The organism is Marinomonas pontica (assembly GCF_026191375.1).
Lineage (GTDB): Bacteria > Pseudomonadota > Gammaproteobacteria > Pseudomonadales > Marinomonadaceae > Marinomonas > Marinomonas pontica.
On the sequence record NZ_JAODTL010000032.1, the window covers coordinates 1 to 112413 of the forward strand.

The 112413-nt window shown below is 46.3% G+C and carries 113 protein-coding genes, 2 tRNA genes and 10 pseudogenes (1 of these 125 only partly in view); 87 read left to right on the forward strand and 38 right to left on the reverse strand.

The features are described 5' to 3' along the window. The 4 genes and pseudogenes from N5P32_RS06635 to arsJ form a co-directional block, all read left to right on the forward strand. A partial coding sequence (locus N5P32_RS06635) for an arsenate reductase ArsC (RefSeq protein ID WP_265728328.1) occupies window positions 1-480 on the forward strand: 480 nt, incomplete at its 5' end. A 1-nt stretch (window position 481) separates the two neighbouring features. After that, window positions 482-1496: pseudogene (arsB, locus tag N5P32_RS06640) on the forward strand (ACR3 family arsenite efflux transporter). Window positions 1497-1522: 26 nt separating this feature from the next. Then, complete coding sequence (locus N5P32_RS06645; protein ID WP_265728329.1) at window positions 1523-2533, forward strand: ArsJ-associated glyceraldehyde-3-phosphate dehydrogenase; 1011 nt, start codon at window positions 1523-1525, stop codon at window positions 2531-2533. Between the two features lie 6 nt (window positions 2534-2539). Beyond that, window positions 2540-3778 carry an organoarsenical effux MFS transporter ArsJ gene (arsJ, locus tag N5P32_RS06650; protein WP_265728330.1) on the forward strand — a complete coding sequence of 413 codons (1239 nt, stop codon included), beginning with the start codon at window positions 2540-2542 and terminating at the stop codon, window positions 3776-3778. Here arsJ and N5P32_RS06655 read toward each other — a convergent pair. The 5 genes from N5P32_RS06655 to N5P32_RS06675 form a co-directional block, all read right to left on the reverse strand. Further along, entirely contained in the window at window positions 3775-4803 is a 1029-nt protein-coding gene (locus N5P32_RS06655) for a PA0069 family radical SAM protein (protein WP_265728331.1), read from the reverse strand. The genes arsJ and N5P32_RS06655 overlap by 4 nt on opposite strands. A gap of 170 nt (window positions 4804-4973) precedes the next feature. After that, entirely contained in the window at window positions 4974-6032 is a 1059-nt protein-coding gene (locus tag N5P32_RS06660; protein ID WP_265728332.1) for a FecCD family ABC transporter permease, read from the reverse strand. Next, window positions 6029-7012, reverse strand: coding sequence for an ABC transporter substrate-binding protein (locus tag N5P32_RS06665; protein ID WP_265728333.1), 984 nt, complete (start codon window positions 7010-7012; stop codon window positions 6029-6031). The genes N5P32_RS06660 and N5P32_RS06665 overlap by 4 nt, the downstream gene beginning before the upstream one ends. Before the next feature lie 22 nt (window positions 7013-7034). After that, the gene (locus N5P32_RS06670; RefSeq protein WP_265728334.1) at window positions 7035-7886 is read right to left on the reverse strand and encodes an ABC transporter ATP-binding protein; all 852 of its coding nucleotides are present in this window, start codon (window positions 7884-7886) and stop codon (window positions 7035-7037) included. A 186-nt stretch (window positions 7887-8072) separates the two neighbouring features. After that, complete coding sequence (locus tag N5P32_RS06675) at window positions 8073-8684, reverse strand: glutathione S-transferase family protein (protein WP_265728335.1); 612 nt, start codon at window positions 8682-8684, stop codon at window positions 8073-8075. Window position 8685: 1 nt separating this feature from the next. Between N5P32_RS06675 and N5P32_RS06680 the strand changes: the two genes are divergently transcribed. Next, window positions 8686-9480, forward strand: coding sequence for a LysR family transcriptional regulator (locus N5P32_RS06680; protein ID WP_265728336.1), 795 nt, complete (start codon window positions 8686-8688; stop codon window positions 9478-9480). Next, window positions 9480-9662, forward strand: coding sequence for a hypothetical protein (locus N5P32_RS06685; RefSeq protein WP_265728337.1), 183 nt, complete (start codon window positions 9480-9482; stop codon window positions 9660-9662). Before N5P32_RS06680 ends, N5P32_RS06685 begins: the two co-directional genes overlap by 1 nt. Window positions 9663-9676: 14 nt before the next feature. Here N5P32_RS06685 and N5P32_RS06690 read toward each other — a convergent pair whose 3' ends face one another. The 6 genes from N5P32_RS06690 to N5P32_RS06710 all read right to left on the reverse strand — a co-directional run bounded on the left by N5P32_RS06690 (window position 9677) and on the right by N5P32_RS06710 (window position 13734). Beyond that, window positions 9677-9955, reverse strand: coding sequence for a putative quinol monooxygenase (locus tag N5P32_RS06690; protein WP_265728338.1), 279 nt, complete (start codon window positions 9953-9955; stop codon window positions 9677-9679). Between the two features lie 11 nt (window positions 9956-9966). Then, complete coding sequence (locus N5P32_RS06695; RefSeq protein WP_265728339.1) at window positions 9967-10884, reverse strand: DMT family transporter; 918 nt, start codon at window positions 10882-10884, stop codon at window positions 9967-9969. Window positions 10885-11004: 120 nt separating this feature from the next. Then, a complete protein-coding gene (locus tag N5P32_RS06700; RefSeq protein ID WP_265728340.1) occupies window positions 11005-12390 on the reverse strand; it encodes a sensor histidine kinase in 1386 nt (461 codons plus the stop codon). Further along, the gene (locus tag N5P32_RS18175; protein ID WP_409371083.1) at window positions 12320-12517 is read right to left on the reverse strand and encodes a winged helix-turn-helix domain-containing protein; all 198 of its coding nucleotides are present in this window, start codon (window positions 12515-12517) and stop codon (window positions 12320-12322) included. Before N5P32_RS18175 ends, N5P32_RS06700 begins: the two co-directional genes overlap by 71 nt. Beyond that, window positions 12474-13010: a response regulator gene (locus N5P32_RS06705; RefSeq protein WP_409371084.1), complete on the reverse strand. Its 537-nt coding sequence runs from the start codon at window positions 13008-13010 to the stop codon at window positions 12474-12476. Before N5P32_RS06705 ends, N5P32_RS18175 begins: the two co-directional genes overlap by 44 nt. 73 nt (window positions 13011-13083) lie before the next feature. Further along, a complete protein-coding gene (locus tag N5P32_RS06710; RefSeq protein WP_265728341.1) occupies window positions 13084-13734 on the reverse strand; it encodes a PepSY domain-containing protein in 651 nt (216 codons plus the stop codon). A gap of 167 nt (window positions 13735-13901) precedes the next feature. On the opposite strand from N5P32_RS06710, the gene N5P32_RS06715 reads away from it, so the two are divergent. The 3 genes from N5P32_RS06715 (at window position 13902) to N5P32_RS06725 (ending at window position 15307) form a co-directional block, all read left to right on the forward strand. Continuing rightward, window positions 13902-14354 carry a MarR family winged helix-turn-helix transcriptional regulator gene (locus N5P32_RS06715; RefSeq protein ID WP_265728342.1) on the forward strand — a complete coding sequence of 151 codons (453 nt, stop codon included), beginning with the start codon at window positions 13902-13904 and terminating at the stop codon, window positions 14352-14354. 133 nt (window positions 14355-14487) lie between these two features. Continuing rightward, window positions 14488-14910, forward strand: a complete 423-nt coding sequence (locus N5P32_RS06720; RefSeq protein WP_265728343.1) for an organic hydroperoxide resistance protein — start codon at window positions 14488-14490, stop codon at window positions 14908-14910. A gap of 88 nt (window positions 14911-14998) precedes the next feature. Beyond that, complete coding sequence (locus N5P32_RS06725; RefSeq protein WP_265728344.1) at window positions 14999-15307, forward strand: 4a-hydroxytetrahydrobiopterin dehydratase; 309 nt, start codon at window positions 14999-15001, stop codon at window positions 15305-15307. Window positions 15308-15338: 31 nt separating this feature from the next. Here N5P32_RS06725 and N5P32_RS06730 read toward each other — a convergent pair whose 3' ends face one another. From N5P32_RS06730 to N5P32_RS06750, 6 genes and pseudogenes are all read right to left on the reverse strand, one after another. Beyond that, entirely contained in the window at window positions 15339-15629 is a 291-nt protein-coding gene (locus tag N5P32_RS06730; RefSeq protein ID WP_265728345.1) for a helix-turn-helix domain-containing protein, read from the reverse strand. After that, a complete protein-coding gene (locus N5P32_RS06735; protein WP_265728346.1) occupies window positions 15626-15901 on the reverse strand; it encodes a hypothetical protein in 276 nt (91 codons plus the stop codon). Before N5P32_RS06735 ends, N5P32_RS06730 begins: the two co-directional genes overlap by 4 nt. A 104-nt stretch (window positions 15902-16005) precedes the next feature. Then, a pseudogene (locus N5P32_RS06740) lies at window positions 16006-16832 on the reverse strand (amidohydrolase family protein). Further along, window positions 16822-16962, reverse strand: a complete 141-nt coding sequence (locus N5P32_RS18180) for an RbsD/FucU domain-containing protein (protein ID WP_409371086.1) — start codon at window positions 16960-16962, stop codon at window positions 16822-16824. The pseudogene N5P32_RS06740 and the gene N5P32_RS18180 overlap by 11 nt, the downstream one beginning before the upstream one ends. A 59-nt stretch (window positions 16963-17021) precedes the next feature. Beyond that, window positions 17022-17258 (reverse strand): annotated as a pseudogene (locus tag N5P32_RS18185) (RbsD/FucU family protein); the annotation flags it as partial. A 67-nt stretch (window positions 17259-17325) separates the two neighbouring features. After that, on the reverse strand, window positions 17326-18018 hold the full coding sequence (locus tag N5P32_RS06750; protein WP_265728349.1) for a GntR family transcriptional regulator: 693 nt from the start codon (window positions 18016-18018) through the stop codon (window positions 17326-17328). A gap of 108 nt (window positions 18019-18126) precedes the next feature. Between N5P32_RS06750 and N5P32_RS06755 the strand changes: the two genes are divergently transcribed. The 8 genes from N5P32_RS06755 to N5P32_RS06790 all read left to right on the forward strand — a co-directional run bounded on the left by N5P32_RS06755 (window position 18127) and on the right by N5P32_RS06790 (window position 27183). Next, the gene (locus N5P32_RS06755; RefSeq protein ID WP_265728350.1) at window positions 18127-19647 is read left to right on the forward strand and encodes a UxaA family hydrolase; all 1521 of its coding nucleotides are present in this window, start codon (window positions 18127-18129) and stop codon (window positions 19645-19647) included. Window positions 19648-19728: 81 nt separating this feature from the next. Continuing rightward, window positions 19729-20478, forward strand: a complete 750-nt coding sequence (locus N5P32_RS06760; RefSeq protein ID WP_265728351.1) for an SDR family oxidoreductase — start codon at window positions 19729-19731, stop codon at window positions 20476-20478. 55 nt (window positions 20479-20533) lie between these two features. After that, window positions 20534-22024 (forward strand): sugar ABC transporter ATP-binding protein, encoded by a 1491-nt coding sequence (locus N5P32_RS06765; RefSeq protein WP_265728352.1) that lies wholly within the window; start codon window positions 20534-20536, stop codon window positions 22022-22024. Window positions 22025-22046: 22 nt separating this feature from the next. After that, window positions 22047-23054 carry an ABC transporter permease gene (locus tag N5P32_RS06770; protein ID WP_265728353.1) on the forward strand — a complete coding sequence of 336 codons (1008 nt, stop codon included), beginning with the start codon at window positions 22047-22049 and terminating at the stop codon, window positions 23052-23054. A gap of 97 nt (window positions 23055-23151) precedes the next feature. After that, window positions 23152-24099: an ABC transporter substrate-binding protein gene (locus N5P32_RS06775; protein ID WP_265728354.1), complete on the forward strand. Its 948-nt coding sequence runs from the start codon at window positions 23152-23154 to the stop codon at window positions 24097-24099. Between the two features lie 62 nt (window positions 24100-24161). Beyond that, window positions 24162-25016, forward strand: coding sequence for a fumarylacetoacetate hydrolase family protein (locus N5P32_RS06780; protein WP_265728355.1), 855 nt, complete (start codon window positions 24162-24164; stop codon window positions 25014-25016). A gap of 73 nt (window positions 25017-25089) precedes the next feature. Next, window positions 25090-26079: an aldo/keto reductase gene (locus N5P32_RS06785; protein WP_265728356.1), complete on the forward strand. Its 990-nt coding sequence runs from the start codon at window positions 25090-25092 to the stop codon at window positions 26077-26079. An 87-nt stretch (window positions 26080-26166) separates the two neighbouring features. Next, complete coding sequence (locus tag N5P32_RS06790) at window positions 26167-27183, forward strand: alpha/beta hydrolase family protein (RefSeq protein WP_265728357.1); 1017 nt, start codon at window positions 26167-26169, stop codon at window positions 27181-27183. Here the strand turns inward: N5P32_RS06790 and N5P32_RS06795 are convergent. After that, window positions 27180-28229, reverse strand: a complete 1050-nt coding sequence (locus tag N5P32_RS06795; protein WP_265728358.1) for a helix-turn-helix domain-containing protein — start codon at window positions 28227-28229, stop codon at window positions 27180-27182. The genes N5P32_RS06790 and N5P32_RS06795 overlap by 4 nt on opposite strands. Before the next feature lie 149 nt (window positions 28230-28378). On the opposite strand from N5P32_RS06795, the gene N5P32_RS06800 reads away from it, so the two are divergent. Together N5P32_RS06800 and N5P32_RS06805 are read left to right on the forward strand one after the other, a co-directional pair. Continuing rightward, window positions 28379-28732 (forward strand): DUF805 domain-containing protein, encoded by a 354-nt coding sequence (locus tag N5P32_RS06800; protein ID WP_265728359.1) that lies wholly within the window; start codon window positions 28379-28381, stop codon window positions 28730-28732. 13 nt (window positions 28733-28745) lie between these two features. Further along, window positions 28746-29321, forward strand: coding sequence for a hypothetical protein (locus N5P32_RS06805; protein ID WP_265728360.1), 576 nt, complete (start codon window positions 28746-28748; stop codon window positions 29319-29321). Here the strand turns inward: N5P32_RS06805 and N5P32_RS06810 are convergent. Continuing rightward, window positions 29304-30155: a LysR family transcriptional regulator gene (locus tag N5P32_RS06810; protein ID WP_265728361.1), complete on the reverse strand. Its 852-nt coding sequence runs from the start codon at window positions 30153-30155 to the stop codon at window positions 29304-29306. The two genes, N5P32_RS06805 and N5P32_RS06810, sit on opposite strands and share 18 nt — an antisense overlap. A 160-nt stretch (window positions 30156-30315) precedes the next feature. On the opposite strand from N5P32_RS06810, the gene N5P32_RS06815 reads away from it, so the two are divergent. Both N5P32_RS06815 and N5P32_RS06820 read left to right on the forward strand, forming a co-directional pair. Continuing rightward, window positions 30316-31038 (forward strand): HPP family protein, encoded by a 723-nt coding sequence (locus N5P32_RS06815; protein WP_265728362.1) that lies wholly within the window; start codon window positions 30316-30318, stop codon window positions 31036-31038. A gap of 219 nt (window positions 31039-31257) precedes the next feature. Then, complete coding sequence (locus tag N5P32_RS06820) at window positions 31258-31719, forward strand: methyltransferase family protein (RefSeq protein WP_265728363.1); 462 nt, start codon at window positions 31258-31260, stop codon at window positions 31717-31719. Window positions 31720-31905: 186 nt separating this feature from the next. On the opposite strand, the gene N5P32_RS06825 is transcribed toward N5P32_RS06820, so the two are convergent. Genes N5P32_RS06825 through N5P32_RS06840 form a run of 4 tightly spaced genes read right to left on the reverse strand, consistent with a single transcriptional unit; the run spans window position 31906 to window position 34772 of the window. After that, window positions 31906-32634: an amino acid ABC transporter ATP-binding protein gene (locus tag N5P32_RS06825; RefSeq protein ID WP_265728364.1), complete on the reverse strand. Its 729-nt coding sequence runs from the start codon at window positions 32632-32634 to the stop codon at window positions 31906-31908. Continuing rightward, on the reverse strand, window positions 32621-33271 hold the full coding sequence (locus N5P32_RS06830) for an amino acid ABC transporter permease (RefSeq protein WP_265728365.1): 651 nt from the start codon (window positions 33269-33271) through the stop codon (window positions 32621-32623). The genes N5P32_RS06825 and N5P32_RS06830 overlap by 14 nt, the downstream gene beginning before the upstream one ends. Before the next feature lie 35 nt (window positions 33272-33306). Continuing rightward, the gene (locus tag N5P32_RS06835; RefSeq protein WP_265728366.1) at window positions 33307-33969 is read right to left on the reverse strand and encodes an amino acid ABC transporter permease; all 663 of its coding nucleotides are present in this window, start codon (window positions 33967-33969) and stop codon (window positions 33307-33309) included. Window positions 33970-33995: 26 nt separating this feature from the next. After that, window positions 33996-34772: a transporter substrate-binding domain-containing protein gene (locus N5P32_RS06840; RefSeq protein ID WP_265728367.1), complete on the reverse strand. Its 777-nt coding sequence runs from the start codon at window positions 34770-34772 to the stop codon at window positions 33996-33998. Between the two features lie 324 nt (window positions 34773-35096). On the opposite strand from N5P32_RS06840, the gene N5P32_RS06845 reads away from it, so the two are divergent. The 7 genes from N5P32_RS06845 to N5P32_RS06875 all read left to right on the forward strand — a co-directional run bounded on the left by N5P32_RS06845 (window position 35097) and on the right by N5P32_RS06875 (window position 42847). Then, window positions 35097-35915: a MurR/RpiR family transcriptional regulator gene (locus tag N5P32_RS06845; RefSeq protein WP_265728368.1), complete on the forward strand. Its 819-nt coding sequence runs from the start codon at window positions 35097-35099 to the stop codon at window positions 35913-35915. 125 nt (window positions 35916-36040) lie between these two features. After that, window positions 36041-37237, forward strand: coding sequence for an amidase (locus tag N5P32_RS06850; protein ID WP_265728369.1), 1197 nt, complete (start codon window positions 36041-36043; stop codon window positions 37235-37237). A 4-nt stretch (window positions 37238-37241) separates the two neighbouring features. Continuing rightward, window positions 37242-38852 (forward strand): gamma-glutamyltransferase family protein, encoded by a 1611-nt coding sequence (locus N5P32_RS06855; protein WP_265728370.1) that lies wholly within the window; start codon window positions 37242-37244, stop codon window positions 38850-38852. Window positions 38853-38866: 14 nt separating this feature from the next. Further along, the gene (locus N5P32_RS06860) at window positions 38867-39685 is read left to right on the forward strand and encodes a sulfite exporter TauE/SafE family protein (protein ID WP_265728371.1); all 819 of its coding nucleotides are present in this window, start codon (window positions 38867-38869) and stop codon (window positions 39683-39685) included. Window positions 39686-39694: 9 nt separating this feature from the next. Then, window positions 39695-40915, forward strand: coding sequence for a pyridoxal-phosphate-dependent aminotransferase family protein (locus N5P32_RS06865; RefSeq protein WP_265728372.1), 1221 nt, complete (start codon window positions 39695-39697; stop codon window positions 40913-40915). After that, a complete protein-coding gene (locus N5P32_RS06870; protein WP_265728373.1) occupies window positions 40915-42141 on the forward strand; it encodes an allantoate amidohydrolase in 1227 nt (408 codons plus the stop codon). Before N5P32_RS06865 ends, N5P32_RS06870 begins: the two co-directional genes overlap by 1 nt. Before the next feature lie 340 nt (window positions 42142-42481). Beyond that, window positions 42482-42847, forward strand: coding sequence for a cupin domain-containing protein (locus N5P32_RS06875; RefSeq protein WP_110574757.1), 366 nt, complete (start codon window positions 42482-42484; stop codon window positions 42845-42847). Window positions 42848-42907: 60 nt separating this feature from the next. On the opposite strand, the gene puuE is transcribed toward N5P32_RS06875, so the two are convergent. From puuE to N5P32_RS06890, 3 genes are read right to left on the reverse strand one after another with little or no spacing between them, the layout of a single operon-like run. Next, window positions 42908-43831, reverse strand: a complete 924-nt coding sequence (puuE, locus tag N5P32_RS06880) for an allantoinase PuuE (RefSeq protein WP_265728374.1) — start codon at window positions 43829-43831, stop codon at window positions 42908-42910. Between the two features lie 39 nt (window positions 43832-43870). Next, entirely contained in the window at window positions 43871-44602 is a 732-nt protein-coding gene (locus tag N5P32_RS06885) for an aspartate/glutamate racemase family protein (RefSeq protein WP_265728375.1), read from the reverse strand. Between the two features lie 7 nt (window positions 44603-44609). Then, on the reverse strand, window positions 44610-45275 hold the full coding sequence (locus tag N5P32_RS06890) for a GntR family transcriptional regulator (RefSeq protein WP_265728376.1): 666 nt from the start codon (window positions 45273-45275) through the stop codon (window positions 44610-44612). Between the two features lie 266 nt (window positions 45276-45541). Here N5P32_RS06890 and N5P32_RS06895 point away from each other — a divergent pair, with 266 nt between their 5' ends. Next, the gene (locus N5P32_RS06895; protein WP_265728377.1) at window positions 45542-46978 is read left to right on the forward strand and encodes an NCS1 family nucleobase:cation symporter-1; all 1437 of its coding nucleotides are present in this window, start codon (window positions 45542-45544) and stop codon (window positions 46976-46978) included. A gap of 84 nt (window positions 46979-47062) precedes the next feature. Here N5P32_RS06895 and eat read toward each other — a convergent pair whose 3' ends face one another. The 3 genes from eat to N5P32_RS06910 all read right to left on the reverse strand — a co-directional run bounded on the left by eat (window position 47063) and on the right by N5P32_RS06910 (window position 50893). Then, window positions 47063-48469 (reverse strand): ethanolamine permease, encoded by a 1407-nt coding sequence (eat, locus tag N5P32_RS06900; protein WP_148834439.1) that lies wholly within the window; start codon window positions 48467-48469, stop codon window positions 47063-47065. A gap of 103 nt (window positions 48470-48572) precedes the next feature. Next, entirely contained in the window at window positions 48573-49460 is an 888-nt protein-coding gene (eutC, locus tag N5P32_RS06905; protein ID WP_265728378.1) for an ethanolamine ammonia-lyase subunit EutC, read from the reverse strand. Next, window positions 49457-50893, reverse strand: a complete 1437-nt coding sequence (locus N5P32_RS06910; RefSeq protein ID WP_265728379.1) for an ethanolamine ammonia-lyase subunit EutB — start codon at window positions 50891-50893, stop codon at window positions 49457-49459. The genes eutC and N5P32_RS06910 overlap by 4 nt, the downstream gene beginning before the upstream one ends. Before the next feature lie 250 nt (window positions 50894-51143). Here N5P32_RS06910 and N5P32_RS06915 point away from each other — a divergent pair, with 250 nt between their 5' ends. The 5 genes from N5P32_RS06915 to N5P32_RS06930 all read left to right on the forward strand — a co-directional run bounded on the left by N5P32_RS06915 (window position 51144) and on the right by N5P32_RS06930 (window position 54565). Continuing rightward, the gene (locus N5P32_RS06915) at window positions 51144-52136 is read left to right on the forward strand and encodes a helix-turn-helix domain-containing protein (protein ID WP_265728380.1); all 993 of its coding nucleotides are present in this window, start codon (window positions 51144-51146) and stop codon (window positions 52134-52136) included. Window positions 52137-52563: 427 nt separating this feature from the next. Then, window positions 52564-52878, forward strand: a complete 315-nt coding sequence (locus N5P32_RS17970) for a DUF6693 family protein (protein WP_322783838.1) — start codon at window positions 52564-52566, stop codon at window positions 52876-52878. A 116-nt stretch (window positions 52879-52994) separates the two neighbouring features. After that, entirely contained in the window at window positions 52995-53516 is a 522-nt protein-coding gene (locus N5P32_RS06920) for a hypothetical protein (RefSeq protein ID WP_265728381.1), read from the forward strand. Window positions 53517-53525: 9 nt separating this feature from the next. Next, window positions 53526-53840, forward strand: coding sequence for a hypothetical protein (locus tag N5P32_RS06925; protein ID WP_265728382.1), 315 nt, complete (start codon window positions 53526-53528; stop codon window positions 53838-53840). A gap of 215 nt (window positions 53841-54055) precedes the next feature. Beyond that, entirely contained in the window at window positions 54056-54565 is a 510-nt protein-coding gene (locus N5P32_RS06930) for a GNAT family N-acetyltransferase (RefSeq protein ID WP_265728383.1), read from the forward strand. A gap of 151 nt (window positions 54566-54716) precedes the next feature. On the opposite strand, the gene N5P32_RS18340 is transcribed toward N5P32_RS06930, so the two are convergent. Then, complete coding sequence (locus N5P32_RS18340; RefSeq protein ID WP_457920480.1) at window positions 54717-55145, reverse strand: EamA family transporter; 429 nt, start codon at window positions 55143-55145, stop codon at window positions 54717-54719. Window positions 55146-55277: 132 nt separating this feature from the next. Continuing rightward, window positions 55278-55642 (reverse strand): annotated as a pseudogene (locus N5P32_RS06940) (EamA family transporter); the annotation flags it as partial. A 191-nt stretch (window positions 55643-55833) separates the two neighbouring features. On the opposite strand from N5P32_RS06940, the gene N5P32_RS06945 reads away from it, so the two are divergent. Genes N5P32_RS06945 through N5P32_RS06955 form a run of 3 tightly spaced genes read left to right on the forward strand, consistent with a single transcriptional unit; the run spans window position 55834 to window position 58188 of the window. Next, a complete protein-coding gene (locus N5P32_RS06945) occupies window positions 55834-56679 on the forward strand; it encodes an arylamine N-acetyltransferase family protein (RefSeq protein WP_265728386.1) in 846 nt (281 codons plus the stop codon). Next, window positions 56676-57620, forward strand: coding sequence for a DMT family transporter (locus N5P32_RS06950; protein ID WP_265728387.1), 945 nt, complete (start codon window positions 56676-56678; stop codon window positions 57618-57620). The genes N5P32_RS06945 and N5P32_RS06950 overlap by 4 nt, the downstream gene beginning before the upstream one ends. Beyond that, complete coding sequence (locus tag N5P32_RS06955) at window positions 57595-58188, forward strand: Crp/Fnr family transcriptional regulator (RefSeq protein ID WP_265728388.1); 594 nt, start codon at window positions 57595-57597, stop codon at window positions 58186-58188. The genes N5P32_RS06950 and N5P32_RS06955 overlap by 26 nt, the downstream gene beginning before the upstream one ends. On the opposite strand, the gene N5P32_RS06960 is transcribed toward N5P32_RS06955, so the two are convergent. Then, window positions 58174-59391, reverse strand: a complete 1218-nt coding sequence (locus N5P32_RS06960) for a LysR substrate-binding domain-containing protein (RefSeq protein WP_265728389.1) — start codon at window positions 59389-59391, stop codon at window positions 58174-58176. The genes N5P32_RS06955 and N5P32_RS06960 overlap by 15 nt on opposite strands. A 186-nt stretch (window positions 59392-59577) precedes the next feature. Here N5P32_RS06960 and ligA point away from each other — a divergent pair, with 186 nt between their 5' ends. The 6 genes from ligA (at window position 59578) to N5P32_RS06990 (ending at window position 65012) form a co-directional block, all read left to right on the forward strand. Continuing rightward, on the forward strand, window positions 59578-59985 hold the full coding sequence (ligA, locus tag N5P32_RS06965; protein WP_265728390.1) for a protocatechuate 4,5-dioxygenase subunit alpha: 408 nt from the start codon (window positions 59578-59580) through the stop codon (window positions 59983-59985). Then, window positions 59985-60857: a class III extradiol dioxygenase subunit beta gene (locus N5P32_RS06970; protein ID WP_265728391.1), complete on the forward strand. Its 873-nt coding sequence runs from the start codon at window positions 59985-59987 to the stop codon at window positions 60855-60857. The genes ligA and N5P32_RS06970 overlap by 1 nt, the downstream gene beginning before the upstream one ends. Next, window positions 60857-62053, forward strand: a complete 1197-nt coding sequence (locus tag N5P32_RS06975) for an alpha/beta fold hydrolase (RefSeq protein WP_265728449.1) — start codon at window positions 60857-60859, stop codon at window positions 62051-62053. The genes N5P32_RS06970 and N5P32_RS06975 overlap by 1 nt, the downstream gene beginning before the upstream one ends. 167 nt (window positions 62054-62220) lie before the next feature. Further along, window positions 62221-63201, forward strand: a complete 981-nt coding sequence (locus N5P32_RS06980; protein ID WP_265728392.1) for a TRAP transporter substrate-binding protein — start codon at window positions 62221-62223, stop codon at window positions 63199-63201. Window positions 63202-63204: 3 nt separating this feature from the next. Then, a complete protein-coding gene (locus tag N5P32_RS06985; protein ID WP_265728393.1) occupies window positions 63205-63711 on the forward strand; it encodes a TRAP transporter small permease in 507 nt (168 codons plus the stop codon). Beyond that, window positions 63708-65012: a TRAP transporter large permease gene (locus N5P32_RS06990; protein ID WP_265728394.1), complete on the forward strand. Its 1305-nt coding sequence runs from the start codon at window positions 63708-63710 to the stop codon at window positions 65010-65012. The genes N5P32_RS06985 and N5P32_RS06990 overlap by 4 nt, the downstream gene beginning before the upstream one ends. A gap of 90 nt (window positions 65013-65102) precedes the next feature. Here the strand turns inward: N5P32_RS06990 and N5P32_RS06995 are convergent, their stop codons facing one another. Beyond that, window positions 65103-65759, reverse strand: a complete 657-nt coding sequence (locus tag N5P32_RS06995; RefSeq protein ID WP_265728395.1) for a DsbA family oxidoreductase — start codon at window positions 65757-65759, stop codon at window positions 65103-65105. Window positions 65760-66026: 267 nt separating this feature from the next. Here N5P32_RS06995 and N5P32_RS07000 point away from each other — a divergent pair, with 267 nt between their 5' ends. The 10 genes and pseudogenes from N5P32_RS07000 to N5P32_RS07045 all read left to right on the forward strand — a co-directional run bounded on the left by N5P32_RS07000 (window position 66027) and on the right by N5P32_RS07045 (window position 77841). Next, window positions 66027-67094, forward strand: coding sequence for a lactonase family protein (locus tag N5P32_RS07000; RefSeq protein ID WP_265728396.1), 1068 nt, complete (start codon window positions 66027-66029; stop codon window positions 67092-67094). A gap of 172 nt (window positions 67095-67266) precedes the next feature. Then, window positions 67267-68316, forward strand: coding sequence for a type 2 periplasmic-binding domain-containing protein (locus tag N5P32_RS07005; protein ID WP_265728397.1), 1050 nt, complete (start codon window positions 67267-67269; stop codon window positions 68314-68316). 68 nt (window positions 68317-68384) lie between these two features. Then, window positions 68385-68822, forward strand: coding sequence for a tripartite tricarboxylate transporter TctB family protein (locus N5P32_RS07010; protein WP_265728398.1), 438 nt, complete (start codon window positions 68385-68387; stop codon window positions 68820-68822). Window positions 68823-68837: 15 nt separating this feature from the next. Then, window positions 68838-70346 (forward strand): tripartite tricarboxylate transporter permease, encoded by a 1509-nt coding sequence (locus N5P32_RS07015; RefSeq protein ID WP_265728399.1) that lies wholly within the window; start codon window positions 68838-68840, stop codon window positions 70344-70346. Continuing rightward, a complete protein-coding gene (gene garD, locus N5P32_RS07020) occupies window positions 70343-71914 on the forward strand; it encodes a galactarate dehydratase (RefSeq protein WP_265728400.1) in 1572 nt (523 codons plus the stop codon). The genes N5P32_RS07015 and garD overlap by 4 nt, the downstream gene beginning before the upstream one ends. Window positions 71915-72044: 130 nt before the next feature. Continuing rightward, a pseudogene (locus N5P32_RS07025) lies at window positions 72045-72955 on the forward strand (5-dehydro-4-deoxyglucarate dehydratase). 67 nt (window positions 72956-73022) lie between these two features. Then, window positions 73023-74348, forward strand: coding sequence for an enolase C-terminal domain-like protein (locus tag N5P32_RS07030; RefSeq protein WP_265728401.1), 1326 nt, complete (start codon window positions 73023-73025; stop codon window positions 74346-74348). 69 nt (window positions 74349-74417) lie between these two features. Further along, window positions 74418-75164, forward strand: a complete 747-nt coding sequence (locus N5P32_RS07035) for a FadR/GntR family transcriptional regulator (RefSeq protein ID WP_265728402.1) — start codon at window positions 74418-74420, stop codon at window positions 75162-75164. Window positions 75165-75239: 75 nt separating this feature from the next. Then, a pseudogene (locus N5P32_RS07040) lies at window positions 75240-76825 on the forward strand (aldehyde dehydrogenase (NADP(+))). A 77-nt stretch (window positions 76826-76902) separates the two neighbouring features. Beyond that, window positions 76903-77841 (forward strand): AEC family transporter, encoded by a 939-nt coding sequence (locus tag N5P32_RS07045; RefSeq protein WP_265728403.1) that lies wholly within the window; start codon window positions 76903-76905, stop codon window positions 77839-77841. Between the two features lie 83 nt (window positions 77842-77924). On the opposite strand, the gene N5P32_RS07050 is transcribed toward N5P32_RS07045, so the two are convergent. Next, window positions 77925-78650 carry a FadR/GntR family transcriptional regulator gene (locus tag N5P32_RS07050; protein ID WP_265728404.1) on the reverse strand — a complete coding sequence of 242 codons (726 nt, stop codon included), beginning with the start codon at window positions 78648-78650 and terminating at the stop codon, window positions 77925-77927. Window positions 78651-78905: 255 nt separating this feature from the next. Between N5P32_RS07050 and N5P32_RS07055 the strand changes: the two genes are divergently transcribed. From N5P32_RS07055 to N5P32_RS07080, 6 genes and pseudogenes are all read left to right on the forward strand, one after another. Continuing rightward, a complete protein-coding gene (locus N5P32_RS07055; protein ID WP_265728405.1) occupies window positions 78906-79904 on the forward strand; it encodes a TRAP transporter substrate-binding protein in 999 nt (332 codons plus the stop codon). 84 nt (window positions 79905-79988) lie between these two features. Then, window positions 79989-80531, forward strand: a complete 543-nt coding sequence (locus tag N5P32_RS07060; RefSeq protein ID WP_265728406.1) for a TRAP transporter small permease — start codon at window positions 79989-79991, stop codon at window positions 80529-80531. A gap of 1 nt (window position 80532) precedes the next feature. Next, window positions 80533-81815, forward strand: a pseudogene (locus tag N5P32_RS07065) (TRAP transporter large permease). Window positions 81816-81849: 34 nt separating this feature from the next. Beyond that, window positions 81850-82644, forward strand: coding sequence for an NAD-dependent epimerase/dehydratase family protein (locus N5P32_RS07070; protein ID WP_265728407.1), 795 nt, complete (start codon window positions 81850-81852; stop codon window positions 82642-82644). A gap of 126 nt (window positions 82645-82770) precedes the next feature. After that, window positions 82771-83681 (forward strand): annotated as a pseudogene (locus tag N5P32_RS07075) (5-dehydro-4-deoxyglucarate dehydratase). 36 nt (window positions 83682-83717) lie between these two features. After that, entirely contained in the window at window positions 83718-84668 is a 951-nt protein-coding gene (locus tag N5P32_RS07080) for a 2-hydroxyacid dehydrogenase (protein ID WP_265728408.1), read from the forward strand. Window positions 84669-84786: 118 nt separating this feature from the next. Here the strand turns inward: N5P32_RS07080 and N5P32_RS07085 are convergent, their stop codons facing one another. Beyond that, window positions 84787-85626, reverse strand: coding sequence for a 2OG-Fe(II) oxygenase family protein (locus N5P32_RS07085; RefSeq protein WP_265728409.1), 840 nt, complete (start codon window positions 85624-85626; stop codon window positions 84787-84789). A 96-nt stretch (window positions 85627-85722) separates the two neighbouring features. Further along, window positions 85723-85878 (reverse strand): hypothetical protein, encoded by a 156-nt coding sequence (locus N5P32_RS07090; protein ID WP_265728410.1) that lies wholly within the window; start codon window positions 85876-85878, stop codon window positions 85723-85725. Window positions 85879-86188: 310 nt separating this feature from the next. Here N5P32_RS07090 and N5P32_RS07095 point away from each other — a divergent pair, with 310 nt between their 5' ends. The 12 genes and pseudogenes from N5P32_RS07095 (at window position 86189) to N5P32_RS07150 (ending at window position 96539) form a co-directional block, all read left to right on the forward strand. Beyond that, window positions 86189-86761 carry a YqgE/AlgH family protein gene (locus N5P32_RS07095; protein ID WP_265728411.1) on the forward strand — a complete coding sequence of 191 codons (573 nt, stop codon included), beginning with the start codon at window positions 86189-86191 and terminating at the stop codon, window positions 86759-86761. Further along, window positions 86761-87231, forward strand: a complete 471-nt coding sequence (ruvX, locus tag N5P32_RS07100) for a Holliday junction resolvase RuvX (RefSeq protein WP_265728412.1) — start codon at window positions 86761-86763, stop codon at window positions 87229-87231. The genes N5P32_RS07095 and ruvX overlap by 1 nt, the downstream gene beginning before the upstream one ends. 55 nt (window positions 87232-87286) lie before the next feature. Further along, on the forward strand, window positions 87287-87784 hold the full coding sequence (gene pyrR / locus N5P32_RS07105; RefSeq protein ID WP_265728413.1) for a bifunctional pyr operon transcriptional regulator/uracil phosphoribosyltransferase PyrR: 498 nt from the start codon (window positions 87287-87289) through the stop codon (window positions 87782-87784). A gap of 237 nt (window positions 87785-88021) precedes the next feature. After that, window positions 88022-89025 (forward strand): annotated as a pseudogene (locus N5P32_RS07110) (aspartate carbamoyltransferase catalytic subunit). Window position 89026: 1 nt separating this feature from the next. Beyond that, the gene (locus tag N5P32_RS07115; RefSeq protein WP_265728414.1) at window positions 89027-90304 is read left to right on the forward strand and encodes a dihydroorotase; all 1278 of its coding nucleotides are present in this window, start codon (window positions 89027-89029) and stop codon (window positions 90302-90304) included. 116 nt (window positions 90305-90420) lie between these two features. Further along, window positions 90421-91527, forward strand: coding sequence for a GGDEF domain-containing protein (locus N5P32_RS07120; RefSeq protein WP_265728415.1), 1107 nt, complete (start codon window positions 90421-90423; stop codon window positions 91525-91527). Window positions 91528-91616: 89 nt separating this feature from the next. After that, window positions 91617-92345, forward strand: coding sequence for a YggS family pyridoxal phosphate-dependent enzyme (locus N5P32_RS07125; protein WP_265728416.1), 729 nt, complete (start codon window positions 91617-91619; stop codon window positions 92343-92345). A 78-nt stretch (window positions 92346-92423) separates the two neighbouring features. Further along, on the forward strand, window positions 92424-93251 hold the full coding sequence (gene proC, locus N5P32_RS07130) for a pyrroline-5-carboxylate reductase (RefSeq protein ID WP_265728417.1): 828 nt from the start codon (window positions 92424-92426) through the stop codon (window positions 93249-93251). A gap of 17 nt (window positions 93252-93268) precedes the next feature. Then, window positions 93269-93811 carry a YggT family protein gene (locus N5P32_RS07135; protein ID WP_265728418.1) on the forward strand — a complete coding sequence of 181 codons (543 nt, stop codon included), beginning with the start codon at window positions 93269-93271 and terminating at the stop codon, window positions 93809-93811. Window positions 93812-93980: 169 nt separating this feature from the next. After that, window positions 93981-94466, forward strand: coding sequence for a pantetheine-phosphate adenylyltransferase (coaD, locus tag N5P32_RS07140; RefSeq protein ID WP_265728419.1), 486 nt, complete (start codon window positions 93981-93983; stop codon window positions 94464-94466). Window positions 94467-94531: 65 nt separating this feature from the next. Next, entirely contained in the window at window positions 94532-94783 is a 252-nt protein-coding gene (locus N5P32_RS07145) for a YfhL family 4Fe-4S dicluster ferredoxin (protein WP_110574892.1), read from the forward strand. 19 nt (window positions 94784-94802) lie between these two features. Further along, window positions 94803-96539 (forward strand): potassium/proton antiporter, encoded by a 1737-nt coding sequence (locus N5P32_RS07150; protein WP_265728450.1) that lies wholly within the window; start codon window positions 94803-94805, stop codon window positions 96537-96539. Window positions 96540-96551: 12 nt separating this feature from the next. Here N5P32_RS07150 and N5P32_RS07155 read toward each other — a convergent pair whose 3' ends face one another. Together N5P32_RS07155 and trmL are read right to left on the reverse strand one after the other, a co-directional pair. Then, a complete protein-coding gene (locus tag N5P32_RS07155; RefSeq protein WP_265728420.1) occupies window positions 96552-97469 on the reverse strand; it encodes an NAD-binding protein in 918 nt (305 codons plus the stop codon). A gap of 199 nt (window positions 97470-97668) precedes the next feature. Beyond that, window positions 97669-98142: a tRNA (uridine(34)/cytosine(34)/5-carboxymethylaminomethyluridine(34)-2'-O)-methyltransferase TrmL gene (gene trmL / locus N5P32_RS07160; RefSeq protein ID WP_265728421.1), complete on the reverse strand. Its 474-nt coding sequence runs from the start codon at window positions 98140-98142 to the stop codon at window positions 97669-97671. A 119-nt stretch (window positions 98143-98261) separates the two neighbouring features. Here trmL and N5P32_RS07165 point away from each other — a divergent pair. The 16 genes and pseudogenes from N5P32_RS07165 to N5P32_RS07245 form a co-directional block, all read left to right on the forward strand. Then, window positions 98262-98337: transfer RNA gene (locus N5P32_RS07165), tRNA-Phe, on the forward strand. Between the two features lie 83 nt (window positions 98338-98420). After that, window positions 98421-98496, forward strand: a tRNA-Phe gene (locus tag N5P32_RS07170). Between the two features lie 164 nt (window positions 98497-98660). Continuing rightward, a complete protein-coding gene (locus N5P32_RS07175; protein WP_265728422.1) occupies window positions 98661-101831 on the forward strand; it encodes an ATP-binding protein in 3171 nt (1056 codons plus the stop codon). A gap of 26 nt (window positions 101832-101857) precedes the next feature. After that, a complete protein-coding gene (locus tag N5P32_RS07180; protein WP_265728423.1) occupies window positions 101858-102205 on the forward strand; it encodes an Hpt domain-containing protein in 348 nt (115 codons plus the stop codon). A gap of 218 nt (window positions 102206-102423) precedes the next feature. Next, a complete protein-coding gene (ugpB, locus tag N5P32_RS07185; RefSeq protein WP_265728424.1) occupies window positions 102424-103725 on the forward strand; it encodes a sn-glycerol-3-phosphate ABC transporter substrate-binding protein UgpB in 1302 nt (433 codons plus the stop codon). 117 nt (window positions 103726-103842) lie between these two features. Beyond that, entirely contained in the window at window positions 103843-104721 is an 879-nt protein-coding gene (gene ugpA / locus N5P32_RS07190; protein WP_265728425.1) for a sn-glycerol-3-phosphate ABC transporter permease UgpA, read from the forward strand. Continuing rightward, window positions 104718-105566: a sn-glycerol-3-phosphate ABC transporter permease UgpE gene (gene ugpE, locus N5P32_RS07195; RefSeq protein WP_265728426.1), complete on the forward strand. Its 849-nt coding sequence runs from the start codon at window positions 104718-104720 to the stop codon at window positions 105564-105566. The genes ugpA and ugpE overlap by 4 nt, the downstream gene beginning before the upstream one ends. Before the next feature lie 2 nt (window positions 105567-105568). Continuing rightward, window positions 105569-106635 (forward strand): annotated as a pseudogene (gene ugpC, locus N5P32_RS07200) (sn-glycerol-3-phosphate ABC transporter ATP-binding protein UgpC). A gap of 6 nt (window positions 106636-106641) precedes the next feature. After that, a complete protein-coding gene (locus N5P32_RS07210; RefSeq protein WP_265728428.1) occupies window positions 106642-107403 on the forward strand; it encodes a glycerophosphoryl diester phosphodiesterase in 762 nt (253 codons plus the stop codon). A 14-nt stretch (window positions 107404-107417) separates the two neighbouring features. Then, entirely contained in the window at window positions 107418-108176 is a 759-nt protein-coding gene (locus N5P32_RS07215) for a DeoR/GlpR family DNA-binding transcription regulator (protein WP_265728429.1), read from the forward strand. A gap of 7 nt (window positions 108177-108183) precedes the next feature. After that, entirely contained in the window at window positions 108184-109020 is an 837-nt protein-coding gene (locus N5P32_RS07220) for an HAD family hydrolase (RefSeq protein ID WP_265728430.1), read from the forward strand. A 366-nt stretch (window positions 109021-109386) separates the two neighbouring features. Then, the gene (locus tag N5P32_RS07225) at window positions 109387-109806 is read left to right on the forward strand and encodes a 2-phospho-L-lactate transferase CofD family protein (protein ID WP_265728431.1); all 420 of its coding nucleotides are present in this window, start codon (window positions 109387-109389) and stop codon (window positions 109804-109806) included. Between the two features lie 5 nt (window positions 109807-109811). Continuing rightward, a complete protein-coding gene (locus tag N5P32_RS07230; RefSeq protein ID WP_265728432.1) occupies window positions 109812-110339 on the forward strand; it encodes a 2-phospho-L-lactate transferase CofD family protein in 528 nt (175 codons plus the stop codon). Between the two features lie 20 nt (window positions 110340-110359). After that, window positions 110360-110569, forward strand: coding sequence for a hypothetical protein (locus tag N5P32_RS07235; RefSeq protein ID WP_265728433.1), 210 nt, complete (start codon window positions 110360-110362; stop codon window positions 110567-110569). Between the two features lie 109 nt (window positions 110570-110678). Next, window positions 110679-111698, forward strand: coding sequence for a response regulator (locus N5P32_RS07240; RefSeq protein WP_265728434.1), 1020 nt, complete (start codon window positions 110679-110681; stop codon window positions 111696-111698). A gap of 4 nt (window positions 111699-111702) precedes the next feature. Continuing rightward, a protein-coding gene (locus N5P32_RS07245; RefSeq protein WP_265728435.1) for a sensor domain-containing diguanylate cyclase crosses the window boundary here: on the forward strand, window positions 111703-112413 show its 5' portion. The gene runs 249 nt beyond the window's last position; 711 of the gene's 960 nt are visible here — the first part of the coding sequence; it begins with the start codon at window positions 111703-111705; its stop codon lies off the right edge, out of view.

A 112413-nucleotide genomic window follows, 5' to 3' on the forward strand; every position in this document is an offset into this window, starting at 1 on the left:
CATGGGAAATACATTATGAAAGTACTCTTTCTTTGTACGCATAATGCCTGTCGCAGCATTCTAGCCCAAAGCATCACAGCTTCTATCGGCAATGACGGTTTGGAAGCATTTAGTGCAGGCAGTCATCCGAGCGGACAGGTTCATCCTGATACACTTAAACAATTAACAAACCGTGGTTATTCCATTAATGGCCTAAATAGTAAAAGCTGGGATGAACTGTATGACTTAAATCCAGACATCGTTATTACAGTGTGTGATCAAGCCGCTGGCGAAACTTGCCCTATTTGGTTTGGCAAAGCTATTAAAGGGCACTGGGGATTACCCGATCCGACCAAATTCCCCGCGGAAGAAAAAGACGTTATTTTTGACAAAGTATTTTTAATCTTAGAAACACGTATTCGAATGCTAGTAAATGCCATTGATCATAGTTCACATCAGGAATTGTCCGAACTCGTCGAGCAGTTAGGAAAGGCTGAATAAAATGGGAGTATTCGAACGTTATCTTAGTATTTGGGTCGGTTTGGCGATTATGCTTGGCGTTTTTTTGGCAACATTATCCCAAGCTTTTTTCCGCTATTGCAGACTTCGAATTTGCTCACGTCAACTTAATTATTGCCGTATTAATTTGGTTAATGATTTACCCAATGATGATACAAATAGATTTTTTATCATTGAAAAATGTAGGCACTAAGCCAAAGGGACTCATCCTTACATTGGTCGTTAATTGGTTAATAAAACCTTTTACCATGGCATTTTTAGGCTGGTTGTTTTTTAAAGGGATCTTTGCAGATTGGGTAGATCCGCAAACAGCGACTGAATACATTGCAGGCATGATATTACTTGGGGTTGCCCCGTGCACGGCAATGGTATTTGTGTGGAGTCAATTAACAAAAGGTGATCCCAATTACACGTTGGTTCAGGTATCAGTAAACGACATCATTATGATATTCGCATTTGCTCCGATTGCGGGTTTCTTGCTCGGCATTACTGATATAACGGTTCCTTGGAATACTCTGCTTTTATCTGTCTTGTTATATGTCGTGCTTCCTCTTGTAGCAGGCATAATTACTCGGAAGATTGTGGATAAAAAAGAAGATCATCAGGCACTCGCACGTTTGCTTTCGACATTGAAGCCCTGGTCGATTATTGGCTTACTGACCACTGTAATACTGTTGTTTGGTTTTCAAGCGCAGACAATTATAACCAACCCACAAGCCATTGTGCTCATTGCCATTCCGTTGCTAATTCAAACTTACGGAATTTTTGCAGTAACCTATTTTATCGCTTATCGAATGAGACTCCCACACAATGTAGCAGCCCCTGCTTGCATGATTAGTACTTCCAATTTTTTTGAACTCGCTGTTGCTGTTGCTATTTCATTATTCGGACTACATTCAGGTGCGGCACTAGCGACGGTTGTTGGTGTTTTGGTTGAGGTGCCTGTTATGTTGAGCTTAGTGTGGTTTGCCAACCGCACTCGCCATTGGTTTTCTTAGTTACTTTGAATAAATAGGAGATTGTTATGACTATTAAAGTCGGTATTAATGGCTTTGGCCGCATGGGACGTTTGTCTTTTCGAGCAGCATTCGATTGGGATGAAGTGGAGTTTGTAAAAATCAATGATCCCGCTGGCGATGCAGCTACACTGGCACATTTAATCACCTTCGACTCTGTTCATGGGCGTTGGAATCATCAAGCCCAATCGGAAGATAATGTCATGATAGTGAGTGGACAACGCATCGTCTGCACACAAAACAAAACCATCGCAGAAACCGATTGGTCTGGCTGTGATGTGGTTATCGAAGCCAGTGGCAAAATGAAAAGCAAAGCTCTACTGCAAGCTTACCTTGATCAAGGCGTAAAACGTGTCGTGGTTACCGCACCAGTAAAAGAAGAGGGTGTACTGAACGTGGTCATGGGGGTTAACCAGCATTTGTACGATAAAGCCCAACATACTATTGTGACGGCCGCCTCTTGCACCACGAATTGCTTAGCGCCTGTTGTGAAAGTGATTCATGAAAAACTGGGCATCAAGCATGGTTCAATGACCACGATTCATGATATTACCAACACGCAAACCATTCTTGATGCGCCCCACAAGGACTTACGTCGTGCCCGAGCCTGTGGCTCGAGCTTAATTCCAACCACGACGGGATCAGCAACGGCCATTACGCATATTTTTCCTGAGCTAAAAGGCAAATTAAATGGTCATGCGGTGCGTATTCCTTTAGCCAATGCCTCGTTAACCGATTGTGTGTTTGAAGTGGAACGTGAAACCACGGTGGAAGAAGTTAACCAGCTGTTGAAAACCGCATCTGAGAGCGAGTTAAAAGACATTTTGGGATACGAAGAACGTCCATTGGTGTCTGTGGATTATAAAACCGATCCACGCTCTAGCATTATCGACGCCTTGTCCACTATGGTCATCAATGGTACGCAGGTAAAACTCTATGCTTGGTACGACAATGAATGGGGCTACGCCAATCGCACCGCCGAATTGGTGCGCATGGTAGGTCTTGCAGATAAGGAATAATCGACTATGACATGGCTAACACAGCTTTCCCCGCAAATTCGTCAATACATGATAGTGACGGGGAATTATTGGGCATTCACCTTAACCGATGGTGCATTAAGAATGTTGGTGGTGCTGTATTTCTACGGGCTAGGTTATAGCCCTTTTGAAATCGCCATGTTGTTTATTTTTTACGAAGTGTTTGGCGTGATCACCAATTTGGTGGGCGGCTGGCTCGGTGCTCGTCTCGGCTTGAACCGCACCATGAACATGGGACTGTTTATGCAAATCCTTGCCCTTGCCATGCTGCTGGCTCCTGCCAGTTTGCTCACTGTGCCTTGGGTAATGGGCGCGCAAGCCTTATCCGGTATCGCCAAAGACCTTAACAAGATGAGCGCGAAAAGTTCGATTAAACTACTCGTGCCAAACGATGCCCAAGGGCAACTGTACAAGTGGATCGCCATTCTAACTGGATCTAAAAATGCCTTAAAAGGCGTTGGCTTCTTTTTGGGAGGTGCACTGCTCAGTCTATTAGGGTTCCAAGGTGCTATTTTGCTCATGGCGGCAATGTTAACAGTTGTGTGGATCGCCAGCTTAATCAGCCTTAAAAAAGACCTTGGCAAGGCCAAAAACAAACCCAAGTTCACCGATATTTTCTCGAAAAGCCAAGCAGTAAATACCTTATCTGCGGCAAGAATGTTTTTATTTGGCGCAAGAGATGTATGGTTTGTTGTGGCCTTACCCGTCTATCTTGCCACCGTCTTTAATTGGGACCACTGGTATGTTGGTGGCTTTATGGCTACTTGGGTCATTGGTTATGGCATAGTGCAAGGCTTTGCCCCAAAACTAACCGGTAATCGCAAAGATACTCCCCCAGATGGTCGTCATGCCATGCTGTGGGCCCTCGCGCTCGCTATAACTCCTGCGACTATTGCACTGTCACTTTATTATCAGTGGAATGTCCCATTTATTTTAATTGCTGGTTTACTACTATTCGGTGCTTTATTTGCTGTGAATTCCTCATTACATAGCTACCTTATTGTCAGCTATGCGGGAAAAGACGGTGTTTCTCTGGACGTCGGCTTCTATTATATGGCCAATGCAATGGGGCGGCTGATCGGTACTGTTTTATCTGGCTGGATATATCAAGAATACGGACTGGGGATGTGCCTTGGAATATCCACTCTATTTATCGCAATAACCGCGGTTATATCAGTCAAATTACCACGAGGGCAGGAAAGGGGGATCCGTGTTGAAAAGGGCTAGAACAGCGCCATTTGGTCGCCTTCTTTTGGCGGAACCGCAAAATGACGGCAATCGAGATAGCTTAGGCGGTTGTCATCCAATCCATACTTGCGTCGTGCTACGTGAAAACGTTGGTTAATTAAATCTGCAAAAATACCTTCACCTGTCATGCGCTTGCCAAATTGGCTGTTGTAGAGCTTGCCGCCGCGCATGTCCATAATACGCTGCAAAACGTGTTCTGCTCTGTCTGGGTAATGCTGGTGGAGCCAATCCGAAAACAAAGGCGCAACCTCGTGAGGTAAACGCAACATAATGTAGTTGACCGATTGCGCGCCAACCTCCGCGCAAGCAGCGATGATTTCTTCTAGTTCATTATCGTTGATAAAAGGAATCACTGGCGCGACTAGAACCGACACCGGAATCCCAGCTTCCCGTAAGGTTTTAATCACTTGTAAACGCGTCTTCCCAGACGCTGTTCTGGGCTCCAAAATACGCTTTAAATCGTTATTCAGTGTTGTCACACTGATTGCCACGTGGATAAGCTTTTTCTCTGCCATTTGCGCGAGCAAATCTATGTCTCTGAGTATCAGTGTGCTCTTGGTGATCAGCGAGATTGGCTGGTGATGGGCCAAGGCGATTTCCAATAATTGCCTAGTGATTTTGAGCTGTTTCTCAATTGGCTGATACGCATCGGTATTGATCCCTAATGCAATGGGTTCGCAGCGGTATTTAGAATGCGCCAATTCTTCTTCAAACAAAAACGCCGCATTGGTTTTGGCAACCAGTTTGGTTTCAAAATCCAACCCTGGCGACAAATCCAAATAGGCATGAGTTGGGCGAGCAAAGCAATACACGCAACCATGCTCGCAGCCTTTATAAGGGTTCACTGACATACGAAAAGGAATATCAGGAGACGAATTGCGACTAATAATGCTTTTGGCGCGTTCATGATGAACTTCTGTTTTGGGCGATGACGTTTCCAGCAAAGCAATCGCTTCGTCATTTTCATCTACTTCAACCAATGTAATAGCAAAGCGTCCCGCCATATTATTGGCTGTTCCGCGCCCTTTGATCGGATTATTAAAAGGGATTTCTCACCTTTTTGATTGCTGTTGTTGGTAAAGGAAGTAGACATAACATCACCCAAAATACTGTATATATAAACAGTATTTTGGGTGTTAGGCTTCAATAACGCAAGTGTTCTTTTGTTCGCAACTTACAACGAGACGTTACGTTTTTGCCGCATCAAAAAGACGAAGGCAATGCCGCCGACAAGGCCGGTGAGAATGCCGATTGGCATGTCTTCGGGTGGCATGATGACTCTGGAAGCAATGTCAGCCGCGACGAGGAACAGAGCGCCGAATAACGCCGATAAAGGTAAGACTTTGCGGTAATCACCACCAACCAACAAGCGCACGATATGCGGTACCATCAAGCCGACAAAGCCGATGACACCAGAAAAAGCCACCGCCGCGCCAGTCAGCAGCGCGCAGACAACAATCACAATCAGGCGGAATCGCTCAACCGGAACGCCCAAGGTGCTGGCGCTTTCATCGCCAAGGGTCATGGCATTTAGATAACGGGCGTTGTAAATCAGATAGCCGGAACCTAATAAAAGCGTGACCAGTGGAAACCAAAGCTGTCCCCATTGAGCAAGTCCCAAGCCGCCGAGCATCCAGAAAATCACGGTATGAGACGAGCGGTGATCTCCCATAAAAATAAACAGATTTCCCAATGCTGTTAGTACAAACGCTACAGCAACGCCCGCGAGAATCAAGCGTCCTGCACTGTGTGCTGAGGAAAAATTCGCTACAGCCAAGACTAGAAACATGGCCAATAAGGCGCCAAGGAAGGCGAACACGGGCACGGTAACCACACCCAATACCATGCCAGTATGAAGTAAGGCGATAATCGCCCCTAGTGCAGCGCCAGAAGACACACCCAATAAATGTGGATCTGCTAATGGGTTGCGGGTAACGGATTGCAGCGCCGCACCCACAATCGCCAAAGCCGCGCCGACCATGGCGGCAAGCAGTGTGCGCGGCAAGCGAACAGCCCAGATGATGTTTTCACGCCCCATCGACCAGTTAGGGAGCGTGTTGGTGATCGACAGTTTATGGCCGATCACGCTCCACACAGTGGACTGGCTAATGGACACGGAACCCACGCCAATCGCCACACCCATTAATAGCAGCAGTAAGATGCTCAGCATGATTAACAAAGCGGGCAAGGGAACGCGTCCCATGATGGTGAGCTTTTTCTGGCCTGCTTTCATGACGCGGTTCTAAACGCCTCAGCTAAGCGTTTGATCGCATTAATATTACGCGGGCCTGGTGTGGCTTCCACGTATTCTAAAACAACAAAATGGTTGTTTTTCACCGCTGGGATATTTTCGAAGGCAGGATTGCTGCGCAAGAAATTGATTTTTTGTTCTGCGGTCACATCGCCATAGTTAACGATGACAATCACCTCTGGAGATCGGTCAATAACGGCTTCCCAACCAATTTGTGTCCAGCTTTTTTGTACATCATCGACGATGTTTTTACCGCCTGCCGCTTCGATCAATGCCGTTGGCATACCGAAGCGACCAGAGGTAAAGGGTTGTTCCTCACCGGAATCGTATACAAAGACTTTCGGTGCTGTTTTTAAAGGTTTGAGATTAGCTTGGAAATTCGCAAGGTCTTGTTGATAACCTTTTACTAAGGCTTTGGCCTTTTCTTCTTTGTCAAAAATACGACCTAGGTTGAGTAAATCCACATACAGGTCATCCATGGAAACTTTTGGTTTATCCATGATGTGAATGCAGCTTTCGGTTAGCTCGTAAACCTTGATGCCAAGCGGTGCCAAGATGTCCGGCGTAACCCCACCTCCAACACGCATACCGTAGTTCCAGCCAGCAAAATAAAAGTCGGCATCGGCACCTAATAGGACTTCTTTGCTTGGGTATTTAGCAGAAAGTTCAGGTAATTCACCAATGCCATCGCGTAGCACAGGGTCTAGGGTTTTCCAGCCAGAAACACCGGTAAAGCCGACCATGTGATCTTGTAGACCAAGGGCCAACATCATCTCGGTTAGATTCACATCGTTTGATACCGCGGCTTTGGGCGCTTGCTCAAAAGTGACCTCACGGTCGCAGCTTTGTACCGTAACAGGATAGCCAGAAGCATTGGCCAAACCTGTGTGTAAAAGCCCAAGTAATGCGCCGCCAATGAGTAATGACGTGTGTTCGATGTGTGTCGTGGAATTCGCTGCCATGATAGAAAGCCTATGAAATATGTTAATCATTGATGTAAAAGGAAAATCTAGGTCGTTGAGTGATGGGGTGTTCATCAATAATGGTGTCCACATCAAATACTTGTTTGATGCGTTGTTTGGTAAAGACATCATTGGGTGGTGCGCAGTCCTGCATTTCACCGTTTTGCATCACCAGTACTCGGTCAGCGTAAGCGGAGGCGAGGGCTAGATCGTGCAATGATACAATCAGCGTGCAGGGCAGTTTTGCTAATAAGGCCAACACATCAAGCTGGTGACGAATGTCGAGATGATTGGTTGGCTCATCGAGAATAAGTACATCAGGGCGCTGCGCCAATGCTCTGGCGATCATCACTCGTTGGCGTTCGCCGCCAGACAAGGAATCAAAAGAGCGTTCGGCTAAATGCGCCACATCAAGCAAGGCGAGTGCGCTGTCGACGATCTGATAATCTTCATCGGAGCGTCCCCAAACAAGAGACTTAGGAGTCAGGCCGATTTCTACCATTTCAAACACGCTTAGACCAAATTCACCGCCAGTGTCTTGTAACACGGTGGCGATGCGTTGGGCACATTGGCGTGGCGACAGCGACCAAACATCAATGCCATCGAGTAAGACGGAACCCTTGGTTGGTTTGTTCGTTCGATAAAGGCAGCGCAATAAGCTGGTTTTTCCGGAACCGTTCGGCCCAACAATGGCCAGAAACTCGCCTGGATGAATAGAAACGGTTATTGGCTTGAGCAAGGTTTTGCCCCGATAAGGCGACCAAGCAACGTCATTCAACTGCACTCCAGCGGGCTTGCAAGCAGAAAAAAACGCGTAGGGAGCATCGTCTTGTTGGCGGTTGTTGATCGGAGTATTGCTGGTTTGGCTGGTCAAGGCGAGTAGAATTCCATAGTATTTAATTGTTATAATATAACAAAATGAGGCATGGACACAATCTGCCCTTGGAAAAAGCTGACTATACGGAAGGACGATTAGCTCAACAAGGCCTGTTGGCTGGTGAATTTTCATCTTCACATGCGCTACTTCAATAAAGAAGTAGCGAGGGGCTGTATGGGCTGACTACGCTTGAGTAATGGGAATAAACCAATCCAAGGCTTCAATGTCACGAATCCAACGGAGAATATTCGGATATTCAGACAATTGATAAGCGCCGCCTTCCTCCGCCACGTGGGTGTAAGGGAAAAGGCAAATATCCGCCAGAGTGATGGAATCTCCCACCAGAAACGCGTGTGTTGCTAACGTTGTGTCCATTTGCTTCAACGCAGCGTGACCCTGTTGAATGCGGTCTGGCAGCATGCGTTCTTTTAACTCAGTCATGGCGTTATGAGTCAGCCAAAAGCGCGGCGAGGCAATGTTTGGCTCGTGGCTGTATTGTTCCCAAAATAACCATTTATAGACCTTGGCTCGAAGAATGGGGTCAGTGGGTAATAACGCCGACTTATACTGCTCAGCAAGGTAAAGCAGAACCGCGTTGCTTTCGCTCAAGCATTGTCCGTCATCCAATTCCAACACCGGGATTTTACCGTTTGGGTTCATCGCTAAAAAGGACGGTGTGTGTGTTTCTCCTTGGGTAATGTCGTATTCTTTTAGGGTGATTTTTAGTCCCAAACACGCACACATCAAACGAATTTTGTAACCATTTCCCGAAGGCAAAAAATCGTGCAGAATCATAGTGGTTTCCTTTTTGGTTGATGGTCGAATATTGCGCCAAGTAGGACACGGAAAAAAGCCAATTAAATTGAAGGCTGGCATCACGCATATTGATGAATGTGCGAACGTCAGGCCGATGAATAGACAAGAGAGGATGGCATTGGATACGGAATTATTAAAAACCCTCGTGGCGATTGTCGATCACGGCAGCTTTCAGCGTGCCGCTTTGCAGACGTTTCGTACGCCATCGGCCATCAGTATGCAGATGAAGCGATTGGAAGAGCACGTTGGTGCGGCGTTGTTTCATAAACAAGGACGCGACCAAGTGTTGACCGAAGAAGGGCAGCAACTGGTGCATTACGCGCGGCGCATATTACAGCTACAAGAAAGCGCCTTGCAATCCATCAAAGGCCCACAGCAGGGTGTTTTGCTGAATCTTGGTTGCCCAAATGATTATGTGGCGAATTTGCTTATCGTCGTGATGTCCGTCATGGAAACCATGTTGCCGAACATTCGCTTTCGGATTCGCACAGGCACATCTGCTGAACTAAGAGAGTTGATGGACAAAGGCGAAGTGGATCTGGCATTGGTCACGCGAACGCCTGATAGCGACGAAGGCTTAACCTTGTTCCAAGACAAAGGCGTTTGGGTCGCTAAAAAGGCTTTGATTGGACTTCACTTAAACCGCTTTCGCTCGCGCTGTACGAATCGAGCTGTAAATTCCACTCCAGTGCGGTCGATGGTTTGCAAAAGAAAGGCACGGATTATCGATTGTATTGCGTCACCGCCAATCTCACTCTTATTGAAAGCCTGCTAATGGCCGAAAAAGCCATCTCCGCCATTGCTAGCATCAGCGTGAATGATTCACTGGAAATCATCGAAAGCGAACTACTGCCTGCCTTGCCAGCGGTACAAATTGCCTTTTCCCGTTCTGCTTCTGCGCCAGATTGGTTAACGGTTGCGTGGATAGAAGACGTGATTGAGCGGGTGACGAAGTAAATTCTGTGGCAGTTTTAAGCTTCTGAAATCGTATAAAACCGCTCAACATTTTTCGTCACTTCACCCCAATGGGACGCTTTCACTCTGGTTTGATGTTTCTCAAATGCGACCTTGTCGGTGAATTCTTCATAGACATCAAAGCGTTGCAGGTTGCTTGAGTCTCTGGTGACAGAGAAGGTGATGCAGCCCGCTTCTTGATGAGTCAGCGCGATGTGGTTGGGTAGTTCTGCCAATACCTCATTGAGATCTTCTGATGGCACTTCAATGTGGCCGCTTAGGGTGATTTTTGACATGGTCGTTCGTCCTATCGTTTCTTTGTGAGAGAAAGCGTCCAATTAAATTTCACGGCACTGACGGCCAATAATATCAGTATCACGCCAAGGATTTGCATGAGGCTGATGTGAGTCGAAAAGGCAAAGTGGTCGACAAATAACGCGGTAATCGGATAAATAAAAGACAGCAAAGCAATCAAGCTGGTGGGTAACTTTTGAAAGCTGTCGTACATGATGATGTACATAAATCCGGTTAGCACGGCACCGAGTATCAATAGATCCATCCATTGGCTGGTTTGTGTTGGCACATTGTCGAAATCTGCGAAGGGTAAGAGCATAAAGACGCCAACGATCACTTGTACCAGAGCCACAAATGTCGAAGGTACTTGGCTGACTTTTTTCGTGACCAAGGTGGTTGCCGTATACAGTAAGGCCGCACCCAAGGCGAGCAACAACCCAAACAATGCCGAAGAACCGTCATGGCTTTGTTCGTCTGAAAATAGCGCGCTGATCTCGTTTAGATCCAATTCAACGATCAAAAACAAACCAACAAACGCCAATGCGAGCCAGCACAATAAGTGGCCCGATAACTTTTCTTTGGTAATTAACGCACCTGTTATGACTAAAAATAACGGTTGCATGTGATAGGCGACGGTGGCGATAGAAAACGGAATGTAATTGAACGAGGCGAACAAGAATACCCAGTTTGCCACTAAGGTGATGCCACCTAAGATAATCATCAGCAACACGTTGCGGCGGAAATACTCACGACGAATAAGACCCGCATAATAAGCATAGCCCCCTAGAACGACGGCACCAATGACACAGCGGAAAAACACCACATTCCAAAACGCTTGCCCTGAACTGATCACAAAATAGCCGATGGTGCCAGACAGCATCATGGCTAAAATAAGCTCGATGCTGCCGAATGTGTTGCTGGAACGATTCATGTTGTTTCCCAATGAATGAGGTTGAGCTATTTTGTTGCGCTTATTGAGCTATCTCGTGCGCTTACTGAGCGAAGAAGACTGAATTTATACTACATAGCACGGCGTGGAAAGGCGCTTTTCTCACGGGCGGTGCGCGCACAAGGTAACGTGCACTTGCAAACCGGGTTGGTTGTCTTGGAGTTCGAGTTTGCCTTTGTGAAATTGGGCGATGGCTTTGATCAATGGAAAACCCAATCCATAGCCGGGACTGGTACGGCTTGATTCTAGGCGAAATAAGCGTTGCAGCACTTTGTCTTTAAATTCATCCGCTATGCCTGGGCCGTTGTCTTTGACAATAAAACCTGTGGGAGTGGTGATGAATTCAATCGTGCCGCCAATGTCTGTGTATTTGCAGGCATTTTCTAGGGTGTTAAACATAGCGCGGAAGATCAGCGTTTTATCGCCCTGTATAAACGATTGGGGGGTGATGATCAGCGATAGCGTTTGCTGTTTTTCCTGCGCTAAGGGTTGTATTAAATCGATCACGTCTTCTGCAACCTGATTCAAATCGACATGGCGAAACTGGGAGCGAGCTTGTTTATCTTCCAGTCGACTTAGCTCTAACATGGCGCTAAACGTGGTTAGGATGTGATCCAAGTCTTCCAGCATTTCTTGCAACTGTTCTTCGTTAATGGGGGTGTCGTTGATGGAGTGAAGGTGGCTTTCGAGTCGTAGACGCAGCCTGCCAAGAGGCGTTCGAAGATCGTGGGCAATGGAATCGGTGACACCCGACACGGCATGAAAAGAATCTTCAAGCTGATTGAGCATTCTGTTGATGTAGCTGGCAAGCAGGTCAAATTCGTCGTTGCGATGACTAATATGGATGCGCGCGGCCAGATCGCCAGATTGGATGACTTTGGCTGTGTCATTGATGCCTTTTATGCGCCCCAACAATTGCGTAGACAAATATCGCCCCGACAAAATGCCCAGTGCGAGTGTTAGCAGCAAGGCCAGTACGCCCGCACGAAGAAATTGCACCCGCAAAAAATACAGGTTTTCGTCATCGAATGCGATTAACAGACGCCCGTTGGCGAGCGGTTCGATGCACCCTATGTAGAAGCGCAGCTCGCTAATGCTGTCGACCAGAAAGGCGGTCTGCGCAGGGCAAGCTAAGAGATTGTTGGGTATGCTCGTTAAATGTCCGTAAGTCGTCTCTGCATTTTGGTAGGCGAGGATAATGTTATTGATTTGCTGAGTTTGGTCGCTAAATTGAGCCAAGTATTCTTCTTCGCTCATTTGCTCATTGAACAGGCGTTGTTGCTGGGTAATGAGCTGAATTTGCTGTTGGTAACTTCGGCTGATCTCACCAATGCTAAGCTGATAAAGCACAAAAAACACCACGGCGATTAAGGTGATGAGCAACGCCGTGTAGAGCAGTGTAAAACGCCAGACAAAGCTAGCCCGTCGTGTTTTCAACCAATCGATAACCAACGCCGCGTATTGTTTCAAGAATCGGGGGAAGGTCATCGTTTTCTACCTTTTTGCGTAAGCGTGCCACATGAACATCAATGACATTGGTTTGAGGGTCAAAATCATAATCCCACACCGCCTCAAATAATAAGGTGCGGGTGATGACTTGTTTTGGGTGTTCCATTAGATAGCGTAGGATCTCGAAACTCTTTCGGCTGCAGACTTATTTCTCTTCCAGCACGCCACACTTGTCGGCTGAGCAAATCCATTTTTAGGTCCGCGACGCGCAACAATGTGTTTTGTTGTGCTGTGCTGGTGGGTTGTCTTCTGAGTAATATTTCAACGCGTGCGAGCAGTTCGGCAAAGGCAAAGGGTTTGACCAGATAGTCATCCCCACCTTCACGCAGCCCTTTTACTCGCTCATCAACGGAATCCAACGCACTCAGAATCAAAACAGGCAAGGTTTTTTGGGCATTGCGCAATGTATTGAGAACCGTCAGTCCGTCTAACTTTGGCAACATACGGTCGAGAATGATCAGCTGATAATCCGCTTCTAACGCCTGAAACAAAGCGTCCTGACCGTCACTGGCAACGTCAACCTGATAGCCTTGTTCCGTCAGTCCTTTTTTAATAAAGCCTTGTGTGACGAGATCGTCTTCCACCACCAAAATGCGCAAAGTAGGTTCCTATTGTCGTTGTTCAGTCTGAGAACGTCTCATATGTTAGCAAGTTTTTCGGTTGCTGAAATCGTTAGCGTCGCAAAGACGGAATGACGTCACCGGATTTTGCGTCCATCAGTTGCTTGGTCCAGCCCATTGGACCGAGAATTTTTATTTCATAAAAGGTAAGCCCGCGTTTGTTCTCCAGCTCGATGGATTCAATGTAGGCGCCTTCTGAAAGCGTTGTTTTTGCAATAACATCGAGAGCCGATAAACCTTGGTCTTGTATGGTTTCTAGCGCTTCTACGTCATGATCATCCAATTTATTGAACCCCAAGAAGCTCAACGATTTGGAATAATTATCGATTTCTTCGCCATTGTGTAGCGCGTATTGCACCTTGTATTTGACCCCATCTTCAAGGTTGATGCCTTTGACCTCGTACACCAATATATGGTCTTCATCGTCCAGTTCAATTTCCGTTACGATGGAAGGGTAGTCGGCTTTGAATTTTTCCAGAATCTTGGTGATCGAAACCTGACTTGATTTCAACGCCAGCAGCATGAGTTGGTTTTCGCGGTAGTCGTCGTGGTTTTTTGCTTGCGCTGTGCTGCTCATCAGCAGCGCAGTGGAACACGCGGCGACTAAGACGCTGATGGAAAAAAAGGTTGTGAGAATGATTTTGAGCTTCGCTTTAAGTGTCATGGTAATGCCTCGTTTTAATGTGGTGGCTTGAATGAGCATGACGTCACTATAGCGCAGGGTAATTAACGGCAAGATGGCCGTAACATTAAACTTTGTTCATTTAACCGCAAATGAAGAAAAATTTAGCCGTGTGTGGTTGCCGCTAAAAGTGTAAAATATTTAATCATTATCGCTATAACAATGTGCGCCACTATCAATGAGAGCTTATGACTTCTGACCATTCTAAATTTTCCGGTAACCCTTTGCTGCTCGACAATCAATTGTGCTTTGCCTTGTATTCCACGTCTTTGGCGATGACGCAGTTCTATAAAGAGCCACTTTCAGCCATCGGTCTGACCTACCCGCAATACACCATCATGCTCATTCTATGGGAACAAGACGGTGTGAGTTTGAAGCATATTGGGGATGCACTTGGACAAAAATCGGGTGCGCTAACACCAGTCATAAAGCGCATGGAAAGCGATGGTTTAGTGCAGCGCTTACGCGGCGTGGAAGACGATCGCAGTTTGAGCATCGCGCTGACGGAAAAGGGGCGACAGCTTCGTGAAAAAGGCTTGGAAGTAAACCGTTGTGTGGCAGAAGCGTGTGATTTAGACATGGCGTCTGTGGTGGCGTTGCGTGAACAGTTGGTGGCTCTCAGAGATCAGCTTGTAAAATAATGGTTGCGCAATAATAGTTATTGCAATAACATAATTACCAACAGCTCAGGTAACTGAGCTTTTATTTAATTTTATAGTTATCGCGATAATAATTATTCGGATAACTTAATCTTGTTATGTTAGGAGCAATATTATGCAAGCAATTTATAGCGCAACAGCAACCTCTACCGGTGGCCGCGATGGTCGTTCAGTGTCATCTGACAACAAATTGGATCTTGCCCTAAGCACGCCAAAAGAGTTAGGCGGCGCGGGTGGCGAAGGCACTAACCCAGAGCAACTTTTTGCAGCGGGTTATTCTGCGTGTTTCATTGGCGCACTGAAGTTGGTGGCGTCACAACAGAAAGTTAAAATCCCTAATGATGTTAACGTTACGGCGACTATTGGTATTGGCGCGAACACCAAAGGCGAAGGTTTCACTGTCTGCGCCGATTTGGAAGTGAATGTGCCTGGTGTTGAAAAAGACGTTGTTGAGCAATTGGTTGAAGCCGCTCACAAGGTTTGCCCATATTCAAATGCAACGCGTGGCAACATTGATGTGAACTTCACCATCAAATAAGGTTTTTTCATAAAATGCTTGGTTCTACGAATCCCTTTTGCACTACAGTGTAAAAGGGATTTTTTGCATTGATACAGAGGAAATAAGAATGACGCATCGAAAACTTGAACCGCACGAGATAGAGCAAGCACTCCAACAGCTCAATTCAGCAGGGTCACCAGATTGGACTTTAGACAATGGCAAACTCACTAAAACCTTTAAATTTAAAGACTTTCAGCAAGCGTTTGGGTTTATGACTGTGTGCGCGATGTACGCAGAAAAAAAAGACCATCATCCAGAATGGTTCAACGTTTACAGTACGGTGAAAGTGCAATTGACCACTCACGATGTGTCTGGAATATCGCTGAAAGACATCGACCTCGCCAAAAAAATGGAAGCCACGGCATCGCGTGGCTAACGTCACTTTTTTGTCTTAGATAAAAAGACGCTTAGTGGATCAAAATAGCCGACAGTAATTGGCTAGAAGTAGGCACCAAGCCGACTTTAAGATCGAAGGGCTTAAATACTTTGTTAATGATTTCGGCCGTGTAATTGCCTTTGTCATTTTCAATTTCAGATAACGTCTTGCGAGACACTCCTGTTAACTCAGTGTACGCATCCTGTCTTAGCCCCAACACCCCGACGCGTAATTCTCGTAATGCCGCGCCTTGGGTAATCTCATCCATCAGCAAGCGTTTGATGATCAGGTTAATCGCGATCAACTGCTCTTCTTTTGTCATTGGCGTGAGGCTTTTGGAAGCACGTTGACGGTTAGTGTTGCTTGTTTCCTCATCAAGACTCTCAGCTTGCTTGAGACGACTTTTTTGGTCGACAATCGACGGAGTAACGCGCGTGTTGGTTTCTGCTGCTTTCGGCTTGTCGGCTTTTTTTCTTTGCTGTGTTTCTTTGCTTCCAGCTTCTCTTGCTTCTTCTTTTTTAGCTCATTCTTTTTGGACTTCGCCTTGTGCTTTTTCATCGGCTGAGCGCTCTCTAGTTGGTCCTTCATTTTCATTATGTCGTCTCCATAAGCGGTGTTAGCGGTTTATCTATTGCTAGGGTACGAAATTAATATGACAGATAAGTAACAATAATTAATGGAGGTAAAAGTAATCTCATTTATTTCTGTAGGTTATAAACGAGCACTGCATTGCCACCGAACACTTTGGTCTTAGATAAGCTATTTTGTGTCAAATATAGATTCACGGTATCGAACCATTTAGTGTAAGACGATGCTAAAAGACTGACTGGCCAGTCGCTGCCCCAGAGAATTCTTTTTCTCCAAAGACGTCAAACAGAGTATCGATATAAGGAGATAAATCCTCTATTTTCCAATCACTATCGGCTTCTGTAACGAGACCAGAAAGTTTACAGCTGACTTGTGAATAGTCACGAAATACGCTGAGGTCGTTGCGCCAAGTATCTAATTCATCGTCTTTAATGTTGGGCTTTGCACCATGATTAATAACCACGTTTAGGTTTGGGTGTTGGTCTATTAGGTGCTTTAAGTTTTGGAGGTGTTTGGGTTTAACAAGAGCGTCGAATACAAGCTGATGCTGACTTAAGCTTTGTAGTGTTTTGAAAAAGGCTGGGCTGAGCATCCAGTCAATTTCTTCAATGTCCTGAATCATTGGGCGGATACCAACTAATTTAGGGTGCTTTGCTAATTCGGCGATGTGCTGTGGAGCGTCTTCATCGTCAAAGTTGACCCAGCCAACGACACCCTTAATGCATTCATATTGGTCACTCAGCTGCAATAAAAAAAGAGTTTCTTCTATGGTTGGGGCGGCCTGAACCAATACGGTGCCATCGATATTATGTTGGCTTAACAAGGGTGTTAAATCATCCGGTTCGAAGTCTTGATAAAGCGTGGTTAACTCAGGTGTTAACCAGCCGTAATCATTGCGTTCTAGTCGCCAGAAGTGCTGATGAGCGTCAATCCGCATGATTTATGACTCCTTTTTTTACGAAGATATTCGCGTAGGGACGAATGTCTGAGGTTTGAATAATAACGAAGGCTTTTTTGGCTCTTTCGTAAAACTCGAATCGCTCAAGCCCAATTGGACGGGTGGTGATGTTGGTTTTTTTAGAATGATTTGTGTGAAATCTTCCACCGTTGGAGGAACGATCTCAGGGTGATCGACTGTTTCCATGGTAATAAAAGGGTTTTCAACAAAGGTATCGATAGGGAGAAGCGTGAGGATAGCGGATAAGGCTTCAGAGCTGTTTACACCGCTTAGCCTAATGCACTCTCGACCATGGCTGGTGGCTGGAAAATTGGCATCGGTGATGAGTAATTCATCACCGTGCCCCATTGCTCTCATTGCATAAAGCAGTTCGGGCGTAATGATGCTTGGTATGTGGTAAAGCATGATGTTCCTCTTGTTTTTATTATGGAAAGAGTTTTTGAGAAGGCAGAACTTCTCGTTATTTTGCGAATTACATTTTAAAATACTCAGCGTGAGACTCTTCCAATGGCAAAATTCTAGGGATCAGTTGGCCAATGTGATATTTCATTGCTTCCCGAGCGGCATCCACATCTTGTTCTTTGATCGCAGCAAGAATCGCCTGATGTTCTTTTACGGCTTCCGCAGGTCTGCCTTCTTCCGGCAAAATCAGCATACGCGCTCTCACTAAGTGTAGAGAGACGCTGTCTAACACTTGTGAAACACCGTTGAAGCCAGTGAAATTCATCAGCAGAGTGTGAAATTCTTCATCTGCTTGGTAAAAACCCACGAAGTCTTTGTCTTCCACCAATAACGCTTGCATTCGCACGTTGCGAGTCAAGGCGGCTAATTGTTCATCGCTGCGTTCTAGCGTTACTTTTTCGACGGCAGCGACTTCTAAAGCTTGCCTCAAAAAGCTTGCTTCACGTATTTCATCCATTGAAAAGCACGATACTTTTGTCGCAGATTGCGGAATAACATCCACCAAACCTTCTGCAGAAAGTTTTGCTAATGCTTCAGCAACCGGAGAGCGAGAAACGCCTAATTGCTCGCATATTGCGCCTTTTCGAATCACTGTTCCGGGAGGGTACTGCATAGAAAGAATGGCTTCTCGCAGTGATTGGTATACCCGTTGAGACAGTGAACCGCTCAAGTTCTGAATTTTATTAAGCGATGACTCTGTCATAGATTTATTTCCTTAATACTAACATGTTAGTTGACGATTGTAATTGTTGGTGCTAGTTTGAATATACAACAACAATAATTAAATGTGAATTTAGAACAGGGGATTCCCATGATCGTTGGGTCCAAACAAACCATTCGTTTACATGCTAATGATAACGTCGTTATCGCCTTAAGTGACCTTGCTGAAGGCAGTAAATTAAACGAATTTGATATCACGCTACTGAGCTATGTACCAAGAGGTCATAAAGTCGCGCTTAAAGAAATAGCGAAAGGCGATAATGTTATTCGCTATGGCCAAATCATTGGTCAAGCTACGCAAGCCATTGCAGTCGGCGAACATGTTCATGTTCAAAATATGGGTATGGGCGAGCACCTGCAAGACTATGCGTTTTCTCGCAACAGCAACTCGCTGCCTTCCATATCACCAGCTCGTACTTTTAACGGTTACCATCGTCAGAATGGCAAAGTAGGGACTCGTAATTATTTAGGCATTTTGACGTCGGTAAATTGCGCAGGCTCTGTCGCACGTTTTATTGAAGAAGCAGCGAATAAAACCGATTTTCTGAAAAATTATCCAAATATTGATGGCATTGTGCCAATTGTTCATAGCACCGGCTGTGGTATGTCTGGTCAAGGCGAAGGCTATCAAACGCTCCATCGTACGTTGACGGGTTATGCAAACAATCCCAACTTTGGTGGCATATTGCTAGTGGGTCTTGGTTGTGAAGTACTGCAAGTATCTAGCCTTGTGGACAGCCGAGAACCGAGCGCTACCTTTCGTTATATGACGATTCAGTCTGAAGGCGGTACGCGAAAAACAATCGAAAAAGGCTTACAGGAACTGCATTTATTAGCTCAAGAGGCAAATAAAGCAACACGAGAACCTGCTCCTGTCTCCGAAATTATGGTCGGTATGCAATGTGGTGGTTCCGATGGCTATTCCGGTATTACAGCTAATCCAGCTTTAGGTTATGCCTCTGATTTATTAGTTCGTCACGGTGGCACTACTATCCTCTCAGAAACATCTGAAGTGTATGGAGCGGAACATTTATTGACGCGACGTGCTGTGTCTACGGAGGTCGGAAAAAAACTGATTGATCGGATTTATTGGTGGGAAGACTACTGTGCTCGTAATGGCGGCGAAATGGACAACAATCCAAGTCCGGGTAATAAAAATGGTGGTTTAACTACCATTCTTGAAAAGTCTTTGGGAGCTGTTGCCAAAAGCGGCAGCGCGCCATTAACCGATGTTTACCTGTTTGGCGAAGCGATTGATAAAAAAGGCTTTGTGTTTATGGATAGCCCAGGCTTTGACCCATGCTCAGTAACCGGGCAAGTCGCGTCGGGCGCCAATATGATTATTTTTACCACAGGACGTGGTTCAGTTTCAGGTTATAAGCCTACGCCATGCATTAAGTTGGCAACTAATACAGAAATGTATCGTCGGCTTGAAGAGGATATGGATTTGAACTGTGGTGATATCGTCACTAGTGGTGTGTCAATTGAAGAAAAAGGCACAGAGCTATTCGAGCTAATTATTCGAATTGCGTCAGGTGAAGAAACAAAAAGTGAAGCGTTAGGTTTTGGTGGGGCAGAATTTGTGCCTTGGCAAATTGGCGCAGTGATGTAGGTCTTTTTTCAATTTAATAAAAACAAATAGAAGGTAGCTGTTGGCAGTGGTGGTGACAGCTACTTAAACGGGGAAAAACTTATGAGACTCAAGGGAAAAACAATATTAATAACAGCTGCTGGTCAAGGAATTGGTAGAGCAAGTGCCGAAGCTTGTTTAAAAGAAGGGGCGAATGTCATTGCGACAGATATTAATGCTGAGGCGCTTAAATCTTTACAGCAAGATTGCCCAACTATACAAACACATATACTCGATGTTATGGACGCCAATTCTATTAAATCATTCGCTGAGCAGATGCCCAATCTAGACGGTTTGTTTAACTGTGCAGGCTTTGTTCATAACGGCACTGTTTTAGATATTAGTGATGAAGATTGGGAGTTCAGTGTGAACTTGAATGTCACCTCTATGATGCGAATGTGTCGAGCTTTTCTACCCGGCATGTTGAAGCAAGCCGAGATCACGGGGTCTTCTTCTGTCGTCAATATGGCTTCTATGGCTTCTTCAATCAAAGGCTTCCCAGTGAGAACGGCTTATGGTGCAACGAAAGCTGGAGTCATTGGTTTATCCAAAGGCATTGCAGCAGATTTTGTCAAACAAGGTATTCGCTGTAACGCGGTTTGCCCTGGAACGGTGAATACGCCTTCCCTACAAGGCCGTATCGTTTCAGCCGCTGATCCAGTTCAAGCTCAAAAAGATTTTATCGCTCGCCAGCCAATGGGGCGTCTTGCTGAGGTAAGTGATATTACGCCTATCATTGTGTACTTGTTGTCTGATGAGAGTGCATTTATGACGGGACAATCTTTGCTCGTAGATGGTGGTGTGACTATTTAATTAGTTCATTAAGAGGATATTGAATCAACCTACTATTTTCTACGGAGTAAGAGTTATGCCGTTATTGGTTGAAATGAGTGGAATCGAGAAACGCTTCCCCGGAGTGTATTCCCTTAGAGGTGTTAATTTCGACCTTGAAAAAGGTGAGGTGCATGCTTTGATGGGCGAGAACGGTGCTGGCAAGTCGACGTTGATGAAAATACTGTCTGGTGTTTATCAAAAAGACGGCGGCACAGTAAAAGTCGATGACCAACTTGCTGTCTTTGATGGCCCAAAAGCTGCGCAAAATGCGGGTATTGGCATCATTCATCAGGAACTGAGTTTGATGAATGATCTGACCGTTGCTCAAAATGTGTTTATTGGTCGAGAACCTCGTTCTGCTTGGGGGGTAATTGACGAAAAACGTTTAAATACTCAGGCAAGAGACATCTTTGAGAAGATGAATTTCGATATTGATCCGATGACTGAAATTGGCAGTTTGACGGTCGCTAAGCAACAGATGGTTGAAATAGCCAAGGCTTTATCTTTTAAATCACGCGTTCTCATTATGGATGAGCCAACAGCGGCTTTGAATGATGCAGAGATTGCAGAGCTGTTTGTCATTATTCGTCGCCTGAAAGCGGAAGGCGTTGGCATCATCTATATCAGTCACAAGATGGATGAAATCAAGCAAATCGCAGATCGCGTTACTGTGCTACGCGATGGTGAATACATCGGCACAGTTGAGTCAAAAGAGACGCCATTATCTGAAATTATCTCAATGATGGTTGGTCGTGAAGTGAAAGATGAAACGGTCGATATTCCCGATTTGTCGGATCAGCCTGAGCTACTTGCTGTGAAAGGTCTGAATCGCGGAAAAGAAATCAAAGATGTCTGTTTCTCGCTTAAAAAAGGCGAAATTTTAGGTTTTGCTGGCTTAATGGGGGCAGGACGAACCGAAGTGGCCCGTGCCATTTTCGGTGCAGATCCAATTGACTCAGGAGAAGTTTGGGTAAATGGCAAGCAGTGCCAAATTCAGTCTCCAAGTGATGCTGTTGCTGCTGGTATTGGTTATTTGTCTGAAGACCGTAAGCACTTTGGTTTGGCCTTGGGGATGGACGTTCGCGCCAATATTGCCATGGCGACGTTAAATCGTTTTACCAGCTCGTTCGGAGCATTGAATGAATCTAAGATGAGCAGCGTAGCCAATGATTATATTAAGCAGCTGGGCATCAGAACTCCTTCTGATACACAGGAGGTGGGCTTTTTGTCAGGTGGTAATCAGCAAAAAGTAGTCATTGCTAAATGGCTATTAAGAGACTGTGACATTTTGATTTTTGATGAACCAACGCGAGGAATTGATGTAGGTGCCAAGTCGGAGATTTATAAACTATTAGAATCTCTCGCCAAGCAAGGCAAAGCAATTATTGTTATTTCTTCGGAGTTACCTGAAGTCATGCGCCTAAGCCATCGAATTGCCGTTATGTGCCAAGGGAAACTTACTGGAATATTGCCCGGTGGGAAAGCAACAAATCAAGAACAAATTATGGCATTAGCCACTCAGTAAAGGCTAATAGGAGAGAAAAATAATGATAACCGAAAGCCAAAAGGCATCACCAAGTCTTATCAGTAAGTTGATAAAAATATCAGCACATCAGCGAGTGCTCGCCTTTGCGAGTTTGATCGTATTATTGATCGTGTTTTCTATCGCATCCCCGAATTTTATGCAGACGTCGAATATGCTGGCGATTCTGCAAGCGACGTCTGTTAATGGCGTTCTAGCAGTGGCAGCCACGTTAGTAATTATCTCCGGGGGTATTGATTTGTCTGTCGGAACCTTGATGACATTCACCGCTGTAGTTGCTGGTGTACTGTTAACCAATATGAATTTGCCACTGCCGATTGGTGTGCTTGGTGCCATTCTAGCAGGTGCATTTTGTGGTTTTTGCTCTGGCTCTTTTGTTGCCAAAATGAAGATACCACCTTTTATTGCTACATTGGGCATGATGCTGATTTTAAAAGGTTTGTCTTTGGTCGTAAGTGGTGCACGTCCTATTTACTTTAATAACACACCCGGTTTTGACGAGATTTCGCGTGGTTCGCTAATTGGTGAAGTCTTACCTTTTCTGCCTATTCCAAATGGTGTGTTGATTCTCTTCATTGTTGCTGGTGTGGCAAGTTATGTATTGAGTAAAACCATTCTAGGTCGTTATTGCTTCGGTATTGGTTCTAATGAAGAGGCTGTACGTTTATCTGGTGTGAATACGGATGTTTGGAAAATTGCGATTTACTCGGTAGCTGGTGGGATTTGTGGTATTGCTGGGATTTTGATTTCGTCACGTTTGAATTCGGCTCAGCCAGCGCTTGGTCTTGGTTATGAATTGGAAGCGATTGCCGCTGTCGTCATTGGCGGTACTTCTTTGTCGGGTGGTCGTGGAACAATTATCGGTACGTTAATTGGAGCATTGATTATGGCGGTATTAACGAACGGCTTACGAGTACTGTCTGTGGCACAAGAATGGCAGACCGTGGTGACTGGCATCATCATTATCTTGGCAGTTTATGCCGATATGGTGCGCCGTCAAAAATCTAAATAAAGCAATGCAAAGTAATAATCGTTAGAAATAACCGGTGGCATACCGCCACCTCACAAAAAGTAAACCTCGAAAATAACAACATAACGGAGGAACGGACATGTTGTCACGTCGCAAATTAGTAGGTCTTATCAGTGCTGTTACTATTATGACAGCGTCATCTTTTGTGCAAGCGGATGACCAGCCATATATTCCACTGGTTTCAAAAGGGTTTCAGCACCAGTTTTGGCAAGCGGTGAAACAAGGAGCTGATCAGGCTGCAAAAGAATTTAATGTTCGCGTTACATTTGAAGGGCCCGATACGGAAGCACAAGTTGATCGCCAGATAGATATGTTAGCCGCAGCATTAGCCAATAAACCCGATGCTATTGGTTTTGCTGCTTTAGATAGCCAAGCGGCTATTCCTTTGTTACGTAAAGCACAAAAAGCCGGTATTCCAATTGTTGCGTTCGATAGTGGAGTGGAAAGTGATATTCCAGTGACAACAGCAACGACGGATAACTTGGCAGCTTCTGCATTAGCGGCAGACAAAATGGCTGAGTTGATTGGCAATAAAGGACAAGTCGCAGTCGTAGCGCATAGTCAAACAGGAACAACAGGCATTGATCGTCGTGATGGTTTTTTAAAACGCATGAAAGAAGCTCATCCAAATATTGAAGTGGTTACCGTTCAATACGGTGATGGCGATCAACTGAAATCAACGGAAGTTGCTCGTGCAATTCTGACCTCTTATCCAAAGCTAGCCGGTATGTTTGGTACCAATGAAGGTTCTGCCGTAGGTGTGGTAAATGCGGCTCGTGAGTCTAAAGCAAAAGATCTTGTCATTATCGGCTTTGATTCAGGTACAGCTCAGATGAATGCGATTCGTAGTGGTTTGATGGCGGGTGCGATTACTCAGAATCCAATCGGTATTGGTTATGAAACAGTGAAAGCGGCTGTTCAAACCATCAAGGGTGAAACTGTGCCTAAAGTTATCGACACTGGTTTCTACTATTACACTGCTAAAAATATCGATGATCCAAAAATCGCTGCTGTTCTATATAAATAACAACTCTATGCTGTGGTGAATCTTTTATTTATTACAGCATTTTTTACAGATAGGAGAAAATAATGAAATTAGTTCGCTTTGGGCCACTAGGGAAAGAAAAGCCAGGTTTACTTGATGATAATGGTCGAGTTCGTGATTTATCGTCAGTCATCCCAGATCTATCTGATGAACATCTAAGCTTAGCAAGCATGAAAAAGTTAAACGCCTTAGATATTAATAGCTTGCCTTTGATCGATGGCGTACCTCAAGAAGATCTGCGTCTTGGGGCTTGTGTGGCCAATGTGGGTAAATTTATTTGTATCGGTTTGAACTACGCCGATCATGCTGCCGAGTCTGGCATGCCAGTCCCTGCTGAGCCTGTTATTTTCAATAAATGGACGTCGGCAATTGTTGGACCAAATGAGGATGTGAAAATACCAAAAGGTTCTGAGAAAACAGATTGGGAGGTCGAGCTAGGTATTGTTATTGGCGAAGGTGGCAGCGACATTTCTGAAGCTGACGCTATGAAGCACGTAGCGGGATTCTGTGTAATCAATGATGTTTCAGAGCGTGCTTTCCAGCTTGAGGGAACAGGCACTTGGGATAAGGGAAAGGGCTGCGATACCTTTGGACCAACAGGGCCTTGGTTGGTTACCCCTGATGAAGTCGGCGATTTTAATGACCTTGGTATTTGGTTAGAAGTTGACGGTAAACGTTATCAAAATGGTTCGACTTCTACCATGGTATTTAAAGTTCCTCATCTTATTGCCTATTGTAGTCGCTATATGAGCTTGCAACCGGGCGATATTATCTCAACTGGCACTCCGCCAGGTGTAGGGCTGGGTTTCAATCCGCCAATTTACTTAAAAGGCGGTGAAGAAATGAAACTGGGTATCGATAAGCTCGGTGTGCAATGTCAACGAGTGGTTAAAGCGTAAGTAAAAAAACGCCAATATTCATGCTCCTTGTTAAACCTGAGGGTGCAAGGGATTGTGATTAAGTGAGTCAGCAATGAAAACAAGAATAATAAACAGCAGTGGTTCGTCTATTACAGAAATAGGGTTTGGTTGTGCCGGCGCGGGTAATTTATTCCGCCAAGTGTCTTACGAGAATATCTGTGGTGCCGTTCGTAAAGCGAGTGAGTTAGGTATTCAGTACTTTGACACAGCTCCTCATTATGGTGCTGGTCTCTCAGAGCGTCGTTTAGGCTTAGCTCTTGGCGAAACGCCACACCAAGATATTTTCCTATCCACCAAAGTAGGAAGATTGCTGTATCCAGATTGCAAAGTAGATCAAAAAGAAGCAGATGGCTTTGTTGGCGCAAGCCCTTTTGATCGTGAATACAATTATACCTATGATGGCGTTATGCGGTCTTTTGAAGACTCTCTTCAGCGCCTTGGCGTAAGTCATATCGACATGTTGTTGATGCATGATATTGGCGAACTAACTCATAAAGAACAGCATGCCATGTATTTTCAACAAGCCATTGATGGTGGTTTTAAAGCCATGATGGAATTGCGTGATCAAGGTGTAGTCCGCAATATTGGTCTGGGTGTGAATGAATGGCAAATATGTGATCAAGCGATGAACTACGCCCAGTTTGATTGTTTTATGGTGGCTAATTGTTTTACCTTATTAAACAACGATATTACGCAAAACTTTACCGACAAATGTATCTCAAATAATGTTTCTCTAATTGCTGCAGCGCCTTTTAATTCAGGTGTTTTAGCCAAAGGCTCTAAAGACTTAGGCCATTACTTTTATGGCGATGCACCTAAAGATATTGTCGACAAAGTCATCGCCATAGAGGCTATCTGCGAGCAGTATAATGTCTCGTTACAGGCGGCTGCGATTCAATACGCATTGCGATACGATTGCGTTAAATCGGTGTTAATTGGCATGACCAGTGAAGAGCGTGTTGAGCAAAATATCGCTTGGTACGAAGAATCCATACCAGAGGAGTTTTGGCAGGCATTGGCTTCAGTTATCTACTTGTTATAACGTCCTCAATCCTGTTTTAGGACGCATTACTCCTATTTCCCTTTCAAAATGACTTTTTTTAAAAGCACTTTGAAAGGAAATATCATCATGAAACGATTTTCGTGTTTTGTTTTTTTAGTCGGCTGCTGGTCTGTGAATGCTTCTGCGTATTCGGTGGGTTTTGATCAGGTTCAGTTGTATACCGATAGCAATAGGCCGTTAAAAGTCAGTGTTTGGTATCCATCACAGACGACCTTTCCCACTGAAAAAGTTGCGGAAAATGCGGCGTTTTTGGGAACCAATGTAGTACGAGTGGGAACGCCTCAGGCGGGTAAGTTTCCGCTGGTAGTGATTTCTCACGGTTATCGTGGCAATTGGCGTAATCAGAATTGGCTTGCAACGAAATTAGCTCAAGACGGTTATGTTGTGGCGTCGCTTGATCACCCTGGAACCACGTCGTTTGATCATTCTGCGCAAGCAGCGGCTCAGTGGTGGCAGCGCGCGGGCGATTTATCCCGTTTGTTGGATTGGTTGTTAAACGAGTCTTACCTATTGCCAAATATCGACTCTAGTAACGTTACTGCAATTGGCCATTCATTAGGCGGCTGGACGGTGATGTTGCTAGCGGGTGCGCAATTTGATCGTGATCAGTTGAAGCAAGAATGCAGCCTGAAAGCGAGTCCTCGTGTGTGTGGTTTGAAGGCGGAACTTGGCCTAGAGCAAGTGCAAGTGGGCGAACCAACGGGCAGTTTGCAAGACACGCGAATCAAGCGAGTGGTTTCATTGGATTTAGGCTTGGCGCGTAGCTTTTCCCGCCAAAGCTTACAACGTTTCACCATTCCGACATTAATTCTCGCGGCCGATGTCGATATTGGTGATTTACCTCAAGCAGAAGAATCCGGTTTTCTCGCCCAATATATTCCTAAAAATCATCGCCAATACATAGTTTATCCAGACGCCGCGCACTTTAGCTTCATGCAGCTTTGTAAGCCCGGTGCCATTGAGTTGATCGAAGAGGAAGAGCCGGGCGATGGCATTGTTTGTCAAGACGGCCATGACAGGTCACGAGATGAACTTCATCAGGTGATGTATCAAGACATCGTTCGATTTATCCACGCTTCTTAATTCTTCTTGTTAGCGCGCCGAAAGGCGCTCGGTGTTTGTTGCGTCACGCGAGAAAACTCTCGATGGAAGTTCGATTTCGTCTGAAATCCGGAATCTAAATAGATTTGGGTGATGGTTTTGTCGGTGGATAACAGCAGTGATTTGGCGCGCTCAATACGGTATTCGTTCACGACTTGTGAGATGTTGCGACCGTAAACTTGGTTGATCGCGGCGGAGATCTGACGCGCAGGAATACAGGCTTTTCTAGCGAGTCGATCGAGCGTGAGATCTGGGTCGAGAAACACGTCTTTGGTGGTCAGCAAAACATCGATTTTATGAGCGATATCGTGCACTTCATCGTCCGACAACGATTGGGTCGACGTCTCTTTTGGCGCGTCAGTATTTGCCATTTTGGCGTTGCTTTGGGTGGTGTCGACACTGCTGGGTGCCATGCTCAAACTCAATAAAACCACCGTAATGCCCAAAACGGGCAGCAACACAGCATGACCAATAGCGAGAATGACCTGAGCATGTTGACCGGCAAAAACAGCGAAGTCGACCGCCAAGGCTCCGTCAATAAGCGCAGACATCAACAGCATGGTGCCGGCGATGCGTTCGGCTTTTAGTGCGTTATCCATGTCGGATAAACGCACTTGCTCAGGTAAGTCGGACGCTTTGAAAGACGCTCGTATCAATGCCACGCCATAACCCACATAAAGCAGCGTTAACATTGGGTCCAAAGGCGGTCGCCAGAATGGATAGGTGAAAGACGCCAAGGTAACGAAGACCGGTGGTAAAAGGTGCCAGACTTTAAATTTATGGCGCTGATGAGCACTTGAGAAACAGTACCAAGCCGCAACAGGGATACACGAAGCCAAAATGGGTTGCAGCAATCGCAATAATGCGTAATCAAACGTCCAGCGTAAACCCACGACCGTTGTTGTTAACGCGCATAAAGCGACAAATATAAACGCGGATTGCGTGGTGTCTTCTCTGCGAACAAATAATAAAACCGCCAATATCGCCAGCAGTAGGGCAACGACAAAGGGTAAAGGAATAGCGATCATCTTGGCTCCAACTTTTACTATTCAGATCTTTATTATGTCCTAGATCCTTATCGAGAACGTCCTTAAACCTGATCTAGGACGTAAATCTTTCTTTCGCAACGTACTTTTAAGCCTTCAAAAACTCTTTGGGTTCATCAAGGGAGAAAAGTATGGACTGGTATTTTGATGCGTGGAAACGTTATGCGCAATTTTCTGGACGAGCGTCACTGAAAGCATTTTGGGTGTTCTTTTTGGTGAACGGTTTGATCTCGCTCGTGTTTGTTGTGTTGGAAATAGTCTTTCAATCGACATGGAAAATAGAGGCGCTTTATAGTTTGTTGGTTTTCTTACCTATGCTGTCTTTGACTGTACGTAGGTTGCATGACACCAACCGTTCGGCTTGGTGGTTGCTGGTGGTTTTGGTACCTGCTATAGGCATGCTTGTTTTGCTCGTGTTGTTGGCTTTGCCAAGTGAGTCGAACAAGGATTTTGGCAATTATCCACAAAACAAAGCCATGCTATAAACAAGAGCCAAACATGAAAGATGTTAATAACTTACCCCACTTATCCACCATGTTATGCGCAATAGTACTGTTTTTGTCGTTATCGGCGTGCAGTAATGAGGCAGATGATATAGTCGGTAACAGCGCAATACCTTCAAATACAGTCAACGCCGTGGTCAATATTGCCTCCCCCAAAGCCGGAATGTTAATGCAGTTGCGAGGCATTGCTGGCAAGGGCGAATTAGTGATTAAAGAGGGTAGGGAACAGACAGGTTTAAACCGCTGTGTGGCGTCACCCATCCGGTTTGCGGCCGGGGACTTCAATGGCAATAGTATTGGCATCCAGTCTGTCGAGACGATTCGATTACTGATTTACTCCGATAAGATCGTAGAAAAACTCATCGCTGGCGAGGAAATCGTCAGTGAAGACTATGTCATTACCGATCAAAATGACGACCAACTTGGCGACATCAAAATTGAATCTGGTTTAACGCTCAGCTATGGCTTTGTGCTTAACCCCGGTGAATGGTCTTGGTCGTCGGTATTTGGCTTGGATCACCACGATGTGAATTGTAGTCTTAATAGCAATGCGTTAAATCGCCCAACTTGAGACGTTTTTCATACTGTCTAACAGTATCTTTTTTGCCTGTTCGAAGCCGTCAGGCAGTGTATTGTTTTTGTGAGATACAAGGTAAATGGGATAAGTAAATTCTGCCGCGCCTTTTACCTTGTGCAACCGTCCTTCTTGCAAATATCGATCAACCACTCGTGTGCGGAAATAGCCGTTTCCGCCTTTCGCTAACATGTATTTGAGAGCCATAGGGCCAAGGGAAAATTGCATCGCTGCTCGGCGGTTAAAAGGGACACAACGATCAAACTGCAGGGTAAATTCTTCTCCCCATTCAATGAATAAATCTGGCGTTTTTTGCTGTTTAGAGACGACGTGAATTAGCTTTTCCTCAATGATCTGTTCGACGATTAAACCGGGTAAATAGCGTGGACTGTGGACAATAATGGCATCTACTTCTTGTTTCTGTAGGGATTGATACAAACTGTCGGTTGTCGTCACTTGGCTGTTGATGACTAAATGAGGCATGTCGTCACTCATCGCCAGTAGCCAGTCGATGAGAATCGGATTCCACAGGCTAATTTCGCCACCAATTCTCAAAGTCTGCTGAGCCTGATAATCTGAAATGTCGCAAAGCTGCTTTGCCTGCTCCCAAGCTTCCAGCATATTTTTCGCCGGGGACACAAAGGCTTCACCACTTTTGGTCAGCTTAGCGCCGGCTCTATTTCGCACAAATAATCGACAATTTAACGCTGATTCTAGTGCTTGTACACGGGCGGTCACTGTGGTTTGAGTAACATGAAGGCGTTCTGCTGCACGGGCAAAGGTGCCAGCATGAATAATTTCGAGAAAGGTTCTGGCTTGTTCAATATCCATTTCAACTTTAAATGCAATTATATTGCATTTAAACCTCATTTAAATTCGTTATACATGAGGCTATTTTAATCACTAAAATGGCGCCGTTACTAGGAAAACACTATAGATCGCCTTAGTTGTTTGAAATCGTTATTTATTTTTGTAAGGTCTCATTAAATAAATGTTCCTCTCATTTTGTCGTAATATTGCTCAATTCATTGGTATTGAAATCAATAAAACCTCCCACTTTGAACGCCTTTTATCAGGTATGACCGCTTGTCTCGCATTAGTTAGTGTTTACTATTTGTCGAGTTCGTTTTTATCTCTACCGGATTCATTATTGGTGGTCGCTTCTATTGGGGCCAGTGCCGTTTTGATGTTCGCTATTCCTCATGGCGCTTTGTCTCAGCCGTGGCCCTTTATTACTGGCCACCTAGTATCAGCGCTGATTGGTATTGGCTTTTATCAGCTGTTCGGAGCGTCTTTTGTGACTGGAGCGGCCGCCGTGGGCGTGTCGATTATCGGCATGCATTACCTTCGTTGCTTGCATCCGCCAGGCGGGTCGACCGCGCTATCGTGCGTGATTGGTGGAAGCAGCATACATGCAATGGGGTTTGAATTTTTACTGTATCCATTATTGATCAATTTATTAGCGATGCTTGTGTTCGCTTTTATCATCAACAACGGCTTTCAATGGCGGCGTTATCCATCTTTTTTAAGCGCTTCTGTGCGTAATGAAAGTAATGAAAAACACTTATTTGAGGTAGAAGATCTTTATGATGTGTTAGAAAAAGAAGATGTCTTTATTGACGTTAGCGCAGAAGAGCTCATGCACATTTACAATGCGGCAAGAGAAAACGCGAAAGATCGACATAAAAGTCTTGTATCCAAATTGCCGAAGTAGGGGGCTTAGGATATAAAGGTTACTCATTTTAAAGAGCTTTTTTGTAATCGAGACAAACCTTGAGCAGGTTGAAATAGCGATAGCTCAAACGGTCGATCTTAGCAAGCTCTAGGAAGTCCACTATAGAAAATGTGGGCCATTATGATGCTATCCAGAGCCACCACTGAACGTCTTTATGGAAAAATCGCTTGGTGCTGTTGATGATCAAAAGAGAATGTCATGAAAAACCTTGAGCTTAAAGTCCCCCCTGTTGTCTTGGTCGCGGTTGTAGCTGTTGGCATGTGGGCGGTGTCGCGTATTGCGCTGAATTCACATTTCACCTTTCCCTATGTGGAATGGTGGTCGGCTGGTTTGGTATTGCTTGGTATTTGTATCGCCATTGCGGGAGTTTTACAGTTTAGAATGGCTGGAACAACCGTTGACCCTAGAGTACCAGATCAATCAAGCAACTTGGTGGTGAGTGGGATTTATCGTTATAGCCGTAATCCGATGTATATAGGCTTTTTACTGGCGTTGTGTGGATGGTGTGTATTTTTAGGCAGTATGGTTTCTGTGTTGTTTTTGCCTGTTTTTATCCTTTATATGAATTGTTTTCAAATCGTACCAGAAGAGCGGTTTATGCAAGAAAAGTTTGGGGCGTCTTATCGTCAATACCGATCGCAGGTGCGCCGCTGGATCTAAAGTCAGAGTCAGCCTGTGCTGTAACGGGCTTCAAGTTGGTGCCGATTAAATTGCGTATGGTAACGGAATTCGCATTAGGCATATTAATCAATAGGATCTGGGGTACATTCTCCAACGCACCATGAGGTGTTTTTTAAAGTACCGTCATGATGCCTTGGCTGTGTATTGTTCTGGGCCTTCGTATTCTTAAAGCACGGCCCCCATAAACTGTTTCAATTCATCAGTTTGCGGGTTAGACAGCACGGTTTTGGGATCGCCTTGTTCCCAGACTTTGCCTTGGTGCATGAAGACGACTCGGCTGCCGACGTCGCGGGCGAAGTTCATTTCATGGGTCACTAGTATCAAGGTCATGCCTTCTTCGGCTAATTGTTCCAATACCTTTAGTACTTCACCGACTAATTCTGGGTCGAGGGCGGAGGTGATTTCGTCGCACAGCAAAACCTTGGGTGACATGGCCAATGCGCGGGCGATGGCGACACGTTGTTGCTGACCGCCAGAAAGCTTTTCTGGGAAGCTGTCGAATTTCTCTGCCAGACCGACTTTTTCTAACATGGCACGAGCCGTTGCTTCGGCCTCGGCTTTGCTCTTTTTCAACACAATCGTTGGCGCGAGCATGACGTTTTCGCCTACGGTCATATGCGGAAACAAGTTGAAGTTTTGGAAGATCATACCGACGCTAAGGGCAAGGCGACGTACCTGAATGTCTTCGGTGGTGACTTCTTTTCCGTCCACCGTAATGCCGCCTTCTTGGTATTGTTCCAAGCCATTCACACAGCGCAATAGGGTGCTTTTACCAGAGCCACTTTTGCCAATAATGGAAACGACTTCGCCTGCTTTGATATCAAGGTCAATGCCTTTCAATACATGCAGATCGCCATAGTATTTATGGACTTGATGTAAGTTAACGAGAGACATGGAATTTTTTCTCCAAATGCTTGCTGTACAAAGACAGTGGATAACAAAGTAAGAAGTAAATAAGCGCAACGAGAGTAAAGACTTTAAAGGGTTCAAAGGTCGCGTTATTGAGCATGGTGCCGACTTTGGTCAGTTCGACAAAACCAATCACCGATGCCAGCGCTGTGCCTTTAATCACCTGAACAGAAAAGCCGACAGTTGGGGCGGTCGCCACGCGAATCGCTTGCGGCAAGATAATATGACGCAGGGTTTGTAAGAAGCTCAAGCCCAAACAGCGGCTTGCCTCCCATTGGCCTTTAGGCAGGGTGTCGATACAGCCACGCCAGATTTCGACTAAAAAGGCGCTGGTGAAAAACGTCAGTGACAAAATGGCCGCGCTCCACGCTGAGATTTCATAACCCAGCATGGACAAGCCAAAGAAGCACAAGAACATCTGCATCAACAATGGCGTGCCTTGAAACAGTTCCACGTAAATTTTGACGATGCGCTGCATCGCAGGGTTGCGTGTTAAACGCATGGCGGTCAATGCCAGCGCGACGGTTGTGCCACCGATAAACGCCGCCAGTGACAATAAAATCGTCCATTGTGTCGCAAACAAGAGATTGCGCAGAATGTCGTAGTTAGAAAATTCGATCATTGAGTTTCCCTCATTTTGCTTTTATGGAATGCCTTTTAATTGGACGTTCGATAAGCAAATAGGCGTTTCCCTAAAGCGTTGAAAGCAAATCGCAGCAAAATGGACAAGCCCAAATACAACAAGGCGGTCACCAAATAGCTTTCAAAAGCGCGGAAGTTGCGCGATTGCACTAGGTTGGCAGCGTAGGTTAAATCTTGCACTGAGATCTGAGATATCACCGCAGACCCCAACATGACGATAATGCATTGGCTGGTCAGCGCGGGATAAATCTTTTCAAAGGCGGGAGTGAAGATCACCCGAATCAGGGTTTGGCGAAAGTTCAGCCCTAATACTTTCGCGGCTTCTATTTGGCCTTTGGAAATGCTCGCTAGGCCAGCTCGAATGATTTCGGTGCTGTACGCGCCAAGGTTAATGGTCAATGCGATCATGCTGGCTTCCCAAGGAGACAACATCATGCCAATGGCAGGCAGACCAAAGAAGATAAAAAATAACTGCACAATAAACGGCGTGTTACGGATCAATTCCACATACACACTGACCACACGTTGACTGGCTCGGTTGCCGTATTGGCGTACGGTCGCGCAGACCGTACCCAATACCACTCCCAAGATCGTTGTCAGTACAGTGAGCTCAACAGTGGTTTTTAAACCACTGAGGAACACGTCGCTGTATTGCAATAGATCAGAGAAATACAACATAACAAAAGCCTTATGCGCCGAAGCCTTTAGGGTAGTGGTGCTTTTAACCATTTCATCGAAATGTCGTTTAGTTCACCCGATGCCAAGGCGCCTTTGATTAGCTCGTTCACTTTCGCTTGTAGTGCTGTTTCGCCTTTTGCCATACCGATGTAGCAAGGAGAATCTTTCAGCATGAATTTACTTTCTGGTGCGCGTTGTGGCTGACGTTTCGCAATTTCAGCGGCAACCAAGTTACCAGTAGCGATCAAATTCACTTGGCCAGATAGGTAAGCCGTTAGTGTGGTGTTGTTGTCTTCAAAGCGACGCACGTTGACAGACTTAGGCGCGTTTTTTTCCAGCTCTAAGTCTTCTACTGAACCGCGTGTTACGCCCACGGTTTTGTTGGCTAGCTCGCCAATTTCTGTCACGGCAACGTCTTTAGAACCGAATACCCCTAAGAAGAAAGGCGCGTAAGGTGTGGAAAAATCGATGGCTTTTTGACGCTCTGGGTTTTTACCAAGACTAGAAATCACCAAGTCGACTTTTTTCGTTTGTAAGTAAGGAATACGGTTGGCGCTGGTGACGGGAACGATTTCAATTTTTACGCCCATTTCATTGGCAATGTAATTTGCCATGTCCACATCGATCCCTTGTGGCTTCAGATCCGTGCCAATAGAACCAAACGGCGGGAAATCTTGCGGTACCGCAATGCGAATCAGGTTGCGGTCTTTGATGTCCTGCAATACGTCCGCAGTAGCACTTAATGCACTAAAGCCAGCCGCGATGATCAATGTTTTGCCGAGTAGTTTGGTCAATTTTTTCATGGAGGGGTTCCTATTTGTGTTTGTGAATGCCTGAAACACAATTTGCAACACCCATGCCAATATGAAACAAAAGTTTCTTTGTTGGCGGTTTCTGTAACAATTCACCGCACATTCTTTAGGACACCCTGTCTTTAAAGGACACCGGCTGACGTTCACCGAAGGAGGGCGGTGAGCGTCTATCGTACTTTTTTGCGCCATAATGAATCGTAGTGGCTTTGTTTTGGTGCAAAACGTCACCGCTAACCGCCAAATCAATAATCTAAGTTGGCAGCTAAACGATAATCCATTACCGTAGAGCAAAATATCCCGAACCGAGGTTTATACGTGGCGACAAAGCAGGATGTGCTATCCCTGATCGAGCAAACTTACCCAACGCTTTCTCCATCAGCGCGATCCATAGCAAACTATTTACAACAGAATCCCTTAGCGATAGTGAGCCAAACGTCGGCTGAAATTGCGGAAAACACCAACACATCAAAAGCGACCGTGAGCCGTTTCTTTCGTCAGCTTGGTTACGATTCGCAGCAAGGCGCGAAGCAGGCGCAATTAGCGTTGCGCGAAAGTGGCGTGCCGATTTTTACTCAAGGTTCGTCTTTGGACCAAACCGCGCAGGAGCTAAAAAACCTGTCGTTAACCTTTGAAGGCTTGCGTCCTGACACCCTGAACGAGATCAGCGAGCGTCTAGCCAACGCCAGCCGCGTCACTTTAATTGGCTTTCGCAATGCTTATCCATTAGCGTTGCATTTCCGTCAGCAGTTGCAACAAGTGCGTCATTCTGTGCGCTTATTGCCGCAACCAGGCCAAACGCTAGGGGAAGACCTGCACGATATTCTGGATGATGAAGTGATTGTCCTTTTGGGCTTCCGACGTCGTACCCGCCAGTTCAAACAAATCGTAGAAGCCTTGCAAGGCCGAAACACCGTATTAATCACCGACCCAACAGGTCAGGTTTATAACCAACAAGTGTCTCATGTGTTGGTTTGTCACCTAGGAAACGAAAGCCCATTCGACAGCTACGCCGCGCCCATGAGTTTGATTTCCATGTTATGCAATCGCGTGTTTGGCTTTTTGGGTGATGCAGCCAGCCGTCAGACGCAGGCAATTTCAGCCCTATACGAAGATTTGGATGAACTAGAACCTTAATTTCTAAGAGAGAATACACCCACACTGTTTGCGGCATTTTTTAGAAAATAGCAGAATTATTTTTTGTTTCAGTTGACAGGGTGGTGAAACGATTGTTTCATATGTTTTACTCAAGCGGAGGACATATGAAACATTTCATCGCAGACAATCCCTTTCTAACACTCTCCAAATCGGTTTGGAGTGATACTTCAACGACCGATGAAAACGCGGCGTTAAGCGGTTTACGTTTGGCGGTGAAGGACTTGTTTCATATGGCCGGATTGCCGACTTCGGCGGGTAATCCTACTTGGCTTGCTACTCATGCTATTCCAATGGCCACTGCTTCCAGCGTTGCTTCTTTGTTAAACGCGGGCGCTGTTTTTTGCGGTAAAACCATGACGGATGAGCTGGCTTACAGTCTCAATGGTCAAAATATTCATTACGGCACGCCGGAAAATCCGGTGACGCCAAATCGTCTCCCGGGCGGATCGTCATCGGGTTCGGCGGTGGCGGTGTCATCGGGTCTTGCTGACATTGGTTTGGGCACCGACACGGGCGGCTCGATTCGTGTGCCAGCAAGTTACAATGGATTGTTTGGATTACGCCCGACCCATGGCGTGATTCCAGCCGATAACATGGTCGCCCTCGCGCCGTCTTTTGATACGGTGGGCTGGCTTACCAAAGACCTAGTGACCTTAGAAAAAACCGCCAAAACACTTTTTCACAGCAAAACCCACACAGCATTCTCTAACGTATTGATCGCCAAAAACTTAATGGATCAAGTGGCGCATGTGAAAGAGCTTCATCACCAGCTTCAAACATGGCGCGAACAAGGTCGTTTTCCCAAAGAATCTTCCATCGTAATCGACACGCAAGCATGGAAAACCAGCGAGACATTTAGAACCCTACAAGGCGCAGAAATTTGGCATGAACATGGCAAGTGGATAACGGAAATCGGTGCGTTGGAAAAGGGGAAGGTGGTTTTTGCGCCAGACATTCAGTTGCGTTTCGAGTGGAGCCAAACCATTTCGGCCGCTGACGTTGCCGCTGCAAAACAGCAAAGACAGCGCTTTACCGATTGGCTGGAAAATGAAATCGAAGGATCGGTGCTTATCATCCCAACCACACCGGGTTTAGCGCCTTTGTTTGATGCGCCGGACGACGAACTCGCCGCTTATCGAAACCAGCTCATGGACATTACGGCCATCGCGGGATTGGCTGGTTTGCCGCAATTGCATTTACCCGTTTGTACTTTACAGGGCGCGCCATGTGGCTTGTCTTTGGTGGGTTCAAAAGGCACCGATTTGGCGTTGATTGAATTCGCAAAAAAATTAATGGAGTAGCGTCATGAAACAGAACGACATCGCGTTTACGGCGCCGCATTTTAAAGCCACAGAGACAGGGCGAAACATCCTAGAACAAGGCGGCACCGCAATAGAAGCCATGGTGGCGGCCGCTGCGACGATCGCCGTGGTGTACCCGCACATGAATGGCTTGGGTGGCGACGGATTTTGGTTGATCAGCGAACCGGGTAAAATGCCAATCGGCATTGATGCTTCCGGTAAGGCGGCGGAACTGGCGACACTGGATTTCTATAAAGGCCATGACAGCATCCCAACACGAGGCGGCAAAGCGGCTTTGACCATGGCGGGCGCAGTTGCGGGTTGGCAAGAAGCACTTGCTGTTAGTCAAGAATGGCAAACCGCCGCCAAGGCACAAAACTTGTCGTTAACGACCTTGCTGGACGATGCGATTCAGTTAGCGAAGAACGGCAGTGAGGTGACAAAAACCTACGTCGATGCCAGCAAGAAAACCTTTGCCGACTTGGTAGACGTTCAGGGTTTTGCTCCGTCTTTTTTAAAGAACGGCAGCCTGTACGAACAAGGCGATACGTTGACCTTGCCAGTACTGGCAAAAACGCTGGAACAGTTAGCTGAAAAAGGCTTAGACGATTTTTATCACGGCGATATTGCCAAACGTTTGGCGAAAGATTTAGCGACGGCTGGTTCTCCGATTCGCTTGGCGGATTTTGAATCTTATCAAGCAAAGCGTGTAGCACCTTTGCAGGTGAAAACCAGTGTTGGCTCGCTGTATAACTTGCCCGCGCCGACACAAGGCATCGCGTCGTTATTGATTTTGGCCTTGTATGACAAGCTTTATATGCAAGGCAAAACCGCCACAGACATGGCGCATTTGTTGATCGAATGCACTAAACAAGCCTTTATCGCGCGTAATGAATTTGTGACTGACGAATCTCGTTTGGCAATGGACTTGTCGTCTTTGTTGGATGAAGAACAGCTAGAAAGAATGTGTCACGAAATTGCTTTAGAACGAGCGCAACCTTGGCCCCACCAAGCCAAACAGGGCGACACCATTTGGATGGGCGCCTGTGACAGCGAAGGCCGCATGGTGAGCTACATCCAGAGTTTGTATTGGGAGTTTGGCAGCGGCGTGGTGAGTCCTTCGACTGGCATTGTGTGGAACAACCGCGGCTCGTCGTTTTCGTTGGAAAAAGGTTCTTTGCAAGAACTTGGACCGAATTTAAAGCCTTTTCATACCTTGAACCCCGCGTTTGCTGAACTAAACGATGGCCGTCGTATGAGTTACGGCACCATGGGCGGTGAAGGCCAGCCGCAGACGCAAGCCGCGTTGTTTAGTCGTTATGTGTATCACAATATGCCATTGGATAAAGCCATCAGCGAAGGTCGTTGGTTGCTCGGTCGAACGTGGGGCGATGTCAGTCATAATTTGAAAATCGAGCGGGACTTTGCGGATATCGCGGCCGAGGAATTGGTGAAACGCGGGCACGATCTAGTCATCGTTGACTCGTGCAATGAATTAATGGGTCACGCGGGTGCGGTGGTGCTTCATCAAGATGGGCACACCGACGCTGCGACAGACCCACGCAGTGATGGCTCGGCCATCGATAGTCGTTTTATTCGTAATAATCTCATTTAGGAGCAAACAGAAACATGTCATTCATAATGGAAAACTATTCCATGATTCTCGCCATGATGGCCACGGGTGTGGTTGGCGGGATTTTAGCCGGTTTGTTAGGCGTTGGCGGCGGCATCGTCATCGTACCGGTGTTGTTTTTCTTGTATCAAGGCTTGGGCGTGAGTGCGGATACGGCCATGCTGGTGGCGACCGCCACGTCTCTTGCAACCATTATTCCGACCTCGATTAGCTCGATTCGTGCCCATAAAGCCAAAGGCAATGTGGATTTCGATTTGTTGAAACGTTGGGGCTTTTTTATCTTCTTAGGCGTAATGATTGGTAGTTTTGTGGTAACGCGTGTGGATGGGCAATGGCTGACTTTATTGTTCGGTATTATCGCGACCTTGTCTGCGCTCAATATGTTGCTGGGCAAAAAAGACAGCATGTTTAAGTCTTTACCAGGCAATGCTGGCCAAGGCGTGATGGCAACGTGTGTTGGCTTTTTTAGCTCCATGGTAGGAATCGGTGGTGGCACCTTGACGGTTCCTATGCTGACTTTCTGTAATTATCCGGCGCACCGTGCGGTTGGTACCGCCGCCGCGGTGGGTTTGATCATTTCATTGCCTGCGGCCTTGACCATGTTGATCTTTGGACAAAGCCCTATTGATTCCCCTTATGGCACTGTCGGTTTGGTTAACTTGATTGGCGCTGCGTGCATCATTCCGCTAACCGTTTTGTTTGCTCCCGTTGGTGCGGGTTTAGCCCACCGTTTAGACGCGGCCAAATTGAAGAAAGTCTTCGCGGTTGTGTTGATTTTTACTGGCATCAAAATGCTTTATCAGGTTTTAGGTTAGGAGTTCATTATGCAGCCGCTATCATTGCCGCCAAGATTATTAATGGGCCCCGGCCCGATTAACTGTTACCCACGAGTGTTGTCAGCGATGTCCACTCAGCTAGTGGGACAATACGATCCCACCATGACCAGTTACATGAACGAAGTCATGGCGCTCTATCGTCGTGTTTTTAATACTCAGAATCAGCAAACCTTTTTGATCGATGGTACGTCTCGGGCAGGTATTGAAGCGGCTTTGGTGTCTTGTTTAGAACCTGGCGATAAAGTACTGATTCCTATCTTTGGTCGTTTCGGTCACTTGTTGGCTGAGATTGCGGAGCGCGCTGATGCGGAAGTTCACACCATCGAAGTGCCTTGGGGCGAAGTATTTGATCCGCAGCAAATTGAAGATGCGATCAAGAAAGTACAGCCAAAACTATTGGCTATCGTGCAAGGCGACACTTCGACCACCATGTTTCAGCCATTAGAAGAATTGGGTGATATTTGTCGTGCCCATGATGTGTTGTTTTACACCGATGCGACGGCATCGATTGGTGGTAACCCGTTGGAAGTGGACGCGTGGAAAATCGACGCTGTGTCAGTGGGTTTGCAAAAATGTCTTGGTGGCCCATCAGGCAGTGCGCCAATTACATTGAGTGATCGCTTTGTGTCTTGTGTACGCAAACGCGCCCATGTGGAAGCGGGGATTCGTGATGCTCATCACCAAGGTTCGTCTGGTATGCGCATTCGTTCTAACTACTTTGATTTGCCTATGATCATGGATTATTGGGGCGATGAGCGTTTGAACCACCATACGGAAGCGGCGACCATGCTGTTTGGCTCTCGTGAGTGTGCCATTCAGTTATTGACCGAAGGTCAGGATGCCGTTATCGAACGCCATAAGTTGGCAGGCAATGCCATGTTGCAAGGTGTTCTAGCTATGGGCTTACAGCCATTTGGTGATTTGAAACATAAGATGACCAATGTCGTGGGTGTACATATTCCTGATAACGTCGATGGTGAACAAATTCGCCATGATTTGCTGAACATTTTTAACATCGAAATCGGTACTAGCTTTGGCCCATTAAAAGGCAAGGTTTGGCGTATTGGCACCATGGGTTATAACGCTCGCCAAGACGCTGTTTTGCATACCTTGCAGTCACTTGAAACCGTATTGCGACGTGCCGGTTTTGCGTTACCTGCAGGCGCTGCGGTAGACGCGGCCATGTCGGTTTACGCAGGAGAAAAATAATGACAGATTACGGCAAACTCGCTCAGTTGGTCATGGACCGCTGTGACGAACTTGGCAAAATCAGTCAAAGCGACGATTGCCTAGATCGTCGTTATCTCACCAAAGAACACAAACAAGCCAATGGATTGGTGGGCGGCTGGATGCAAGATGCTGGAATGCAAACCTGGCAAGACGAAGCCGGTAACCTTTGGGGGCGCTGGCAAGCGGCCGATCCTGATGCACCGCGCTTTATCATGGGCAGCCATTTGGATACGGTGCCAAACGGCGGTCAATACGATGGCATGTTGGGTGTTATTACGCCGGTTACCTTGATCGCTGCGATGAAAGACGCGGGTGTTTGTTTGCCGTTTCACCTTGATGTGGTGGGATTTGGTGACGAGGAAGGCACGCGTTTTAGCTCTACCTTGCTTGGCAGTCGTGCTCTAACGGGACAATGGCCTGCAAGCTGGGCCGATGTGAAAGACAGTGATGGGATTAGCTTATCGCAAGCACTTAAAGATTTTGGATCGGACTTCGCGAGCATTCCTAATGCGGCCATCGCAACCGATAACTTACTGGGTTACCTTGAACTGCACATTGAGCAAGGGCCAGTTTTAGAAGATTTAGACTTGCCCGTCGGCGTGGTCAGTGCCATCGCCGGGGCAAAGCGCTTTGAATTTAACATCACTGGTATGGCTGGACACGCTGGGACTGTGCCAATGAAACTGCGCCAAGATGCCCTTTGCGCCAGCAGTGAAATGATTCTTGCTGTGGAAAAAGTCGCTCAAAATCATGGCATCGTTGCGACTGTTGGTCGTATTCAGAATCGCCCCAATGGCGTGAACGTCATTTCTGGCAACACCGGTTTTTCCCTTGATATTCGCAGTGAATTTGATGACAAACGTGACGTCGCGCTCGATGAAATCTTGCTGGAATTAGACGCCATTGCCGCCCGTCGTAATGTGCGTATTGAGCGTAAAGCGACCCATGCTGCTGATGCGGTGCATTGTGACGCCAAGCTGCAAAGCGTGCTTCGTAATGCGATACAAACACAAAATATTCCCGTGCATACTTTGTTTTCAGGCGCGGGACATGACGCCATGGCGATTGCGGATATTTGCCCTGTGGCGATGTTGTTCATGCGTTGCGAAAAAGGCATTAGCCACCATCCAGCGGAAGCGATTGATACGCCAGATGTGGCCGTAACCTTGGCTGTACTTCACGAGGCCTTACAGAATTTAGCCTAAAGCTTTTGTGGTTAGCTACTCCGCATAACGCCTCGCTCCCCGAGCAGGCTCGAAGAATCGCTCTGGCGTTATGCGGAGTAGCTAGTTGTGTGTGGCGTAACGCCTCGTTCCCCGATTGGACGTGAAGTTGGCTTTGGCTCCCCAGTATAACGTTTCGCTCCCCGAGCAAGCTCGAAGAATCGCTTTCACGTTATGCTGGGAAGCTAGCCTTCTTAGGTATGAATACGCGGTAAAAGTGTCCATGTGTTTAATGGGGGTTGGCGTGTCGAGGAACGAGACAATGCGCAAGCCAATTGAATTGCATGGACGCTTATTATGAAGGTCAATAAAGAGGTATTCGATGAAATTTACGCGCATTTTTAACGACGATCAGGGCAAAAGCCACTTCGGTGATTTGAATGTAGATGTCCGTGATGGTGGCCCAATTGGTTTTTTGTCGGAGCGTTTCCCAGTGGGGGAACTGATGTTTCGCGAAACCCCGAGTGATTATGATTTCAAATGGCATCCAGCGCCACAGCGTCAGTTATTGTTTATCATCAAAGGGCGTTGTGAGTTTACAGTATCGTCCGGTGAAACTCGTCAGTTTGGCGCGGGTGATGTGGTCTTGTTAGAAGACACCGAAGGCGAAGGCCATTGCAGTAAGGCTTTATTCAACGAAGTCAGACATTCTATTTTTGTTACTGTGCCCGAAGACGTGGTGTTTTAGGTCGTTTTATCCACAGAAGAATGGCGATTTTCTCTAAAGGGAAATCGCCATTTTTTATGCTCAAGCGGGCGGATGATTTTCTATCCAGTGATCAGCGATGTCTCCACGGCGAGCGATCCAGACGTTGTCGTGGGATTGCACGTAATCTAAGAATTTCTTCAGTGCCATGAAACGGCTTGGTTTGCCTAATGTTCGGCAATGCATTCCGATGGACATCATTTTCGGTGTCGTGGCGCCTTCTTCGTACAAGCAATCAAAGTTGTCTTTCAAGTATTGGAAGAATTCCTCGCCATGATTAAAGCCATAAGGTGAGGAAAACTTCATGTCGTTGCAGTCGAGCGTGTACGGTACGATAAGGTGCGGTTTGCTGCCACCATCAGGCGTATCGACCTTCACCCAATAAGGTAGGTCGTCGCCGTAGTTGTCCGAGTCGTATTTAAGTTGAGACTGTTCTGCGACCAAGGCGCGAGTATTGGGTGAATCGCGTCCTGTGTACCAGCCCGCGGGTTTAACGCCAGTGATTTCTTCTATCAAGGCGAGCGCTTGTTGCATGTGTTCCCGCTCTTGTTCGATCGGCATGTCTTGGTAGTGAATCCATTTTAAGCCATGACACACAATCTCGTGTTTGCCTTCTACAAAAGCTTTTGCCACGTCAGGATTACGTTCTAATGCGGTCGCAATGGCGAACACGGTTAGTGGGAGACCTCGTTTTTCAAATTCATTAAGTATGCGCCAAACGCCAGTGCGGGAGCCGTACTCGTAAAGGGATTCCATGCTCATGTGACGGTCTTTGAAAGGCTGAGCGCCGAATATTTCGGATAAAAAGGTCTCGGCGTGTTCATCGCCATGAAGAACGCAATTTTCTCCGCCTTCTTCAAAATTTAAAACAAACTGAAGAGCCACTCGGGCGTTGTTCGGCCATTTGACGTTGGGCAGCCCTTGGCGGCCATAACCCGCGTAATCGCGTTCTAAATAATGTTTCATTGTATCGGTTCCATGTTTTATGGATGGCAAGTTGAAAGGTTACTTGCTCCAGTGAGCGTAACGGCCAATAAATGGTTTGCTAATGCGCTGTCCATATTGACCTATTTTAGAAGTCTGTAACCCAAGTTGATGCAATGACTCTGCCAATTTTACGGCGGCGACAACGCCATCAATGATAGGAACGGGCAGCTCTTCGGCCAGTTTTTCAACCAATGCTGACATGCCAGCACAACCCAAGACAATCGCTTCTGCGCCGTCTTGATCTATCGCCGCGAGGCATTCTGTTTTGAGTAATTGATACGCGTCAGGTTCAATGTTTTCCAAAGCCAGTACGGGAATATCGGTGGCTCTCAGGCCGCTGCACTTATGCTGGTGGCCATACTTATGGAGTAGGTGTTCACTCGCTGGAAGGGTTCGTGACAGTGTCGTAACCACACCAAAGCGATGCGAAATCAGGCTGGCCATTTGGAAGCCCGCTTCAGCAATGCCGATGACAGGCGCATTGGCTAATTCGCGCGCCGCATCTAAAGCAGGGTCGCCAAAGCAAGCAATAATGTGAGCGTCGACGCCCTGTTGTTTCCCTTGTTCAATGAGATCAAGAATCGCGGCGCTGGCGATGACTTCGTCAAATGCGCATTCGATGCTTTTAGGGCCGTGCTCCGGCGTGCACGCGATAATTTGCGTGCTATCTAGCGCAGCAGCTTGTGCGCTTATCGCCATGGCATGAGTCATATCGGCACTGGTGTTTGGGTTAATAAGCTGAATTCGCATGGTGCTCCTAGCGGCCAAAAAGTCGTTGGAAATCGATATTTTCTTCCGGTTTGCTTTCGAGAATGAGTGACGATTTGATGTGTTTTAAGTGATGGCTCATCCAATGTTGGGCTTTGTCTGCGTCTTTTTGATCTAACAGGTCAAGCAATTGAGTGTGGTCACCACATTCACAACCCACACTGCCGCGTGTGCCATAAGCGGCGAGAATTAATGAAGATCGATAGCAAAGTTGTTCGATAAAATGGGCAAGCACTTTGTTACCCGACAATGTGGCTAATTCATAATGAAAACGGGCGGTTAACTGAATCGAGTCGGCCAGCAGATTGGCGGATTCGGCCTGCTTTTCTTCCTGTGCCATGGCTCTAAAGCGTTTGGATTGTGTTTCGTCCCAATGCATTAATAACGTAGGAATCAGTTGTGGCTCGATCAGAATGCGGCTGTCCAATATTTCTGACGCTTCTGCTTCGCTTGGTCTATTGACCTGTGCGCCTTTATTTTTTTCGATAACGACAAAATGTTCTAAAGCAAGTCGTTGTAATACTTTACGGATTCCTGTTCTGCTTACACCAAAGGCTTCAGACAAGCGATCTTCTGGTAAGCGAGCCCCCGGTGGGAGTTGATGTTCGACAATGGCTCTGAGTATTTGTCGATATATGTTTTCGTCATTAGACATAGGGCTTCTCTAAAATTGTATACGATATTTTCAATGTCATAGTGTATAGACAATATAACACGACAATTTGCTTCGTACATCTTAAACAATGATATTCATTATTGTGCACAATTTTGGTGTGGTAATGGCGTTTTTGAGTATATTTGGTGCGACATTTAACGGCTTTATTGTTTTTCTTTGGAATAAACACTTGGGTTTTATGAAAATGTTTTTTTGGCACATAAATTGTATTCATAATTGTATACAATCAAAAAAGGAACGAAGTCATGAAGCAAGAATTTGAGCAAAGCCTTAAGTTGGCAAACAGCGATCTCCTGCCGGAGAAAGATCAGAAATGGGGCTGGTATAGTATTTTTGCGTTTTGGATGTCTGATGTGCATAGCGTTGGTGGTTATGTGTTTGCTGCCAGCTTGTTTGCGCTGGGTCTAAACGGTATTCAGGTTTTTATTAGTTTGTTATTGGGGATTTCCATCGTCTTGGTCTTTGCCAACTTAATGGGCAAACCAGGCCAAAAAGCGGGTGTGCCGTTTCCTGTTGTGGCGCGTATGTCCTTTGGCGTATTCGGTGCCAATATTCCGGCCATCATTCGTGGCTTGATTGCCGTCGTTTGGTACGGTATTCAAACGTTTTTGGCGTCTAGTTCCTTTATTATTTTATTACTTTATTTTTTCCCAGGCATGGCGTCATTGGCAGATAAGTCGTTTATTGGGTTGTCCTACTTGGGCTGGATTGGCTTTACGGCTATGTGGATCGTGCAAGGCATTGTGTTTATGTTTGGCATGGATATGATTCGTAAGGTCATTGACTGGTCTGGTCCAGCTATTTATGTCGCTATGTTTGCTTTGTGCATTTATATGGTGGATCGAGCGGGTTGGGAAAACATCAGCTTTAACCTAAGCTCAAATAACCTGACCGGCATGGATGTGTACGTGCAGATGTTTATCGCGATTGCTTTGGTGGCTGGCTACTTTGCTGGGCCGACTTTGAATTTCAGTGATTTCTCGCGTTATTGCGGTAGCTATAAAAAATTAAAACTGGGTAATCTGTTGGGCTTACCCGTTAACTTTGTATTGTTTTCTTTGTTCAGTGTGATCATTGTCTCTGCCTCTATTCCTGTGTTTGGCGAGATGATTACCGACCCTGTAGAAACGGTTAAACGTCTTGATTCTGGCTTTATTACCGTACTTGGCGCCTTGACCTTTATCTTTGCAACAGTGGGTATCAACATCGTAGCGAACTTCGTCGCGCCTGCGTTTGACTTCTCCAACGTATCACCACAAAAAATCAGTTTTAAAGCGGGTGGTTTTATTGCCGCGTTTGGTTCTGTTTTGCTCACGCCTTGGAATTTGTTTAACAACCCAGAAGTGATTCACTACACAGTGGATGTACTTGGCGCGATGATCGGGCCCTTGTACGGCATTATTATTGTCGATTACTTCTTCATCAAAAAAGGCCACATTGATATTGCAGCCTTGTACACAGAATCTCCACAAGGGGCTTATTGGTACGAAAATGGTATCAACAAAGAAAGTGTTTATGCGTTGTTGATTGCTGGTGCTGTGTCTATTTTAGCGACTTTTGTGTTCCCTGCATTGGCGAACTACGCCTTATTCATTGGCGGTATCGTCGCGGCGTTGACTTATCGTTATATGATGGAGCCTGAACGTATCGCGATGCAAAACATGGTACTTGCTGAGTCTTAACCCAGAGTTTCTCCCTCCCCGAACGAAAAAGCCCCGCATTAAATGCAGGGCTTTATTTTTTTAACGGAGTGATATGTTGGTCTATTACGCCGTAGCGGCAAGGTCCGCTTCCGCGGCGGCCAGCATGTCGAACTCTTCTTCAGGCGTTTTCGCTACAAGGCGGTTTTTGCTGTACAAAAAGTAGTAAGCAGCGCCGATGGCGAACAATACCAAGGTGTAGAAAAACGCGCGTGGATCGTAAGCGTATACACCGGTCAAAGCCAACAGTGACAACAAAAAGGCGATGGATGACGTCACGATGCCGCCGGGTGTTTTGTATGGGCGTTCCATGTCGGGTTGTTTGATGCGTAGCAAGATGTGGCTAAGCGCCATCAAAGCATAAGACACCGTCGCGCCAACAACTGCCATGGCCAACATCAGGTCGCCTTCGCCCGTCAAAGACGCAAGGAAGCCCAATACGCCCGGTACGATCAAAGCACGAGCAGGTACTTTGCGTTTGTCTGTGACAGATAGGCTCTTTGGAATGTAGCCTGCACGAGACAAGGCAAACACCAAACGGCTGTACCCGTAAATGATAGAGAAGAAAGACGCGATCAAACCAGCAAGACCCAATACGTTGACCGCCGTGCCTAGTGATTCATAGCCTGCAAAGTTCAAGGCATCTACCAGTGGAACTGCGCTCTTACCCATGGCGTCAGCGCCAGCGGCACCGGCTAATAAAAACACCACCAAAAGCGCCGTGAACAGTAAAAAGATCATCGCGCCGATAATGCCTTTAGGCACATCTTTCGCTGGGTCTTTGGCTTCTTCTGCCGCTAAAGGCACGCCTTCAACCGCTAGGAACAACCACATGCCAAATGGCAATGCCGCCCAAACGCCATACCAACCCATTGGCATAAATTCCGATGCACCAGCAGCGTCGGTGACTGCCACGTCAAACAAACGAGCCGTGTCAAAATCACCAATCAAGGCCACCGCCGTGGCTAGGATGGCGATCACCGCCAAACCACTGATGACCATCATGACTTTTAATGCTTCGCCAGCACCCGCCAAATGAATGCCGATAAAGACAAGATAAAACGCGGCGTAGACCCAAGGTCCATTAAAGCCTAACAAGGCTTCTACCGCAGAACCGATAAAGATAACAATGGCCGCCGGTGCCAATGCGTATTCAATTAACACCGCCAAACCGGTTAAATAACCGCCCGTTGGCCCCATGGCTTGGCGAGCAAAACTGTAACCGCCGCCTGCTGCTGGGATAGCGGCAGACATTTCCGCCAACGACAACACCAAGGTCAGATACATCACTGCCATCAGCGCTGCCGCGATAGCAAAACCGCCCCAGCCCGCTTCCGCAATACCGAAGTTCCACCCGGCGAAATCACCAGAGATAACGTAAGATACCCCCAAACCCGCAAGCAAAATCCACCCTGCGGAGCCTCGTTTTAGCTGGCGTTTTGCCAGATACTCTTTGTCTAATTGATCACTCATAGTTGTTCCTTTTATGCTTTTGTTAAGTGGTTTATTGGTTGTTTTTTGCCCTTTGGGCTTATAGTTTTCTGGTGTTTTTCGTACGCTTTTTGGTTCAGTTCCCTCAGGATATGAGGAAGTTCTTCGACTCCTTTGATGTGTCTATGATTAAGTCGTCGTCTGATCGGTCTTTGAGCTTTACGCCAGATAGCTTCAGAGTTCGAGCTTCGTTTAATAAATAAAAGGCTTTGCGAGCGGCTTCTTGGTACACCAAGCCCGCTGGACGAACGTTGGAAATGCAGTTTCGATAGGCATCGGTCAGACCGACTTTACCGCCCCACGTGAGGTACAAACCTAAGCTGTCGGGTGAACTCAGCCCCGGACGTTCTCCCACTAGCACTAAAACGCACTTGGCATTGAGTCGTTCACACACATCATCGCCAATGGCGACGCGGCCTTGCTCGACAAAACAAATGGGCGCGAGGCTCCAACCGTTCAGATACCCCGCAAGCGCCTGTAAAAAGGGCAGGGTATTTTGCTCTATCGCCAGCGACGACAAGCCATCGACCACAACAATAGCGAGGTCATATTGTTGCGAGGTGGACGCTCGGTGTTCGTCTAGTGTGTCGGCCGATTCTTCATCTAGCCTGCGGCCATAATCTGGACGCTGTAAATAGGTTGCGCGGTCCGTCGCGCGACTGTGCAACAGTAGGGGGGCACAGTGTTTCGTCCAATCTTTTGCCCAGTCTTGGGCGGTTAATTGCGCGGCCAAACCTGCCGAATCCAGTTGCGTATGAACCGCATCAATCGCCTGAGCATGAGCAAGCTGAAACGCCAGTAAATGTTTGGTCGGCACACTGATACCAGAGCGACCCAGACCCACGCGCGCGTCTGTGAAGGCATTGAGTTTGCTCCAAGCGTTTTCCGTCACAGGCTCATGCTGTTCTGTCACCGCTTCTGCATGAGGGTGTGTCGGAAAAGAATGATCGTTTGGGTAGTCGTCTTGGTTCATGAAAGTCCTCCAATCATGCGATTGAGTGATTTATGGAACGCATCGGGCAGCTGGTGGTTGAGCGTGAATTGCTCGTTGTTCTTGAATATTTCCATCTTGGCGAGCCAAAGATCGAATTCAGGCGCGGGTTTTAAACCCAAGGCGCGACGAGCGTACAAGGCATCATGAAAAGACGTTGTCTGGTAGTTCAGCATGATGTCGTCGGAACCGGGGATGCCCATGACAAAGGTGCAACCCGCGACACCTAACAGTGTCAATAAATTATCCATGTCGTTTTGATCGGCTTCGGCGTGGTTGGTGTAACAGACGTCGCAACCCATGGGTAAGCCAAGTAGCTTGCCGCAGAAGTGGTCTTCTAAACCCGCGCGGGTGATTTCTTTGCCATCGTACAAATATTCAGGGCCGATAAAACCGACGACGGTATTGACCAGCAGCGGATTAAACTTACGCGCCACGGCATATGCTCGGGCTTCGCACGTTTGCTGATCCAAACCGTGATGGGCGTTGGCAGACAAGGCGCTGCCTTGGCCTGTTTCGAAATACATAACGTTGTTGCCGACGGTACCGCGATTCAGCGATAACGCCGCGTCTTGCGCTTCTGCTAAGTTAGCGAGATTAAAACCAAAACTGTCGTTGGTGGCTTGGGTGCCGCCAATGGACTGAAACACCAAATCCACGGGAGCGCCTTGGTCAATGCATTCAATGGTATTGGTAACGTGAGTCAACACACAGGATTGCGTGGGAATATCATAATGCTGAATGACTTCGTCCATCATTCGGATCAAACGTGTGGCTTGCTGCACATTGTCGGTCGCTGGGTTGATGCCAATCACCGCATCGCCGTTGGCGTAGAGCAAACCGTCTAACATACTGGCTGCGATACCGGTTAAATCGTCCGTTGGGTGGTTCGGTTGTAAGCGCGTAGACAAATGCCCCGGCAACCCTATGGTGTTACGAAACGCGGTTTTGACATGGCATTTTTTGGCGACCAAAATCAAATCTTGATTGCGCATTATCTTACTCACGGCCGCCGCCATTTCGGGTGTCACACCCGGGCGAATCTGAGTCAGTACCTCGCTGGTGGCCAAATCGCTGAGCAACCAATCGCGAAAACCGCCAACCGTCAGATGGGAAATAACAGCAAAGGCCGCTTTGTCATGGTCGTCTAAAATGAGCCGCGTAATTTCATCGGCTTCGTAAGGCACAAGCGCCTGTTCAAGGAAAAGACTCAGCGGCACATCGGCCAGTGTCATTTGCGCGATAGCCCGTTCTTCTGCGCTGTCTGCTGCCACGCCCGCTAAACGATCACCGGAACGCGCTGGTGTGGCTTTGGCCATCAGATCCGCAAGGTCGACAAAGCCGAACGTGCGTTCGCCGACAATATTGCGGAATTGAAAAGTGTTTCGTTGAAAAGTCGAATGTGGCTTGCTCATAACCTAATCTCGCGCTTTACTGGTCTTGTGTTAACCCCTAAAAAAGACACTTGTATACATGAAAAAGGGGCATAATTTTTGCAGTTTTATCGGGATAAATTGCTTCATTTATTCCGTTATCTAACCTTACGCAACTTCATAAGGTGACGTTATCGAATAATGGCAAGATTAATAAACACTAATGATTTCAGTCATTTAGTGCTTTTATTTCTTATTTTCTACGGTCTAACGAGTGCAAATAGGTGTGGTTATGTTGAATTCTTCGAGCGATGCACCAAAAAGGGGCTTTTCCTCGACTGTGTCGGAAGCTGATCTATCGAATGTTAGATTGTCAGAAGCGCACGATGCCGACTTGCACGCCAGTAATTTGACCAATTGGCAACAAGAATACGACCAAACCAGCCGCGGCAGTTTTTATGGACGCATTGTTGAACTGCCGTTTGATGGATTGCAGGTATTTTGCGAACACACCAGTCAGGCGTTGCAGCAAAAATGCGTAGTATGGCCAGATTCTGTCTGGCTGGGCATTCCGCTGGCCCATCAAGAAGAAAGCCGCATTAATGGTTTAACCGTTCGCCAAGACACCATAATGTGTCGCCCTGGTGGCTGTGATTTTCAACTATCGACACCGCAAGACTATGATTTGTATGGTTTAGTAGTGGATCGCTCGAAGCTGATTAAGATGGCATCGATTCATGGTGTGGATTTGAATTGGAAAGAACTCACCGAACATGGCCGCCTTGGCGTACCAGCCAAAACATTAGAAGAAGTGCGCTTTGTGCTCGCGCGTTTGCTCTCGGTGCAAAACAAAACCACGCCGTCTAGATTGCAGCAGGACATCGTAATGATGGCGCTGTTGGAAGTGTTAAAAGAAGAAACGCCACAACCCGCCAAAACACAAAGTTATTTTCATCGTAAAAAAGTCGTCGACTGCGCCCGTCAGTTTTTGGATCACCACCTTGATGAAGCCGTAACGGTCACCCAACTGTGTGAAATTGCCAACGTCAGCCGACGCACCCTGCAATACAGCTTCGAAAGCATCCTCGGCGTCAGCCCCATTCAATACCTACGCATCAGCCGACTAAACGGCGTGCGCCGTTCCCTCGTCCAAGCCCAACATGGCCAAGCCGTCAGCGACATCGCCGCCCAGTGGGGATTTTGGCACCTAAGCCAGTTTGCCAAAGACTACAAGCAGCTGTTTGGTGAAACGCCCTCAAGAACACTCACAGGGTTGAGTGGTTGAGCATATCGCTTGCCTCGCGGGTCAAATCACGCTACAAAAGGGCAAACAAAGAACCAACATAACGGCGATCAAAGACCATCGGAAGAGTCATCGTCCAAATGGACTTTGGTGTTTAGCGATTTATTTAACAGGGAAGTCCCACCATGAAAAAAGCCAATCAAGCTATATTTTCATCTGATCCTAATAACTAAGACCGTGACTTGAAAATTGTGGGACTAACATCGTTTCGTTGAAAGTGCCAAAATGATTAGAACCAAGTCAGCGCTGCTTTTCGCAGGAATAGCATCAGGGATAAAAGTTAATAAAGCTTTACTAAAAAACCGAATAGATTGCTGCAAAACCGTTCTTGTTAGATCTTGATTTTGCTTGTAAAAATCGGGTTGTCCATAGATGTTAGCTATCTAAAAGTATTAAATAAGGAGATATTTTGAACATAAAGGCAAATGTAGGGACTTTTGACATATTAGGCCATCTAATTTTGTGGTTTATAATAATTATTATTACGTTCGGGATCGGAGCGTTCTTTTTTGCTTACTCGTTCTCTAAATTTATAATCAACAGGACAGAGTTGATAGACCAGCATGGTGTTTCTCATAAATTAAAGTGCGATGTCGATTTATTTGCTAGCGTTGGACATATTATTTTGTGGATAATAATAACAATCTTAACGTTAGGTTTGGGCTACATTTTCTACTTTTATAAAGTATGGAATTATTGTTTAAACAACAGTTCAGTTGGGTAAATCTATAGCTAACAAAAACAATTAAAAACAATTAGGGTCAGATGAAAATAAAGTTAATTTTCATCTGACCCTAATACTTTATAATACTTTAGATTTTAGCTTGGCAGGATTAGGTTATGGACTTTAGAACTAAAACCATAAACGCAGAGTTTTGGTTTACACAGGCTAGCCAAATGTTAGCTGCGGCCGAAGCATTATTTTGTACTATGTCGTCAAGAAACTCTGAAATGGAGACGTCTGTCGGGTGTCATAAGGGTTCGATGTTTCTGCTCGGCATCGCTCTTGAAAATGCTTTTAAGGGTGTCGTTGCATCGCAAGGAAAACTTATTATCGATGGGGGAAGAATCGATACCAAGAAATCGTTCCCCAGATGCAAAAATCATAAGTTGCCCGATCTTGCTAAATTAATTGGTTTAGAAACAAATCAGACAGAAAAAGAATTGTTGCAACGGTTAAGCATTTATACTGTCTGGGCTGGAAAATATGGTACGCCCCTAAGTGAGAGTGAATATACTGACGCGCAAGAGCATCAATATCAGAACCCCCAAGATTTTGATATAGCAAAGAACTTAATATATAAGCTAAGGGCTAATACTGATTTTGATGAACGATTTGGTTGGCCTGACCCTAATAACTAAAGGTGGAATATGGCGAATAATTGGAACATTCCGTCCGAGCTTGAAAAGGAAGTTCGGGAAAGAGACAGGGTTTGCGTATATTGCGGTAATGAATTTTTATCACATAAGGTATCTACCAAGGCTTCTATCAGTTGGGAGCACATTATCAATGACGCGAAAATTATCACCAGAGAGAATATCACCCTTTGTTGTCGTGGTTGCAATGCAAGCAAAGGACAGAAACAGCTTTCTGTGTGGCTGCAAACAAAATACTGTCAAGAGCGTAACATCACTCCGGAATCAGTTGCCCCAATAATTAAGCAGGCAATAGCAAATGGTCAGTAGTATTGCGCAAGCTATATTTTCATCTGGCCCTAATTAGTTAATATCTTTCTGTCACACCAGTAACTTTATCTTGCATCGCGGGGTGGACCATATATGACCCTAATTTGTCACTAATTTAGTCGCTGTGTCGATGCAAATTGTCTATTACAGTAATGTGAAGCGTGGTAAAACCAGAACATCGCTTCAGCTTTAGATAATTGCTATTGGGAGATAAAATGAGCGTTCAAATTCGTCCTGCTGTCATTGATGATTTACCCGCGTTAACCGATCTCTATAATCACTACATAGTCAATACGGCGACGACCTTTGATATAGAGCCTTACACACTAGAGGGTCGATCCGTTTGGTTCTCGCAGTTTGCATTAACAGGTCGATATCGTTTATTGGTAGCGGAGCAGGATGACGAGATTCTCGGGTATGCTTGCAGTGGGCAATTCAAACCTAAACGCGCTTATGAAACGTCGGTGGAAGTCAGTATTTATTTAAAGCCAAATACTAAAGGTCGAGGATTAGGAACCGCCTTGTACCTTGAGCTGTTTGAGCAACTGGAAACAGAAGACGTACATCGCGCCTATGCTGGTATCACCTTACCTAACGAAGCCTCACAAATTATCCATGAAAAATTTGGCTTTGAATCCGTGGGTGTTTATCGAGAAGTAGGTCGTAAATTTGGTCGATATTGGGATGTTGAATGGTTCGAGAAAACGGTGGGTGGAAACGATTAGACAACAACGCCCAACGTTTTTGGTAATGTGCTGAATGCGTTTTCTAGGTAGGTGATAGCGAATTTGTGAGTGAAAAGTGATATTAAGCCAAGCATGGCCGATGCTGCGTTGGGGCTTTGTCTGTTGCTTAGGTCAAGAATCACCAAGTAGACTAAGCACTACGAAAGAAGAATTTGTTGCCTGTTTCCGCGATGAGCATGCCCAGCAGTATGCTGACGGCGCCGATCAAGCCGATGATGCCCAGTGTTTCATTAAGAAAAATGGCCGCTGTTAAGCACGCGAAGATAGGTTCTAGGGTAAAAATAAGCGCCACTTTGTAATCGGGTAAGATTTTCTGGCACGCAGACTGTGCCCAATAAGCGTAGGCTGTGCCTAATATTCCTGCGACCAATATAGCCGACAATACGATCGGTGAAAAAACACTGTCGTACCAGCTAAGCGGTGTATTTCCTGCTAAATAAAATGCGGGTTCTGACGAGACAAATGCACTGATGCCACTGTAAATTCCTACCGCAAGCAATTGAATGATGGTCAGCGGAATGACGGGCATGGCGCTTACAAAGCGTCCCGTTAACAACATGTGAATGGCGAACGCAAACGCGCAAATTAATACAAGCGAGTCTCCTTGGTTGAAGACCAGTTTGTCCCCAACCGTTAACAAATACAGTCCTATCGTGGCAAACAACACGCCAACACACACGGAACGACTGATCTTTTTTCTGAACAACAGAAAGCCCAGTACCGGCACCAGCGGCGACGCTAATCCTGTGATAAACCCCGCGTTCGACACGCTGGTGTGCCTAAGCCCTTCTGTCTGCGTATAAAAAGCAATAAACAGCAGTAAGCCGAGAAGCGCGCCTTTGAACAGCAAAGAGGGGTTTGCTGTGTGGGGATGCGTTCCGCAGAGAAGAGAAATAACGGTATCAGTGCCAGTCCCGCCAAGGTAAAGCGAATCGAATTAAAGGTATTTACCGGCATCACTTCCATCGCCAAATCTATCAAGGTGAATTCAGACCCCCACACAAAGGCGACAAAGGTCAGCATCAATAGGGCGGTGCGATGGGATCGAACTATCATGTATTACGTCCTTGTTATGGCATGTATTAGGCTGCGCGCCTGACAGGAATGGTGAACAAGCGTAAGTCATCTGCCATGTCGTCTATATACCTACAAAGGGTTAGGCAATTAACCTAGGTTAATTCTTTCTATGCTGTGCTGCGGTAATCTCGGTGGTATGACGAATTGATTGAGCATTTAAGGAGCGCCGTATGGGGTTGTCGTCCAGTCTACAAAATTATCTAGCGGATCTTGGTTTGGTTGTGCCGGATCAGCCGAGTATTGAGTTTGTGAAAACGTTGCAGGAAAGGCATGTGGCGCGGTATAGCTTTAACAGTTTGGCGGTGGTGATGGGGGAAGAAATTTCGTTGGAGCTTGGAGCGATCAGCCAAAAAATCGTTTCTCGAGGTTTGGGCGGTTATTGCTTTGAACACAACAAGCTGACGTTTGAGTTGTTAACCGCCTTGGGCTATGACGTGACGCTCAAGCTAGCGCGCGTGCTGAATAATAATCTCGAGCGGGAAGCGGGCAGAACTCATCGAGTGACCTTGGTGAGGCTTGATGGTGTGAGTTATTTGGTGGACACCGGTTTTGGTGGAAATGGGCCAATTGCGCCATTGCGCTTAGATACAAACACCGATCAGGTGGCGGGTTTAGATCGTTATCGTGTTCTTTCAACGGATAAGGGCGAGTACGATTTGCAGGTTGTAAAAGACGGTGATTATTTCACGCTGTATCGTTTTGACACTGCGACTTACACCGATGCCGATTGTGAATTAGGGCATTATTATTCTCATAAACATCCGCAGGCGGTGTTTTTGAAAAACCTGATGGTGACGCTGAAAAAGAAGAACCAGACCGTTGCGTTGGTGAATTCAGAGCTGATCACGAGAGACCAACAAGGCGAGCGTAAACAGAGGGTCGAAAGCCCGGATGCGCTTGGTGCGGTTTTAACCGCTGAGTTTGGTCTGGTTCTTAATGCTGCGGTGGTGGAACATTTGTTTATCCGATTTTTACAGCCCGCGTTGACGGCAGATAGCATTGGAGAATCCGCATGAGTGCGTTATTTACTCAGCTGTTGTGGGCATGGCTGATGGCTTCTTCTTTCATTGTTTCAGGTCACATGGTGGAATTCGCCAGTCCTGTTGCTACGTCGGCGTTTCGCTTTGTATTGGCGACCTTGATTATGTTGCCTGCGTTGTTGTTTTGTTGGCAGCGAGCTAAGTTGAATAAAACGGAGCAATTCAAAGCCTTGTTCGCTTCTCGTCAGCGGCTGTTTCATTATACGGTGATCAGCGGTGCCTTGGTTGGATTCTTTATTGGTTTGTTCGTCGCACTGCAGTCCACAACGCCGTTGAATACCTCTGTGTTGTATACCTTGGTTCCGTTGATTGGTGTGGTGATAACGAGAGTGTGGCTCAAGGAAATTGCGCCATTATGGCGAGTGGTGGGCTTTGTGTTGGGTTCACTGGGCGCGATGACGGTGTTGTTTGCCACACAAAAAAATGATGGATTTGCTTGGCATTCGGGCGACTGTATTTTTGTCGGGGCGTGTTTTTTATTGGCTCTACACGTTGTGTCGGTTCAAAAGTGGGGGCGCTCTTTGGGGGCGTTGTCTGGCGCTTTTATGATTATGCTGTTTGGTGCATGTTGGCTACTGCCCATCGCGTTGATTTGGGGGGAGTTAGATCAGGTGCAATGGTCAACGCAGGGTTTTTGGGTGAATGTGTTGTATTTGACGGTGTTCACAACGCTGTTTACTTTTGTCTTGCAGCAGCGTTTGGTGATGACGGTCGGGGCAAGTCGATTGCTTGCGCTTTCTTATACGATACCGGTTTGGGTGGCGCTGTTTAGTGCCTTGATCCAGTCGCGTTTATTGAGCTTGGTGGATTGGCCTTTTGTTGCGGGTATTGTAATTTTAGGCGTCGCGCTGTTTCTTATTGACGGTAATGTAAGCAAGGTAAAAGTAGCCCATGGATCGAATTCAACTGCAAAATAGTTTCGAGGCGTATTTTAACGAATTGGGCTACGACATTGATTGGCAAAGGCTCACTGTGCCCATGGAAGTGCATGTGATTCAAAAAGGCGACTACTTGTTCCAGCAAGGCGATGCCGCGAATCGTTTGTACTTTTTGCATTCTGGGCTCATGCGCTATGTGAGTGTGTCGGATGAAGGAAAGGAGTTCACGCAAACCTTCGCAAAGAGCCCAAGGATTATTGGCTCGACCAAGGCGATGGTGACAGAAACGCGGGTTTTATTTGGTATCCAAGCCTTGGAAAATTGCATGGTGTCTTCTTACCCTTGGCAGGCATTTTACGCGCAAATGCGTCACGATATGGGCTTTTTAGAATGCTATGCTAGATTCTTGGAACGTATTTTTATCATCAAAGAAGAACGTGAAAATGCGTTTGTGAAACATTCTGCGGAACGACGCTATTTGGATTTTTGCGCGGCGTATCCCGAACTTAAAAACACCCTTCCTCAGCAGCAAATAGCGTCTTATATCGGCATTACGCCCGTGGCACTCAGCCGCATTCGGCAGAAGCTAAAGCTAAGTCAAGGCTAACTTTTGCTCAATGGTTAACGTCAATTCGTCAATAAAGGTGTCGATCAGTGGTGACTGTCGATCGCGGTGCAGGGTGATGCCGAGGGTGCATTCTGGGTTGGGCAGTTCAATGGGGATTTGCTTGAGACGCGGGTTGAGCTGGTGGATGTTCCAGTCATCGTAGAAGAGTAAGGCGATGGCGTCGCTGTGGATAACCAGCTCTTCAGACGAGGCAAAGGTCAGCATTTCAAGTGCTTGGATCGGTGGTTTGTTGTCGATGCTGTGAAACAAACTTTCGAAATAATCTCGTATCGGCGTGCCGTGGCGCGCCACAATCCAGCGTTCATTAGTGAGATCATTCAGTGTTTTAGCGTAACGATGCACGGGGTGATCTGCTCGGGCGATCAAGGCGTATTGTGCGCGAACCAATGGCAATTCGATCAAGTCGGGATGAATTGGGCCTTTTCTCATTAGACCAAGAAAGCAGTCTATCTCCCCTTGTCTGAGGGCGTTGGATAGCATGTGATATGGGCCTTGCATGGCTTGCAGACGAATGCGCGGATGTTGTTTGAAAATGGAGGCAAAGGCCACTGGCACAATGTCTTGGCAAGAAAACGACAGCATTCCCACCGATAACCTTCCGGTCAGTTCATTGGGCAATGATTGCAAGGTGTGCCGTAACGCCTGTGCGACAGGGGAAATTCGTAAGTACAGCGAGGCGAGCTGCTTGGCCGCTTCTTGTGGTATCAAGCCGTGACGAGTGCGCAAGAACAACGGCTGCTGCACCATGTTTTCGATTTCTTTTAAGGTTTTGCTGACCGCTGGTTGAGTAATGCCAAGAGCCTGTGCCGCCACCGACGCGCTGCCCACTTTTACCACGGCGTCAATCACCATAAAGTGTCGCCATTCGGCGTAGGCTTTGAGTTTCAATAAGCTGCTGACATTCTGTTGTAAATGGCGCTCAGTGTCGGTCATCATCTGCAATAGGGTATTGCAAGACGAGATCACCACTTCCCCTTCTGACGTGGGCTCAGCGCCGCTCCAACCACGAGTAAAAATGCTGATTTGCAACGCACTTTCTGCCTGTGACAGCGCGCGTGAAACGCTGGGTTGGCTTAGGTTCAGCGAGACACTGGCGTCTTTTTCGGTGCCTTTTTTCATGATCTCTGTGATCACGCGACATTGTTTTAGCGTCAGAGGGAAATCGACCATGGTGTTGTTCATTGTGGTTTTCCTCTTGATGTCGTTGTTGTCGATGCGGATGTCGAGAGAGGTAAATTTAAGATATAACCAAATTTTACTCCATGTTTATAAAAACGCATATGCTAGACGCCTTTTTTCCCTATACCTTTTAATGAAACAAGATCAGTGTGGTGATCACGCTGTTTTTCGATTTAAGGTAAGACGCGCATGAATAATAACAATAAGCCTTACAGCAACATTCCTGGTACCACGGTGTTTGATGGCGACATGGCCAGAATGGGCTTTCATCTTAATCAGTTTTGCATGTCCCTCATGCAAGCCTCAAATCGTACGGCGTTTAAACACGACGAGCGTGCGTATTTAGACCAATGGCCGCTCACAGAAGAGCAAAAAAACGCGGTATTGGCTCGTGACTTTACGATGCTGATCTCCCTTGGCGGCAACATCTATTACCTCGTCAAAATCAGTTCCACCGATGGGCTGAGTGTCGCGGCGGCAGTGTCTAGCATGACCAATTTATCTCCAGAGGATTACTTGGAAATGATGCGCAATGGTGGCCGTTCACCTGAGGGAAACCGTTACGTTGAAGATGCCCCATTTGAGGAGAAGGAATAATGGCAAAGATCACGGCTGGCTTGGGCACCTCTCACATTCCGTTGCTTGGGCACATTATGGATAAAGGCGACAGCGGAGACGACAAATGGGCGCCGATCTTTGACGGCTTTCAGTTCACCAAGCAATGGATTCGCGAGCAAAAACCCGATGTGGTGATTTTGGTGTACAACGATCACGCGACGTCTTTCGATATGAAGTTTATTCCGACTTTTGCGATTGGCTGCGGCGAAGAATATCGCCCTGCCGATGAAGGCTATGGGGCACGTCCTGTGCCTGTCGTTAAAGGCGCACCTCAACTGGCGTGGCACATCACCGAGTCTTTAATACAACAGGGTTTTGACATGACCATCGTTAATGAAATGGACGTGGATCATGGTTTAACGGTGCCTTTGTCGATGGTTTTTGGCGAGGTAGATGAATGGCCATGCCAAGTCATTCCGTTGGCGGTGAATACCGTGGTGTATCCGTCTCCCACCGGAGCACGTTGCCTTGCTTTGGGCAACGCCATTCGAGCGGCCATCGACCAATACCCAGAAGACATTAATGTACAAGTATGGGGAACGGGCGGCATGAGTCATCAGCTGCTTGGCGAACGTGCCGGTTTGATAAACAAAGAGTGGGACCTCGCGTTCATGGACGATTTGAAAAGCGACTACGATAAGTTAGCGGCGATTTCCCAAGTTGAATACATCCGAGAGTCGGGTACGGAAGGTTGTGAAATGGTGATGTGGCTGATTATGCGTGGTGCGCTGAATCATCAGATCAATGAAATGCACCGTCATTATCATGTGCCGGTGTCGAACACGGCATTGGGGCACATTATTTATGAAAATGCCGACCTTGATGTCGACAATGAAGAGGATAAGGCGTGATGAAAACATCTACCTCAACGAACCATGCAACGCCAACCTTGGTCTGTTTAGCGGGCTTGTTGTGTGACCAACGCATGTGGCAAAACGTCGCGGAGCAAATGTCCACGCAAGCGCACGTTAGCATTATGAGCTTTGCGGGTTTTGATGACCTGACGGCGATGGCGGAGCATGTTTTGGCCAGTGTTGAAGGAAATTTTGCGTTGGCAGGGCATTCCATGGGCGGTCGTGTGGCGCTGGAAATTTATCGTCTTGCGCCTCTTCGAGTCACGCACCTTGCGCTATTAAACACCGGCGTTCACCCTAAATCGGACAAAGAAATTCCCGGTCGAATGCGTCTGATTGAAGCCGCAAAAACCGAAGGTATGTCCGCACTCGCAAACCAGTGGTTAATTCCCATGATGTCATCGAACGGTTTACGCAATGTGGCGTTAATGGAGGATCTCACACGCATGGTGGAATCGTATGCGGTTGAGGATTTTGAGAAACAAATACACGCACTGATTCATCGCCCGAATGCGCAGGCGTTACTGTCGCAGATTCGGGTGCCGACGTTACTGTTGTCTGGCAGCGAAGACACGTGGAGTCCTGTGGCTCAGCATCAGGCGATACAGCAACACATCGCGGGCAGTGAGTTGGTTGTTGTGGAAGGCGCCGGTCACATGGCGCCAGCGGAAGCACCCGATCAGGTCGCCAAGGCGCTGATGCATTGGTTGGGCAAACAAGAGCATTCAGCCGTCAAAAGCCAAACAACGGATCAAGCCATGCAGACGATGTTGATTGAATGGCAATGTCAGAAGCTGGTAACCCGTTCGATTAATTTGCTGGACAAGGCCGATTGGCAAGCGTTGGCGAATTGTTACACCGAAGACGGTGTGCTCTATCGCCCAAGTGCCCCCACGGTGAAGGTGGAAGGACGGGCGGCGATTCTGGATTCTTTTGTGTCTCGTCCCGCCAAAGAAACATGCCATGCGCTGACGAATGTCGAAACAACGGTGATTGATGAAACAAACGCCGTGGTGACGTCGCGTGTGGTGTTGTTTTCGGCGAACCAAAAAGTGCAAAGTATAGAGAATATGCTGCAAGCCAACGCCGATGTGTATGTAGGGCGATTTGTGGACAAATTGAAAAATATTGATGGGGAATGGCGAATTGCCCAAAGACAAGGCTCGATTGAACTAAACTATAAAAATGCCTAAATATTGAGAAAAAGGGGTATGAACGGCAAGAATGTGCGATAAATGAACGATGAATATTGAACGTAGGGTTTCTATTTAAGAAGGGCGATTTGTGTATTCGGATTGTCTGGTTACAAAAATAACAAAGCCTTCAGAAGGCACTAAAAGTAGCATTTGGGAGAAAACACATGAAATTCAATAAATTGATTCTTGCTGCGTCGGCAGCGATGGCGATATCTGGTCAAGTAAGCGCGGAAGAGTTGAAATTTGCCAACTTTACTCCGCCGTTCCATACCATTAATGCTTCTGTGATTGAGAAGTTGAACAACGATTTATCCGCAGCGACCAACGGCTCGCTGACTGTGCGCGGGTATCATGGTGGGGAATTGGGGGCGGGTCCTGTGGAGCAATACGTGCGAGTGCTTCAAGGGGCTGCTGACCTTGCTTGGGGATTGCCCGGCTATACCTCATCCCAGTTTGGTAAAACCATGATTGCGGAATTGCCCGGTGCGATTCCAGAAGACATGCCTGGCTATGAAGCTCTATGGCGCGCTTACGACAAACATCTAAGTAAAGAGTTTCCGGGCACCAAGCCTTTGGCGCTCTGGACGTCTGAGCCAAACATTTTCATTATGCGTAACAAGATCATTCGTACTCCTGCGGATCTTGCGGGCCTAAAAGTGCGCGTAGCTGGAGCAACCGCGGCGGAAGTTGCGACGGCTTTAGGGGCAACGCCAGTGCAGATGCCAATCAGCCAAGTGTATAACGCCATGCAAACGGGTCTGATTGACGGTGTTATCACTGGGGCATCGACACTGCGAGATTTTAAATTAGACGAAGTGGCGGACGCATTAACGCTTGGTGCGCCATTGGGGCGTTTGACTTTTTATACCGTGCTTAATGGCGGTGTTTATGCGGATTTAAACGCAAAACAGAAAGCCGCAGTGGATGCCGCAAGTGGTGCGGGCTTGTCTAAAAGTGCCGAAGACGCGTGGATGAAAACCGCCACGGCCGCGCTTGAGGTGGCACGAGGCGACAGTGCGAACAGCGTTGTTGAACTGACCGCAGAAGAAAAAGCCGCCTTTACGAAAGCGGTTTCTGGTGTGGTTCAGTCTTATGTGAAAAGCGTCGGTGGCGCGTCCACTCTCGCTGCGATGCAAGGCAAATAAATCATGCTGGCTGTTGTGCGTAAATTGGCGGATGGGCTTATTGCCCTATCCGCCGCTATTGGTGCTTTAGGCTTGTTGTGTGAAGTGGTGATTCTGTTGGCGGATGTGATTGGTCGGGCATTTGGCTCGCCTATTTATGGCTCGCAAGACTTAATCACCATGACCATGGTGATTGTGGTGTTTGGCGCCATGGCTCTGTGCGATCGTCAAGGCGGACACATTTCTGTGGATCTTTTTGAACGCAGTTACCCTGAGCTAATGAACCGTGTGATCGATATTTTGTCGGCGCTTTTGGGGGCGGTGATCTTCTTGGGTATCGCGTACGCGGTGAACGAAAGCGCGAAGATTTCCACCATGCTGAATTTGTCGACTAACTTGTTGCGCTTACCAAAAGACCTTTTTCAAAACGGCCTGTCTATTTTTGCCTTACTTACGTCAGTGGGCATGGCATTGCGTGCTGTTGAGTTGACCTTATCGGGTCGTGATATTCGAAAAGGAGACACAGCATGAGTGCATCATTGATCGGTTTTATCGGCATTTTGGTCATGTTTGCTTTGTTGGTGTTGCGGGTACCCGTGGCGTTTGCCATGTTTTCTGTGGGCTTTGTGGGGATCACGGTGCTGGACAGCAGTCGATCTGCAATGAGCTTGTTGGCATCAGAGACCTTTACGTTAGCCTCGTCTCCTGAGCTGGTGGTGATTCCGCTCTTTATCTTAATGGGCAACGTGGCTTCGATCACGGGAATGAGTCAAAAGCTCTACGACGCGGCGTATGCGATTATCGGGCAGTTTCGTGGCGGCTTAGCATCGGCCACGGTGATTGGTTGCGGTGGCTTTGCGGCGCTGTCTGGTTCGTCTGTCGCGTCTGCGCTAACCATGGGAAAGGTCGCTTTAGGGCAAATGGACCGTTTTAAATACGACACTCGATTGTCTACTGGTGTGGTGGCCGCAGGCGGTACGTTGGGGATATTGATTCCGCCGTCTACGGGGTTTGTTATTTATGCGATTTTGACCGAGCAAAGTATTGGGCGATTGTTTCTGGCGGGCGTTTTGCCAGGGATTATGCTGTTGATGCTGTTCATCTTGGTGATCATGGTGATTTGTTGGTTCCGTCCTGATTTTGGCCCTGCGGGTCCAGCAACCAGTTGGCGCAACAAGGGCAAAGCATTGATCGGAGCCGGCCCTATTGTGGCGGTCATACTGCTGACCATTGGTGGCATTTACGGAGGTTTGTTTTCTCCAGTGGAAGCGGCCGCTGTTGGTGCTGGGGTGGTGATATTGGTGGGCTTTTTGACGCGCACTTTGTCTATCAAAGACCTTTGGAATGCGTCCCGTGATGCGATCGTGACAACGGCCACGGTGATGTTGATTCTGATTGCGGCGCACATGATTAACCCCTTTATGGCATTAAGTCATATTCCTACGGCGGTAGGGGAGTTGTTGTCGGGGTTGGGGTTAGGCGTGATTGGTACCTTGGTGTTGATTCTTGCTATTTATCTTGTGCTGGGCTGCTTTTTGGAAGGCTTCGCCATGTTGGTGCTGACATTGCCGATTTTCTTTCCGATTATTCTGTCGCTTGGTATCGATCCTATCTGGTTTGGCGTGTTGACTGTGTTGACGCTTGAAATGGGGCTGATTTCACCTCCGGTTGGGATCAACGTTTTTATCGTGAAGTCGGTGGCTCCGAACGTTGAGCTTGGGGACATTTTCCGTGGCGTATTACCTTTCTGGTTGATGATGATCTTGGCGGTCGCATTGTTGATTATTTTCCCTCAGATCGTGCTTTTCCTGCCGAATACCATGTTTGGTTGAAGGGGAAGTTTCTTGTAACCCGATGACCTCTGCCCATGTTGGTGACAGCATGGGCAGAGTGGTTTTTATGTGTCCGAATAGGTGAACGGACTACTCTGCTTTTTCTTTTTGCAATATCTCTTCGATCGCATTCTGAAACACGTCAGCTGGTTGTCCCCCAGAGATTGCGTATTTGTTATTGATGATCACGGTTGGAACCGACGTTATGCCGTTTTGTTGCCAAAACTGTTCTTGTTGTCGAACATCGTCAGCAAAGTGACCGTTCTCCAAAATGCCTTTGGCAGCGCCTAGATCAAGATTGACGCTGGCCGCTAGATTCGCGAGCGTTTGGTGGTCACTGACGTCTTGGTTGTGAGTGAAATGCGCTTTGAACAGTGCCATTTTGAGCTCCGCTTGCTTGCCTTCTAGCTTTGCCCAATGCAACAAACGATGCGCGTCAAACGAATTGCGCATGCGACTTTCCTCTGTGAAGTTAAAGTCAAAGTCGACGTCTTTGCCGCGTGCCTGAATCATGGCTCGGTTTTCATCCGATTGTGCTTTGGTAATGCCGTATTTTTCTGTGATGTGTTCGCTTAAATCCTGCCCTTCTGGCGGCATGCTGGGATTCAGCTCAAACGGCTGAAAGGTAAAATCCACATCGACAGCGTCTTGTAATGACGCTAACGCTTTATTGAGATTACCTAAACCGACCACGCACCAAGGGCACATTACATCAGACACAAATTGAATATTTAATGGTTCTTTCATGGTGATTTCCATCGCTTCTGAATGAGAGTTAAGGTTAATAATGGTTTATCTAAAAATAGATTGGGACGAGCTGAAGAATTAAAAGAGAACGCGTCATGCTGTCGCGGCTATTGCAGATAATTTACACAATATTGTGTAAGTTAGCCTAAAGCGTTTGTGTCGTCACACTGCAAAAGTGTATTGATGCTCCTATGCTTGTGTGATGTTATACATTTGAGTGTATTATCTGACTTGATAGCGTTCTTTAGGCCAACAGGATTAAGACTAATGACCCCAAATAATCAATATGTGTATGTCTCAAATGCAAAAAGCAACACGATATCTCGATATTTATTGGACGGTGAGATGGGGAAGCTAATCCCTCTAGGCGACACTAAAGCCGGTGATAACGTTATGCCTTTGTCTATTAGCCCAACTCAGTCTCATCTATATGCTTCAATTCGTTCTGAGCCTTTTCGGGTTCTTACTTATCATATTGACTCTGCAACTGGGGACTTAGAGCAAGTGGGTGAAGCAATGCTACCTACTAGTATGGCGAATATTGATATGGATAAAACGGGGCGATTTTTGTTTGCTGCGTCTTATGGTGGCCATGTGGTCAGTGTTAGCCCTATCGACGAAAACGGTGTGGTGACAAAGTCTGCCCAGCAAGTATTGAATGCAGGTCGTAATGCTCACGCGATTCATGCCAGTCCAGATAATCGTTTTGTATTTTCTTCTAGTTTGGGTGATGACCAAATTATGCAGTATCGATTTGATGATAAAAGTGGGCAATTAACACCGAACAGTCCGGCCTTTATTAAAACGGGTATACATTCCGGGCCAAGGCATTTTGTATTTTCTAAAGATGGAAAGTACGTCTATGTTTTAGGGGAGTTGTCAGGAACAGTAACCACTTTTGTATATGATTCTAGTAGCGGTTTGTTAACGCTCAAAGACGTAAGTGAAGGTGTCCTTGCAGAAGAATTAGGGTTGGAAAATGGTGTGCCGCCTTCGAAAAACGCCAGCAACGACTTACCTAAAATTTGGACTGCAGATATGCATTTGTCTGTGGATGGCCGCTTTTTGTATGTGTCTGAAAGGACAAAAAGCATCATTACCACTTTGTCGATTGATCAAACTACTGGTTTGCCAAGCTACCTGAATATGACTTCAGTTGAACAACAGCCTCGTGGGTTCGCAATCAGCAAAGATGGTCGCTTTATGGTAGTGTCTGGTGAAAATGACGCTAACTTAGGTTTGTATCATATTAATGAGAAGACGGGCGAATTGATGAAAATAGAAGAAGTTCCAACTGGTGAAGGGGCTAACTGGGTTGAGATCGTAAGTTTTTAATAAGCGCCTATTAGTAGGCGTTTTTTGGTTTGCTGATGTGCAGTTTGGGAAGTGATAAAAAATAGATAACAGTATTGAAAAGCAAGTTGTATGATGTATGATGTAGTGCGTTCAAAAAAACAGTAACTACGAAAATTGTCCTAAATACAAAAACAATTATAGGAAAACGGTTATGAAAAAATTGTTTCAGAGCTCGACAATTCTAATGGCAGCAGCGTGTGCATTGGCTCCTGCGGTAGCAAATGCGTCAGATAATCCTATTAGAGGAAATATCCGTGTTGTTATCGGTTCTAAGTCTACGGGTGGCGATACTTATCAGGCGTCTGCGATCATTGCAGAAGCCTTGGCTAAGAAAATCGACACTAACGTTAAAGTGGATGCGGTAGGCTTTTCCGCAGGTTATCAAGCGTTAGCTCGTGTTCCAACGGGTAATACCTTGATGATTTTCCATGATCAGGCTTATTTAGGAAATCTATATGGACAAAAAGGCTATGAAGATCCCTTCAAAGAATGGATTATCGGGCCTTCTTTTGCAACCAACCCAGGTAATGGCTACCTAATTCCCAAAAACTCTCCATACAAAAACATGGACGAAATTCTAAATGCGGCGGGTAATGGCAAAACGGTTCGCGTTGCGATTCAGCCAGGTGGTGTGTCTGAAATCGGTTATACCGCGATGAAAAATGCGGTGCGTCTTGCGTATCCAGGTCAAGAAGACAACCTAGTGGCTTTGAATACTGGCTCTCAGTCTGACAAGAACCAAGCGTTGTTCGATGGTCTTGCTGATGTCATTAATGGCAGTGTGCAAGCCAACGAGCAATACACACGTTTGCCAGCAGACGACCAGAAAGCGATGGATTTTGTTTGGTTGACGGCGAAAGCGTCTACGATCGCACAAGCGAACCCTAACGGTATGGGCGAAACGTCTCGTGATCAGTTGATGCAATATGCGTCTGGTCTTGGGGTCAATATTCCTATGGATGCTGACAGCGATTTTACGTTTGATAAGGAGTTTTTCTTCTTATATAACAAGCGCATGTCTCCAGAAGTAATTAAGTTTTTAGACAATGCCCTAGCGGAAGTTTTTGCAGACGGCAAAGTGCAGGAAACGCTGAAAAAATCGTTCTTCATTCCAAATTTCCGTACCTCTGCTGAAGCGCAAAAACATTTTAAAGCGAAGCGTGACAGTTACGCGAAAATTATTGATAACCTACATAAGTAATTCCGGTAGGTGTGTGCTGCGAACGTCGTTTGTTCGTAGCGCACGATGTTTCGCTAGAGAGGGTTAATATGTCTGATTGGTTTTCTTCATTAAATACCGTTGTGATCGACTTTGATGTGTCCCATCAGTTCTTTCCTAGAATTATCATCACTTTATTGCTGATTTTAGGATTGGTGATTGTGGCCACGAATTTTCGTCCAGTAATGCGGGCGATCCGTTCTGGTCGTTATCAGTTCTTTGTTAAAAATGCAGACTTTTTCCGGTTGCTGGTTACTTTTGCTTTGATTCCCGGTTATTTCTGGGGCATGGATGCGGTTGGTGATGTGTTACCCAATATGGGCTTAGGATTCTTATTGGCGTCGATTCCTTTTGTTCTGTTGATGTCGATGCTTTATTGCCATGACTTAACTCGTCGAAATATGACAATCATAGTAGCCAATGCGGTGATCGCACCGACGGTTGTTTGGGTTGTTCTGTACCATTTCTTCCTTGTGTCGATGCCTTAGAGACGGAGTAGCATTATGGAATTTCTTGAATTACTTTCGCCTGCTTTCTTTTTGTTGGCGGCGGCGGGATCGATTATCGGTATTATTTTTGGCGCTATTCCTGGCATGACAGCAACGATGGCTGTGGCGGTATGTTTGCCACTGACGTATACGTTGGGTCTTCAAGAAGGGTTGGCGTTGTTGCTGGGTTTGTATGTTGGTGGCATATCTGGTGGATTGGTTCCAGCGGTGTTGTTGAACATTCCAGGAACCCCATCGTCTATCACGACGACGTTTGATGGTTACCCAATGGCACAACGTGGCGAAGCGGAGCGTGCATTAAAAACCTGTATTGTGGCTTCTTTATTCGGCGGCACATTTAGTGCGTTGATTTTGTTTTTCTTTGCGCCTGTCTTGGCTGACTTCGCCATTAAGTTCTCGTATGTTGAGAAGTTCTTGATGATCTTCTTTGCAATGTCTGTGATTGCGTCTTTGTCTAAAAATATTCTGATGGGTGTGTTTAGTGGCTTGCTTGGTGTGTTGCTGAGTCTAATCGGTACCTATGACGTGTCTAATGGTGGGAACGGTGAGTATCGTTTGATGGCGTCGTTTATGGAGCCGTATTTGGCGTATGGCTTTTCGTTGTTGCCTGTGTTGATTGGCCTTTTTGGTATTTCTACCATCATTGAAGAAGCCGAAAAGGGGGTGAAAGAACCGTCTCTTGAAAATAAGGTGAACTTAACGAAAGGTACGCCGTTTTCATATCGAATTTTTAAAGGTCAGATGAGCAATTTACTGCGTTCGTCTTCGATTGGTACCTTTATTGGCATGTTGCCTGGTATTGGTGGCAGCGCTGCGTCTATTTTGGCTTATACCCAGCAGAAAAACTTTTCCAAAACGCCAGAAAAAATGGGCACGGGCGAACCAGAAGGGTTGGTGGCGTCTGAGTCGGCTAACAATGGCTTGACGGGCGGGGCGTTGATTCCTTTGTTGTCTTTGGGGATTCCTGGTGACAGCACAACTGCGGTGTTGATTGGTGCTTTTACCTTGCAGGGTTTGCAAGTGGGCCCTTTGTTTATCGGTGAAAACATCAATACATGGTATTCGATGATCACGGCGTTGATGTTCGCCAATATTGTGATGTTTGTGGTGATGTTTTATGCCATTCGTCACATTGCCAAAGTGGTATTAATTCCGAAGTTTATTCTTTATCCCATTATCGTGATGATGTGCACAGTTGGGGCGTATGCGATCAACTACGGCATTATGTTTGACGTGTGGACCTTGTTTATTTTCGGCGTAGCGGGCTGGATTTTCACTAAAATTGGTATCGAAGTCGCTCCCTTGGTGATTGGTTTTATCCTTGGTAGCAGTGCAGAAGTGTACTTTGTGAAGAGTCTAGAGTCTTACGGTGAGTACTCTGTGTTATTTACGAAAAGCCCAATTGCGATGGTGTTGTGGGGGCTAATCGCTTTATCGATCGGTGTGTCCATCATGATACATAAAAAAAGCAAGCAACATGCGAAACAAGGAGCAAGTAAATGAGCTCGTCATATGTGTTAATTAAGATTCATGATAATGACAACGTTGCGATTATCTTGAATCAAGGTGGTGCGCCAGCAGGTGCTGAGCTGGACAATGGTATTGTCCTTAAAGAAGCGGTGCCGCAAGGCCATAAAGTGACACTACGCGCCATTAAAGAAGGTGAGACAATTGTTCGCTATAACGAGGTGATTGGTTATGCGAACAAAGATTTGGAAATGGGATGTTGGGTATCCGAACAGGTGGTTCGAATGCCAACGCCACCAAACCTAGATGAGTTGCCTTTAGCTACTCGTGAGAAACCCGCTTTTGAGCCGTTGGAAGGCTACACTTTTGATGGTTATAAAAATGCAGATGGCTCCGCAGGAACAAAAAATCTATTAGGCATCAGCACCAGTGTGCAGTGTGTGGCTGGCGTAACCGATTATGTTGTAAAGTTGATTAAGCAAACGCTGTTGCCAAAGTATCCGAATGTGGATGGGGTTGTGGCGTTAAATCATTCCTACGGTTGTGGTGTGGCAATTACGGCACCTGCGGCTATTGTGCCAATTCGCACTTTGCAAAATATGGCAAAAAACCCAAATTTTGGGGGCGAAATCATGGTCATTGGCTTGGGCTGTGAAAAATTGTCACCGTCTCGTTTGCTCGAAATCGATGACACTCAAGCCATTAATATCATGTCAAATTCCAATGCCGCCAATACATTGAATGACCATGTGGTGAGCCTACAAGATGAATCGCATCATGGTTTTCAAGACATGGTTGATCATATTATGGACATGGCTGAAGCACACCTTAAACGTTTAAATAAGCGACGTCGTGAACCTTGCCCTATCTCTGAGCTCATTGTTGGTATGCAGTGTGGCGGAAGTGATGCGTTTTCAGGTATTACCGCCAATCCCGCTGTGGGTTATGCGTCGGATTTAATTGTTCGTGCTGGTGGTTCGGTGATGTTTTCAGAAGTCACCGAAGTGCGTGATGCCATTCATTTGCTAACGCCACGAGCTGAAACCGTTGAAGTCGGCAAAGCCTTGTTGCGTGAAATGCAGTGGTATGATGATTACTTGAATCAAGGTCAAGCGGATCGCAGTGCGAACACCACGCCGGGTAATAAAAAGGGTGGCTTGAATAACATTGTAGAGAAGTCTTTGGGGTCGATTACGAAATCGGGTAACAGTCCCATTGTCGATGTATTGAGTCCCGGTGAGCGTATCCGTAAACGTGGTTTGAATTTCGCAGCGACCCCTGCCAGTGACTTTATCTGTGGCACCTTGCAGTTTGCGTCTGGTATGAATATTCAAGTGTTCACTACGGGGCGTGGAACACCCTATGGTTTGGAAGTGGCACCGGTGATTAAAGTGTCGACCAACAGTTCGTTAGGCAACCGCTGGCATGACTTGATTGATATGGATGCGGGTCGCATGGCGACCAAGGAAATCACTTTAGAAGAAGCCGGTTGGGAGTTGTTCCATCTTATATTGGATGTAGCAAGTGGACGCAAACAAGTGGCTGCGGATCGACTAGGACTGCACAACGACCTTGTGTTATTTAACCCTGCGCCAGTGACCTAAGCGCAACGGTATAATTGTACGAATTTGACTTGTAATTACCATGTTTAGTTGTATGATGTATTACAAATAAACAACCTAATACCTTCCGCTTTGGAATGGACTAATTAATATAATAAAAGAGGAAAAGAGTATGGCTTTTTCAGTTGAACAAATGAGATCAGCATTGAGTGATGGATTGTTGTCCTTTCCAGTTACGGATTTTGATGCGGCGGGCAAATTCAACGCCGAAACGTACAAGGAGCGTCTTGAGTCGTTTATCAAACACGGCGTTTCTTCTATCTTTATTGCGGGTGGTACGGGCGAGTTTTTCTCTTTAGATGAAGCGGATTTCCGTGAAATCGTTGAGGTGTCTGTCGCAACTGTTAAGGGTCGTGTGCCAGTCATCGCAGCGGCAGGTCGCAGCGTAAAAGACGCTTCTAACTTCGCAAAGATCGCTGCGGATGCTGGGTGTGATGGTATTTTATTGATGCCGCCTTTCCTAACAGAATGCCCAGAAGATGGTGTTGTTGATTACGCATCTCAGGTTATGCAAAGCGCAGACATTCAGTTCATTTATTACAATCGTGGCAATGGCATTTTAAGCGCCGAATCGGTTAAAGCGTTGGCGGCAGCGAATCCTAATATGGTGGCGTTGAAAGATGGTGTTGGCAACATTGCAGCTCTGAACGACACCATCAAAACCGTTGGTGATCGTTTGGTTTACATTGGTGGCGTGCCAACGGCTGAGATTTTTGCTGAAGCATACTTGTCTATTGGCGTGAATACTTATTCTTCTGCTGTGTTTAACTTTATGCCGGAAATGGCAAACAAGTTTTACAAAGCATTGCGCGCTGGAGATCAGACGGTTGTTACGACAATCATTAAAGACTTTTTATTCCATTCTGCCGTTTGCGCGACCGCAAAAAAGGCTACGCTGTTAGCTTAATCAAAGCTGGTGCAACACTAATGGGGCAGACTGCTGGTGATGTGCGAGCACCGCTAACCATGCCAACGCCAGGTGAAGTTGCAGAGCTAGATGCGATCATTAAGAAAAACATATAAACCTTAGGGAAGGTTTGGTTGGATAGTCAGGCCTTCTCATTTTTATCACAAGGTAGAGACTCGTATTATGTTTACAACAATAAAAAAGATGCAAGTTGTTCCGGTTGCTGGACATGATAGTTTTTTATTAAACCTAAGTGGCGGACACGCACCTTGGTTTATTCGTACTGTGGTGGTGCTGGAAGACAACGATGGCAATATTGGTCTGGGTGAAGTGCCAGCCACAGATAAAATCATCTCCACACTCGAAGAGTGTCGTGCACTGGTGGAAGGTAAAAGTGTTGGTAAGTGGAAAAGCATCATCAGCGATGTTCGCCGTGCAACATCGGGTAAGGCCGATGATGTTCGTGGTAATCAAACTTTTGACCTAAGAACCGCAGTCCATGTTATTACGGCAATTGAATCGGCGTTGTTGGATCTAGCTGGTCAAAACATGGGGTTGCCGGTTGTGGATCTGCTTGGCCAGTACGGCAAGCAACGTGATGAAGTTGAAGCTCTGGGTTATCTTTTCTTTTTAGGCGATCGCACTAAGACAAATTTGCCTTACCCAACCTACGACAACCCTATTGATGAATGGGATCGTGTACGCGGCCTGGAAGCGGTAACACCGGAATCCATCGCTACCTTAGCCAAAGCCGCATACGCCCGCTATGGTTTCAAAGATTTCAAGTTAAAAGGTGGCGTGTTGGATGGCCATCAAGAGGCGGAATGTATTGCGGCTTTGTATGACGCCTTTCCTGATGCGCGCTTAACACTGGATCCAAATGGTGCGTGGACACTTGATCAGGCGGTTGACTATCTTACTCCAGTCAAACATATGTTGAGCTACGCAGAAGACCCTTGCGGTCAAGAAGGTGCGTGGTCTGGTCGTGAAACCATGGCGGAATTTAAACGTCGTACCGGATTAAAAACAGCCACCAACATGATTGCGACGGACTGGAAACAGTTTAAGAACGCTGTGCGTTTGGATTCTGTTGATATCCCGTTGGCAGATTGCCATTTTTGGACTATGCAAGGTGCTGTAGCGGTTGGCGAACTGTGTAATGAATGGGGTATGACGTGGGGTTCTCACAGCAACAACCATTTTGATATCTCATTAGCGATGATGACGCACGTTGCGGCAGCGTGTCCTGGTGAAGTGACAGCCATTGATACTCATTGGATTTGGCAGGATGGACAGCGTGTGACCAAAGAGCCACTAAAAATTCGTGGCGGTAAAATCACGGTACCAACGAAGCCCGGTTTAGGTATTGAATTGGATCGTGAAAAATTGATGGAAGCGCATGAATTATATAAGACGTTAACCTTGGGTCAACGTGATGATAGCCAAGCGATGCAGTTTCTTATTCCGGGTTGGACATTCGATCCGAAAAAGCCAGCGCTTGTTAGATAGGTGGTACTGGGGTAATGTTCTTGTTTTTTAGAATATGTGGCGCATTTTAGTATGCATGGGGTTCATTCGGTGGCAAATTCATTACAAATAGAGCGGGTTGGTAAAGGCGATAGCTTAGCGAGCAATGTGGCAAAACAGCTTGAAAAGCAGATATCAACGGGGCGTATAGCTGTCGGAGATAAGTTACCAACAGAGAACGCATTGTGTGACCTATTTGGTGTGAGTCGTACTGTGATCCGAGAGGCAATTACGCAGTTGAAGTCTTTAGGCTTGGTCGAAACTAAGCGCGGAGTGGGTACCAGCGTAATCCGCGCTCAGTCCAGCGAAACGCTGTTCGCGTATCAGATCGATCCAACTGCCATTGCTGACATTCTACATATTCTAGAAATGCGATTGAGCGTTGAAACCACAGCGTGTGAATTGGCGGCGTTACGCCGTTCAGACGAGGATGTGGCATTGCTGGAAGCGCATTTTAATGCTTTCGATGACGCGTTAAGCCGCGGTGAATTAGCTCGAAAAGAAGATTACGCTTTTCATTTGGCTATTTGTGCGGCAACACGAAATCCTTTTTTGAAGCAGTTCTACGAACAATTTAACAAGAACGTTATCCCCAGAGCCAAATTAGTTAACTCAAACTTGAATCAGGTTGCAACCGATGAGTACTTGCATCGCGTGCGCTCAGAGCATTTGGAAATCCTCAACTGCATTAAAAACAAAGATGCAGAGGGGGCGAGAAATGCCATGCACAACCACCTGTATCGCGCGTACCACTTGTACGAGCGTTACCAAAGCAACAACAAGTTTGATTTAGAGTAATTTGCTTGAAATGGGCTCAGCCTATTTCTGTTTTTACAGCTCAATTTTGCGTTAGAGCTAAAATCAGGGGGAAACATGGATACGAAAGAGCTTCTTAAAGGCACTTCATTAGTGGCGGGTCAAGATGTTACAGGCACACAACATGCCATTTATGCAATCAATCCTGCAACAAATGAAACACTCGAACCTGCTTATAATGGCGCAACCAAAGCCGAAGTTGAGCAAGCGGTTAGTGCAGCATGGCAAGCGTTTGATCAATACCGTGCCATTAGTACAGAAAAACGTGCTGCTTTCCTTGAGTGTATTGCGGATGAAATTCTCGCACTCGGTGATGTTTTGGTAGAACGCGCCATGGCAGAATCTGGTTTGCCAAAAGCGCGTATTGAAGGTGAGCGTGGCCGTACTATGGGACAATTACGATTGTTCGCTGGTGTTGTTCGTTTGGGCAAAGCAACCGATGCTCGCATTGATCCAGCTATGCCAGATCGTGCGCCATTACCTCGCTCAGATTTACGTTTCCAAAAAATTGCCCTAGGTCCAGTCGCGGTCTTTGGTGCAAGTAACTTCCCATTGGCTTTCTCTGTTGCGGGTGGTGATACAGCGTCTGCATTGGCGGCAGGTTGCCCAGTTGTTGTCAAAGCACATTCTGCTCATCCTGGAACGTCTGAACTTGTTGGCCGCGCGATTGCGGCGGCGGTTAAAAAATGCGGTTTGCCGGCTGGCGTTTTCTCTTTACTTTATGGCTCCGGCCGTGAAATCGGGAGTGCTTTGGTGGCGCATCCTTCTATTAAAGCCGTTGGTTTTACTGGATCTCGTAGTGGTGGCGTTGCGCTAATGAATATCGCTGCAAATCGCCCTGAGCCAATTCCTGTTTATGCCGAAATGAGTAGCATCAACCCAGTCTTTGTCATGCCTGAAAAACTGTCTGCTGAAGCACAAAGTGTGGCGAAAGGTTTTGTTGGTTCACTTGCCATGGGCGCAGGTCAATTCTGTACAAACCCAGGCATGGTTGTTTTGTTGAAAGGGGAAGCTGCGGATAGCTTTAAAGCGACGGTTGCCAGCGAAGTACAAGCATTGGGCACACAAACCATGCTAACGCCAGGTATTTACCAAGCGTATTGTGAAGGTGTTGAGAAGCTAAATAGCAACTCAGCAGCGGCACTGTTGGCGAAAGGAATGACAGCGATCAACCAAACCAGTGTTGCCCACATGTATTCGCTACCAGTGCGAAAGCGTTCTTGGCTGATGAGTCCATGGAAGATGAAGTATTTGGTTCAACGTCTTTGATCATCGAATGCGATACCTTGGATGAGTATAAGGTGGTGGCTGAGCACTTAGAAGGTCAATTGACTGCGACGGTTCAAATGTTAGATGCGGATGTCGAAGCCGTTCGAGCTTTGTTACCAACGCTAGAGCGTAAAGTGGGTCGAATCCTATGTAATGGCTACCCAACGGGTGTAGAGGTTTGTCATTCCATGGTTCATGGTGGTCCTTTCCCTGCAACCTCTGATAGTCGTTCTACGTCTGTTGGTAGCGCAGCGATTGATCGTTTCTTGCGTCCAGTGTGTTACCAAGACTTCCCTAGCTCATTGATCCCTGAGGCAATTCAAGACAAGAATCCTTTGAATATCCCTCAATTAGTCGACGGAAAGTTGCTATAAAGTAGACTTTCCCAATCGGTTGAGTGAACACTCTATTCACGCTATAGGTGTAATAGAGTGTTCTATTAAGGATGTCTATGTTGTTAGAAGCGAAAAGCGTCATTATGGATGTGGCTGCGCCTGTTTTACTTATGGTGGCAGCAGGATTCTTTTTAAGACGAATTAAATTGATAAATGATGAATTTATTTTTGTCAGTTCGAAATTTGTTTTTAAAGTGTGCATGCCAACGCTGCTCTTCTTGGGGCTGTATTCCAATAATCTCAGTGGCCTTATTCGGCTGCATTTCGCATTGTATTTTGTCCTCGCTATTTTACTTACCTTTTTATTGGCTTGGTTTCTTGCTATCCGTTTGTCACTGCCTTCCTCACAGCGCGGAGTCTTCGTACAAATAGCCTTTCGAGGAAATTGCGGGGTATTTAGTTTAGCGCTAGCTGTGAACATGTTCGGCCAAGAAGGCGTTGCCATCGGTGGGGTGATGTCTGGATTAAGTGTGCTGCTGTTTAATATCTTGGCTGAAATTATTTTAACTCGTTACAGCCATGGTTCACTAAACGTTGGCGCTATGTTGAAAAATATGGCGAAAAACCCATTGATACTGGCAATAATTTTTGGTGTTTTGGCAAATTTATGGGCGTTGCATTTGCCTCTTTTTATGGTCAAAACAGGGACTTTGATTGGCAATATGACGCTGCCTTTGGCGTTGCTTTGTATTGGTGGTGCGCTGGCAACCAGCGGTCTGAAATTGCCTAGATTTTTTTCATTTGCCATTCTGTGTAAGGTATTAATCAGTCCGTTTCTATTTACCTTTTTTGGTTTTCTGCTTGGCTTTACGCAAAAAGAGTTGCTGTTCCTTTTCTTATTTTTAAGTGCGCCTACAGCGGCCTCGGCCTATGTGTCGGCAGTGTCGAAAGGCGACGATGGGAAATCAACGGCGAATGCAATCGCGCGTTCTACGTTAATTTCTTCCGTTGTGATTGTGGTTTGTGTGCCGATTATTGTTAAGCTAACCTCTTAGCTAAGAGGTTAGGGTCTTCTTAGCTAAGAGGTTAGGGTCTTCTTAGCTAAGAGGTTGTGAGGATGATTCTTTCCTAATTCATACTATGATGACTTCCGATCTATTTCTCTGATTAATCCTCTATACCGCCCAAGCCCATTTATTAAATGTGTTCTCATCGCCTTTTTTGCGGCTTCTATATCTTTTTTGGCATAAGCGTCAATGATGGCTTTATGTTCCTCTACCAATATTTCCTCAAGGCCAGGCTGTTGAGTTAGGTTTGCTGCATCATGTAATCGGGTTCGTGGGATGGTGCGTTTGGCTAATATGGATAATAGGTCGATAAAGTGTTGATTGTTACTAGCATTGGCAATAGCAAGGTGGAAATCATAATCTTCTTGCTCTGCACTTTTGTTGTTTTTTAGTTGGCGTTCCAAAAGGTCAAAACAGCGATAAATTTCGGCTTCTTGCGCTATTGAACTACGTGATATTGCTAATGCAATGCTTTCAACCTCAAGTGCAATACGTATTTCAAGCGTTTCTATAATCACCGTTAAGGTTACTTCACCTTGCGCTAAACTGGCCATCGTTTCTGTTTTTGGACTGGACACAAATACACCCACTCCCTGTTTTGCTTCAACTAAACCTTCCGCTTTTAGCGTGGCGATGGCTTCACGCAAAACGGTTCTGCTTACTCCCATTTCTTTTATTAAATCTGGTTCTGTTGGTAGCTTATCACCAGGAACAAGCTTTTCTTTTGCGATTTTATCTCGTAGACGTATGGCTATTTGTTGCGGAAGACGCAATTTGGTCTTAGCTTTTCCTGACATTTCTATAATGGCCTGTAATAAGTGTATAGGGGTGATGTCAGTATATCACATATGATGATATCGGATTTTTTTTATGTGTATTGGCCTATTAATAGGGGGGGTAACGAGTTTTTTTATTTATTCATATGATGTATGTTGTATTACAACTAAAGGTTGTGGTACTAATTAGATTGTTGGTTATATTTGTTTCATTCAAACGATAATTTGACAACAAAAACGGTCGTCGATGAAGGCGACGAAAAAGGAGAAATAACAATGATAAAAAAATTTTCCACTAAAAAAATCGGGTCTGCTTTGCTGGTCAGCGGTGCTTTAGCAACGGCATGCTTTGCACCCTTAGCACAAGCTGACTGGAAGGGATGGAATGTCCATCCAGCAGGGTATCCTGTCACGGTTGCAATGGAGTCCTTTATTAAAGAGGTTGAAAAAGCGACTGATGGCCGCGTCAGCGGTCGAGTTTATAATGGTGCTATCCTTGGTAGCCAAGAAGATGCTATTCAGATGATGCAAGTCGGCGGTATCGATTTTGCTGAGTTTAACTTAGGCCCGATCGGTGCCTCTGTCCCAGAAGTTAACGTCGTTTCTCTGCCTTTCATTTTCAAAAGCGTTGAACACATGCATCGCGTTATGGATGGCCCAGTTGGTGACGAGCTAAGTAAAGCAATGGAGAAAAAAGGGATTATCTCTTTGGCTTGGTACGATTCTGGATCTCGTTCTTTTTACGATTCACGTAAGCCGATAAAAACACCTGAAGACATGAAAGGCATGAAGTTTCGTGTAATGAACAATGAGCTCTATGTTGGCATGGTGGAAGCGCTAGGTGGTAACGCAACACCAATGGCGTATTCGGAAGTGTATCAGTCGCTTAAAACAGGGGTAGTGGATGGGGCCGAAAACAATTGGCCATCCTATGACTCTAGTAATCACTTTGAGGTGGCAAAATATTATTCTTTGACTCAGCACCTAATCTTGCCTGAAACCTTGAGTGTCAGTGCAAAAGCATGGGCTAAGTTGTCTCCAGCCGATCAAAAGGCCATTCGTAAAGCCGCACAAGACAGCGCAATGCTTGAGCGTAAATTATGGGGTGAAAAAGTCGCCGAGAGCCGTCAAAAGCTAATCGATGCTGGTATTCATATTACAGAAATCAAAGACAAGTCAGCCTTCCAAAATGCGATGGCACCGGTATATGCGAAAGCGGTTAAAGATAACCCTACATTGGCTCCATTAATCGAAAAAATTCGCAATACGAACTAAGTCGTAGAGTGATGTAAGCGCCACCATCTAATGATCTGATGTTGGGTGGTGGTAATTCGATGATTTTTTACCCCGAGTAATGTGATGAACTCTTCTCCCATAAAAGAACCGATCGTCAAACGTTTCCTTGATGTGCTGTCCGTCATTGCTATGAGCATGTCTGGTGTTTGTATGGTCATTTTAGTTGTGTCGTTTGGTTGGTTAGTATTTGGTCGTTATGTTTTAAATGACACCCCAACTTGGGTTGAGCAAATGGCCATGTTGTTGGTGACTACGATTACCTTTTTAGGTGCATCTGTTGGTATTCATCAGCGTACACATTTAAGCGTTGAAATGCTGTCTTTGGTGTTACCTGAGAAGAGTATGAAGTGTGTCGATATATTTATTGATCTGACATTATTCGTATTCGGTGTCGCTATGGCTTACTACAGCCAAGAATTGGCTTCTTTTGCTTGGAGCCGCAACATTCCTTTATTGGGCATTCCCGATGGGGTTCGTTACATTCCAGTCGTGACGGCGGGTATTCTAATTTTTCTCTTCTCTTCTTACCGTGTGTTTAATGGCGTGGTCGCGTTGTTTTCATCTCAGGAAACCGTGAATAAATCCGCTCCAAAAGGGGATAAATAACATGGGTTTAGCAATTCTATTGGGCATTTTTGCCTTGTTGACTGTGGTGGGTGTGCCGGTGGCGTTTGCACTAGGTATGGCCGCGATCAGTGCATTTTGGTACGAAGGTTTGCCACTAATGATTGGTTTCCAACGCATTGTGGCGGGTATGTCTACCTTCTCTTTATTGGCGATTCCTTTTTTATTTTCGCCGGGGAACTAATGCTGCATGGTGGTATTGCTGCTCGTTTGATTCGCTTAGCGTCTGCCAGTGTTGGTTGGATGCGTGGCGGTTTGGGGCAGGTTAACGTTTTTTCCAGTATGTTGTTCGGTGGCATTTCTGGGTCAGCAGTAGCGGATGTATCCGCTCTAGGGTCTTTGCTAATTCCTGTGATGAAGGAAAAAGGCTATGACGATGACTATGCAGTGAACGTGACGGTAAGTTCTTCTATTGCAGGCATCTTGATTCCTCCTAGTCATAATATGATTTTATATGTGGTTGCAGCAGGCGGTGGTATTTCCGTTGCTAGCCTGTTCATAGCGGGCATTGTACCCGGTATTTTGATGTGTTTGATGTTGGGTTTTGTTGCTCGTCGGATCGCGATTCGTAAGAATTTCCCAACTGAAGAGTTTGCTGGGTGGCGATTTGTTTTTGTGGCGTTTATTGCCTCTTTCCCAGGCTTAGTTACGGCGATCATCGTGGTGGGTGGTGCGTTATCTGGCATCTTCACTGTGACTGAATCTGGAGCTATTGGGGCTCTGTACGCAATAGTTATTACTGGGTTTGTTTATCGTTCTTTAAGCTTAAAAGACTTCTGGATTGCTGTTATCCGTTCGGTAAAAACAACGGGGATGGTGATGATTTTGGTGGGCTGTGCTGGCGCATTTGGTTACATGCTAGCGCTCTATGAAGTGCCAAAAGTGCTAGCGGGTGCGCTTACGTCTGTTTCGGATAACCCGATAGTCATCTTTTTGTTGATGAACCTGATTTTGCTTTTGTTAGGCATGATTATGGACATGGCTGCACTGATTCTAATCTGTACCCCCATTTTTCTACCGGTTGCTGTTGGCCTTGGTATGGATCCCATCCAGTTTGGTGTCATGTTGATGATGAACTTGGGGTTGGGACTATGTACGCCTCCTGTTGGTGGTTGTCTGTTTGTAGGTTGCGCCATTGGTGGTGTGCCGATTCAACGAGCGGTAAAAAGTATTTGGCCATTTTACTTGGCAATTCTGGCAGCGCTGATGTTGGTGACCTATATCCCTGCCGTGTCTATGACCTTGCCTAGCTGGATTAACCCATAATAATAGGGTCATTGTTATGGCCATAGGAGAAAAAATGAAACGAGTTTTGATCACTGGCGCTGCTGGCAATTTAGGCCATGTAATGCGTCCTCGCTTAAATGATTGGGCGACAGATATTCGCCTTTCTGACATTGCCAAAGTAGACGATTTAAAAGCGAATGAACAGTTTGTACAGTGTGATCTAGGGGATGCCGCTGCGGTGATGTCCTTAGTTGAAGGTTGTGATGCTATTGTGCATTTTGGCGGTGTTTCAACCGAAAATACATTTGACAGTATTTTAAATGGAAACATACAAGGGACTTACAATTTATATGAAGCGGCTAGAAAAAATAATGTAAAGCGTATCTTTTTTGCTAGTTCCAATCATGTAGTTGGCTTTCATGATAGAGAAACGCTTTTAGATGCCCACTGTGCAATGCGACCTGACAGTATGTATGGGTTATCGAAATGCTTTGGTGAGCTATTGGCACAGTATTATTACGATAAATTTGGCATTGAATCGGCGCTAGTTCGCATCGGTTCTTGCTTCCCTAAACCGCGTAATCGTCGCATGTTATCGACTTGGTTAAGTGAAGGGGATTTGTCTGATTTAATCAAAAAAGTATATGCCGCAGATCGATTAGGTTGCACGGTTATATATGGTGTATCTGATAACCCAAGTACTTGGTGGGACAACCGTCATGCCAAATTTATAGGTTGGACACCTAAGGACTCTTCTGTGGTATTTGAAAGTGAAGCGTATTTACAAGAAGAGCAAGCGGATCCAAATGACCCTGCAGTCCGTTTTCAAGGAGGCCCATTTGCCAGTGCCGGACACTTTGAAGACTAGCGTGTCGAGCTAGTTAATTTCCGATTAAATCATTTTTCCATAAGGTTTTTTGCTCATTTATTGGGCAGGGCATCATGTTGCCAAAATAAGGTCTTTTTACCAAAAAATAACAAAAAGGATGACATTATGACACTTTCTGTCGAGCGTATTCGTGCTTCTCTTAGTGATGGTTTGCTTTCGTTTCCCATTACTGATTTTGATGAAAAAGGCCGTTTTAATCCAGAAACCTACAAAGCGCGCATTGAATGGTTTATTGAGCATGGTGTGTCATCTGTTTTTGTTGCAGGTGGGACGGGTGAGTTTTTCTCTTTGGACTTAGCCGAATACCATCAGATTGTTAAAATTGCCGTAGAGACCGTGGCAGGGAGAGTTCCTGTGATTGCCAGTGCAGGACGCAGTGTAGCTGAGGCAAAGGTGTTTGTTCGCGCTGCTGAACAAGCAGGTTGCGATGGAATTCTCTTGATGCCTCCATTTTTAACGGAGTGCCCTGAGGATGGCATTATTGAGTACGCCTCTCAGATTATGCGAAGTAGCCCGATTCAGTTCATTTATTATAACCGTGGTAACGGTGTTTTAGGTGCAGAGAATATCAAACTATTAGCGGACAATAATCCAAATTTAATCGCGTTAAAAGATGGTGTAGGCAACATCGCAGCTCTCAATGATACGATTAAAACAGTGGGGGATAGGCTGGTTTATATCGGGGGGTACCAACTGCAGAGATCTTTGCAGAGGCCTATCTTTCGATTGGTGTAAATACCTATTCTTCTGCCGTATTTAACTTTATGCCTGAAATGGCAAATCGTTTTTATAAGGCATTACGAGGAGGAGATAAGAAGGTAGTGACCTCTATTATTCAAGATTTCTTTATTCCATTCTGCCGTTTGCGTGATGAGAAAAAAGGCTATGCGGTAAGTCTTATTAAATCGGGCGCGATAGAAATTGGCCGATCTGCAGGTACCGTGAGAGCACCTCTGACGATGCCGACGATTGATCAAGAAGCTCGACTTAAAGCACTGATTGACGTAAATAAATAGTTTTTGCTGTTATCGTGGCGCTTACAGGAGGTTAGTATGTCGGAAATAGATGTGTTGGTGATGGTTCCTTGTCGACCAGAGCAATTGAAAACATTAGAACAGCGCTACCGTTTGCATCGTTTTGATCTGGCTGATGAATCAGGAAAAGAGGCCATGCTCTTGACGCATGGCGCGGCGATTAGAGCAGTAGTGACGACGCATACAGGTGGTTTTACTGAAGCATTGTTGGATCGTTTGCCGAATGTAGAAATCGTCGCCGTGGCAAGTGTGGGCTACGACACAGTGTGTGTGGATGCCTGTGCAAAACGCGGTATTCCTGTAACCAATACGCCAGATGTATTGACCAATGACGTGGCGGATATGGCACTTATGTTGCTATTAACAACGGTTCGCCGTTTATTAAATGGCGTGAACTGGATACAAAATGGCCATTGGCAAAGTAAAGGTATGATGGCGTTGAACACCAGCTTAACAGGCAAACGTGTTGGCATTGTTGGGCTTGGGCGTATAGGGAAAGCCATTGCGGTACGCTGTGAAGCTTTTGGTTTGCAGCCATGCTATTACGGTCGTCGTGAGCAAAAAGACGTATCTTATCCATGGTTTTCTGACTTGGAAAAATTGGCAGAACAGGTTGATGTAATGATTGTGGCGGTTCCGGGTGGTGCGGATACTCAAGGTCTCATCAGCAAGAAAGTTCTTTTGGCGCTGGGCAAACAAGGCTACTTTATTAACATCGCGCGAGGGTCAGTTGTGGACGAAAATGCGTTAATAGACGTTTTGGTGTCTGGAGAAATAAAAGGCGCTGGCTTGGATGTTTTTGTCGATGAACCAAATGTACCGGAGGCATTATTGACGCTGGATAATGTGGTTCTTCAACCGCATTGCGCAAGTGGTACGGAAGAAACCCGAAGCGCGATGTCGCAGTTAGTGGTGGACAATTTGAATGCACATTTTACCGGGCAGTCTTTGTTAACGCCGATACGTTAATTTATGGCGTACTGACGTTAGGTTAGTGCTTATTCGTCTACTCGAAATTGGATTTAACAAACCGTGATTCATTTGAATCACGGTTTTTTTTATACCTCGAAATGGGGTGGCTAGGCGATTAGATTACGCCTAATTCCACTAAGCGTTCATGCAAGTAGCTTTTCGCCGTATGGCGGTCGGACAACACGACTTCTGGTTTTGGGTGCAGGAACAACGGCAAAGAAATGCGTGATTTGGTTTTGTCAGCGCCTTCTGGGTTGATCACACGATGAGAAGTCGATGGAAAGTAGCCGCCTGATGCTTCTTGTAACATGTCGCCAATGTTGACGATTAGGGTGCCAAAATCGCAGGGCACATCCATCCAGGAACCGTCTTTGGCTTTGACTTGCAGGCCTGGCTCATTCGCCGATGGCAAAATCGTCAATAGGTTGATGTCTTCGTGAGCCCCAGCTCGAATGGCCCCCAACTCTTCATCACCTTTTAATGGTGGATAATGCAATACGCGAAGCAGCGTTTGGTCACTGCCATCCACCATGCTTGATAACGGCTGTGAATAATGTTGTGCGACGGCTTCTGGAGAGTGTGCTTCTACCCAAGCGAGCAACTCGGACGCAAGTGTGTTGGCTTCAGAATAATACTGTGCCAGTCGCGTTTTTTTGTCTGCTGGGCATTGTCCCCAAGGGTAGTAGTGAAAATATTCTTTGATGTCTTTTTTGGTATGGCCTTTCGCGGTTTCAGAGACATCCGGTGGAAAAAAACCGTCTTGAGTGCCGACGTTGTAGCGATAATCGTATTTGGATTCGCTGTCGAAAAAGCTTTGCCAGTCTTGATAAATGGCGCTGACCAGTTCTTTTTTGATGGGATGGTTTTTTAGTACGCCAAATCCCGTTTCACGTAGGGATTTGACGAAATCAGCCGCGGCGGTTGAGCTTGTGTAGTCAATGGCTTGTAATTGCATGATTGTTTCCTATGGGCCAAATAATGGCCATTTTGTCTGAGGTGCATCGTTTGATAATAGACGGATGCGGTGGTTTTTCTAGAACAAAATAGGCGGTTACGAAGACCAGCCACTGTGGAAAAAATAGCGTAAATCGACCGTTTCCGCTTGGTAGTGCTGCTGCCACTGGGTCAAACTCATTACTGAACGACGCACTAATGCCTCGGCTTTTGCCGATTCATTGGGTGTGTTCAGAGATGAGCATAATGTCATGGTGTGTTTTCTACTTTTCAAAATGCCGCAATGCCGCAATGCCGCAATGGCGGAATGTGTTTGTTGTGCTAGTTTACTGCGTGATATGCCGATTTTGAATAGATTCGGTAATAATTTGTATTTTGGGGTGGGTTAATTCTCAGTATGTCCTATACTGCTTGGGTCGGCTGTGTACATTTGCCGTCTTCTTTTGCACTTCTCTACAGTCTATATATCGTTTTGTGTTGGCGAGTTCTGTCTTGGTTCAAGTACTTCTTATGTTTACGTAATCAACGCGATCTTTGCGTTGTCATCCATTTAAAGAGGGCACATGACTATGAATACATTTTTCGATTCGTTTAAAAATCATTTTTTAATTTCAATGCCACATCTCGACGACCCCCATTTTGAACACACGGTTATTTATCTTTGCGAGCACACCAAAGCGGGTGCGATGGGGATTATTATTAATCGCCCATCAAATGTCGATTTCACAGAATTAGCGAATCACTTAGGCATCCAAATTGACAGCCCGAGCTTGGTGTCTGAACCCATTTATACGGGAGGCCCCGTTGAAGCGGAGCGAGGTTTTATTCTGCATACGGCGGATAAAGTCTGGAGTAATACACTGCGAGTAACAGACGACGTGTCTTTGTCTGCGTCACTGGAAGCGCTGGAAGATATTGCGCAAGATAAAGGCCCCGATGCTTTTCGAATCACGTTAGGTTGTGCGGGTTGGGATGCTGGTCAGTTGGAAACGGAAATAGCCAATAATGATTGGCTGGTTTGTGAAGCGGATTTAGACGTATTATTCTACACACCAAGTGACATGCAATTTACCGCAGCGACTCGCGTCTTGGGAATTGATATGACAAGACTTTCACCGGATATAGGACATGGTTAATGACAGCGTCAATCTCGACAGAAACGCCTAGCAATGACAATCACAAGCCCAATACTGCTCGTTCAGTATTGGGCTTTGATTTTGGCACCACGCGCATGGGAGTGGCCATTGGTCAAAGTATTACCGGCACCGCGCGTCCATTGGATCCATTAAAGGCCAAAGATGGTATTCCGAATTGGGATGAGATCACGCGTATTGTGACCGAATGGAAGCCAGATGCCTTTGTGGTGGGCTTGCCATTGGATATGGACGGTTCAGAAAATGAGATGTGTCAACGGGCACGTAAATTTGCGAAACGATTACATGGACGTTTTAATCTTCCATACCATATGATGGACGAGCGGTTGTCGTCTTATGAGGCGAAAGGGCATGTGATGGCTCGGGGTGGAAATCGCAATTTCAAAGAGAATTCGGTCGATGGTTTGGCTGCCCAAATGATAGTAGAGACATGGTTTGCAGAGTCACATTAAGCACATCAGTTTGACTCGCGTTTTTTACGAATTTATTAGCAAGGTTTGATCCATAATGAAGTTAGATTTAGAACATTCTCTGGCGTCGATGAAAATGCAACTGGCGGCGTATTGCGAGCAAAAAAACATCGAAGACGCCATTGTGGTTGGTATTCATACAGGGGGTGTTTGGGTGGCGGAGCGTTTGATGTCTGCGGTGCCAACCAATGAGCCTCTCGCGACGCTGGACATTACTTTTTACCGTGACGATTTTACCAAAGCGGGATTAAACCCAAAAGTGAACCAAACTTTGTTGCCAGCGATTGAAGATCGGCACGTGATTTTAGTAGACGATGTGCTTATGTCCGGTCGTACCATTCGTGCCGCGATGAATGAAATATTCGACTTTGGTCGCCCTGCGAGTGTGACCTTGGCGATTCTGTATGATCTTGGCCAACATGAGCTTCCGATTGCAGCGGATATCGTTGGTGAGCGCTTAACGCTTAATCCTGAGCAAAGGGTCAAGTTGACTGGGCCAAAACCACTGAATGTTTCTGTGATTGATGCCCATTAATATGCGTAACAAGCCTTTATTTTTTGTTGAACACATACGACAATTAACCGATGGATAAGATTGACGATACGGCGGTTAGCAGAATGAACTTCCTCCATACTATGTGGAAGGGTAACCGTTTAGTGTCATTAATGCCCGGTTGCAGTGTGTCTGTGCCGGGCATTTTCCTATCTACACTTCCTATTTTAAATAGAGAATGACGACCATGTCGTCGTTGCAGTTTGAGGAAAGCAAACCATGATGCGATCCGAACCTCGGGCATTACAGTTAAATGAACACGGCCAGCTAAAGCATTTTTTAACGTTGGATGGATTAGACAAAACCATTTTGACGGAAATTTTGGACCGAGCCGACTCCTTTCTCTCGATGGGAGAACAGTCTGTTAAGAAAGTTCCTCTGCTACGCGGTAAAACCGTAGTCAATTTATTTTTTGAAAACTCTACCCGTACACGTACCACGTTTGAGCTTGCCGCTAAGCGTTTATCCGCAGACGTCATCAATTTGAACATTGAAACGTCGGCAACGTCCAAGGGGAATCTTTGCTGGATACGTTGAAAAACTTAGAAGCCATGCAGAGTGATATGTTCATTGTTCGCCATTCAGACAGTGGCGCGGCACATTTTATTGCCGAACACTGCACGCCGAATGTGGCCATCATTAATGCGGGTGATGGACGTCACGCTCACCCAACGCAAGCGATGCTAGACATGTTAACGATTCGCCGTCATAAAGGCCGCTTCGATGGTCTAAAAATCGCGATTGTTGGCGACATTCTGCATTCACGAGTGGCGCGCTCTCAGCTGCAAGCATTGACTACCCTAGGGGTGAGTGATGTGCGTTTGGTGGGTCCGAAAACCTTAGTGCCGAGTTTCTTCGCAGAAATGGGTGCGACCATTTGTCATGACCTAGAGGCTGGTCTAAAAGACGTGGATGTTGTGGTGATGCTACGACTTCAAAAAGAGCGTATGAAAGGCGCGTTATTGCCGAGCGAAAGTGAGTTCTACCGTTTGTATGGTTTGACGGAGGAGTCTTTATCATGGGCGAAGCCTGATGCGATCGTGATGCACCCAGGTCCTATTAACCGTGGCGTTGAGATCTCCTCTGACGTGGCCGATGGTAAGCATTCAGTGATTTTAGACCAAGTAACCAACGGTATTGCAGTGCGCATGGCGGTATTGTCTATGGCCATGAGCGGTCAGCTGCAAAGTGATGAATCGCCAGCGACGAAGGACGAAGAATAGTATGAAATTACGTATTCAAAATGGTCGTTTGATCGACCCAAGCCAAGACATCGATGCGATAACGGATCTGTTTATCGACAACCAAAAGGTGGTCGCGATTGGCGAGGCGCCTGAAGGGTTTGAAAATGCCGACGTAGTGGACGCTACGGGTCAGTGGATTTTGCCTGGCTTAGTGGATCTTGCGGTGGCATTGCGTGAGCCAGGACAAACGCAAAAAGGCAGCATTGCGACAGAAGGCCGTGCGGCTGTTTCGGGTGGTGTGACGACGTTGGTTTGCCCGCCAGACACTCGTCCTATTGTGGATACGCCAGCGGTGGCGGCGCTGATTCAAGACAAAGCCGATGATGCCGGTATGGCGAATGTGTTCCCATTGGGAGCGTTAACGCAAGGGCTGGAAGGCGCGCAATTGAGCAATATGGTGGCGTTAACCGAAGCAGGATGTATCGCATTGTCGAATCATCGTCACCCGATGGCGAGCACCAAGGTGTTGTCTCGTGCGCTTGAATATGCGGCGACCCATGATTTGTTGGTGGTGTTCCACCCTGATGAATCCAGCTTATCTGAAGGCGGTTGTGCGCACGAAGGTTTGATGTCGACCATGCACGGTTTGGCAGGCATTCCAGAAGAAGCGGAAACCATTGCGTTAATGCGTGATTTATTGCTGGTGGAAAAAACCGGCGTACGCGCGCATTTTGCTCGTTTGTCTTGTGCGAAATCGGTTGAGATGATTGCTGATGCTAAAGCTTCTGGGCTGGATGTTACGGCGGATGTGGCGGTGCATAACTTATTGCTTAATGATCAAGTGTTGAGTGGTTTTGATGGCCATTATCATGTGCTGCCACCTTTGCGCAGTGATGAAGACCGATTGACTCTGATTGAGGGGATAAAAGCTGGCGTTATTTCCGCCATTTGTTCCGACCATCAGCCGCATGAAAAAATGGCCAAAACAGCGCCGTTCGCGGCAACAGAACCTGGTATGGCCAATGTCGAAATTTTGCTTCCTTTGGCGATGCAGTTAATGGACGAAGGCGATTTGGACTTCTCCACTGTTCTGACGTGTTTAACATCGGGCCCTGCTGCGTGCTTTGGGTTGGAGGCTGGTTCATTGTCCGTGGGCAGTTTCGCCGACTTCATGTTGTTTGACAGTACGGTTCGTTGGACGTGGTCTTACGAAGGGCGCAGAACCAAAGGTCATAACTCTCCTTATTTTGGCGAAGAGTTTGTTGGTCGTGTTATGTCAACCTACATCTCTGGTCAACGCGTATACCAAGTGGCGTAAGCCAACCCATAAGGCCGAGCTGAGTTTTTCTTGGCTCGGTCTTACTATTCCTTTACTTTTCTTATTAGGCCGTTAATCTAGTTTGAATTACAAATTATTATGGTTTTAATTTCTATATGCCTACCGACTCACTAAACGCATTGCTAGAGCAGCAGCAAGCCTTGCGGTCTCGTATTGCATATCTTGAGAAAGAAAGAGATTTTATAAAAAGTTTGTACAGCAACATGCCTCAAGTGCTCCAGTCTATTTCGAAGGGCGCTTTGCTTGGTACCTTGCTAGATGGCTTTAAAATCAAATTACAAGCGCAATTGTCGAGCGCATATTGTTTGTTTCTTGTGTGCGATAAAGATTGTTTGCAGTGGCGCTTGCAATATACCGATGGCATTAATGACGCTTTATTAAATTCAAATAGCCTATTGGGCATAGTGCCCAAAGCCTTGGTTACATTTGCCGCGAGCCCTTCTTGTCCGAAGCGACATGACAGCAGTATTCAAAACGCATCTGGTTGGGAGCATTGGTCGTCATTCATTAAAAAACACGCCTTCACCGATGTGTCCATGGTCAGTGTGTCTGATGGTCAAGGCGCGATCTATTTGATGTTGGCATTTCAGCGTGAAGAGCATCGTTTAGAAAGTGAGTTGATGACGCTGGCGTTAGACGCGTATTCCTCTTGGCTCAGCGCTGTGTTCGAAAGAGAGAAAGCAGACTATTTACTATTGGAAGACAGTCACCGAGACCCATCCACGGGCTTGTTGCGTCGATACAGTTTTGAAAACAGTTTTGGGATTGTGTTGAAAGATGCGAGACGTCATTTTTTACGTGCCGCGGTGCTGTCCATTAAATTGTTATCAAACTCGACGATCAAAGAGGAAGAGCTAAAGGCGTTGGCGGATGTGATGCAGGAAACGGTACGAGACAATGACCTTATTGCGTATTTTGGTGAGCGCGAGTTAGTGATGGGCATTCGTATTCAACATTTGACCGATGCTGAAATTGTTGCGGCAAAATTGTTGAAATCGTTGCATTCTTCTGCGTTTACAAACAACAAATTAGCGCACGATGGTCTGTCTATTGGTATCGCTTTTTATCCGGAACACTCTTCTCTTGATACTCTTTATCAGGCGGCATCAATGGCGGCTAATTCCTTGAAGAATGTATCAGGCTATCGCATTGAATTTCATGGCAAATATTATAAATCGAGTGCCGATTTTTATTCTATATAAATGGCTTTGGTAAGCCGTTTTGGTGTGTTTAAACAATATTGTGGTTGGTGTCCATCTGGCACTTGAGTAATAAAGAGGTGTAGTGGTTCATGGGTGTTGACGTAAAAGATGAGGATAGAAAGGCGATAGCGGCCAATTTGGCCTTGGTGTCTCAGCAAATAGCGTTGCTTGAGCAGCAATATCATCGAATCGCTGGCAGTGTGCGTTTATTGGCGGTCAGCAAAACGAAGCCTGTTGAAGCGCTGGAAGCGGCGTATCATGTAGGTCAGCGGGCGTTTGGTGAAAACTACGTACAAGAAGCTGTGGATAAATACCACGCTCTATCTCATTTGACAGACATTGAATGGCACTTTATTGGCCCGATTCAGTCGAACAAGTCTCGGCTCATTGCACAGACCATGGCGTGGGTGCATTCGGTTGATCGGGAAAAAATTGCGCGCCGCCTGAGTGAGCAGCGTCCGGACAATTTGCCGCCATTGAACGTGTGTATCCAAGTCAATATCAGTGGTGAAGAAAGCAAAGCGGGCGTGTCTTTGTCCGAGTTGGACGACATGGTGGCACTGGTTAATCATTTGCCAAATATACAGCTTCGAGGGCTGATGGCGATTCCCGCCCCTCAGGTTGATCATGACGCACAATGTCGAGTGTACGAACCTTTACAGCAGGCGTTCATTGAATTATCCAAATCTGATCGCATGATAGATACCTTGTCTATTGGTATGTCGGCGGATTTGCCCGCTGCCATCGCATCTGGTAGCACCATGGTACGTGTTGGCACGGCTATTTTTGGTGCGCGCGATTATTCGGCTAAGGCTTAATCGCGTTGATGACATGGTAAACCTAGCAGACGTTACATAATATAAAGTCGCTTGAAGAATGAACTAAAAGGACACGAAATGACACTAAGTATTGCTTTTATCGGTGTTGGAAATATGGCGAGATCCATTTTCAGTGGTTTGCTTGCGAGTGGGTATCCAGCGGAGAAAATCATGGGTACGTCTAGAACGCCAGAAAAGCGTGAGTACTATCAGCAACAATACGGTATCTCCATGTTGGCCGAAAACGAGCAAGCCGTCAGCCAAGCGGACGTGGTTGTGCTGTGTGTCAAACCTGCGCAAATGCAAGCCGTTGTAGAAGAGTTCGCGGATTATGTCCGTGATGATCAGTTATTTCTTTCTGTCGCCGCGGGCGTGGAATTAGACGCGCTGGAACATTGGTTAGCAAAACCTGTGGCTGTGGTGCGCAGTATGCCAAATACGCCATCTCAATTGGGCGTTGGTATGACGGGCTTAATCGCCAACAAACACACTAATGAATCTCAAAAAGAATGGGTGACGGAGCTGTTTGCCAGCGTTGGTAGCTCGGTATGGGTTGATGACGAAGTACACATGCACACGGTCACGGGATTATCCGGCAGCGCGCCTGCGTATTTTTTCCGCTTCCTAGAGGCCATGATCAAAAGCGCGAAAGAGCAAGGTTTGGATGAAGAAACCAGCCGTAAATTGGCAAGCCAAGCCATGCTAGGTGCCGCGCGCATGGTGATTGAATTGGATGAGCCGATTGATCAGTTACGCAAAAACATTACGTCGCCAAAGGGAACCACAGAACAAGCGTTGCTGTCCTTTGAGGCGGCGAATATAGATAAAGTAGTAGGCGATGCGGTATTCGCATGCGTAGAACGTTCGAAGGAATTGGCGAAAGCTTTTTCCGCTCAGAAAGATTGATTTAAGGATTGTACAATATGCATTCAGATCCATTTATAATGCTCGTAAAGGTGATTTGTAACCTTTACTTATTCATTGTTTTGCTTCGTTTGGTGCTGCAATTGACGCGCGCTGATTTTTACAACCCGATTAGTCAGGGTATTGTGAAAGCCACCAGTCCAATTGTCATTCCATTGCGAAAGGTGATCCCTGCGTTTGGTCGTTTAGACACGGCGTCTTTGGTGTTGGCTTTGTTGGTGCAATTTGTCACCGTGGCGTTGGTGGTTGTCATTAGTGGTGCTGTTATTGCGCCAGGGGCTTATGCGATTTATACGGTGGCCGGCACGCTTTACCATTTGTTGGATTTGTATTTCTGGGCGATGCTGATTTCGGTGATTCTGAGTTGGGTTGCGCCGGGTGCAAATCATCCTGGCGCTATGCTAGTTGGGCAGATTACCGCGCCTTTATACCGAACTTGCCAGCGCTTTATTCCGACGTTGGGTGGCCTTGATTTATCGCCTATCTTTATCTTTTTGGCGATTTCGTTTTTGAAGCAAGTACTGGCTCCGTATAGTATTTAGTCTTTTAGTTAGGTGTATTGCCGTGTCGAGGTAACGGTTACCTTGTTGCGACGAATTGAGAACAGGGGCGTATTCCTATATGATGCGACCCCTAAACGGGAATTAGAGCGAATAATAAAACGCCAGCAGCCCTATATGTTCTTCTTTATTAATTTTTTGGATGAAAGCTATGAGTACGATTGCGGTTTATCCGGGGACATTTGACCCTATTACAAACGGCCATACGGATTTGGTTGAACGCGCATCAAAGCTATTTAACAAGGTTATTGTGGCGGTGGCAGCAAGCCCCAAAAAGCGTCCTGCTTTGTCCCATGAACTGCGTATTTCATTGGCGAAAACTGTTTTGGGTCATTTGCCCAACGTTGAAGTGGTCGGATTTGATAACTTGTTGACGGAGTTTACTCGCTCCGTTAATGGTCAAGTGGTCATTCGTGGTCTTCGAGCGGTGTCTGATTTTGAATATGAATTCCAATTGGCCAATATGAACCGAGCGATTGCGCCTGATGTAGAAAGTATCTTTTTGACACCGTCAGAAAAGCACTCCTATATTTCTTCGACATTGGTTCGTGAGATTGCTTCGCTGAATGGCGACTTTGGTCAGTTTGTCAGCCCAGAAGTAAAGCGCGTTTTGCAAGAGCACTATAAAACCATTTAAACCTGGTTTGTTCATTATTGTTATTTATTCCGCGATAGACACTATGGCGGTTTTAGGAGAGAAGAATGTCTCTTATTATTACTGATGAATGCATCAACTGTGATGTGTGTGAGCCCGAATGCCCGAATGAGGCGATCTCTCAGGGTGAAGAAATTTATGTCATTGAGCCATCAAAATGCACCGAATGTGTTGGTCATTTTGACGAACCTCAGTGTCAGCAAGTATGCCCAGTAGACTGTATTCCACTAGACCCTAATCATAAAGAAACGGAAGAGCAGTTAATGGAAAAATATTTAACGCTCACCGGTCAGCTTTAATCAATAGGTTGTTGCCAACATCGACACAAATAGTTTTATTTTTTTAGCGGGAATACTGTTATTAGTCAGTATTCTGGCCAGTTCATTTACTGTTCGTGTCGGCTTACCTTTGTTGCTTGTATTTCTGGGAATCGGAATGCTAGCAGGAGAAGAAGGAGTAGGCCGATTAGATTTTGACAACCCAAATCTTGCCTTTTTTGTTGGTAATTTAGCATTGGCCGTTATCCTTTTGGATGGCGGGATGCAAACAAAAACCAGCACCTTCCGTGTGGCCTTATGGCCTTCTTTGTCTCTTGCGACGCTAGGCGTTGTCTTTACCACCGCTTCCGTAGGCGCTTTTGCGGCTTGGATACTGGACGTTAAACTGATTTATGGTTTATTGCTTGGCGCGATCGTTGGCTCGACTGACGCGGCGGCGGTGTTTAGTTTATTGCGCAACAGTGGCGTGCAGCTGAATGAACGCGTAGGCGGTACGCTAGAGATTGAGTCAGGTGCCAATGACCCGATGGCAATTTTGCTTGTGGTGATGCTAACCGGCTTATTGCAAAGCTCGGATTCATTAAGTTTGTGGGCTTTTCTAGGGCAGATGATCCAACAATTCGCGGTGGGCGGTGTCCTTGGTTTGCTGGGTGGCAAACTGCTGTTGATGGTATTGCGCCGTGTTCCTCTTATTGAAGGTCTATACGCACTACTGATTATTTCATGCGGTCTTGCCACGTTTTCTGGTGTCAACATGATTGGTGGCAGTGGCTTTCTGGCGGTCTATCTTGTTGGGTTGATGGTTGGAAATGGGCGCATTAAACAACAGGATGCCATTTCTCAAGTTATGGATGGATTGGCGTGGTTGGCGCAAGCTGGCATGTTCTTGCTGTTGGGCTTGTTGGTAACGCCATCCAGTTTGTTGATTCATGGCTGGCAGGCCGTGGCGATTGCTGCGTTCTTGATATTTATTGCGCGTCCCGTTGCTGTGATCTTGTGCCTTTTGCCGTTTGATTTTCGCTGGCCAGAGCGGTTTTATATCAGTTGGGTGGGGTTACGCGGCGCGGTACCAATCGTTTTGGCTTTGTATCCTGTTATCGCGGGCTTGTCTAATTCTGAATTGCTGTTTGAAATTACTTTTACCGTGGTTCTTATCTCTTTGTTACTGCAGGGATCGACGGTTCCTCATGTGGCGCGGTGGTTAAAAATTATTGTGCCTTCAGCGCCCGCTCCGACGACACGATTTTCTCTGATCAATGATGTGGACGCGCATCGTTCGTTAGAATTGTATGAGTTTTTGGTTCAAGCTGAAGGCATTCGGATTCCGGCTTCTATTGTACAAAATGTACCCAGTGCAACGCTATCGACACCGCAGTTGGTTTCTTTGGTGCGAGATGGTCGACCTATCATTGTGAATGCCGAAACGGTGTTGATGCCGTTAGATCGGATTTGGATGCTGTTGCATCCTGGTGATGTGAATGATGTGGCTCAAATTTTTTCTCAGCCGGCTTCATCGTCCTTTTTGCTGCAGAATTTTTTTGGTGAGTTTGTAATACGTGGTGATGCTTCGTTGATTGATTTGGCGAAGGTGTATGGCGTGCCTTTGGATGGCATTGATGCAGAAGATACCGCGGCCGCTTTGTTGCAGCGTCAGCTCGGGCAACATCTGGTGGTTGGGGATCGAGTTCGTTTTGGAAACATCCGTCTGACAATCAGACAAATGGACGGTAACCGCGTTGAGAGCATTGGGCTTAAATTGCTCAATAAGCAATTATGAGCCCAATCTAGATTAACATTTGAACAAACGGCTTATCTCTTCGTTAGATGGAAGCTCTTGATCGTCGTTGATCAAGATAATAAGCCCCTCCGCATTGATGATCGAATGCGTCTGCGGATGCGTGACAATGTCCCCGTTTTCTCCCACATAGCCCAACGCTGTGCCTATGTCGTTTTGGATGAGCGTCGTGACGACCTGAGCCCATGTGACCTTTTCCAGTCGCACGTTTAAACGAATGGTGTGATCGCCTTGATGACGGAATAAGTCTTCCAATACTTGTTCTGTTCCGGGAGCAATCAGAGATCGAACCAGCATTTCAGGGTACGCGCGAACTGGTCTGATGACAGCCTTTGCGCCAGCGCTTTTGAAGCGTGGGCGGTTGGTGTCATTGATTGCTTCAGCCATGATAAACGCCGAAGAATTCAATGCTTGGATACGATGTAACGTATCAAAGGTCAGGCTATCTGAGTGGCTGTCTTGGTTGTCTTGGCAAAGCACAATGATGTATTTCGCTTTGTGCGCGCCAGCGGATTCAAGCATGCCATCTTCTAATGCGTCCCCTGTGTGATGCACCACACCTTGTGATCTTAAATCCAGCGGCAACCCTTCAGGGAAGGCCGGCGTTAATATCTGAATGGGGATATCAATCAGTTCTGGAGTTTGGCAAATTTGGTCGATCAACAGTCCCAGATAGCGTTCTGCGTCGTATTTTGGCGTATTGATAATCAGTATGTGGTTTTGCATATCGTCCCATCTCATGCGGCCTTTGATGCGCATTTCTTTGCGCGTCAGCCTGAGTTCAACATAATCACTAGCAATTTGAGCGAGCAGCGTAATTCCCAAGCCATATATCAGCAAAATAGTCGAAAACTGTCCCCAAAAAGTAACGGCAGATATATCACCATAACCGGTTGTGCTGGCTGATGTCATGGTTAACCAAAATGCCTGCCACCAATTGAGGTCTTCGAAAAAACCATAGCTAGGCTGTGCATGGCAATCACGCCAGCCAACAGGACAAGCCGTTTTTTTAGATCGCTGGTTTCATGAAGGTGCACTTTTTTGCGAAAGCGCCGACGACTATTTTTGCGTTTAAGGAGTAATCCTAGAGAATTCATTTTACCTCGGCGTATTATTCGGCATCGATTGGCATGGCATAACCCAGCTGACGCCAAGATTCGTACACCATCACCGCCACCGTATTGGATAAGTTTAAACTGCGGGAATTGGCTTGCATGGGCAGACGCAGCCTTTGTTCCAAGGGTAAAGCGTCAATGAACTCAGCAGGTAAACCGCGCGTTTCTGGTCCAAACACCAATACATCGTTTTCAACAAATGACGCTTCGCTGTGTGTGCGGCTGCCTTTTGTGGTTAGCGCGTAAATCGTGCCGATTTCATTCTGATCAACGAAGGACTGAAAGTCTGGATAACGTTTTAGGTGGGTGAATTCATGATAATCCAAACCAGCGCGACGCAGCTTTTTATCGTCTAAGTCAAAACCAAGAGGCTCGATAAGATGGAGGTGGTAGCCTGTGTTGGCGCACAAACGAATAACATTGCCTGTATTCGGCGGAATTTCTGGTTGGTAAAGTACAATATGAAGCATGGTATTATCTCCTTGATATAAAGAGATAATACCAGACGAGCAGAAGAAACTAAGTTTTTAATTTTTTTTCAAAAAAACTATTGACCCATCAAAAGGTTTCTCTATAATACGCCCCACTTGCCCAGATAGCTCAGTCGGTAGAGCAGAGGATTGAAAATCCTCGTGTCGGCGGTTCGATTCCGTCTCTGGGCACCATGATTTAAAAGAAAGCCTGCTATTTTAGCAGGCTTTTTTTTGGTCAAAATGGCTTGCGTATCCTCATAGTCATTTTTCTGTTTGCCCAGATAGCTCAGTCGGTAGAGCAGAGGATTGAAAATCCTCGTGTCGGCGGTTCGATTCCGTCTCTGGGCACCATGCGTGTCTTCTTTCTTCTGTTGCTGCTTTTCCTTTCAAATGGTATTACATATTTTACTGTCGGTTTTCTGTCGCGCCGTTTATTACACAAGATAACCATTATTTGATCTTCATATCTCACAGTTTTGGCTATGCTTAATACGTTTTTGATGGAGCAAATAAATATGATGAAAGTGATGTCAGTCGTTGTTCTAACCGCGTTAGGGTATTTTTTGCTGGGTGTGGTTGGATTGGCTGTGGCGATTTCACCCGGTTATTCAACTATCATTTGGCCCGCTTCTGGTGTGGCTATTGCCGCGGTGATGTTTTTTCCTAAGTTCGCACCCTTTGGTGTGTTTCTAGGCTCTTTACTGCTGAATATTAGCGCGACTTGGTTTAATTATCATGAACTCGCGTTTGCTCTTCCCGCTTGCATAGCGTTGGGTTCAACGTTGCAATCTTGTGTTGGTGCGTATCTTGTTCGTCGTTTTGTTGGTGTTCCTTTTCTTTTTCATCAAACTCGCTTGGTTTTACGGTTTGTTTTCTTAGCTGGCATTTTGTCGACGTTAATTGGTGCCAGCATTGGCTCTATTGCGCTGCTTTCATTTGGTGTTATAGGACGAGAGGAGCTGCTGACGAATTGGTTGGTGTGGTGGGGCGGCGATATGATCGGGGTGCTGGTGATGGTGCCATGGCTTGCCGTTTGCTTCCCTTATTATTTTGGTAACCGATTAGAGCACCCGTTTCGTGTCTTGTGCGGTTTTTTGTTTGTCCTAGTCGTGACGGCGGCATTGTCTCTGGGCAGCAGTTATTCGGAATGGAATAAACAGTCTAAAGAATTTCGAGCCAACGCTGAATTGTTGGGGGTGTTGCTGAACAACCGCATTAAAAGCAGTATCGATATGCTGCACAGTTTTGTAGGTTTAATTAGAGGCAGCGATCATGTTCAGGCTGAGGAGTTTGAGGTATTTGCGAACAGTGTGATGCAGCGTGATGATTCTATCTTGGGGGTATCATTAAATCTTTCTGTGGCGGGTAGCGAGCTCTCTCAATTCGAGCAAAACATTCAGCGTTATTATCCTGATCGTGAATTCCGTGTAAAAGAAAAAAATAGTTTAGGGGAGTTTGTTCCTGTAACGCCACGAGATACACACGTTGTGGTGACGTATATTAGCCCTCTAAAAGCCAGTGAAGCCGCTTTGGGCTACGATGTGTATTCACAGGTAGACCGAAAGTACGCACTTGATCAGACTAAGCTTTTGCGAAAAGCTTATCCCACGCCTCCCATTAAACTGGTTCAACAATCTAATGGTTTGTTATTGTTTTTACCCTTCTTTGATAAAGACAGCGATGCATTTCTAGGAGTGGTCGCAGCGATTATTGAGCTGGATATACTGACAGACACCATTCTTGAAAGAGGTCATTTACCAAATACTGAGTTGTATTTGATTGACGCTTTTCATTCCGAAGTATCACCCAATATGGTGACGAAAAGCCGAGCGGCGTCTTTATCCGCAGACGATGTGGTTGCTCGCTATGATTCCGCTGGGTTTAGCCATGCAGCTAAGTTTGACATTGAGGTGGGGGCGAAAACCTGGCAGTTGTATCAAGTCAGTGATAATTATTTTTTCAAACAACCTTGGATCGTGAAGTTTGTTTTAGCGTGTGGTTTTTTATTCACGGGTTTGTTTGGCTGGTTTTTGTTGATTGTCAGCAGTCATACGGCGGAAGTGGAAAATCGAGTGAGATTAAGAACACGCGATTTGCAGTTGGCAAATGAAAACTTAAAAGTGTCGGAGCTGGAGCAAAGTAAAGCCAAAGAAGAGGCGTTGCAGGCGAGCTTAGCGAAGAGTGAATTTTTGGCGAATATGAGCCATGAAATTCGAACGCCGTTGAATGGCGTGATTGGGTGTTTGTCTTTGTTGAAGAATACAAAGCTGCAAACAGAGCAGTCTAAATTGGTTCAGTTATCCCAACACAGCGCAGAGTCTTTGTTGGATATTATTAATGACATTTTAGATTTGTCGAAAATCGAGATGGGTGGACTTTCCCTCGAAAAACACGAGTTTGCCTTGCCAGAGTTGATCGAAGAAGTGAGCAATATATTTGTGTTGAAGGCGGAAGAAAAAGGCATTGTGCTTAATTCACCTGCAACGCAAATACCGGAACTCACTTTGCTGGGAGACCGTTTGAGGCTCAAGCAGGTTTTGGTAAATTTATTGGGTAATGCGGTGAAGTTCACTCATCAGGGTGAGGTTTCGTTGCGTTTATCGATAGAGCCTTTGACAGACAGTAGCATTGTATTACGTGCTTCTATTGAAGACTCTGGCATTGGGGTGTCTAAGGAAAATCAGCGTCGATTGTTTCAGCGTTTTAAGCAAGCTGATGGCTCTACGACACGCAAGTTTGGTGGTACTGGATTGGGATTGGCCATCAGTAAAGAAATTATTGAAATGATGGAGGGGGAGATTGGTCTGGAGTCTGTGGAAGGAGAAGGGTCTACCTTCTGGTTCCGAGTGCCGCTTGAGGTGTGTGCTGAATCATCCCAGGCTCGCAAGCTGAGCTACCCAACACGCGCCACAGTAATCTATCAGAATCGCACAGGTCGTCATTATCTAGGGGCATTGCTGGATTCGTTTGGTGTCCTTTACAATGCGTACCCCAGTCTTTCTCAGGCATTGTCTGACAGTGAGTGGATTGGGCATCATGTTTTGTTGGATTCGGCGGTTTTAGAGGAGGCGGATGATGCCGATAGAATGGCGTGGGAGGAATTGTGCTCTCAGCATCGGGTAACGAAAGTGTTATTGCATGGCCGTTCAAGTGTGCCAGCGGAAGACCACGCTTATGACGCGGCCTTAATAAAGCCAATTTTTGGTCATTCTTTGTTGGCGGCCTTAGAGAATCTAAAACCTGTATCAGAAGGAGAGACTGAAATGCCAGTCGAAGAAGAAAAAACAGCGGATAGTCGCCCTGTTTTTAAAGCCAATGTGCTTTTGGCGGAAGATAATCTCACCAATCAGATTGTGGCCCGAGGCTTATTGAATTTATATGGGGTAGACGTCGTGGTGGCTGAAAATGGCCAAAAAGCCGTAGAGTTGGCACAGTCGACCGCGTTTGACATCATTTTTATGGATTGCCAAATGCCAATCATGGACGGTTATGAAGCCACCCGAACTATCCGTCAGTTTACGGACGGTAAAACGCCGGCGGATGTCGCTATTGTCGCTCTAAGTGCCAATGCCATGAAGGGTGATGAAGACGAGTGTTTTGCCGCGGGCATGAACGATCACATTGCGAAACCCATTTCTCAAGATAAGCTGGTGGCGACGTTGACGAAATGGCTTGGCAAGGAATAACAGCGACCTATATGGAGAGTGGTGTCATGCTCGAACCAAAAATATTTGATAATGCGGACTATGAAAGTCGACTTGCTTGTAATCATGAGTTAATGGCTTTGGTTGCATCGGAGTTTATAAAGGAAGCTGAGGGCTTGTTAGTCGAGTTGAGCCGCCATATCCAGTACCAAGATTGGGTTAACTTTGCTTTGGTTGCGCACCGTTTAAAAGGGGCGGCGTTGGAGGTGTCGGGTTATCGATTTTGCCAATTAATCAGTAAGATGGAGCGCCATGCGCTTCAGTCTGATCACCAATCCTTGGGCGAAGATCATCACCATTTGAAGAGCGAATTTATCGTGCTGGTGAAGGCGCTCAAGCTCGATATTCTTTCTTAGCGACATCTTGTTAAGTGTTTCTTTAACGGCCATTCTTTGAATGGCCGTTTTCATTTCTATTTTAAAATACGCCGTTCAACGCAATTTAATTGTCCTTTTAGTTTCATTTGAATTGATGTTGTTTTTCAAATGAAACCTACCTATCATCAAAATGAAATATTTTCTTTTTATAGTCGTTCTTTCTTTTCTAATAAAAACTCATTGTGAGGAACACGGAAATGCATAATTTGAAGTTAGCGTCAGTGGTTGTTGGTTTGTCTATTGCGAGTTCAGGTTTCGCCGCCACGCAAATAGAATGGTGGCACGCAATGGGCGGTGCAAATGGTGAAAAAGTAAATGAAATTGCCAAAGCGTTTAACGACTCTCAAGACGCTTATGAAGTAAAACCGGTTTATAAAGGCAATTATACCGAGACAATGACGTCAGCGATTGCCGCTTTTCGTGCCAAACAACAGCCCGCTATCGTGCAAGTTTTTGAAGTGGGCACCGCGAGTATGATGGCCGCCAAAGGCGCGATTTATCCTGTATACAAACTGATGCGTGAGTCAGGCCAGTCGTTTGATGAAAGCGCTTATTTGAGTGCGGTAACGGGTTACTACACCAACAGCGATGGTCAAATGCTGTCTATGCCATTCAACAGTTCAACGACTGTTTTGTATTACAACAAAGACTTATTCAAAAAAGCGGGCATCAGCCAAGCTCCAAAAACGTGGCAGGAAGTAGAAAGTGCGGCAAAAAAATTACAAGCATCCGGTGTAACTTGTGGTTTTACGACGGCTTGGCAATCTTGGGTGCAATTGGAAAACCTAAGTGCCCGTCATAATGTGCCTTTTGCTACGCTGGATAATGGTTTTGGTGGTCTGAAAACCGAGTTGAAATTTAATGGTCCATTACAAGTGGCTCATGTTACCAAAATGGGTGAATGGCAAAAGAATGGAGTTTTTAGCTATTCAGGCCGCACCAATGATGGCGCTGCGAAATTTTACAGCCAAGAATGTGGCATGTTTACTGAGTCTTCTGCTGGTTACGCAGGCATCAAGCGTAATGCAAAATTCGACTTTGGTGTGGCAGAACTTCCATACTGGGAAGGCAAGGTAAAACAGCCTTCTAATACGATTATCGGTGGCGCGTCTTTGTGGGTGCTGCAAGGTCATTCTAAAGAAGAATACAAAGGCGTAGCGTCTTTCCTAAGTTACCTATCTCGCGCATCGGTACAGGCCGATTGGCACCAGTTTTCTGGCTACTTACCAATCACCAAAGCAGCGTATGATTTGACGAAAGGTCAAGGCTTCTATGCTGCGAACCCAGGTACCGAGACCGGTGTCATGCAAATGACGACTGGAACGCCTACGGCAAATACCAAAGGTTTACGCTTGGGTAATTTTGTGCAGATCCGTGGCATCATTGACGAAGCGTTAGAGTCTGTGTGGAGTGGTGATGTCGACGCCCAAACGGCTCTGAATACCGCCGTTGAACGTGGTAATGTGCAGCTTCGCAAATTTGAAAAAGCGAACGATTAATAAAACCTACGCCCTTATCTTGTATTTATAGGGGCGTTTTTTTATAGAGAGCTTTGTACGCGATGTCGTGCAAAGGTCTCCCTCAAATTGTTTTTTTTTCATTGTTTGGATTGTCTGATGACGGTTACGTTTCCCCAAAAAAGCCTGCCTTGGCTATTGCTGTTGCCACAACTATTGATCACAGCGATTTTCTTTCTTTGGCCAGCAGAACAAGCGCTAGAACAAGCGTTTTACCAAGAAGACGCATTTGGCTTGAGCCGCGAATTTGTTGGTTTAGAGAATTTTCTTGATCTGTTTACCGACCCCTTGTACTACCAATCAATCTTGACCACCTTGGTGTTTAGTTTTTCTGTTGCCATTGTGGGTATGTCGTTGGCGCTGTTGTTGGCTGTGATGGCGGACCGGGTGATCCGTGGCAAATTGGCGTACCAAACCTTATTGATTTGGCCTTATGCTGTGGCGCCTGCATTAGCGGGGGTGTTGTGGTGGATTTTGTTTGACCCGAGCATGGGGCCGATTGCCTTATGGTTGAAGTCGGCGGGTGTTGATTGGAACCATTATCTTGATGGTAACCAAGCGATGATCTTGGTGGTGATTGCGTCGACGTGGAAGCAAATCAGTTACAACTTTTTATTTTTTCTTGCGGGTTTGCAAGCCGTGCCGCGCTCGCTTATCGAAGCGGCGGCGATTGACGGTGCGAGTCCGTTTAAGCGCTTTTGGACCATTGTTTTTCCGCTCCTGTCTCCGACAACGTTTTTCTTGTTGGTGGTAAATCTTGTGTATGCCTTCTTCGAAACCTTCGGTGTGATCGATGCGACCACCAAAGGGGGCCCTGGACAAAGCACTACGACCTTAGTTTACAAAGTGTTTGATGATGGTTTTGTCGGTTTGGATTTGGGTGGATCGGCGGCGCAATCGGTTGTGTTGATGGCGATTGTCGGTCTGATGACGGTGATTCAGTTTCGTTTTATTGAGCGTAAGGTGCAGTACTCATGATCGAGAATCGACCTTGGTTAACGTTTGCGAGTCACGCAACATTATTTACAGGGATTGCTTTGGTGGCCTTGCCTGTGTGGTTGGCGCTGGTGGCGTCGACGCATCCAGCTTCGGCGTTTGGCGTTGGGCACATTCCTTTGTGGTTCGGCGATGCCGGTGCTGAAACATGGGGAACTGTGTTGTTTGAAAAAGCAGGCAACGGCGTGGACACTCCCGTCTGGTTTATGATGCTGAACTCTTTGATCATGGCGTTGGGTATTACGTTCGGTAAGATCGCTATTTCGTTGTTGTCGGCTTACGCCATTGTATTTTTTCGCTTCCCGTTTCGTAATCTGTGTTTTTGGGTCATTTTCATGACTTTGATGCTGCCGGTTGAGGTGCGGATTGTGCCAACTTATGAGGTGGTAGCGAATCTGGATCTGCTGAACAGTTACACGGGGTTGACCTTGCCCTTGATCGCCAGTGCGACGGCGACTTTCTTGTTTCGTCAGTGTTTTTTAAGCATTCCAGGGGAGCTAGTGGAAGCTGCTCGAATGGACGGAGCAGGGCCATGGCGGTTCTTTTTTGACATCTTGTTGCCGTTATCTAGAACCAATATCGCGGCCTTGTTTGTGATCTTGTTTATTTACGGTTGGAATCAATACCTATGGCCTTTGTTGATCACTACAGACGACGCGTATTACACCTTGGTGATGAGTATTAAACGCATGTTGTCAGTAACCGATGGTGATATCGCATGGAACCAGATTATGGCAACCACCTTATTAGCCATGCTGCCACCGGTGGCGGTGGTCATTGGTATGCAGAAGCTGTTTGTTAAAGGCTTAGTGGATTCGGAGAAGTAGTAATGACGGACGTTATTTTAGAAAAAGTAGGCAAGACATACCCGAATGGTTATCACGCCATTCCAAGCGTCGATTTAACCATTGAAGAAGGCGAGTTTATTGTTTTAGTTGGTCCATCAGGCTGTGGTAAATCTACTTTATTACGCATGGTGGCGGGATTAGAAAGTATCTCCACAGGCGAGCTGCGCATCCGTAGCGAGCGCATGAATGAAAAAGAACCCGCTGAACGTGACATCGCCATGGTGTTTCAGAATTACGCCTTATACCCGCACATGTCAGTGTACGACAACATGGCGTATGGCCTGAAAAACCGCGGTATGCCAAAGGATCAAATTGCGGAAAAAGTCAGCGATGTGGCGGCCATGCTAGGGTTGACTGAGTTGCTACAACGTAAACCGCGTCAATTATCGGGCGGCCAACGTCAGCGTGTTGCCATGGGGCGCGCTATGGTGCGAGACCCGAAAGTGTTTTTGTTTGATGAACCTTTGTCTAATCTAGACGCCAAATTGCGTGTGCAGATGCGTGTTGAGATTCGTCAGTTGCAGCGCAAATTGGGCACCACGACCTTGTATGTGACACACGATCAGGTGGAAGCCATGACCTTGGCGGACCGCTTGGTGGTATTGAACAAGGGTAAGGCGGAGCAAATTGGTACGCCAATGGATTTATACAATAAACCGGCCACACCTTTTGTGGCGGCGTTTATTGGCTCACCTTCAATGAATTTGATCGACGCAAATCTCACAGAACAAGGTATTAAACTCTCTGAGGCGTTAACCTTGCCTTTGTCTCATCAGCATCGCGGCGGCATTGTGTGGGAATTCGTCCAGAGCACCTGGAAGTGAGCGATGAGCAAAATGCCGATTTCGCTTTGCGTATCCAAGCGGTAGAATCCTTGGGGGCTGAGACATTAATCCACGGTAAAATAGAAACGCAATCAGGCGATGGCGAACCTATGGTAGTGCGTTTGTCTGGACCGCATTTACCGGATGTGAATAGTCTTATGTGGTTGCATGCACCCGCGCAATATTGGCATCTATTTGACGCAAACACTCAACAGAGATTGTGAGGCGATATGAGCAATGACACGGTTATGCAGAACGATATTCTGAAAACAAAGGTGATGGGGCATCGTGGTGCGGCGCTGTTGGCACCCGAAAATACCTTGGCGTCTATCCGTGCTGCTGCGGATGCTGGCGCCACTTGGGTTGAAATTGATGTGTATTTGATCGCCGAAGGTGGTTTGGTGATTTTTCATGATGATACGCTTGACCGGTGTACCAATGGATCGGGTGTGACCCGTGATGCTCGGCCAATGGATATTGCAGAATTGGATGCGGGTTCTTGGTTTTCGGATAAGTTTGTAGGCGAGAAAGTGCCTACTTTGCTGGACGCGCTAGAGTGTATTCAATCGTTGAATTTGGGGTTAAACCTTGAGATTAAACACGATGGTGCGGACGTGGAAAACATTGTGCCAGCGGTCATGGCGATATTACGTGATCATTGGCAAGACAACGACAAACTGATGATTTCCAGCTTTAATCTCGCGGCATTGGCTTTGTGTTATGAGATCGATGATCAGCGTTATTTGGCGCCTTTGTATGAGGACATCCCTGATGATTGGCAAGCACAGCTTGCTGCCATCGAGGCTTACAGCTTGAATTGCGATTACTCACGATTGACTGAGGCGCAAGCGAGAGCGGTAAAAGCCGCTGGTTATAAATTGCTGTGTTATACCGCCAATGACCCTAAAAAAGTAGCAGCCCATTGGGAGTGGGGAATGGACGCCGTGATTACCGATGACCCAACTCAGTTTGCGTCATGGTTAGACAACTAAATTAAGGGTGTTGTGTGGGACTGAATGAAAGGCAAAACCAGATTTTAAATTGGGTGCAACAAGAAGACGCACTACTGGTGGAGGACATGGTGACGCGTTTTAACGTGTCATCACAGACAATACGCAAAGACATTAACCAGTTGGCCGAACGTCATCTTGTACGCCGAACTCATGGTGGAATTGCGCCTGTTTCCAGTACAGAAAACTTACCCTTTGATCACCGTCAATTCTTGAACAGTGATGCGAAAGAAGCCATTGCAAAGCTGGTGGCAAACGTCATACCGGACGGTGCCTCGGTGTTTTTAGGAATAGGTACCACCGTTGAGTACGTGGCTAAGGCTTTGGTGTCCCATCGGAACTTGCAAGTCTTCACCAATAATTTAACCGTGGCGAGTATCTTGGGCAATTATCCGCAGGTTCGAGTGCGTGTGCTGGCGGGAAAATTGCGACATAAGCATCACGATTTGGTCGGAGAGGAAACCTTATCCGGTCTGCGTCAGTATTTTTTTGATTACGGTGTGCTGGGGTGTGGCGGTTTGGATGAAGCACAGGGTGTGTTGGATTTTGATCCAGAAGAAGCGTCCGTCAGTCGAGTGTTAGTAGAGCAAAGTCGCCACAGTTTGTTGGTCGCGGATCAGCATAAATGGGGGCGCAAAGCGATGGCGCGCGTGCATTCTTTTGATTCAATCGATTGGCTTTTTAGTGATGAATTGACCGAGTCGCAAACCCGTTTACTCACCGATCACGGTGTTCACATTCAACTTTGTTCATAAGGCAATTATGTCGACGTCTGATTTTTCAACATTAACACTGTCTTCTTTGGCGCTTTCTTCTATAGATAAGAATGCTTGTCAGAACTTGCGATTTATCTTGACGGATTTCGACGACACGCTGACTTGGGAAGGGCAGTTGCCTGTGGAGACGTTGCGAGCGCTAGCACAATTAGAGGCAAACGGAATCAAGGTGATTCCTGTGACCGGTGGTTGTGCGGGCTGGTCGGACATGATTGCCAGAGCGCTTCCCGTTGATGGCGTGATTACCGAAGGCGGGGCATGTTTTATTGGCCGTACTGCAGATCGTCATCTGACATATTCCTTTTGGCGTGACGAGTCGGAAATGCGTGCAGAGCAGGCGGACATACTGGCTCAAGTGACGGCGCTGCTTGTTCAATTTCCGCGTTTGCGTTTGGCGAGAGATCAAGCCTATCGGCTGACTGATGTGGCGATCGATTACGCTCAGGACGTTAAGCCTGCCGCTGTGGCTGAAAAAGACGCTTGTTTGGCGGCATTGATTGAATTGGGGTTAAATGCGAAGGCCAGTTCGATTCACATTAATGTGTGCTCTCAAGGCTACGATAAGTTCTCTATGGCGCAGCGCGTGTTAACCGAGTCGTATGGCCTGAGTGAGACACAGCAGCAAGAGCAAGTGCTCTATGTTGGCGATGCTCCGAATGATGAAAGTATGTTTGCGCGTTTCCCATTGAGTGTTGGTGTGGCGAATATCGCGGAACATTTGTCGATCATGCGCCACCACCCACGTTATCAAACGACGCAGCCGGGCGGGTTAGGGTTTGCTGAGTTGGCGGATTTTATTCTGTCTTCACGACACCAACGTTAATGCCATTAAAATTAAGCCATCCAAGTTAAGCCAATCAAAAAGCCCCTTGTATTTAGCGCTTGTCCACGGCCTAAGTGGGGTGATCTTATCAGAACACATCATCCAGTAACGTCGTTATGTCAGTTTGTCATTTCTGATTTCCGTAACACTTCTTAAAATGAATACGTGCTATGGTTTGTGAAGGTCGCATTTTCGGTCTACGTTGATAAGCAGACTCTGTATTTTAATGTTGCGGCCTTTGGAAAGATAATAGCGCGGTATTTTTGCTGTTTTACGCTACGCATGTCGCTGTATCTATGATGGAATAGAATATATTGACACTCATGGAAGTGTTGCTCGCCTGAGGGTATTGGTAAGAGGTTTTATATGACGAGCTCTTTGCGTATTTGGCGCCGTATGGTGATGCCGGACCCTATTCGTGTTCACCGTTATCAAAGTTTGCCAGAACAAGGGCCTAAAGTACTGTTTTTTAGTGGCGGTTCTGCTCTGAATAAAATTAGTCGGGTTTTTAAAGAATACACGCATCATTCGGTGCATTTGGTGACGCCGTTTGATTCTGGCGGCAGTTCGGCACGTTTACGAGCGGCATTTGATATTCCCGCTGTGGGGGATTTGCGCAGTCGGTTAATGGCGCTGGCGGATGAAACCGTCATGGGGCAGCCGGAAGTCTATGCGTTATTTACCCATCGTCTTGCGGTAGATGCTGAACCAGCCGTTTTGCAAGCGCAGTTACAGCAGTTGGTAATGGGGGAGCACCCCTTATTGAAACTATCCCCAACCCAATGAAGTCATTGATTCAGACGCAATTGGGCGTGACTCAAGCCCGGATTCATGAAGATTTCGATCTGCGTGGCGCCAGTATTGGTAATCTGATTATGGCGGGTGGTTATTTAAATAATCAGCAGCAATTGGATCCTATTGTGTTTTTGTTTTCCCGTTTGGTGAAAGCGTTGGGCGAGGTAAAAACGACGCTAGACGCCAGTTTGCATTTAGGAGTAGAGCTGGAAAATGGGGACATTGTTTTAGGGCAGCATCGGATTACAGGTAAAGAAACTGACATATTACCCAGCCCGATAAAGCGTATGTGGCTAAATAAAGGCCTGCGTAATAGGATGCCGACAAATTGTGCGATTGCGGACGATCGTAAAGATGCGATAGAAACCGCCGATTTAATTTGTTATCCGCCCGGCAGCTTTTATAGCAGTTTATTAGCGAATCTTATGCCGGAGGGGTGGGAGCGTCGATTTCTGCAAACCCTAATCCCAAAGTGTATTTGCCCAATTTGGGGGTTGACCCAGAACAACAAGGTTTATCGATGATGGAAAGGGTGGTACGTTTAATGTCTACCATTTCGGGCGATAAAGAAACCGCAGGGCCATATTCTGTGTTGGATTATTTATTGTTGGATGACGCATACGATTATGGCGAGTTGGATGATGCATTACTGGCTCGCTTAAATGTCACTGTCATCAAAACGCCACTTATTACAGAGAAACCTCATAAATACGACGAACACTTGGTTGCGAGAGCTTTGTTATCTTTTGTATAAAATGACGTATTAAGATTTAGAAAAAAGATCTGTCTGATATGATGGCTGTATTTTAGAAACATCATCTTTAGTGCCTTGGTAAACGGCGCTTTTTAAAAAGAGAGTAGTAATGAGTACAAGGGTACTGATTTGTGATGATTCCAAAATTGCACGGAAGCAATTGGCGAGAGCTTTACCGACCGATTGGGCGGTAAGCGTCGAGTTTGCTGAGCATGGCCAAGAAGCATTGGATATGTTGGCGTCGACGACGTTTGATATCTTGTTTCTGGATTTGAATATGCCGGTAAAAGACGGCTATGAAACGTTAGAAGCATTGCAGGGTTATGCCGACGCGCCGGCCGTGATCGTTGTATCTGGCGATGTGCAACCGCAAGCCATCCAGCGTGTCAAAAGCATGGGCGCGGTTGCCTTCCATAAAAAGCCTGCTTCTACGGAAGAATTGCGTCAGCTGTTGATTTCTCTCAAGTTGTTTACGGAGGGTGGCAGCGACAACCCCGATAATCAGTTGGCGAATACATTAACCGCTGCCGAGCAGTTCACGCTTAACGAATGCCTACAAGAAGTCTCGAACGTGGCCATGGGTCGTGCTGCGAGCGTGTTGGCAAATATGCTCAATGTGTTCATTAAGTTGCCGGTTCCAAAAGTGAATATTTTGGAAGTGGGTGAACTGCAAATGGCGTTGGATTACAGCGTTAAAGAAGACAGCTGCTCTGCGGTTTCCCAAGGCTTTGTTGGGTCTGGTGTTGCGTTTGAAACCCTGTTGATTTTCAGTGACTCAAGCTTGCCAGATATGGCTAAGTTGCTGAGTGTTTCTGAAACGATTGACAGCGTGGTTGAGGTCGAGCTTCTGATGGACGTATCGTCCGTTTTGGTTGGGCCTTTTATTGATGCTTTTGGCAAACAATTGAATATCGACTTTAGTCACAGTCACCCTGTGCTTTTGGCTCGCCATGCGAAAGTGGCGGATTTGGTCAATGCGAAAAAAGCAAAATGGAAGCGCACGCTTGCCGTTGAAATTGTGTATGAGGTGGAGAACTATCAGATTAGCTGTGACTTAATGTTGCTGTTTACGGAAGATTCTGTCTCTGTACTTGAGAACTTGTTGTCTTATTTGGTTGAGGAAGAGTAGATACATGAGCGCCGCAGAAGACATGATGGAACTGCATTGGCTCTTCGATATGTTGCAACATATCGATGTGGGTTTGGTGGTACTAAATGAAAAATATGAAATAAAGCTGTGGAACAGCTTTATGGAAAACCACAGTGGTGTCAGCTCTTCTATCGCCAAAGAACGCTCTATGTTTGATGTTTTTCCAAGCATTAATAGCGAATGGCTCCAGCATAAATTGGACAATGTGATAGCTCTACGCACTCCTATTTTTGTGTCTTGGGAGCAGCGACCTCATCTTTTTCCTTTTAATAGCTATCGCCCGATAACGGGAATGGCTGAAAAGATGTATCAAAACGTTGCCTTGCGCCCTATTACCAGTGCCGATGGCACGGTCAAATTTGTATGTATGGTGGTTTACGATGTGACAGACGTTGCCACGAATAAAGAATCTCTGTCGAATGCCAATCGTAAATTGGATTACCTCAGTAAAACGGACCCGCTCACTGAACTGCACAATCGAGGTAGCTTGGATGGCACGTTACAAAGTACCTTTGAGCGTTATAAGCGTGAAGGTGGAAAGCACAGCTTGGTGATGACAGACATTGATTTTTTCAAAAAGGTTAATGACCAATACGGTCACCCGGCTGGGGATTTAGTGCTGAAAACCATTGCGAAAATATTGGGTGGTAGTATTCGTAAAACCGATTTTGTTGGGCGATACGGCGGCGAAGAG

Excerpts from the sequence above, each read along its gene's own strand:
- N5P32_RS06645 (WP_265728329.1), top strand. The coding sequence starts at position 1,523 with ATGACTATTAAAGTCGGTATTAATGGCTTTGGCCGCATGGGACGTTTG.
- arsJ (WP_265728330.1), top strand. The coding sequence starts at position 2,540 with ATGACATGGCTAACACAGCTTTCCCCGCAAATTCGTCAATACATGATA.
- N5P32_RS06655 (WP_265728331.1), bottom strand. The coding sequence starts at position 4,803 with ATGGCGGGACGCTTTGCTATTACATTGGTTGAAGTAGATGAAAATGAC.
- N5P32_RS06660 (WP_265728332.1), bottom strand. The coding sequence starts at position 6,032 with ATGAAAGCAGGCCAGAAAAAGCTCACCATCATGGGACGCGTTCCCTTG.
- N5P32_RS06665 (WP_265728333.1), bottom strand. The coding sequence starts at position 7,012 with ATGGCAGCGAATTCCACGACACACATCGAACACACGTCATTACTCATT.
- N5P32_RS06675 (WP_265728335.1), bottom strand. The coding sequence starts at position 8,684 with ATGATTCTGCACGATTTTTTGCCTTCGGGAAATGGTTACAAAATTCGT.
- N5P32_RS06685 (WP_265728337.1), top strand. The coding sequence starts at position 9,480 with ATGGCCGAAAAAGCCATCTCCGCCATTGCTAGCATCAGCGTGAATGAT.
- N5P32_RS06690 (WP_265728338.1), bottom strand. The coding sequence starts at position 9,955 with ATGTCAAAAATCACCCTAAGCGGCCACATTGAAGTGCCATCAGAAGAT.
- N5P32_RS06695 (WP_265728339.1), bottom strand. The coding sequence starts at position 10,884 with ATGAATCGTTCCAGCAACACATTCGGCAGCATCGAGCTTATTTTAGCC.
- N5P32_RS06700 (WP_265728340.1), bottom strand. The coding sequence starts at position 12,390 with ATGACCTTCCCCCGATTCTTGAAACAATACGCGGCGTTGGTTATCGAT.
- N5P32_RS18175 (WP_409371083.1), bottom strand. The coding sequence starts at position 12,517 with ATGGAACACCCAAAACAAGTCATCACCCGCACCTTATTATTTGAGGCG.
- N5P32_RS06710 (WP_265728341.1), bottom strand. The coding sequence starts at position 13,734 with ATGCTCATTCAAGCCACCACATTAAAACGAGGCATTACCATGACACTT.
- N5P32_RS06715 (WP_265728342.1), top strand. The coding sequence starts at position 13,902 with ATGACTTCTGACCATTCTAAATTTTCCGGTAACCCTTTGCTGCTCGAC.
- N5P32_RS06720 (WP_265728343.1), top strand. The coding sequence starts at position 14,488 with ATGCAAGCAATTTATAGCGCAACAGCAACCTCTACCGGTGGCCGCGAT.
- N5P32_RS06725 (WP_265728344.1), top strand. The coding sequence starts at position 14,999 with ATGACGCATCGAAAACTTGAACCGCACGAGATAGAGCAAGCACTCCAA.
- N5P32_RS06730 (WP_265728345.1), bottom strand. The coding sequence starts at position 15,629 with ATGACAAAAGAAGAGCAGTTGATCGCGATTAACCTGATCATCAAACGC.
- N5P32_RS06735 (WP_265728346.1), bottom strand. The coding sequence starts at position 15,901 with ATGAAAATGAAGGACCAACTAGAGAGCGCTCAGCCGATGAAAAAGCAC.
- N5P32_RS06750 (WP_265728349.1), bottom strand. The coding sequence starts at position 18,018 with ATGACAGAGTCATCGCTTAATAAAATTCAGAACTTGAGCGGTTCACTG.
- N5P32_RS06755 (WP_265728350.1), top strand. The coding sequence starts at position 18,127 with ATGATCGTTGGGTCCAAACAAACCATTCGTTTACATGCTAATGATAAC.
- N5P32_RS06760 (WP_265728351.1), top strand. The coding sequence starts at position 19,729 with ATGAGACTCAAGGGAAAAACAATATTAATAACAGCTGCTGGTCAAGGA.
- N5P32_RS06765 (WP_265728352.1), top strand. The coding sequence starts at position 20,534 with ATGCCGTTATTGGTTGAAATGAGTGGAATCGAGAAACGCTTCCCCGGA.
- N5P32_RS06770 (WP_265728353.1), top strand. The coding sequence starts at position 22,047 with ATGATAACCGAAAGCCAAAAGGCATCACCAAGTCTTATCAGTAAGTTG.
- N5P32_RS06775 (WP_265728354.1), top strand. The coding sequence starts at position 23,152 with ATGTTGTCACGTCGCAAATTAGTAGGTCTTATCAGTGCTGTTACTATT.
- N5P32_RS06780 (WP_265728355.1), top strand. The coding sequence starts at position 24,162 with ATGAAATTAGTTCGCTTTGGGCCACTAGGGAAAGAAAAGCCAGGTTTA.
- N5P32_RS06785 (WP_265728356.1), top strand. The coding sequence starts at position 25,090 with ATGAAAACAAGAATAATAAACAGCAGTGGTTCGTCTATTACAGAAATA.
- N5P32_RS06790 (WP_265728357.1), top strand. The coding sequence starts at position 26,167 with ATGAAACGATTTTCGTGTTTTGTTTTTTTAGTCGGCTGCTGGTCTGTG.
- N5P32_RS06795 (WP_265728358.1), bottom strand. The coding sequence starts at position 28,229 with ATGATCGCTATTCCTTTACCCTTTGTCGTTGCCCTACTGCTGGCGATA.
- N5P32_RS06800 (WP_265728359.1), top strand. The coding sequence starts at position 28,379 with ATGGACTGGTATTTTGATGCGTGGAAACGTTATGCGCAATTTTCTGGA.
- N5P32_RS06805 (WP_265728360.1), top strand. The coding sequence starts at position 28,746 with ATGAAAGATGTTAATAACTTACCCCACTTATCCACCATGTTATGCGCA.
- N5P32_RS06810 (WP_265728361.1), bottom strand. The coding sequence starts at position 30,155 with ATGGATATTGAACAAGCCAGAACCTTTCTCGAAATTATTCATGCTGGC.
- N5P32_RS06815 (WP_265728362.1), top strand. The coding sequence starts at position 30,316 with ATGTTCCTCTCATTTTGTCGTAATATTGCTCAATTCATTGGTATTGAA.
- N5P32_RS06820 (WP_265728363.1), top strand. The coding sequence starts at position 31,258 with ATGAAAAACCTTGAGCTTAAAGTCCCCCCTGTTGTCTTGGTCGCGGTT.
- N5P32_RS06825 (WP_265728364.1), bottom strand. The coding sequence starts at position 32,634 with ATGTCTCTCGTTAACTTACATCAAGTCCATAAATACTATGGCGATCTG.
- N5P32_RS06830 (WP_265728365.1), bottom strand. The coding sequence starts at position 33,271 with ATGATCGAATTTTCTAACTACGACATTCTGCGCAATCTCTTGTTTGCG.
- N5P32_RS06835 (WP_265728366.1), bottom strand. The coding sequence starts at position 33,969 with ATGTTGTATTTCTCTGATCTATTGCAATACAGCGACGTGTTCCTCAGT.
- N5P32_RS06840 (WP_265728367.1), bottom strand. The coding sequence starts at position 34,772 with ATGAAAAAATTGACCAAACTACTCGGCAAAACATTGATCATCGCGGCT.
- N5P32_RS06850 (WP_265728369.1), top strand. The coding sequence starts at position 36,041 with ATGAAACATTTCATCGCAGACAATCCCTTTCTAACACTCTCCAAATCG.
- N5P32_RS06855 (WP_265728370.1), top strand. The coding sequence starts at position 37,242 with ATGAAACAGAACGACATCGCGTTTACGGCGCCGCATTTTAAAGCCACA.
- N5P32_RS06860 (WP_265728371.1), top strand. The coding sequence starts at position 38,867 with ATGTCATTCATAATGGAAAACTATTCCATGATTCTCGCCATGATGGCC.
- N5P32_RS06865 (WP_265728372.1), top strand. The coding sequence starts at position 39,695 with ATGCAGCCGCTATCATTGCCGCCAAGATTATTAATGGGCCCCGGCCCG.
- N5P32_RS06870 (WP_265728373.1), top strand. The coding sequence starts at position 40,915 with ATGACAGATTACGGCAAACTCGCTCAGTTGGTCATGGACCGCTGTGAC.
- N5P32_RS06875 (WP_110574757.1), top strand. The coding sequence starts at position 42,482 with ATGAAATTTACGCGCATTTTTAACGACGATCAGGGCAAAAGCCACTTC.
- puuE (WP_265728374.1), bottom strand. The coding sequence starts at position 43,831 with ATGAAACATTATTTAGAACGCGATTACGCGGGTTATGGCCGCCAAGGG.
- N5P32_RS06885 (WP_265728375.1), bottom strand. The coding sequence starts at position 44,602 with ATGCGAATTCAGCTTATTAACCCAAACACCAGTGCCGATATGACTCAT.
- N5P32_RS06890 (WP_265728376.1), bottom strand. The coding sequence starts at position 45,275 with ATGTCTAATGACGAAAACATATATCGACAAATACTCAGAGCCATTGTC.
- N5P32_RS06895 (WP_265728377.1), top strand. The coding sequence starts at position 45,542 with ATGAAGCAAGAATTTGAGCAAAGCCTTAAGTTGGCAAACAGCGATCTC.
- eat (WP_148834439.1), bottom strand. The coding sequence starts at position 48,469 with ATGAGTGATCAATTAGACAAAGAGTATCTGGCAAAACGCCAGCTAAAA.
- eutC (WP_265728378.1), bottom strand. The coding sequence starts at position 49,460 with ATGAACCAAGACGACTACCCAAACGATCATTCTTTTCCGACACACCCT.
- N5P32_RS06910 (WP_265728379.1), bottom strand. The coding sequence starts at position 50,893 with ATGAGCAAGCCACATTCGACTTTTCAACGAAACACTTTTCAATTCCGC.
- N5P32_RS06915 (WP_265728380.1), top strand. The coding sequence starts at position 51,144 with ATGTTGAATTCTTCGAGCGATGCACCAAAAAGGGGCTTTTCCTCGACT.
- N5P32_RS06920 (WP_265728381.1), top strand. The coding sequence starts at position 52,995 with ATGGACTTTAGAACTAAAACCATAAACGCAGAGTTTTGGTTTACACAG.
- N5P32_RS06925 (WP_265728382.1), top strand. The coding sequence starts at position 53,526 with ATGGCGAATAATTGGAACATTCCGTCCGAGCTTGAAAAGGAAGTTCGG.
- N5P32_RS06930 (WP_265728383.1), top strand. The coding sequence starts at position 54,056 with ATGAGCGTTCAAATTCGTCCTGCTGTCATTGATGATTTACCCGCGTTA.
- N5P32_RS18340 (WP_457920480.1), bottom strand. The coding sequence starts at position 55,145 with ATGTTGTTAACGGGACGCTTTGTAAGCGCCATGCCCGTCATTCCGCTG.
- N5P32_RS06945 (WP_265728386.1), top strand. The coding sequence starts at position 55,834 with ATGGGGTTGTCGTCCAGTCTACAAAATTATCTAGCGGATCTTGGTTTG.
- N5P32_RS06950 (WP_265728387.1), top strand. The coding sequence starts at position 56,676 with ATGAGTGCGTTATTTACTCAGCTGTTGTGGGCATGGCTGATGGCTTCT.
- N5P32_RS06955 (WP_265728388.1), top strand. The coding sequence starts at position 57,595 with ATGGATCGAATTCAACTGCAAAATAGTTTCGAGGCGTATTTTAACGAA.
- N5P32_RS06960 (WP_265728389.1), bottom strand. The coding sequence starts at position 59,391 with ATGAACAACACCATGGTCGATTTCCCTCTGACGCTAAAACAATGTCGC.
- ligA (WP_265728390.1), top strand. The coding sequence starts at position 59,578 with ATGAATAATAACAATAAGCCTTACAGCAACATTCCTGGTACCACGGTG.
- N5P32_RS06970 (WP_265728391.1), top strand. The coding sequence starts at position 59,985 with ATGGCAAAGATCACGGCTGGCTTGGGCACCTCTCACATTCCGTTGCTT.
- N5P32_RS06975 (WP_265728449.1), top strand. The coding sequence starts at position 60,857 with ATGAAAACATCTACCTCAACGAACCATGCAACGCCAACCTTGGTCTGT.
- N5P32_RS06980 (WP_265728392.1), top strand. The coding sequence starts at position 62,221 with ATGAAATTCAATAAATTGATTCTTGCTGCGTCGGCAGCGATGGCGATA.
- N5P32_RS06985 (WP_265728393.1), top strand. The coding sequence starts at position 63,205 with ATGCTGGCTGTTGTGCGTAAATTGGCGGATGGGCTTATTGCCCTATCC.
- N5P32_RS06990 (WP_265728394.1), top strand. The coding sequence starts at position 63,708 with ATGAGTGCATCATTGATCGGTTTTATCGGCATTTTGGTCATGTTTGCT.
- N5P32_RS06995 (WP_265728395.1), bottom strand. The coding sequence starts at position 65,759 with ATGAAAGAACCATTAAATATTCAATTTGTGTCTGATGTAATGTGCCCT.
- N5P32_RS07000 (WP_265728396.1), top strand. The coding sequence starts at position 66,027 with ATGACCCCAAATAATCAATATGTGTATGTCTCAAATGCAAAAAGCAAC.
- N5P32_RS07005 (WP_265728397.1), top strand. The coding sequence starts at position 67,267 with ATGAAAAAATTGTTTCAGAGCTCGACAATTCTAATGGCAGCAGCGTGT.
- N5P32_RS07010 (WP_265728398.1), top strand. The coding sequence starts at position 68,385 with ATGTCTGATTGGTTTTCTTCATTAAATACCGTTGTGATCGACTTTGAT.
- N5P32_RS07015 (WP_265728399.1), top strand. The coding sequence starts at position 68,838 with ATGGAATTTCTTGAATTACTTTCGCCTGCTTTCTTTTTGTTGGCGGCG.
- garD (WP_265728400.1), top strand. The coding sequence starts at position 70,343 with ATGAGCTCGTCATATGTGTTAATTAAGATTCATGATAATGACAACGTT.
- N5P32_RS07030 (WP_265728401.1), top strand. The coding sequence starts at position 73,023 with ATGTTTACAACAATAAAAAAGATGCAAGTTGTTCCGGTTGCTGGACAT.
- N5P32_RS07045 (WP_265728403.1), top strand. The coding sequence starts at position 76,903 with ATGTTGTTAGAAGCGAAAAGCGTCATTATGGATGTGGCTGCGCCTGTT.
- N5P32_RS07050 (WP_265728404.1), bottom strand. The coding sequence starts at position 78,650 with ATGTCAGGAAAAGCTAAGACCAAATTGCGTCTTCCGCAACAAATAGCC.
- N5P32_RS07055 (WP_265728405.1), top strand. The coding sequence starts at position 78,906 with ATGATAAAAAAATTTTCCACTAAAAAAATCGGGTCTGCTTTGCTGGTC.
- N5P32_RS07060 (WP_265728406.1), top strand. The coding sequence starts at position 79,989 with ATGAACTCTTCTCCCATAAAAGAACCGATCGTCAAACGTTTCCTTGAT.
- N5P32_RS07070 (WP_265728407.1), top strand. The coding sequence starts at position 81,850 with ATGAAACGAGTTTTGATCACTGGCGCTGCTGGCAATTTAGGCCATGTA.
- N5P32_RS07080 (WP_265728408.1), top strand. The coding sequence starts at position 83,718 with ATGTCGGAAATAGATGTGTTGGTGATGGTTCCTTGTCGACCAGAGCAA.
- N5P32_RS07085 (WP_265728409.1), bottom strand. The coding sequence starts at position 85,626 with ATGCAATTACAAGCCATTGACTACACAAGCTCAACCGCCGCGGCTGAT.
- N5P32_RS07090 (WP_265728410.1), bottom strand. The coding sequence starts at position 85,878 with ATGACATTATGCTCATCTCTGAACACACCCAATGAATCGGCAAAAGCC.
- N5P32_RS07095 (WP_265728411.1), top strand. The coding sequence starts at position 86,189 with ATGACTATGAATACATTTTTCGATTCGTTTAAAAATCATTTTTTAATT.
- ruvX (WP_265728412.1), top strand. The coding sequence starts at position 86,761 with ATGACAGCGTCAATCTCGACAGAAACGCCTAGCAATGACAATCACAAG.
- pyrR (WP_265728413.1), top strand. The coding sequence starts at position 87,287 with ATGAAGTTAGATTTAGAACATTCTCTGGCGTCGATGAAAATGCAACTG.
- N5P32_RS07115 (WP_265728414.1), top strand. The coding sequence starts at position 89,027 with ATGAAATTACGTATTCAAAATGGTCGTTTGATCGACCCAAGCCAAGAC.
- N5P32_RS07120 (WP_265728415.1), top strand. The coding sequence starts at position 90,421 with ATGCCTACCGACTCACTAAACGCATTGCTAGAGCAGCAGCAAGCCTTG.
- N5P32_RS07125 (WP_265728416.1), top strand. The coding sequence starts at position 91,617 with ATGGGTGTTGACGTAAAAGATGAGGATAGAAAGGCGATAGCGGCCAAT.
- proC (WP_265728417.1), top strand. The coding sequence starts at position 92,424 with ATGACACTAAGTATTGCTTTTATCGGTGTTGGAAATATGGCGAGATCC.
- N5P32_RS07135 (WP_265728418.1), top strand. The coding sequence starts at position 93,269 with ATGCATTCAGATCCATTTATAATGCTCGTAAAGGTGATTTGTAACCTT.
- coaD (WP_265728419.1), top strand. The coding sequence starts at position 93,981 with ATGAGTACGATTGCGGTTTATCCGGGGACATTTGACCCTATTACAAAC.
- N5P32_RS07145 (WP_110574892.1), top strand. The coding sequence starts at position 94,532 with ATGTCTCTTATTATTACTGATGAATGCATCAACTGTGATGTGTGTGAG.
- N5P32_RS07155 (WP_265728420.1), bottom strand. The coding sequence starts at position 97,469 with ATGACATCAGCCAGCACAACCGGTTATGGTGATATATCTGCCGTTACT.
- trmL (WP_265728421.1), bottom strand. The coding sequence starts at position 98,142 with ATGCTTCATATTGTACTTTACCAACCAGAAATTCCGCCGAATACAGGC.
- N5P32_RS07175 (WP_265728422.1), top strand. The coding sequence starts at position 98,661 with ATGATGAAAGTGATGTCAGTCGTTGTTCTAACCGCGTTAGGGTATTTT.
- N5P32_RS07180 (WP_265728423.1), top strand. The coding sequence starts at position 101,858 with ATGCTCGAACCAAAAATATTTGATAATGCGGACTATGAAAGTCGACTT.
- ugpB (WP_265728424.1), top strand. The coding sequence starts at position 102,424 with ATGCATAATTTGAAGTTAGCGTCAGTGGTTGTTGGTTTGTCTATTGCG.
- ugpA (WP_265728425.1), top strand. The coding sequence starts at position 103,843 with ATGACGGTTACGTTTCCCCAAAAAAGCCTGCCTTGGCTATTGCTGTTG.
- ugpE (WP_265728426.1), top strand. The coding sequence starts at position 104,718 with ATGATCGAGAATCGACCTTGGTTAACGTTTGCGAGTCACGCAACATTA.
- N5P32_RS07210 (WP_265728428.1), top strand. The coding sequence starts at position 106,642 with ATGAGCAATGACACGGTTATGCAGAACGATATTCTGAAAACAAAGGTG.
- N5P32_RS07220 (WP_265728430.1), top strand. The coding sequence starts at position 108,184 with ATGTCGACGTCTGATTTTTCAACATTAACACTGTCTTCTTTGGCGCTT.
- N5P32_RS07225 (WP_265728431.1), top strand. The coding sequence starts at position 109,387 with ATGACGAGCTCTTTGCGTATTTGGCGCCGTATGGTGATGCCGGACCCT.
- N5P32_RS07235 (WP_265728433.1), top strand. The coding sequence starts at position 110,360 with ATGTCTACCATTTCGGGCGATAAAGAAACCGCAGGGCCATATTCTGTG.
- N5P32_RS07240 (WP_265728434.1), top strand. The coding sequence starts at position 110,679 with ATGAGTACAAGGGTACTGATTTGTGATGATTCCAAAATTGCACGGAAG.